At 37.0% G+C, this 115,343-nt stretch carries 110 protein-coding genes, 2 tRNA genes and 2 pseudogenes (1 of these 114 running past the window's edge); 51 read left to right on the forward strand and 63 right to left on the reverse strand.

Translation table 11 applies throughout. The features are described from left to right. Positions 1-7 precede the first annotated feature (7 nt). Positions 8-199: pseudogene (locus H8B04_RS17440) on the forward strand (transposase); the annotation flags it as partial. A gap of 94 nt (positions 200-293) precedes the next feature. Here H8B04_RS17440 and H8B04_RS05935 read toward each other — a convergent pair. From H8B04_RS05935 to H8B04_RS05945, 3 genes are all read right to left on the reverse strand, one after another. Beyond that, entirely contained in the window at positions 294-2,705 is a 2,412-nt protein-coding gene (locus H8B04_RS05935; RefSeq protein ID WP_190301751.1) for a TonB-dependent receptor domain-containing protein, read from the reverse strand. A gap of 198 nt (positions 2,706-2,903) precedes the next feature. Further along, complete coding sequence (locus tag H8B04_RS05940) at positions 2,904-4,646, reverse strand: PspC domain-containing protein (RefSeq protein ID WP_190301752.1); 1,743 nt, start codon at positions 4,644-4,646, stop codon at positions 2,904-2,906. A 17-nt stretch (positions 4,647-4,663) separates the two neighbouring features. Beyond that, positions 4,664-5,008, reverse strand: a complete 345-nt coding sequence (locus H8B04_RS05945; RefSeq protein WP_165292416.1) for a PadR family transcriptional regulator — start codon at positions 5,006-5,008, stop codon at positions 4,664-4,666. 214 nt (positions 5,009-5,222) lie between these two features. Here H8B04_RS05945 and H8B04_RS05950 point away from each other — a divergent pair, with 214 nt between their 5' ends. Further along, entirely contained in the window at positions 5,223-5,588 is a 366-nt protein-coding gene (locus H8B04_RS05950) for a VanZ family protein (protein ID WP_165292415.1), read from the forward strand. Between the two features lie 95 nt (positions 5,589-5,683). On the opposite strand, the gene H8B04_RS17325 is transcribed toward H8B04_RS05950, so the two are convergent. Both H8B04_RS17325 and rlmN read right to left on the reverse strand, forming a co-directional pair. Continuing rightward, positions 5,684-6,133, reverse strand: coding sequence for a ComF family protein (locus H8B04_RS17325; RefSeq protein WP_190301753.1), 450 nt, complete (start codon positions 6,131-6,133; stop codon positions 5,684-5,686). 273 nt (positions 6,134-6,406) lie between these two features. Continuing rightward, positions 6,407-7,462: a 23S rRNA (adenine(2503)-C(2))-methyltransferase RlmN gene (gene rlmN, locus H8B04_RS05960; RefSeq protein ID WP_165292413.1), complete on the reverse strand. Its 1,056-nt coding sequence runs from the start codon at positions 7,460-7,462 to the stop codon at positions 6,407-6,409. Positions 7,463-7,614: 152 nt separating this feature from the next. Between rlmN and H8B04_RS05965 the strand changes: the two genes are divergently transcribed. After that, positions 7,615-8,439, forward strand: a complete 825-nt coding sequence (locus tag H8B04_RS05965; RefSeq protein ID WP_165292412.1) for an N-acetylmuramoyl-L-alanine amidase — start codon at positions 7,615-7,617, stop codon at positions 8,437-8,439. Between the two features lie 85 nt (positions 8,440-8,524). Here the strand turns inward: H8B04_RS05965 and rimO are convergent, their stop codons facing one another. The 5 genes from rimO to rpmB all read right to left on the reverse strand — a co-directional run bounded on the left by rimO (position 8,525) and on the right by rpmB (position 11,867). Beyond that, entirely contained in the window at positions 8,525-9,859 is a 1,335-nt protein-coding gene (rimO, locus tag H8B04_RS05970) for a 30S ribosomal protein S12 methylthiotransferase RimO (protein WP_190301754.1), read from the reverse strand. Positions 9,860-10,062: 203 nt separating this feature from the next. Further along, on the reverse strand, positions 10,063-11,025 hold the full coding sequence (gene ftsY / locus H8B04_RS05975) for a signal recognition particle-docking protein FtsY (protein ID WP_190301755.1): 963 nt from the start codon (positions 11,023-11,025) through the stop codon (positions 10,063-10,065). Positions 11,026-11,170: 145 nt separating this feature from the next. Then, positions 11,171-11,332 (reverse strand): DUF4295 domain-containing protein, encoded by a 162-nt coding sequence (locus H8B04_RS05980; protein ID WP_165292409.1) that lies wholly within the window; start codon positions 11,330-11,332, stop codon positions 11,171-11,173. Positions 11,333-11,379: 47 nt separating this feature from the next. Continuing rightward, positions 11,380-11,562 (reverse strand): 50S ribosomal protein L33, encoded by a 183-nt coding sequence (gene rpmG, locus H8B04_RS05985; protein ID WP_002998409.1) that lies wholly within the window; start codon positions 11,560-11,562, stop codon positions 11,380-11,382. A 71-nt stretch (positions 11,563-11,633) separates the two neighbouring features. After that, positions 11,634-11,867, reverse strand: coding sequence for a 50S ribosomal protein L28 (gene rpmB / locus H8B04_RS05990; RefSeq protein ID WP_132778010.1), 234 nt, complete (start codon positions 11,865-11,867; stop codon positions 11,634-11,636). A 308-nt stretch (positions 11,868-12,175) separates the two neighbouring features. Here rpmB and recO point away from each other — a divergent pair, with 308 nt between their 5' ends. Next, positions 12,176-12,898, forward strand: coding sequence for a DNA repair protein RecO (gene recO / locus H8B04_RS05995; RefSeq protein ID WP_190301756.1), 723 nt, complete (start codon positions 12,176-12,178; stop codon positions 12,896-12,898). Positions 12,899-12,969: 71 nt separating this feature from the next. After that, positions 12,970-13,440: a DUF805 domain-containing protein gene (locus tag H8B04_RS06000; protein WP_190301757.1), complete on the forward strand. Its 471-nt coding sequence runs from the start codon at positions 12,970-12,972 to the stop codon at positions 13,438-13,440. 79 nt (positions 13,441-13,519) lie between these two features. On the opposite strand, the gene H8B04_RS06005 is transcribed toward H8B04_RS06000, so the two are convergent. Beyond that, positions 13,520-13,711 (reverse strand): cold-shock protein, encoded by a 192-nt coding sequence (locus tag H8B04_RS06005; RefSeq protein WP_132778007.1) that lies wholly within the window; start codon positions 13,709-13,711, stop codon positions 13,520-13,522. Positions 13,712-13,848: 137 nt separating this feature from the next. Here H8B04_RS06005 and H8B04_RS06010 point away from each other — a divergent pair, with 137 nt between their 5' ends. The 5 genes from H8B04_RS06010 (at position 13,849) to gcvT (ending at position 17,335) form a co-directional block, all read left to right on the forward strand. After that, entirely contained in the window at positions 13,849-14,559 is a 711-nt protein-coding gene (locus tag H8B04_RS06010; RefSeq protein WP_190301758.1) for an SIMPL domain-containing protein, read from the forward strand. A 2-nt stretch (positions 14,560-14,561) separates the two neighbouring features. Beyond that, entirely contained in the window at positions 14,562-15,050 is a 489-nt protein-coding gene (locus H8B04_RS06015) for a DUF4112 domain-containing protein (RefSeq protein ID WP_223815294.1), read from the forward strand. Positions 15,051-15,072: 22 nt separating this feature from the next. After that, complete coding sequence (locus tag H8B04_RS06020; RefSeq protein ID WP_223815295.1) at positions 15,073-15,441, forward strand: hypothetical protein; 369 nt, start codon at positions 15,073-15,075, stop codon at positions 15,439-15,441. Continuing rightward, positions 15,441-16,136 carry a pseudouridine synthase gene (locus H8B04_RS06025; protein WP_190301760.1) on the forward strand — a complete coding sequence of 232 codons (696 nt, stop codon included), beginning with the start codon at positions 15,441-15,443 and terminating at the stop codon, positions 16,134-16,136. The genes H8B04_RS06020 and H8B04_RS06025 overlap by 1 nt, the downstream gene beginning before the upstream one ends. A gap of 119 nt (positions 16,137-16,255) precedes the next feature. After that, positions 16,256-17,335: a glycine cleavage system aminomethyltransferase GcvT gene (gene gcvT / locus H8B04_RS06030; protein ID WP_190301808.1), complete on the forward strand. Its 1,080-nt coding sequence runs from the start codon at positions 16,256-16,258 to the stop codon at positions 17,333-17,335. A gap of 36 nt (positions 17,336-17,371) precedes the next feature. Here the strand turns inward: gcvT and H8B04_RS06035 are convergent, their stop codons facing one another. From H8B04_RS06035 to H8B04_RS06045, 3 genes are all read right to left on the reverse strand, one after another. Further along, on the reverse strand, positions 17,372-17,602 hold the full coding sequence (locus tag H8B04_RS06035; protein ID WP_165291083.1) for a DUF6358 family protein: 231 nt from the start codon (positions 17,600-17,602) through the stop codon (positions 17,372-17,374). Between the two features lie 2 nt (positions 17,603-17,604). Further along, on the reverse strand, positions 17,605-17,901 hold the full coding sequence (locus H8B04_RS06040) for a hypothetical protein (RefSeq protein WP_165291082.1): 297 nt from the start codon (positions 17,899-17,901) through the stop codon (positions 17,605-17,607). A 98-nt stretch (positions 17,902-17,999) separates the two neighbouring features. Then, a complete protein-coding gene (locus tag H8B04_RS06045) occupies positions 18,000-18,314 on the reverse strand; it encodes a rhodanese-like domain-containing protein (RefSeq protein ID WP_165291081.1) in 315 nt (104 codons plus the stop codon). An 89-nt stretch (positions 18,315-18,403) separates the two neighbouring features. On the opposite strand from H8B04_RS06045, the gene H8B04_RS06050 reads away from it, so the two are divergent. Next, on the forward strand, positions 18,404-19,705 hold the full coding sequence (locus H8B04_RS06050) for a M28 family metallopeptidase (RefSeq protein ID WP_165291080.1): 1,302 nt from the start codon (positions 18,404-18,406) through the stop codon (positions 19,703-19,705). A 65-nt stretch (positions 19,706-19,770) separates the two neighbouring features. On the opposite strand, the gene H8B04_RS06055 is transcribed toward H8B04_RS06050, so the two are convergent. The 12 genes from H8B04_RS06055 to surE form a co-directional block, all read right to left on the reverse strand. Beyond that, entirely contained in the window at positions 19,771-21,003 is a 1,233-nt protein-coding gene (locus H8B04_RS06055; protein WP_165291079.1) for a DUF4998 domain-containing protein, read from the reverse strand. 9 nt (positions 21,004-21,012) lie between these two features. Further along, complete coding sequence (locus H8B04_RS06060) at positions 21,013-22,215, reverse strand: DUF4959 domain-containing protein (RefSeq protein WP_190301761.1); 1,203 nt, start codon at positions 22,213-22,215, stop codon at positions 21,013-21,015. Positions 22,216-22,233: 18 nt separating this feature from the next. Further along, positions 22,234-24,198 carry a RagB/SusD family nutrient uptake outer membrane protein gene (locus H8B04_RS06065; protein ID WP_206366843.1) on the reverse strand — a complete coding sequence of 655 codons (1,965 nt, stop codon included), beginning with the start codon at positions 24,196-24,198 and terminating at the stop codon, positions 22,234-22,236. An 18-nt stretch (positions 24,199-24,216) separates the two neighbouring features. Next, positions 24,217-27,414, reverse strand: coding sequence for a SusC/RagA family TonB-linked outer membrane protein (locus tag H8B04_RS06070; RefSeq protein ID WP_165291077.1), 3,198 nt, complete (start codon positions 27,412-27,414; stop codon positions 24,217-24,219). A 448-nt stretch (positions 27,415-27,862) separates the two neighbouring features. Continuing rightward, the gene (locus tag H8B04_RS06075; protein ID WP_190301762.1) at positions 27,863-28,348 is read right to left on the reverse strand and encodes a GNAT family N-acetyltransferase; all 486 of its coding nucleotides are present in this window, start codon (positions 28,346-28,348) and stop codon (positions 27,863-27,865) included. A gap of 2 nt (positions 28,349-28,350) precedes the next feature. Further along, positions 28,351-28,911, reverse strand: coding sequence for a thiamine diphosphokinase (locus H8B04_RS06080; protein ID WP_190301763.1), 561 nt, complete (start codon positions 28,909-28,911; stop codon positions 28,351-28,353). A 3-nt stretch (positions 28,912-28,914) separates the two neighbouring features. Next, positions 28,915-30,105, reverse strand: a complete 1,191-nt coding sequence (locus H8B04_RS06085; protein WP_190301764.1) for a M20 metallopeptidase family protein — start codon at positions 30,103-30,105, stop codon at positions 28,915-28,917. A gap of 12 nt (positions 30,106-30,117) precedes the next feature. Next, entirely contained in the window at positions 30,118-30,576 is a 459-nt protein-coding gene (locus tag H8B04_RS06090; RefSeq protein WP_165291073.1) for an SPOR domain-containing protein, read from the reverse strand. A 37-nt stretch (positions 30,577-30,613) separates the two neighbouring features. Beyond that, a complete protein-coding gene (gene secA / locus H8B04_RS06095) occupies positions 30,614-33,895 on the reverse strand; it encodes a preprotein translocase subunit SecA (RefSeq protein WP_190301765.1) in 3,282 nt (1,093 codons plus the stop codon). 123 nt (positions 33,896-34,018) lie between these two features. Next, entirely contained in the window at positions 34,019-34,894 is an 876-nt protein-coding gene (locus H8B04_RS06100) for a menaquinone biosynthesis family protein (protein ID WP_190301766.1), read from the reverse strand. Between the two features lie 87 nt (positions 34,895-34,981). Then, entirely contained in the window at positions 34,982-35,245 is a 264-nt protein-coding gene (locus H8B04_RS06105; protein ID WP_190301767.1) for a hypothetical protein, read from the reverse strand. Further along, positions 35,246-36,025, reverse strand: a complete 780-nt coding sequence (gene surE / locus H8B04_RS06110; protein WP_190301768.1) for a 5'/3'-nucleotidase SurE — start codon at positions 36,023-36,025, stop codon at positions 35,246-35,248. It lies immediately after the preceding gene. 520 nt (positions 36,026-36,545) lie between these two features. Between surE and H8B04_RS06115 the strand changes: the two genes are divergently transcribed. After that, on the forward strand, positions 36,546-39,818 hold the full coding sequence (locus tag H8B04_RS06115; protein WP_190301769.1) for a SusC/RagA family TonB-linked outer membrane protein: 3,273 nt from the start codon (positions 36,546-36,548) through the stop codon (positions 39,816-39,818). Positions 39,819-39,842: 24 nt separating this feature from the next. After that, positions 39,843-41,792, forward strand: a complete 1,950-nt coding sequence (locus tag H8B04_RS06120) for a RagB/SusD family nutrient uptake outer membrane protein (protein ID WP_223815296.1) — start codon at positions 39,843-39,845, stop codon at positions 41,790-41,792. A 57-nt stretch (positions 41,793-41,849) separates the two neighbouring features. On the opposite strand, the gene H8B04_RS06125 is transcribed toward H8B04_RS06120, so the two are convergent. Then, on the reverse strand, positions 41,850-42,038 hold the full coding sequence (locus H8B04_RS06125) for a CsbD family protein (RefSeq protein ID WP_165291066.1): 189 nt from the start codon (positions 42,036-42,038) through the stop codon (positions 41,850-41,852). Positions 42,039-42,210: 172 nt separating this feature from the next. Between H8B04_RS06125 and kduI the strand changes: the two genes are divergently transcribed. Genes kduI through H8B04_RS06140 form a run of 3 tightly spaced genes read left to right on the forward strand, consistent with a single transcriptional unit; the run spans position 42,211 to position 44,946 of the window. Then, entirely contained in the window at positions 42,211-43,050 is an 840-nt protein-coding gene (gene kduI, locus H8B04_RS06130; RefSeq protein ID WP_190301770.1) for a 5-dehydro-4-deoxy-D-glucuronate isomerase, read from the forward strand. 1 nt (position 43,051) lies between these two features. Next, a complete protein-coding gene (locus H8B04_RS06135; protein ID WP_190301771.1) occupies positions 43,052-44,173 on the forward strand; it encodes a DUF4861 family protein in 1,122 nt (373 codons plus the stop codon). A 2-nt stretch (positions 44,174-44,175) separates the two neighbouring features. Then, a complete protein-coding gene (locus tag H8B04_RS06140; RefSeq protein ID WP_223815297.1) occupies positions 44,176-44,946 on the forward strand; it encodes an SDR family oxidoreductase in 771 nt (256 codons plus the stop codon). A gap of 38 nt (positions 44,947-44,984) precedes the next feature. On the opposite strand, the gene nadD is transcribed toward H8B04_RS06140, so the two are convergent. The 6 genes from nadD to dnaN are packed head-to-tail and all read right to left on the reverse strand — an operon-like array spanning position 44,985 to position 49,523. After that, positions 44,985-45,566, reverse strand: coding sequence for a nicotinate (nicotinamide) nucleotide adenylyltransferase (gene nadD, locus H8B04_RS06145; RefSeq protein ID WP_165291062.1), 582 nt, complete (start codon positions 45,564-45,566; stop codon positions 44,985-44,987). Continuing rightward, on the reverse strand, positions 45,566-46,135 hold the full coding sequence (gene gmk, locus H8B04_RS06150) for a guanylate kinase (protein WP_165291061.1): 570 nt from the start codon (positions 46,133-46,135) through the stop codon (positions 45,566-45,568). Before gmk ends, nadD begins: the two co-directional genes overlap by 1 nt. Before the next feature lie 5 nt (positions 46,136-46,140). After that, positions 46,141-47,016, reverse strand: coding sequence for a YicC/YloC family endoribonuclease (locus H8B04_RS06155; RefSeq protein WP_190301772.1), 876 nt, complete (start codon positions 47,014-47,016; stop codon positions 46,141-46,143). Between the two features lie 50 nt (positions 47,017-47,066). Continuing rightward, positions 47,067-47,702: a DedA family protein gene (locus H8B04_RS06160; protein WP_165291059.1), complete on the reverse strand. Its 636-nt coding sequence runs from the start codon at positions 47,700-47,702 to the stop codon at positions 47,067-47,069. Between the two features lie 25 nt (positions 47,703-47,727). Beyond that, complete coding sequence (locus tag H8B04_RS06165) at positions 47,728-48,387, reverse strand: DedA family protein (protein ID WP_165291058.1); 660 nt, start codon at positions 48,385-48,387, stop codon at positions 47,728-47,730. A gap of 11 nt (positions 48,388-48,398) precedes the next feature. Next, positions 48,399-49,523 (reverse strand): DNA polymerase III subunit beta, encoded by a 1,125-nt coding sequence (gene dnaN / locus H8B04_RS06170; RefSeq protein WP_165291057.1) that lies wholly within the window; start codon positions 49,521-49,523, stop codon positions 48,399-48,401. Positions 49,524-49,647: 124 nt separating this feature from the next. On the opposite strand from dnaN, the gene H8B04_RS06175 reads away from it, so the two are divergent. The 6 genes from H8B04_RS06175 to H8B04_RS06200 all read left to right on the forward strand — a co-directional run bounded on the left by H8B04_RS06175 (position 49,648) and on the right by H8B04_RS06200 (position 54,723). After that, a complete protein-coding gene (locus tag H8B04_RS06175) occupies positions 49,648-50,793 on the forward strand; it encodes a DNA polymerase III subunit (RefSeq protein ID WP_165291056.1) in 1,146 nt (381 codons plus the stop codon). Positions 50,794-50,803: 10 nt separating this feature from the next. Continuing rightward, positions 50,804-52,189 carry a PSP1 domain-containing protein gene (locus H8B04_RS06180; protein ID WP_190301773.1) on the forward strand — a complete coding sequence of 462 codons (1,386 nt, stop codon included), beginning with the start codon at positions 50,804-50,806 and terminating at the stop codon, positions 52,187-52,189. A 23-nt stretch (positions 52,190-52,212) separates the two neighbouring features. After that, positions 52,213-52,671: a gliding motility lipoprotein GldH gene (locus H8B04_RS06185; protein WP_165291055.1), complete on the forward strand. Its 459-nt coding sequence runs from the start codon at positions 52,213-52,215 to the stop codon at positions 52,669-52,671. Then, positions 52,668-53,705: a tetraacyldisaccharide 4'-kinase gene (gene lpxK / locus H8B04_RS06190; protein ID WP_223815298.1), complete on the forward strand. Its 1,038-nt coding sequence runs from the start codon at positions 52,668-52,670 to the stop codon at positions 53,703-53,705. Before H8B04_RS06185 ends, lpxK begins: the two co-directional genes overlap by 4 nt. A 62-nt stretch (positions 53,706-53,767) precedes the next feature. Further along, positions 53,768-54,151 (forward strand): hypothetical protein, encoded by a 384-nt coding sequence (locus H8B04_RS06195; protein WP_190301774.1) that lies wholly within the window; start codon positions 53,768-53,770, stop codon positions 54,149-54,151. A gap of 173 nt (positions 54,152-54,324) precedes the next feature. Then, the gene (locus H8B04_RS06200; RefSeq protein ID WP_165291053.1) at positions 54,325-54,723 is read left to right on the forward strand and encodes a hypothetical protein; all 399 of its coding nucleotides are present in this window, start codon (positions 54,325-54,327) and stop codon (positions 54,721-54,723) included. Between the two features lie 114 nt (positions 54,724-54,837). Here the strand turns inward: H8B04_RS06200 and dnaA are convergent, their stop codons facing one another. Together dnaA and dxs are read right to left on the reverse strand one after the other, a co-directional pair. Further along, positions 54,838-56,265 (reverse strand): chromosomal replication initiator protein DnaA, encoded by a 1,428-nt coding sequence (gene dnaA, locus H8B04_RS06205; RefSeq protein WP_165291052.1) that lies wholly within the window; start codon positions 56,263-56,265, stop codon positions 54,838-54,840. 370 nt (positions 56,266-56,635) lie between these two features. Further along, entirely contained in the window at positions 56,636-58,564 is a 1,929-nt protein-coding gene (dxs, locus tag H8B04_RS06210; RefSeq protein ID WP_190301775.1) for a 1-deoxy-D-xylulose-5-phosphate synthase, read from the reverse strand. Positions 58,565-58,713: 149 nt separating this feature from the next. Here dxs and H8B04_RS06215 point away from each other — a divergent pair, with 149 nt between their 5' ends. Both H8B04_RS06215 and H8B04_RS06220 read left to right on the forward strand, forming a co-directional pair. After that, on the forward strand, positions 58,714-59,490 hold the full coding sequence (locus H8B04_RS06215) for a segregation and condensation protein A (protein ID WP_165291050.1): 777 nt from the start codon (positions 58,714-58,716) through the stop codon (positions 59,488-59,490). A 50-nt stretch (positions 59,491-59,540) separates the two neighbouring features. After that, positions 59,541-60,350 (forward strand): hypothetical protein, encoded by an 810-nt coding sequence (locus H8B04_RS06220; protein WP_190301776.1) that lies wholly within the window; start codon positions 59,541-59,543, stop codon positions 60,348-60,350. Between the two features lie 5 nt (positions 60,351-60,355). Here H8B04_RS06220 and H8B04_RS06225 read toward each other — a convergent pair whose 3' ends face one another. From H8B04_RS06225 to H8B04_RS06235, 3 genes are read right to left on the reverse strand one after another with little or no spacing between them, the layout of a single operon-like run. Further along, positions 60,356-61,060: an enoyl-CoA hydratase/isomerase family protein gene (locus H8B04_RS06225; RefSeq protein ID WP_165291048.1), complete on the reverse strand. Its 705-nt coding sequence runs from the start codon at positions 61,058-61,060 to the stop codon at positions 60,356-60,358. 5 nt (positions 61,061-61,065) lie between these two features. Beyond that, positions 61,066-61,911 carry a beta/alpha barrel domain-containing protein gene (locus H8B04_RS06230; RefSeq protein WP_165291047.1) on the reverse strand — a complete coding sequence of 282 codons (846 nt, stop codon included), beginning with the start codon at positions 61,909-61,911 and terminating at the stop codon, positions 61,066-61,068. Next, complete coding sequence (locus tag H8B04_RS06235; RefSeq protein ID WP_190301777.1) at positions 61,904-63,052, reverse strand: acyl-CoA dehydrogenase family protein; 1,149 nt, start codon at positions 63,050-63,052, stop codon at positions 61,904-61,906. Before H8B04_RS06235 ends, H8B04_RS06230 begins: the two co-directional genes overlap by 8 nt. A gap of 137 nt (positions 63,053-63,189) precedes the next feature. Between H8B04_RS06235 and H8B04_RS06240 the strand changes: the two genes are divergently transcribed. Further along, positions 63,190-64,797: an acyl-CoA carboxylase subunit beta gene (locus H8B04_RS06240; RefSeq protein WP_190301778.1), complete on the forward strand. Its 1,608-nt coding sequence runs from the start codon at positions 63,190-63,192 to the stop codon at positions 64,795-64,797. A 58-nt stretch (positions 64,798-64,855) separates the two neighbouring features. Here the strand turns inward: H8B04_RS06240 and H8B04_RS06245 are convergent, their stop codons facing one another. From H8B04_RS06245 to nadA, 3 genes are all read right to left on the reverse strand, one after another. After that, on the reverse strand, positions 64,856-66,766 hold the full coding sequence (locus H8B04_RS06245; protein ID WP_190301779.1) for an acetoacetate--CoA ligase: 1,911 nt from the start codon (positions 66,764-66,766) through the stop codon (positions 64,856-64,858). An 82-nt stretch (positions 66,767-66,848) separates the two neighbouring features. Continuing rightward, positions 66,849-67,889: a thiamine-phosphate kinase gene (gene thiL, locus H8B04_RS06250; RefSeq protein WP_165291043.1), complete on the reverse strand. Its 1,041-nt coding sequence runs from the start codon at positions 67,887-67,889 to the stop codon at positions 66,849-66,851. Positions 67,890-68,039: 150 nt separating this feature from the next. Further along, positions 68,040-69,038, reverse strand: a complete 999-nt coding sequence (nadA, locus tag H8B04_RS06255; protein WP_190301780.1) for a quinolinate synthase NadA — start codon at positions 69,036-69,038, stop codon at positions 68,040-68,042. A gap of 475 nt (positions 69,039-69,513) precedes the next feature. Between nadA and nadB the strand changes: the two genes are divergently transcribed. Both nadB and H8B04_RS06265 read left to right on the forward strand, forming a co-directional pair. After that, the gene (nadB, locus tag H8B04_RS06260) at positions 69,514-71,106 is read left to right on the forward strand and encodes an L-aspartate oxidase (RefSeq protein ID WP_190301781.1); all 1,593 of its coding nucleotides are present in this window, start codon (positions 69,514-69,516) and stop codon (positions 71,104-71,106) included. Positions 71,107-71,109: 3 nt separating this feature from the next. Then, positions 71,110-71,628: a gamma carbonic anhydrase family protein gene (locus H8B04_RS06265; RefSeq protein ID WP_190301782.1), complete on the forward strand. Its 519-nt coding sequence runs from the start codon at positions 71,110-71,112 to the stop codon at positions 71,626-71,628. Positions 71,629-71,630: 2 nt separating this feature from the next. On the opposite strand, the gene H8B04_RS06270 is transcribed toward H8B04_RS06265, so the two are convergent. The 9 genes from H8B04_RS06270 to H8B04_RS06310 form a co-directional block, all read right to left on the reverse strand. Then, complete coding sequence (locus H8B04_RS06270) at positions 71,631-73,205, reverse strand: Ig-like domain-containing protein (RefSeq protein WP_223815299.1); 1,575 nt, start codon at positions 73,203-73,205, stop codon at positions 71,631-71,633. 130 nt (positions 73,206-73,335) lie between these two features. Then, complete coding sequence (gene mnmG / locus H8B04_RS06275) at positions 73,336-75,195, reverse strand: tRNA uridine-5-carboxymethylaminomethyl(34) synthesis enzyme MnmG (protein WP_190301812.1); 1,860 nt, start codon at positions 75,193-75,195, stop codon at positions 73,336-73,338. 60 nt (positions 75,196-75,255) lie between these two features. Beyond that, entirely contained in the window at positions 75,256-77,121 is a 1,866-nt protein-coding gene (locus tag H8B04_RS06280) for an ABC-F family ATP-binding cassette domain-containing protein (protein ID WP_190301784.1), read from the reverse strand. Continuing rightward, a complete protein-coding gene (locus tag H8B04_RS06285) occupies positions 77,118-77,783 on the reverse strand; it encodes an NAD-dependent epimerase/dehydratase family protein (protein ID WP_165291037.1) in 666 nt (221 codons plus the stop codon). The genes H8B04_RS06280 and H8B04_RS06285 overlap by 4 nt, the downstream gene beginning before the upstream one ends. An 85-nt stretch (positions 77,784-77,868) precedes the next feature. Then, positions 77,869-78,255, reverse strand: a complete 387-nt coding sequence (gene apaG, locus H8B04_RS06290) for a Co2+/Mg2+ efflux protein ApaG (RefSeq protein ID WP_165291036.1) — start codon at positions 78,253-78,255, stop codon at positions 77,869-77,871. Positions 78,256-78,445: 190 nt separating this feature from the next. Continuing rightward, positions 78,446-79,480: an Atu2307/SP_0267 family LLM class monooxygenase gene (locus H8B04_RS06295; RefSeq protein ID WP_165291035.1), complete on the reverse strand. Its 1,035-nt coding sequence runs from the start codon at positions 79,478-79,480 to the stop codon at positions 78,446-78,448. 117 nt (positions 79,481-79,597) lie between these two features. After that, a complete protein-coding gene (gene miaE / locus H8B04_RS06300; protein ID WP_165291034.1) occupies positions 79,598-80,179 on the reverse strand; it encodes a tRNA-(ms[2]io[6]A)-hydroxylase in 582 nt (193 codons plus the stop codon). Positions 80,180-80,236: 57 nt separating this feature from the next. Then, on the reverse strand, positions 80,237-80,863 hold the full coding sequence (locus H8B04_RS06305; protein WP_165291033.1) for a gluconate 2-dehydrogenase subunit 3 family protein: 627 nt from the start codon (positions 80,861-80,863) through the stop codon (positions 80,237-80,239). A 3-nt stretch (positions 80,864-80,866) separates the two neighbouring features. Beyond that, on the reverse strand, positions 80,867-82,603 hold the full coding sequence (locus H8B04_RS06310) for a GMC oxidoreductase (RefSeq protein WP_190301785.1): 1,737 nt from the start codon (positions 82,601-82,603) through the stop codon (positions 80,867-80,869). 81 nt (positions 82,604-82,684) lie between these two features. Between H8B04_RS06310 and H8B04_RS06315 the strand changes: the two genes are divergently transcribed. Next, a complete protein-coding gene (locus tag H8B04_RS06315) occupies positions 82,685-83,905 on the forward strand; it encodes a glycosyltransferase (RefSeq protein ID WP_223815300.1) in 1,221 nt (406 codons plus the stop codon). A 149-nt stretch (positions 83,906-84,054) separates the two neighbouring features. Beyond that, a complete protein-coding gene (locus tag H8B04_RS06320) occupies positions 84,055-85,110 on the forward strand; it encodes a sugar phosphate isomerase/epimerase family protein (RefSeq protein WP_190301786.1) in 1,056 nt (351 codons plus the stop codon). 79 nt (positions 85,111-85,189) lie between these two features. Here the strand turns inward: H8B04_RS06320 and def are convergent, their stop codons facing one another. After that, positions 85,190-85,777, reverse strand: coding sequence for a peptide deformylase (gene def / locus H8B04_RS06325; protein ID WP_190301787.1), 588 nt, complete (start codon positions 85,775-85,777; stop codon positions 85,190-85,192). Positions 85,778-85,855: 78 nt separating this feature from the next. Between def and H8B04_RS06330 the strand changes: the two genes are divergently transcribed. From H8B04_RS06330 to H8B04_RS06345, 4 genes are all read left to right on the forward strand, one after another. Then, positions 85,856-86,599: a hypothetical protein gene (locus tag H8B04_RS06330; protein ID WP_190301788.1), complete on the forward strand. Its 744-nt coding sequence runs from the start codon at positions 85,856-85,858 to the stop codon at positions 86,597-86,599. Positions 86,600-86,644: 45 nt separating this feature from the next. Further along, entirely contained in the window at positions 86,645-87,817 is a 1,173-nt protein-coding gene (locus H8B04_RS06335) for a Gfo/Idh/MocA family protein (RefSeq protein ID WP_190301789.1), read from the forward strand. After that, on the forward strand, positions 87,814-88,716 hold the full coding sequence (gene miaA, locus H8B04_RS06340) for a tRNA (adenosine(37)-N6)-dimethylallyltransferase MiaA (RefSeq protein WP_317170646.1): 903 nt from the start codon (positions 87,814-87,816) through the stop codon (positions 88,714-88,716). Before H8B04_RS06335 ends, miaA begins: the two co-directional genes overlap by 4 nt. Before the next feature lie 70 nt (positions 88,717-88,786). Then, complete coding sequence (locus H8B04_RS06345; protein ID WP_190301790.1) at positions 88,787-89,527, forward strand: dienelactone hydrolase family protein; 741 nt, start codon at positions 88,787-88,789, stop codon at positions 89,525-89,527. A 92-nt stretch (positions 89,528-89,619) separates the two neighbouring features. On the opposite strand, the gene H8B04_RS06350 is transcribed toward H8B04_RS06345, so the two are convergent. The 6 genes and pseudogenes from H8B04_RS06350 to tnpA all read right to left on the reverse strand — a co-directional run bounded on the left by H8B04_RS06350 (position 89,620) and on the right by tnpA (position 91,523). Then, complete coding sequence (locus H8B04_RS06350) at positions 89,620-90,066, reverse strand: Arm DNA-binding domain-containing protein (RefSeq protein ID WP_317170647.1); 447 nt, start codon at positions 90,064-90,066, stop codon at positions 89,620-89,622. A 254-nt stretch (positions 90,067-90,320) separates the two neighbouring features. Next, a tRNA-Glu gene (locus tag H8B04_RS06355) sits at positions 90,321-90,392 on the reverse strand. A gap of 43 nt (positions 90,393-90,435) precedes the next feature. After that, positions 90,436-90,717 (reverse strand): hypothetical protein, encoded by a 282-nt coding sequence (locus H8B04_RS06360; protein ID WP_190301792.1) that lies wholly within the window; start codon positions 90,715-90,717, stop codon positions 90,436-90,438. Between the two features lie 35 nt (positions 90,718-90,752). After that, positions 90,753-91,042, reverse strand: a pseudogene (locus tag H8B04_RS06365) (IS66 family transposase); the annotation flags it as partial. Next, positions 90,967-91,239 carry an IS66 family insertion sequence element accessory protein TnpB gene (gene tnpB, locus H8B04_RS17445; protein ID WP_190301793.1) on the reverse strand — a complete coding sequence of 91 codons (273 nt, stop codon included), beginning with the start codon at positions 91,237-91,239 and terminating at the stop codon, positions 90,967-90,969. The pseudogene H8B04_RS06365 and the gene tnpB, both read right to left, overlap by 76 nt. A gap of 116 nt (positions 91,240-91,355) precedes the next feature. Beyond that, positions 91,356-91,523 (reverse strand): IS66 family insertion sequence element accessory protein TnpA, encoded by a 168-nt coding sequence (tnpA, locus tag H8B04_RS17025; protein ID WP_223815301.1) that lies wholly within the window; start codon positions 91,521-91,523, stop codon positions 91,356-91,358. A 227-nt stretch (positions 91,524-91,750) separates the two neighbouring features. On the opposite strand from tnpA, the gene H8B04_RS06380 reads away from it, so the two are divergent. The 3 genes from H8B04_RS06380 (at position 91,751) to H8B04_RS06390 (ending at position 94,283) form a co-directional block, all read left to right on the forward strand. Next, a complete protein-coding gene (locus tag H8B04_RS06380; RefSeq protein WP_190301794.1) occupies positions 91,751-92,203 on the forward strand; it encodes an anaerobic ribonucleoside-triphosphate reductase activating protein in 453 nt (150 codons plus the stop codon). Positions 92,204-92,310: 107 nt separating this feature from the next. Beyond that, positions 92,311-92,859: a plastocyanin/azurin family copper-binding protein gene (locus tag H8B04_RS06385; protein ID WP_190301795.1), complete on the forward strand. Its 549-nt coding sequence runs from the start codon at positions 92,311-92,313 to the stop codon at positions 92,857-92,859. Between the two features lie 218 nt (positions 92,860-93,077). Continuing rightward, positions 93,078-94,283 carry a chloride channel protein gene (locus H8B04_RS06390; protein WP_223815302.1) on the forward strand — a complete coding sequence of 402 codons (1,206 nt, stop codon included), beginning with the start codon at positions 93,078-93,080 and terminating at the stop codon, positions 94,281-94,283. Here H8B04_RS06390 and H8B04_RS06395 read toward each other — a convergent pair. Together H8B04_RS06395 and cobA are read right to left on the reverse strand one after the other, a co-directional pair. Continuing rightward, on the reverse strand, positions 94,238-94,852 hold the full coding sequence (locus H8B04_RS06395) for a precorrin-2 dehydrogenase/sirohydrochlorin ferrochelatase family protein (protein WP_190301797.1): 615 nt from the start codon (positions 94,850-94,852) through the stop codon (positions 94,238-94,240). The genes H8B04_RS06390 and H8B04_RS06395 overlap by 46 nt on opposite strands. A gap of 12 nt (positions 94,853-94,864) precedes the next feature. Next, a complete protein-coding gene (gene cobA, locus H8B04_RS06400) occupies positions 94,865-95,632 on the reverse strand; it encodes a uroporphyrinogen-III C-methyltransferase (protein ID WP_149914860.1) in 768 nt (255 codons plus the stop codon). 136 nt (positions 95,633-95,768) lie between these two features. On the opposite strand from cobA, the gene nirB reads away from it, so the two are divergent. From nirB to mobA, 14 genes are all read left to right on the forward strand, one after another. Next, on the forward strand, positions 95,769-98,288 hold the full coding sequence (gene nirB / locus H8B04_RS06405) for a nitrite reductase large subunit NirB (protein WP_190301798.1): 2,520 nt from the start codon (positions 95,769-95,771) through the stop codon (positions 98,286-98,288). A 34-nt stretch (positions 98,289-98,322) separates the two neighbouring features. Next, the gene (gene nirD / locus H8B04_RS06410) at positions 98,323-98,670 is read left to right on the forward strand and encodes a nitrite reductase small subunit NirD (RefSeq protein WP_149914858.1); all 348 of its coding nucleotides are present in this window, start codon (positions 98,323-98,325) and stop codon (positions 98,668-98,670) included. A 66-nt stretch (positions 98,671-98,736) separates the two neighbouring features. Beyond that, positions 98,737-99,087: a hypothetical protein gene (locus H8B04_RS06415; RefSeq protein WP_149914867.1), complete on the forward strand. Its 351-nt coding sequence runs from the start codon at positions 98,737-98,739 to the stop codon at positions 99,085-99,087. A 13-nt stretch (positions 99,088-99,100) separates the two neighbouring features. Further along, positions 99,101-99,859 carry a HesA/MoeB/ThiF family protein gene (locus H8B04_RS06420; RefSeq protein WP_190301799.1) on the forward strand — a complete coding sequence of 253 codons (759 nt, stop codon included), beginning with the start codon at positions 99,101-99,103 and terminating at the stop codon, positions 99,857-99,859. Continuing rightward, positions 99,847-100,794: a bifunctional molybdenum cofactor biosynthesis protein MoaC/MoaB gene (gene moaCB / locus H8B04_RS06425; protein WP_149914856.1), complete on the forward strand. Its 948-nt coding sequence runs from the start codon at positions 99,847-99,849 to the stop codon at positions 100,792-100,794. Before H8B04_RS06420 ends, moaCB begins: the two co-directional genes overlap by 13 nt. Position 100,795: 1 nt before the next feature. Beyond that, complete coding sequence (locus tag H8B04_RS06430) at positions 100,796-102,004, forward strand: molybdopterin molybdotransferase MoeA (protein WP_190301800.1); 1,209 nt, start codon at positions 100,796-100,798, stop codon at positions 102,002-102,004. A gap of 13 nt (positions 102,005-102,017) precedes the next feature. Continuing rightward, positions 102,018-103,340: an MFS transporter gene (locus H8B04_RS06435; protein ID WP_190301801.1), complete on the forward strand. Its 1,323-nt coding sequence runs from the start codon at positions 102,018-102,020 to the stop codon at positions 103,338-103,340. A gap of 28 nt (positions 103,341-103,368) precedes the next feature. Further along, positions 103,369-106,881 (forward strand): nitrate reductase, encoded by a 3,513-nt coding sequence (locus tag H8B04_RS06440; protein WP_190301802.1) that lies wholly within the window; start codon positions 103,369-103,371, stop codon positions 106,879-106,881. Further along, positions 106,874-108,370, forward strand: a complete 1,497-nt coding sequence (locus H8B04_RS06445) for a rubredoxin (RefSeq protein WP_149914852.1) — start codon at positions 106,874-106,876, stop codon at positions 108,368-108,370. The genes H8B04_RS06440 and H8B04_RS06445 overlap by 8 nt, the downstream gene beginning before the upstream one ends. Position 108,371: 1 nt before the next feature. Continuing rightward, positions 108,372-109,100: a sulfite exporter TauE/SafE family protein gene (locus tag H8B04_RS06450; protein WP_190301803.1), complete on the forward strand. Its 729-nt coding sequence runs from the start codon at positions 108,372-108,374 to the stop codon at positions 109,098-109,100. Then, entirely contained in the window at positions 109,100-110,050 is a 951-nt protein-coding gene (gene moaA, locus H8B04_RS06455) for a GTP 3',8-cyclase MoaA (RefSeq protein WP_190301804.1), read from the forward strand. The genes H8B04_RS06450 and moaA overlap by 1 nt, the downstream gene beginning before the upstream one ends. Before the next feature lie 2 nt (positions 110,051-110,052). After that, on the forward strand, positions 110,053-110,289 hold the full coding sequence (locus H8B04_RS06460) for a MoaD/ThiS family protein (RefSeq protein ID WP_149914849.1): 237 nt from the start codon (positions 110,053-110,055) through the stop codon (positions 110,287-110,289). A 2-nt stretch (positions 110,290-110,291) separates the two neighbouring features. Next, positions 110,292-110,741 (forward strand): molybdenum cofactor biosynthesis protein MoaE, encoded by a 450-nt coding sequence (locus H8B04_RS06465; protein ID WP_149914848.1) that lies wholly within the window; start codon positions 110,292-110,294, stop codon positions 110,739-110,741. A gap of 2 nt (positions 110,742-110,743) precedes the next feature. Beyond that, on the forward strand, positions 110,744-111,355 hold the full coding sequence (gene mobA / locus H8B04_RS06470) for a molybdenum cofactor guanylyltransferase (RefSeq protein WP_190301805.1): 612 nt from the start codon (positions 110,744-110,746) through the stop codon (positions 111,353-111,355). 40 nt (positions 111,356-111,395) lie between these two features. Here the strand turns inward: mobA and H8B04_RS06475 are convergent, their stop codons facing one another. The 4 genes from H8B04_RS06475 to purD form a co-directional block, all read right to left on the reverse strand. Continuing rightward, positions 111,396-112,034, reverse strand: coding sequence for a Crp/Fnr family transcriptional regulator (locus tag H8B04_RS06475; protein WP_223225276.1), 639 nt, complete (start codon positions 112,032-112,034; stop codon positions 111,396-111,398). Between the two features lie 324 nt (positions 112,035-112,358). Then, entirely contained in the window at positions 112,359-112,520 is a 162-nt protein-coding gene (locus H8B04_RS17450) for an Arm DNA-binding domain-containing protein (protein WP_394354871.1), read from the reverse strand. Between the two features lie 238 nt (positions 112,521-112,758). Continuing rightward, positions 112,759-112,830 (reverse strand) — tRNA-Glu (locus H8B04_RS06480). 98 nt (positions 112,831-112,928) lie between these two features. After that, entirely contained in the window at positions 112,929-114,203 is a 1,275-nt protein-coding gene (purD, locus tag H8B04_RS06485; RefSeq protein ID WP_165292616.1) for a phosphoribosylamine--glycine ligase, read from the reverse strand. Positions 114,204-114,308: 105 nt separating this feature from the next. Between purD and H8B04_RS06490 the strand changes: the two genes are divergently transcribed. After that, a protein-coding gene (locus tag H8B04_RS06490) for a TonB-dependent receptor plug domain-containing protein (protein WP_190301806.1) crosses the window boundary here: on the forward strand, positions 114,309-115,343 show its 5' end (the start). The gene runs 1,614 nt beyond the window's last position; 1,035 of the gene's 2,649 nt are visible here — the first part of the coding sequence; the start codon lies at positions 114,309-114,311; the stop codon falls past the right edge of the window.

The following is a 115,343-nucleotide window of genomic DNA, read 5'->3' on the forward strand; positions in this document are numbered from 1 at the left end:
TTTTCTTATTCGTTATATCCCTCGTGTTTCAATTACTTCTATTGTTCGCAAGTTAAAACAAGAATCTACTTATTACATTTGGCGTTCACCACACAGGTCATTCTTATTTAAACATTTTTGGAAAGAATATACTTTCTGCTCTGATGGTTATTTTGTTTGTTCAATAGGTGAAGCATCTCCTGATACTATTCGTGAGTATATTCTCAATCAGGGTGAGTCGTTTTATAAAAAAGACCGCAGACTCTTTCAGTCTACGGTCATCTTTAAATTAAAAACCTTGAACAAAACTTATATTATAACGCTCTTTCTTTCTCTTCGCTACTGTCATTCACCCGGCGAATTGATTGTTTTAGATTACCAAATTTATAAGTCAATGTCAGACGTACAGTTTGGCTATCTCGGTATTGATATATTTTAGAATTAAATTCTTCGAATTCTGTAAACACATTGTTGTGGTTTGTATGGAAAATATCCGTAACTGCTAATTTCAAAGAGGTACGTTCATCTTTCAAATTGTAAGTCGCGCCGATATCTGTTCCCCAACGTGTCTGAATTTTGTACATATTGTAAATAAAAGGCGAATTATAACGTACAGATACTTCACCAGTAAATTGTTTACTAAATCTGAAATTGTTGTTTATATTCGCTTGTATAAACGCTGAACCCAAGTTCACATGGTAACCCGAAACTGGACCTTTAAAGTGCATATAGATACCTGTGATATTATTAAACATGGTCCAGACTTTACCAAAGCGATAAGGAATAGTCAAGTTGATGTAAGAAGTAGTCTGCTCGCCTAGATTCTCTCGCGTAATCCACGTAGTTTTTAATACTGTATCTTGACCCAAGCTTTCTATCATTGCACCTTTTGTGATGTCATGTCCTAACGCAATATTAAATCTTTTATACAATGTGTAGTTGAATGAAAAGCCATCCGTGTACTGCGGATTCAAATATGGATTACCTTTATTGTACGTTCTTTTATCTACATAATATTCAAAAGGATTCAAGTTTCTGTAATTAGGACGAGAAACCTTACGAGAATAATTCAATGCAAAAACATGGTTTTCGTGAGCATTATAAGACAAAGAAGCCGAAGGGAACAAATCAAAATAATCACGTTTTACTTGTTTATTTTGCGTAATAGAATGACCGTCAGAAATAGTATATTCTCCTCTCAATCCAGCCTTAATTCCCCATTTTTTGATATTAGTGCTGTAATCAAAATATCCCGCTAAGATCTGTTCTTCATAATTAAATATATTCGAACGATTTGTATTGTTTTCCCAATTGGAACCTACACGGTTTTCAAAATACACATCATTATCAGACTGTACATTACTGTACTTCGCTCCTGTTTCAATATTTCCTTTCCACAATTTTTGTGTGTAATCTAATTTCGTTGCTAATATATTTATGTCCACACCAAATGTGCTTCTTTCAAATTCTGGAGCATACATTAATGTTTCTCCATCGCCGAAATAAGAATAGTACCCATAATTCAACACCGAATTGGTTTTGAAAGTGCTATAGTCAAAATCAGCAGTTAATTTTTTACCTGTAGAATCGATCACGAACTCATTGTTGATATTCACCGAATAACGGTTAAATTTCTCATCATTATTATTATCAGATACCATTATAGAATCTACAGATCTATTCGGCTGAGACATAAGGGTCGTCCCTGGAGTAAGCTGATCTTCTTTATTGTTCGCTCCATTAAACTGGATCATAAAAGTATTACGTGCTGATGTCTTTTGCTCAAACCCCAATTTGTAATTATGAGTTTTATCGGCATTTTCAAATCTAGATGTTTGATCAAAATAAGTATCGGCAACATCATTAGGAATGATACGCGTAATTCGAATATTCTCGTTGTAATTATTATCGGTATAAGAATAGTTCGTAAAGAAGGTCGAGTTGTTTTTCTTATAATTTACGCTTAATGAGCTATTACCCCTCCATTTTTCCCCTACTGCTCCACTGCCCACAAATGAGCCATTGAAACCTTCCAAACGGTTTTTCTTCATCACAATATTAATCACACCCGCTGTTCCTTCTGCATCGTCCTTCGCTGAACGAGTGGTAGAAAGTTCAATGCTTTTAATCTGGCTTCCATCCGTACTTTTCAAGAAAGTCGCCAATTGCTCACCCGTCATATAGGTTTGACGACCATCGATTGTCACATTCACACCTTGCTGTCCCATTAAGGAGATATTGTCATCCTTATCAACGTCTACACCAGGAGCTCTTTTCAAAACTTCCAACGCATTGTTTCCAGCACTGATAGATGAATTTTCTACATTCATCACCAATCTTCCATTGGTATGTTGGATTTGAGGAAGTTGACCTTGCACGCTTACGGCTTCCAATTCTTTTGTCAAGACTTGCAATATTATATCCTCTATAGTAATAGAACTGTCTGCTGTTTGGAATGCTCCAGATTCACCTTTAGCGTAACCCACCGCCGTGGCTTCTATTCTAAAATTTCCTTTTGGAAAACCTAAAAATTTGAATTGTCCTTTTTCGTCTGTGATTGCAGATTTAATAAAACCTCGGTTTGGTTCAGTCACTAAAAATACCGAAGCATTAACAATTGGTGTATTATCCGCATTTTTGATGATACCGCTAATGGTCTTTTGCTGAGCGAAAGCAAATTGCAAGCAAAGAACCATGCAACTTAAAGTATGTAAAAGTATTTTCATGTGTGGTTAGTTTCTGTTTACTCTTCTGTTTATTTATTTCTCTCCGAAATTAGGCTGAAAATACAAGTATGAGAATTCGTATTAGACCAAAAGAGGTAGATTTTCGGTGAAATAGTAAAATTGGTCGGTAAAAAATTTGTCGCCTTTAATTTTTATTTAAAGGCGACAAATTGAGTATTTTTCTATCGCAAAAAAAGATTATTGCACAGTAACAGCTACACGCTCAGACAATTTGTTTGCTTCTTCTTCCACTTTACGCGCATGCTCTTCTGCTTCTTTAGCATGCTTTTCAGCTTGTTTGACCAAATCTTCGACAGCTGCTTCGGTTTGTTCAGTATCGGACTTCTTTTCTATAGGTAAAAACCTTGGTGTACATTGTAATCCTGTTCTTCCCATGATCCACTCTGTACTTTTAACCTCTTCATCAGAATCGTAAGCGCGCTGACAATCCCAAAATGATAAATCTCTTAGCTTATATTCTATGGATTTATCTATTACAACACGTGATCCTACAGGCAAATAAAGCGTTGCGGACACGGATTGATCTCTATACTTCTTATCAGGGTTGATACCAAAGTGCGAATTAAAAATTATTTTATTATCCATTTGATTTGCCAAATAATTTATTTCCGCAGCATTCGTCGTTGCCGCTTGATAAGTCCTACCTCGCGCAAAATAATTGTATTGAATATAAGGTTTTGCTAGTGAGTCAATACTTTCAAAATTGATACTAATGTCCCTACGCAAGGCGTACTCCAAATCCTCACCATTTAATTCAATTTTAAATTTTTTACCATTTTTATCTACCTCAGAGGCTTCTATAAGTCGAACATCTTTCTCGGAGATATAGTATACCTTTTGAGCATTTATAGGTTTTTCAACTTTTATGGTACTTGATTCTTTGAACTCTTGTGCCCCAATAAAACTAAAGAATACTACTGCAATGATTGACGAAATCCACGTGGCCCACAGGCCCAACGAGAAATAATGATTCAAAGGTTGTGTTCTAAAAAGTATACGAAGCATTAGCTGAAACAGTGCGAAAAATGGAATAGCAATAGCTAATGTTCCTGCTATCAAGGCAACAATAGCTTGCGGTGTATTCAAAAATTCGGTACCAGGGAATACCATCTCACGTTGATACCCCAATACACCTGTAATAAAACCAATACAAGCAATCGCTAAACCGAAAAGAGTCAAAGCACAAACTATCAGAATAAAGAAAGCGATCAGGCGTAGGAAAAATCTCCCCACCTTTGAAACACCACTACCAACTGCAGCTGTACCTTTTGCAATTTCAGATTTCGCTTTCGAAAAATGAGGGTTCAATCCTTGTATTTCTTCCTCAAAACTTTTCTTAAAATTTTGTAAAGTAGGTGATTCTCCTTTCATCGCCATTTTGTCCGCTCGCGAAACCGCAACAGGCATTACTATCCATAGTATAATATAAAGCATAATGCCCGACCCCCCAAATAAGAAAAAACACACAAATATCAAGCGCATCCATTTGGTTTCCATATTAAAGTAAGCTCCCAGACCGCTACATACACCTCCAAAAATCTTGTCATCTGCATTACGCATCAATTTTTTATCCACAGGAGCTGAATATGGTATATGTGAATGCGTCTCTGACTCACTATTAGCATTTGCTTGCTCATATATATCTTCCTCCGTTTCTCCTTCAAAATCACTCACTTTGCCCATTTGACTGATAACATGATTCACATCGTCCAAAGAAATCACTTCTTTGCGGCCTGCATGTATCTTTTCAGAAAACATCTCTGCAATTCTGTTTTCGATATCTAGTAAGATTTCCTGGCTATCTGAAGATTTGCCAAAATGTCTTTTGATATCTATCATATACGAGCGTAGTGTTTCGTAAGCTTCCTCTTCGATGTGAAAGACTATACTATTTATATTTATAATAATTGTTTTATTCATGGTCGTAAATATTTGTGTTAGTTGTTTGATTCATTTCTGCCTTGCAATGATGTTTCTACCGCAAAAACCAACTCCTTCCATGTCACATCTAGTTTTTGCAATACTTCATTACCTTCATGAGTAATTTGGTAATATTTACGCGGTGGCCCTGAAGTTGATTCTTGCCAATTGTAACTCAATAACCCATTGTTTTTCAGCCGGGTCAATAAAGGATACAGCGTCCCCTCCACTACAAGCAATTGAGCGCGTTTCAATTCCGCAATTATATCTGATGCATATATTTCTCCTCTGGAAATAATCGAAAGTATACAGTACTCAAGTATACCTTTCCGCATCTGCGTTTGTGTGTTTTCCGCTATCATAATAATACAAAGTTATATCCTTTGGATGGTACTTTGCAATACATAGTAGTATATAAAAACATAATCTATTGATTAACAGTCAAATAAATTTTATTTAATATGTATCAACATATTAAATTGTGTTAATTATTAGGATTTCTTATTGATTTATAACACTTTTGCGACAATGAAATATTTTTTTAGCTATATCTGGGCTATAGTATGGGGAATTATAATGTTAACCCTCTTATTATTACCACCTAACGAATTACCCGACGTCCGAAAATATGAGCTTTTTGCTGGTATAGATAAAGTAGTACATATGGGAATTTTCTTTGTTCTTGCCATCTTATTATATTGGGAGTCTGCAATGAAATCGAAATGGAAAGGAAATATGTGGATTATCGTCAGCAAAGTGGTAATAAGTACTGTCATTTTCGCGTTATTTACAGAAGAAGCTCAAAAGCACGTTTCTAGCCGTACTGCGGATTTATATGATATATATGCGGATTGTATAGGGATAGGAATGGCAACATTTTCATTTCTCTTGCTATATAGAGGTAATAAAGCCAAAAAAAATGAAGAGATTTATACTAATTAGCATAATATTATCAATGCTAGCAATAGGGTTTCAATCCTGTGGAACCAGCAATTGTGGCTGTCCTAAACCATATACACCAAAAAGAAGATAACATATTATTCACGCCCAATAGTAGCAATCGAAACTTTTGTGCCCTTGTAAATTAATAGTTGAGCTGCTTCACAAATGGAAGCTCCTGTTGTCAAGACATCATCTACAAGAAGAATATGTTTCTCTTGTAGATTTCTGGTTATACTTACAGAAAATACTCCTTTCACATTATTGTATCGTTCTGTTCTTGATTTTTGTGTGTAACTAATCGACAATATGTCTCTTTTCAAAATATTCTCATCCAGTAGAATATCCAGACCAAGACTCAAACCAAAAGCAAATTGAGCCGCTTGATTGTAGCCCCTTTTTCTAAGTTTATTTATATGAATGGGAATTGGGATAATTATATCAATATGTTCGATCACTCTTTTGAGACGCTTCCCATATAATTCACCTAAGAAAACACCTTTTTCAGGTTGAATTTTACACTTAAGCTTATGCAAAAGAGTTTCCACACGGGAAAATTTGACTAAGTGCAGTATCGAAAAGGCTGGTTCAAAATGAATTTTCCCCAAAATTGACGGGCAGTTTAATTATTGTGATCTAAATGAAAATCTGTAAAAGGCAAATGAAATAGACAGTTCATACACAACACTTCCTCTTTAGTAAACATGGCAGTATTACAAGCCATAAATAACCTTGGAAATAAAACGTGTAAAAAAATCGTTGAAATAATTTCTCAACAACATAAAAGAATACAATTAGTTACTATTCTTTAAGACACGAAATTAATTTGATTTTTCTTTGATAGCTAACTGACCGCAGGCAGCATCGATATCTTTACCACGACTGCGCCGAACATTGGTTACCACACCTTGGCTACGTAAATAGCTAGCGAAAGCATCAATTTTATCCGCTTCTGCATTTACAAAATCTGCTAAAGATATAGGGTTGTATTCAATGATATTTACTTTACAAGGTACATGCTTACAGAATTTAGCCAATTCTTTAGCGTCTTGCAATTCGTCATTGAAATTGTTAAACACTATATATTCGAAGGTAATTGGATTTTTTGTTTTAGAATAGTAATATCGCAAAGCTTCGGCCAAAGATTTCAATGAGTTTTGCTCATTAATAGGCATAATTTCATTTCGCTTCTCATCATTTGCCGCATGAAGTGATAAAGCCAAATTGAAACGCACCTCATCATCACCCAACTTTTTGATCATCTTTGCAATACCTGCAGTAGAAACGGTAATACGCTTTGCAGCCATATTCAGACCGTCTGGAGACGTAATCCGTTCTATAGATTTCATCATATTAGAATAGTTAAGCAATGGCTCACCCATTCCCATATATACAATATTACTTAATGGAATACCGTAATTGTCTTTAGCTTGCTTATCTATCAAAACAACTTGATCATATATTTCGTCCGCATTAAGATTACGTTTACGATCCATATATCCTGTTGCACAGAATTTACAAGTCAAACTGCAACCAACTTGAGAACTGACACAAGCGGTCATACGTTCAGGAGTAGGAATTAATACCCCTTCGATGATATTACCATCATACAGTACAAAACTACTTTTTATAGTTTTGTCAGAGGAAACTTGAGATTGTTTTACTTGTACATAATTGATAGTAAAATTTTCTTTCAATTTATCACGTAATGCTTTACTCAGATTACTCATTTGCTCAAAATCCGTAACAGACTTTTGCCAAAGCCACTCATAGATTTGTTTTGCACGAAAAGCTTGCTCTCCCATTTCTACCAACTTCTCTTTGATCTGATCAAGGGAAAGATTACGGATATCTATCAATTTTGTTGCTGTATTCACGCTACAAAGATAGGGAAATTTTTATTGTACTTAATTCTCTCCTGTTACTATAACATTTAAATGACTTACAGCAAGTTGTCTTCAAGAGATTATCCTTTTTCATTGAAATTCCTTTAACTTAGCTATATTGCATCTTAAATTCAATTTAAACAATGAAAAAATCACTAATTATTCCATTTCTATTTGTAGCGGCCTTAGCAACTTCTTGTGGAGGTGGTAAATATGCCGCTACCGAAAAAGTATACAAAAAGAAAGCAAAGGAGTTTGCTGAATTATATCGCGAAGCCCCTGTTACTTCTCAAATTGAGAAAATTAATTCCTTAGAGAAAGAATGGATTGGCTCGATTAATTTTGGCGTAAGAAAACCTAATTATGTGATGATTCATCATACTGCGCAAGACTCATTAGCGCAAACGGTAAAAACATTTCATAGTGCTAAGGCTGGTGTAAGTTCACATTATGTAATTGGAAGAGACGGAAAAATAGTCCAAATGGTAAATGATTTATACCGAGGTCATCATGCTGGAGCGGGAAAATGGGGCAATGATACCGACCTAAATTCATCATCTATAGGTATTGAATTGGATAACAATGGAACTACCGATCCATGGACTGATGTACAGATTGATGCACTAATTAAACTTTTAAGTTACTTAAAAGACACATATAAAATCCCTCAAGCAAATTTCATTGGTCATATGGATTATGCACCAACGCGCAAAAATGATCCTTCTCGTTTTCCTTGGAAAAAATTAGCAGAAGCGGGCTTCGGATATTGGTATGATGAGTATTTGGAAACACCACCAGCAAATTTTGATGTTCGTTTAGCACTTCGAGTGATAGGATATGATGTTAAGAATTTAGATGCTGCAGTTAAGGGATTTAAAAACCATTATATTCAAAAAGAGACAAATACTGCGAATTTAAATGAAAATGATTTAAAGATTCTATATAATATTTTTAAAAAAAATCTATAAAAACCAGGAGTATTATAATCAGCTACCTAAAGAAAAAAGCAACCCTAGGGTTGCTTTCTTTTTATGTCTAGAAGTTATAATCTAACTACTTCACAATAGTACCAAATAAATCAAAATCCTCTGCTCTATCCACCCTCACTTGTACAAAATCACCAATACGAGCATAATTTTCTTTTGCATTCAATATGACTTCATTATCTACCTCTGGTGAATCATATTCTGTACGGCCTATGAAATAGTCCCCATCCACTCTATCCACCAATACTTTAAATTCTTTTCCAACTTTAGTTTGGTTTATATCGTATGATATACCCTGTTGGACTTCCATGATCGCATCTACTCGATCCTGTTTTACTTCTTCAGGAACATCATCCTCTAATGTGTGTGCATGTGTTTTCTCTTCATGTGAATAAGTGAAACATCCCAAACGGTCAAAATGTGTTTCTTCTACCCACTCTAACATCTCTTGAAAATCTTGTTCTGTCTCTCCTGGGTACCCACATATCAATGTGGTACGTAAAGCGATATCAGGCACTTTATCGCGGATTTTGTTTACAAGGTCAATTTGTTTTTGCTTAGAAGTGCCACGACGCATCGATGTCAACATATTATCTGATATATGCTGCAATGGCATATCCAAATAATTACAGATATTGCTACGTTCATTCATTGTGTCCAATATATCCATTGGGAAACCTGAAGGATAAGCATATTGCAAACGAATCCATTCGATACCATCCACATCAGAAAGGTGACGCATTAAATCCGATAAATTACGTTTACCGTAAATATCCAAACCGTAATACGTCAAATCTTGCGCAATAAGAATTAATTCTTTTGTACCATTTGAGGCCAAAAATTTCGCTTCTTTTACTAAATCATCAATAGATTTTGAAATATGTTTACCACGCATAAGTGGAATAGCACAGAAAGAACATGGTCGGTTACATCCTTCCGCAATTTTAAAATATGAAAAATGCGAAGGCGTTGTCAATAGACGTTCACCTAATAATTCATGACGATAATCTGCACCGATAGTAGAAAGTAATTCTGGAAGATCATTCGTTCCGAAGTAAGCATCTACATTAGGTATTTCAGTTTGCAATTCTGGCTTATATCGCTCAGAAAGACATCCAGTCACAATTACTTTATTTACTTTTCCTTGATCCTTAAGCTCTGAAAACTGTAAAATCGTGTCAATAGACTCCTGTTTGGCATTATCAATAAATCCACAAGTATTGATAACTACAATATCATTTGCTTGTATATTATTTGATTCGTGAACAACATCAATTTGATTTCCTTTCAATTGACCCATCAATACTTCCGAGTCGTGAATATTTTTCGAACATCCCAATGTAACTACGTTCACACGCGGTTTTGTTACTATAGGTTCGAATTTACTATGTTTTGTTTTCATTATTATGGTTGAATTGTACCGATAATCGCTTATCCGAACAACTTAAATTTCAAAAAATTATTAATAACCCTGATTTTCTTACTTGAAAGGTAGTAAAGTATTTTTAGTCATTTCGATCGAAGGGAGAATCTAAACTGATGAGATTTCTCATAGCTTTGCACTTCACTCGAAATGACTGAGTATTTGAGAGTTTTATTCAAATACTATTTAAACAGAGACTCTACAAATTCACGCTTATTGAAAAGCTGTAAATCACCAATCTTCTCTCCTACGCCAATATATTTCACAGGAATTTTGAACTGATCCGAAATACCGATTACGACACCGCCTTTTGCTGTACCGTCTAATTTAGTTAACGCTAATGCGTTCACATCTGTAGCTTGTGTAAACTGTGTACATTGCTCGATAGCATTTTGTCCAGTAGAAGCATCAAGTACCAATAAAATCTCATGTGGAGCACCAGGAACTACCTTTTGCATTACATTTTTGATCTTACCCAACTCATTCATCAAGCCTACTTTATTGTGCAAACGACCAGCTGTATCAATGATCGCCACATCATCACCATTAGAAACAGCAGATTGAATCGTATCAAAAGCCACAGATGCTGGATCAGATCCCATAGCCTGTGCTACGACACGGACACCTACTCTTTCACCCCAAAGTTTGATTTGGTCAACAGCAGCCGCTCTGAACGTATCTGCCGCGCCCAATACTACTTTGTTACCTGCTTCTTTGAGTTGATGCGCTAACTTACCAATAGTAGTTGTCTTACCAACGCCGTTCACTCCAACGACCATAATCACATAAGGTTTGTGATTGCCATATTCGAAGCTCTCGAAATCATTACTATTGTTTTCAGCAAGAAGAGCTTGAATTTCTTCTTTCAACAGACGGTTTAATTCATCTGTTCCAACATATTTATCACGTGCAACACGTTCTTGGATTCTTTCGACAATTTTCAAAGTAGTTGTGACACCCACGTCCGAGGTAACCAATACTTCCTCCAGATTATCCAACACATCGTCATCAATCGTCGATTTACCAACGACAGCCTTGGTAATCTTTGAAAAGAAACCTTCTTTCGTTTTCTCCAAACTTTTATCCAAAGCTTCTTGAGCTTCAGGCGCCTCTTGTTTCTTCTTGAAAAAATCAAATAAACCCATGTATACTTATGATAACTAATGCTTAAAAATCAAGTTCAAATATACTTAAATCTTGCCATACTAAAAAAAGCCCTTTCGGTGAGTATACCAAAACGGCTTTCAGTTTTTTTAAAGAAAAACTTTAAAAAAGGAATATCTTTCTTGCTTATTTTGTAGCTGCCGCAACAACTTCTTTTACGTTGTCGTTGTGTACCATACTTTCTTTGAAAGTATAAGCTCCAGTTTTAGCAGATTTTGCAGTGATGATAACTTTAGTAAACTCTTTACCACCACCTTTTTGTAATGATGCTACCGCTTTCTTTGCCATGGTATTATGTTTTTATATTGAACCGCTTTCGCAAGTCCAAAAATTAATTACTTAATTTCTTTATGAACAGTTACTTTTCTCAATACAGGGTTGAATTTTTTCAATTCTAAACGCTCTGTTGTGTTCTTTTTGTTTTTTGTAGTGATGTAACGTGACATCCCTGGAAGACCACTTTCTTTGTGTTCAGTACACTCTAAGATTACTTGTACTCTATTTCCTTTTTTAGCCATTGTTTTTACTTTGTTTAATCCTCACGGACTATTAGTTCATGAATATCTTTAATTAACAGGCGGATTATCTATTAAACGTATCCTTTTTTGATAAATTTATTGATAACCGAAGTAATTCCGTTTTTGTTAATTGTTTTAATTGCAGCCGTAGACACTTTTAAAGTGATCCAACGATCTTCTTCAGGAATGTAGAAACGTTTAGTTTGTAAATTAGGATAGAATTTACGCTTAGTCTTAACGTTCGAGTGAGATACGTTATTTCCTTTTAATGCCGTTTTGCCTGTTAAATCACAAATTCTTGACATGATATTTATTTTTAATGTTGTCTATTTATACACCAATTCTCTTTTGCACTCTCTGCAAAGAGTTTGCAAATATCTATATTTCTTTTGGGATTTACAACAATATGGACAGAATTATTTTTAAAAATAATCCAAAAAGTGCAGGAACAGCAAATGTAGAGGTTTTCCAATTTATCTCATATTGTTCTCCAAAAAAATAGTTTTCAACAATTCACATTTTATAATTTGATCAACTTTCAAAATCCGTCTTGTGTTTACTAGGTTTACTTAGTACTTTTAGCCTAAAAGTAAATTTAGCGTAAGGGATATAAATGCTACATAAAACACGTGCAATAGCTTTAAAAATTACGAACTATTCAGAAAATAGTGTAGTAGCGCAATTTTTCACCGAAGAATTTGGAATTCAGTCCTATTTGATTAATGGAGCACGTAAACCCAAAGCTAAAATTCATGTGAATATGCTGCAGCCTCTACATCTATTGGATTTGGTCGTTTACTACAAAGATACAGGTAGCTTGCAACGCATCAAAGAAGCTACCTCTTGGCCTATATTACAGCAAATTCCTCTTGAAATTACCAAAAGTTCAGTTGCCATATTCTTAAACGAAATACTGTATAAGGTTTTAAAACAGCAACAACCAGATCCTCACCTTTTTAATTTTATTCAACAATCTATTCTGTGGCTAGATCAGACAGATGAACCTATTCAAAATTTTCATTTATGTTTTTTAATGAAATTAAGTAGGTTTTTAGGTTATATGCCCTCCTCCTCAGATGAAATTCTACCCTATTTTGACTTAGTGGATGGCGTATTCACTAAATATGCTCCTGCTCATACCTACACTTTACAAGCACCACATACCCACATGTTTCATGCTATATTAAATGTGCCATATGAAGAATCTCACTTAATTCAAATGAAGCACGAAGATCGTATTTATCTGCTTTCTCAGATTATTAACTTCTACAAAGTTCATACAGAGAACTTTGGAACAGTTAATTCTTTACAAATTTTGGAAGAAATTTTTCATTAAAATATATTAAATCAAGAATAATCTTATTTTTGATTAAGTAATAATATGTATTAACTTAATAAAACTAAATTATGGAATGGTATTTAAAGGTCGTAAGAGACAATTACGCAAATTTCAGCGGGCGTGCCAGAAGAAAAGAATTCTGGATGTTTGTATTATTTAACATCATAATATCCTGGGGTTTATCTTTAATAGATCAAATGCTAGGATTTACCTATACTTATCAACCAGAACCTGTTAACTTACCAGGTATGGAATGGATGTCTAGATATCAATCTACAGGATACTTAAGTGGAATTTATTCATTAGCGGTAATAATTCCTTCCTTAGCTGTTACTGTACGTAGATTACATGATATAGGTAAATCAGGATGGAATATATTATGGGGTTTTGTTTGCTGCATAGGTTGGTTATATTTAATCTATTTATATATTCAAGAAGGCGAAAATGGCACAAATGAATATGGTCCTGATCCAAAAGGTGGAAGTGCAGATCCATTTGCAGACCAACGTGATACACATAATCCATTTACAAATAGCTAAATGAACAATTCATAAAAAGCAAAAAAGCTCGAAATCAATTGATTTCGAGCTTTCTCACAATAAATATATTTAGAATCTATTAGATAACTTTTACATTTACCGCGTTAAGCCCTTTACGACCTTGTTCTACTTCGTAAGATACATCATCGCCCTCACGAACTTTGTCTACTAATCCTGAAACGTGAACAAAAATTTCGCTTTCGCCCGATGCTGGCACTATGAAACCGAAACCTTTGGTCTCATTAAAGAATTTTACTTTACCTTCTTGCATTACTGTATTATATTTTAATTTATCTAAAGATAAGATTTATAAAATCATTTACAAGATTATTTTGATTGATTATTAAACATTGTGGCATTTTGTTTGTCTATGCGTTATATACAGAAAATATTAATTTCAAACGATATATGAAAAAATTACTAACAATTGCATTTCTAGTTGGAACTATCTTAATGACAAACGCCCAATCAAACAATATTGAATCTTATCGCAAAGTAGCGACTAAAGGATACGCTGAAAAAGAGGTGACTCCAGATATTATTTACCTTTCAATTTCCTTGAAAGAATTTTATATGGATGGTAATATGAAGAAAAAAGTATTTATCGAGACTTTAGAAAAGCAGCTTTTTGATGCAGCAACGGCAATAGGGGTGAAAAAAGAAGATTTCACTGTTCAAAATATCTACAGTTACAATTATCAAAATAAGAAAAAGAACAATGAACTGTTGCAATCACGTCAATATCGTATCAAAGTGACAAACTTAAATGGATTACACAGTATGTTGGATAAGGTAGATCCTCAAGGATTGGAAAGCACTTCAATCAGCGGATACGACCATACACAAAAACGTGAAATTGAAAAAGAATTGAAAACTGCAGCAGTAAAAGATGCACGTATTAACGCTGAAATTTTAGCAGCAGCAGACGGTGGTTCAGTAGGGAAGGTGTTAGTAATAAACGATAATAGCAACTTTAATTTTGGAGAATTAGTTCCTACGACACGTATGTTTGCAAAATCCGCGATGATGGATGGTGTTGCAGAGTCAAATGAACTTACTTTAGATATTCGTCCAATCAAGTTGACTTGTTATATTGACGGAGTATTTGAATTGAAATAAAATTGGGACAAACAAATCATCTTATACAGCAAAAGCGCGAGAAAGATTTCGCTTGGATAGAGCGGATGTCTACGCTATTAGATAATAAATTTAGCATTGGAGGGTTCAGGTTCGGCTTGGATCCTCTTTTGAATTTAATACCCTATGCTGGTCAATTTGTGGCCTTTGGAATGTCATTGGCATTGGTAGTCGTCATGCTTCGCAATGGAGCAGGCTCAAAGGTCGCTGTTAAGATGCTTCTGAATGTATTATTGGATGCTATTTTGGGTTCAATTCCGTTGATTGGCTATGCCTTTGACTTTTTCAATAAAGCCAACAAAAAGAACGTAAAACTTCTTCGAGAGCATTATTTTGAAGGAAAACATCAAGGCAGCGCAAAAGGTTTATTGATAACTTTATTTATTATTATAGTACTTTTGTGTGTTGCTGTTTTTTACCTGATGTATATCCTTGCGGAATGGATTTTTGATACATTAGGTAATTTATTCTAATATGATTCATAAAAACGAAATAATGTCCACAACCAGAATATTTGCTTTATTACTCTTTGGAATTATGGTAGCTGCCCTATTAACCAATCCTAAAAAAGAGGAATTCGAATACGCTATTAAAGAAAAAGCTAAGTCCTTGTTGGAGGATCAATTGAATTATGAGAATAAAGATGCACTCCAGTTGGGCATGACTTTATTTGGCGACCGTATCGTGCAAGAATTTGTACAAAACAATGTCGTAATAGAGAATTACTATCTTTTTACGGTTGTCAAAATTAAATGGCAAGGAGAGAATACACCAATAGGAGGGGGAGCTTTCAAAAAAGTATGGCTGAGCCCAGAAATCAATGAGAAAGCAGATGAAATCGTGGGTATTCTTAAAAATTTATAATGTTAGAAATTCTTTACCGCGATGAGCATCTCATCGCAATAAATAAACCTCATGGATTGTTGGTTCATCGTTCTTCCATTGCGAACGATGCCTCAGAATTTGCTTTGCAATTACTACGTGACCAAATCGGACAACCTGTCTATCCGGCTCATCGCTTGGACCGAAAAACAGGCGGAATACTCTTATTTTCTTTGGACAAAGAAACCGATCAAAAAACACAGGTTTTGTTTCAGGATAAGAAAATGGATAAGCTTTATCTAGCTATTTTAAGAGGTTATTGTCCAGAAGAAGGCACTATAGATTATCCCTTACTAAAAGAGAATGGCACTTCACAAGAGGCCATTACGCATTATAAACGTCTGGCAACTGCGGAAATCGATGTTCCACAAGGAAAATTTCCAACTTCTCGTTATTCTCTAGTTGAAGCAAATCCTGAAACAGGAAGAATGCATCAGTTAAGAAGGCATTTTGCGCATATTATGCATCCTATCATTGGCGATCGCCCTCATGGTTGTAATAAGCAAAATAAACTGTGGAAAGAACGATTTGAAATGGACACGATGCTTTTACATGCTTCAGAACTTCATTTTGATCATCCTTGGACTGGAAAAAAAATCAAAATTCGCGCAGATTTAAATTCAGAATTCAAAAGAGTCCTATCAATTTTAGATTTGCAAACGGTTGCAACATTCTGAGAAACGAAAATTTTTTGTTTTTATCCAAAAACAAAGGATTATTTATGAGAATATTAAAATCAGACGAAAATATCCCAACATATTAATTATTTTTGCAAAAACTTTATAACCATTAGATGATGAAAAACACAGCTTTAACAGACCATCATATTTCATTAGGAGCAAAGATGGTTCCTTTTGCAGGATTCAATATGCCTGTTCAATATTCCGGTATCAATGACGAGCATGAAACTGTTCGTACAGGTGTTGGGGTATTTGATGTGAGTCACATGGGTGAATTTATCTTGAAAGGCGAAAAAGCATTAGACTTGATCCAAAAAATATCATCTAATGATGCATCAAAATTATATGATGGTAAAGTACAATACGCTTATATTCCAAACGAAACTGGCGGTATTGTGGATGACTTTTTGACTTACAAAATCGACGATATAACCTACCTTTTAGTTGTAAATGCTTCTAATATCGAGAAAGATTGGAACTGGATCAGCAAATACAACACGTATGGTGTAGAGATGAAAAATATCTCTGACGAAACATCTTTATTTGCTGTCCAAGGCCCTAAAGCAGCTGATGCTTTACAGAAATTGACTGATATCGAGCTGGCTTCTATGGAATATTATTCTTTTGCTAAAGGCACTTTCGCTGGTGTAGATAATGTAATCGTATCAGCAACAGGATACACTGGCGCTGGAGGTTTTGAGATTTATGTTGCGAATAAAGATGCTCAAAAAGTATGGGATGCAATTTTCGAAGCAGGAGCGGAGTTTGGCATCAAACCTATTGGTTTAGGCGCACGCGATACTTTACGTTTAGAAATGGGATTCTGTTTGTATGGTAATGATATTGACGATACGACTTCTCCATTGGCAGCAGGTCTTGGCTGGGTAACTAAATTCACCAAAGATTTCGTTAACAGCGAAAACTTGAAAGCAGAAAAAGAAAAAGGGACAGCTCAAAAATTAGTGGGTTTTGAAATGATTGAAAGAGGTATTCCTCGTCATGATTACGACATCGTTGACGCTGAAGGCAATATAATTGGCCGCGTAACTTCGGGTACGCAATCACCTACACTTAAAAAATCTATCGGTTTGGGTTATGTAAATACAGAATTCTCAAAAGCAGGATCAGAGATTTTTATACATATCCGTAATCAAAAAGTAAAAGCTGAAGTAAAGAAAGCGCCTTTCGTTAAATAATAAGCGCTATAGATATAAAAGTAAAGGGTTAATCGATTAACCCTTTTTATTTTTCTTTTGTGGCGCAAATTTTTCTTCCTGCTTCTTACGGAAGTCCGATTTAACGTGTTTGAGCAATACCACTTTTAGGTAAATCAGCACAACCGAAATCGCAATAGCAAGACCGAGAATCAGCATATTACCACTTTGATAAGCTGAAATACCACTCATGACCAAAAAGATAATTCCCAGATTTAAAAGTAAATTCAGTATAAATTGCTTTTTCATTTTTAATTTTTTGGATCTCCAATCACTCTTTTACGCAATAAATAAAAGTAAACTATTCCAGCAAAAATGTTGAGGAGAATAATAAAAAGTATAAGTAAAAGGCGTTCTTGATTTGAAATACGTGGAGATAGCATGATTTCCCGCAAAACCAACAATACCCAAATCATCGATACGGCTAACGAAAAACTGAATAGAATAGGGGCGATGCTAACTTTCAATACCAGTAGAATCGTTGAGCCTATATAAAACATCAAGCTAAAAAAGAATGCTTGCTTCGTCTGTGCATACCAATTTTTCATCGTACAAAAGTACAAAATATATTCTCTAAACTTTTGGCAAAGCCCATAACGAAAAAAGAGACGAAATATCGTCTCTATATCTGTATACTTTTACGATCTTAATATACGTCCAATTCGGGATCAATCTCGTCTCTCCAAGCCAAAATACCTCCTTGCAAATTAGCTAGATTTGTATAGCCTTGTTGTTCTAACAGCATAACAGCTTGAGCGCTACGCTTGCCCGAACGGCATTGAATAATTACTGGAATATCCTTTGAAACTTTTTCTGCTTCAATTAGAATACCTGCCAACGGAATATTAAGACCATTAAGGTTTGAAACTTCATATTCAAAAGGTTCGCGAACGTCAATTAATTGAAATTCTTCGTTGCGATCCATCATATCCTTTAATTCTTGAACTGTAACTTCTTTCATGACTTTTTATTTTATATCAAATATAATAGTTATGCTGTATTTCGGTACATGATATACTATTATTTATTAATTTCATTAAAATTTTGACTATGAAATTATCTGCACTACTACCAAGCCTATTGATATTTCTTTGCGGAAATATATTTTCACAACAAACCTCAGCTCAAATTGTTGAGAAAAGTTATGTAGAAAAATTATTAAATACACTCGCTTCGGACGAAATGGGTGGACGCCATGCCTTTTCTCCGCATATTGGAAAAGCGGCTGACTTCATTGCTCATGAGTTTAATCAGATTGGTTTACAACCTTACCAAGGGAATGATTTCAGACAAACATTCCATATGACAAAAATCAGCCGTCAATCTGCTTCTATACAATGGGACACTAAAAATTTAGCCGCTGAAACATTTTTGATTATCAGCAATGAACCTGAAATCCAATGGAATGAAAAATCAGCCGCTCAAATAAAACAAATCAAAAAAGGAGAGGAGTTTGCCCAAAAATTCAGGGAATTGGCTCAAGCCCAAGAAGATTTAATAGTGCTAGTAGATCCTTCATTTGCTTCCTTCATTACGCGATATAACAAAATTTATTCAAGAGAAAATATCGTTGGAAATACGCCTTCCAAAGGGTTTACAAAAGTTTTTGTTATAACAGAAGATTTAGCCAAAAGTTTTAAGATTAACTGTACTAATAAGGCAGATAAGATTGAATTATTTAATGTCGCTGGTGTTATTCCTGGCAAATCAAAACCAAATGAATATGTAGTCTTTTCAGCACACTATGATCATATTGGCATTATCCAACCAAATGGTCAAGATTCCATTGCAAATGGTGCTGACGACGATGCTTCGGGAACATCTGCAGTAATTAGTTTGGCGAAATATTATAAGGGATTGAACAATAATGAACGTACACTTATTTTTGTAGCTTTTACGGCTGAGGAAATCGGAATGTATGGTTCTAAATATTTTTCGAATAACATCGATCCAGACGCTGTGATCGCGATGATCAATATCGAAATGATTGGCAAAGACTCGAAATTTGGTCCCAATACACTTTATTTGACGGGTTATGAACGCTCGAATTTAGGAGATCTTATGCAGAAAAACCTAAAAAATACGGCTTTTCAATTTCATGCAGATCCATATCCACAACAAAACCTATTCTATCGTAGTGATAATGCCGTATTAGCAGCGTTGGGCGTGCCAGCACATACATTTTCAACTTCCCAGATAGATAAAGATACCTATTACCATACGGTAAAAGATGAAATAAGCACTTTGGATTTAAATAATATTATTTCCAGTATAGAGGCTATTGCTAAAGGTGCCGAAGGCATTGTTAAAGGAACTCAAACGCCAAATAGGGTAGAAAAATTAAAGGATTAAACCCTTCAAAAGAAAAAACCTCCAAGCCTAAGCTTGGAGGTTCAAACTATACACCCTATCTATCATTACTGAACGATTACAATTTGTTTTAACCTAACGGCATTAATACGCCAGAAAGTTCCATCACCTCCACCTTTGTTTTCCAAATTACCTACGAATCCCAAAGACACTTGGCTTTGTTCCAAAAGCGTAAACTTGAGTGCATGTGTGCCTGGGGTACTTGTTTTTAAGAAACCCAATGCTGAGGACACATTCTCGCTGTTAGGAATTTCAGTTCCATAAGCTGCTACAGTATAGAAATCTCCTCCAACTGTACAGTCTGGAATATCCATTTCAAAGGTATAATGACCAGCAGGCAATGTTAATGTCTGGTAGATTTTACCATTTTTAATAGTAGCCATGTTATCTCCTGACCAACCTGCTTCCATAGCTAAGAATGGTCCTCCAAACCAATGATCTACGCCTCCAAAATAAGCCCCTGCTCCATTTCTAAAATTACGAACCGCAGCATTCGTGACCCAATCCGCTGGAATACCCCATCTATCAGATACTGCTGAGGTCACAATAGGATTTTTATGATTCTTTAAGTACTCGGATGTTACATCTTTGGCTAGTCCTAATTCTGTATAATCCGTATAAAAAGTATCAATACTAGTTTTCTGCGGCAAATATAGCGTGCGATAGGAAACCGTTTTTGCTGTTGTAGATAAATCATTTATGGTAGTATTCATCGTATTAACTCCTACAACAATACTTTTTGTTGTACCATCATTAGCTAAATAACGCAACTCAGTCCCCACCGGTCCTGCTGATAAATCCATTTCTTGCCATTCAATTAAAGCTGTGTTATTGTTTTCTATTATGGCATTTGCTGTCAAACGGTTGGTAAGACCTGCACTATAACGCGGACCATAGGCCCTTCCTATTGCAGGAACAGCGACAGATCTGTTGCCCTTGTCATCAATCGTAAATAATTGCAAACTAACAATCCCTTCGGCCATTGGAATATAATGTTCCAATATGCTATTATGCGTAATATCTAATAGCACAGAATCCTTGCCATCGTTCCACTTGATTAGGGCTTTTTTAATCTTTGGATCTGGTTTAACTTGAGCTTGGACCAATATACGTTCATTACCCGAAAACACTTTCACTGAATCCAGCTTCCCCACATATACTATCTCGCCGTCCTTGATATATTCCTTGAATTCATCCCATTTGGCACAGGACATAATGGTCGAAATAAGAGTAAGCACAAAGATTAGCCTTATTGTATGTGTTCTATTTATCTTAATCATAACTCATTTCTATAAAGTAGTACCATATACTTTTATCTCATTGATACTTTGCGCAGTACCTCCAGCGAAATTTTCTAAACATCTAATGCGGATATATCTCACTTTAGGTGAATTGAGGTCCACTTCCCAGTTAAATCCAGCCGCCGCAGTCGCTTGGTCTTCGGCATTATCCGTACCATATGGCAGACCTGAAGGTTTCACCACTTCATAACTTCCTAATAGTATCCACGAATCGTCTAATGCTCCGTTAAGATTAGGGCTATTAGATCCATAGATCTCAAATCGTTTCATCGTAGAAAGAAAATAATATCTAGTACCTTCTGGGAATGGACGAATCCAAAAACGGCTGATCTTAGCTGATACACCCATATCAAATGTTACCATATGAGGCTGATCTCCTCCATTGATTTGATGTGTAAAGCTTGTATAAGGCCACCCCAATAGACCGTCCCAAGCGTATTCAAGACGTGCGCCATTGGTTACTTGTGGCGCATCTCCTGGCAGTACAAATGCTCTAAATTTACCTGGATCCATTTGCTCTTCATAGAATGGTTTTACTTTAGTGTACAATGTGTCTGAATTATTGCCCCAGTTATCACGTACATAAATAGCAAATTCTTGTTCCAAAGTATCTAAGCCTCTAATTTTGGAGATAATACTGTCGGTCTTGGTATAAACAGATTTTTGATTATCACGCTCATACTCATTGAAAACATTTTTCTTCATGACAATTATTGCGACATTATCACGAGAAGGATTTTTTGCTGTCAGATTATATCCACCGAAAGCATTGGAAATTTCCAAAGAGTTGAACACTTTCCAAAAAGGAGCTTCCAAAGGTTTTACTTTTACCGTTACTGGATCAGACGAGACTTCATTGCGGCTTACTGCATACAATTTCACCTCATGTTCTTGGGTATCGGCAAATCCAGCCACCACAATAGTATCTTTATAGATAGAAGATTTAACTTCCACTTCTTGACCTGTATTGATTTTATAAATCGCCTTTACGTACATCAAATTAGGAGAACTTGGCAAATCGTATAAAATTTGTGCCTTACCTTCTTGATTTATCACGCGTACATTTGAAACCATTCCTGGTTTTTCAGTCTCATTACCAACAGGCTCTCTGTATTCAATTTGCTTGGTACATGCAAAGGCAAATAATACACTCAGCATGACTAGAAATATGTTTATTCTAATTGATTTCATACATTTAATTTTTTTTGATTACCAACCTGGGTTTTCTACTAACATTGGATTACGTCGCGTTTCATAATTTCCAATAGGCCACAAATAATCACGTGGTGAAATAAATGTCTGATTGAAAACCGTACGCTCTACGTTATAAGTCGCCGTAGTCTTTCCTGAAATTGAAAATCCTGTAATGTCTTGATTCAAATATTCTGCGGAAAGCTTCCAACGCTTCAAATCCCAAAAACGCTGTCCTTCGAATGCAAGTTCTATCAATCGTTCACGTTGAATTATCGAGCGTAAGCCTTCTTTGGACTGATATTTAGTAGGTGATTTGGAAAAATTAGTCCATGATGATACCACACCTTGTAAACCTGCACGCTCGCGAATTTTATCTACATATGCAATTGCTTCTGTAGAGCCACCATTGACTTCATTCAATGCCTCAGCATAACTCAAATAAAGTTCTGCGAGACGTATTTCTGGCCAAGGATAAGCTTTCCAAGTAGGCGCATTGTTAGAGTTGGTGGTTGATTCCCAGTGCACCAGCTTTTTAATAAAATATCCTGTTTCGTTCCAGTTGGTAAAGTGACCAACCCCCGAACGCTCCGCGTTTTTGGCTTGTACATACATACCGTTTTCATCCGAACCTGAACTCGCCCCATCTTTCATATACCAGCGTCCACCATCAAAGCCTAAACTAGCATAAAAGCGTGGCTCGCGATCATAATTCAAACGTGCTGTTACATATCCTGGCTCGATATAAAAGCGTTCAGAAGTAACTGCTGTACGCGTGGTCATGTAGTTGGTGAAGTCTAATGTTTTGTCTTCCTCAATTGGCACACCATTTTTGGTATAAAATTGTTTAGCAACCTTAATCGGTGCTCCCCAAACTCCCTGCAATTGGAATCTATCGACATTGGCTCCTCTTGCAAGAGGTGGCATACATAAGGCTTCATTTACAAAATAACTATTTGATAATCCCCATACCACTTCATCACCCCACCGCTCTGTCACCGCATTTCGGATGTTAAGCTGCGTCTTGGTCTCCGTACTTAAATTAAATCTGTCATTCGTATATTTATACAGCTGTGCATTATTTGCTTCTGCCATATCAATCGCGGCTTTCACAGCATCTCTAGCCTTTTCCCATTTTGCCGGATCAGCCGTTGTATTCACTAATTGGACACCATCCTTATCTACGAAAGATGCATAGTCTGGATTACCGTTAAACAATGGGGATGCGGCCAACATCCATAATCTAGCTTTGATGGCTAATGCTATAGATTTGGTAGCACGACCTAATTCTGTATTCTCATCGATAATACGTTCTGGTAATTTCACTGCCGATTGATCTAACAAATCTGAAATGAAATCGACCACTTCGTCTATTGGCTTTCTTTTGTAATATAAATCTTCTGGTTCAGCAGATTCAGGCGCATTCACATCTACAATGGGAATAGGACCATACATACGCATCAAATAAAAATGATAGTATGCCTTTAAGAATTCAACTTCTCCTGTCCATCTTTCGCGTTCTGCAATAGACAAATCAGGTACAACATTCGGGTTCTTTATATTTTCTAAAAAGATATTACAATGTCTGATGCCTTGCCACATACGCAAGTAATTGAATCTGCCGTCGCCACCTTTTAGATCACCACCCCATTCGTTAAATAAGGGTTGACCGACATTCTGCATACCCTGCGCAATACGAAAAGCAGGATGCCAATGTGCTTGGTCATTTTGTGGTAACCAAATTTCATCACCAGCCATTATTCCCGCATTAAACCAGCCATCACCGTTTTTTGGCAAATAAGAATAACAGGTGAATAAATATTTCTCAGCCTCTGTACGAAGCTTAAAAGCATGCTCAATGACAGAAACGTTGTCAGGTATGATATCCAAAAATTTAGAACATGAATTAAAAAGTACGGACATGGAAATACATACCACTGAAATTCCTGCTTTGGCATTGCCCTTTATTTCCTTTATTTTCATAATTTTCAAGTAATAGGGTTATAAATTAATTTGAATACCAACATTATACACCGACTGTAAAGGATAACCTAATCCATTACCACGCATCTCGACATCCCACAATTTGAAGTTGCTTAACAAAAACAAGTTTGATCCCGACAAATACACACGTGCATTGTTAATTTTGAATCGCTCTAATGATTTGATATTATAGCCTATGTCTACACTTTTCAATCGTAAGAAACCTCCATTACGCATCCACCAAGTAGAAGTTTGGTTATTTGGACCTACACGCCATGTACTTAGTCTTGGCCAGAATGCATATGAATTTTGGTTTGTTTCTGACCAATAATCATCTGCGATTACTTTAAGTAAGCCTGTTTGTCTTCCTCCATTAGAATAAAATGGTTGAATTTGGTTTGAATTGATAAAGAAAGAATATTGAGTAGCGCCTTGGAAGAAAAATCCTAAGTCAAAGTTTTTGTATCCAAAGCTGGAACCAAAACCAAACAACACTTCGGGCTCCGTAGGGTAACCAATTGGCACCATGTCATCGCCATTTACCAAACCATCTTTAGTAATATCTCTGTATTTGATATCACCGGCAAGCAAACCAATATCACCAAACTGTACTGGTGAGTTAGCCACTTCCTGATTGTCAATAAATAGACGCTCAGCAATATAACCCCAAGCTTGGTTAATAGAATATCCTTTACGTGTTAAGTGAGATAAGTTGCCCGAATATGGTAATTCGTCCACTTTAACAATTTCAGAAGTTGCATACGTGAATGTTCCACGTGCATCCATCCAAAAGTTCTGCGAAAAGTTCTTTCTATAGTTCACAGACAAGTCAACTCCCTTAGTATTCACTCGTCCATAATTCGACCATGGCGTTGCCATTAATCCAGACGCATTATCAATACCCGATACCGGTTGTAGAATATTGGATCTTTTTTGACTAAATGCATCAACAATAATGTCTATACCTCTTCCAATACTCATATCCAAACCTAAATTTAGTTGCTTTGAAAGCTCCCAAGTGATATTTGGATTGGCATAACGTGAGATAGACACACCAGGACGATTGTAACGTGGTGCTCCGTCATCTCTACCAAAAGTAGATCCGTAGTTACCATTATTTAGATTCACATTAGATAAGTAGAAGAATCTATCCGCATTACTACCGATAGCATCATTACCCACCAAACCATAAGTTCCTCTAAGTTTGAAATTGCTTATTACAGATCGTATAGGCTCAAAGAAAGGTTCTTCTGATAATCTATAACCAAAACCAAATGAAGGGAAGAAACCCCAACGGTGGTTTGCATCAAAACGTTCTGAACCATTATACCCAAAATTGAATTCCGCTAAATAACGGTCTTTGAAACCATAAGTAAAACGACCAGAGATCCCTGCGTTACGACTTGGCAATGTTTCCACCAAACCTACATTATTTCCTATTGCAGATTCATAACTTGAAATATAGGATACAAGCATACCGCTAACCGCATGTTTCTCTGAAAAAGTCCTACTATAGTTAAGCGTTCCTTCTAACCAAATTCTAGAGTCCACATCACGAATTGGAGGTGCATAACTTAAGTATTCCGTTCCTGTTGGCTGCAATGCTGTGGCTGAACCATCATTTAATGCTTTTAGATTATAGGTACCATCTTGAGAATTTACAATCGCTTCGTAGAAGAATGGTTGGTAACTTCTGCTAGCAGACATAAAAGCATATCTTCTCAAATAACCCATCCCACGAAGTGATAATCCTTCCGTTATACCATTCAAATCTTGCTTAATCTCGATTTGAGGTTGCATATTGGAAGTTTTATAGGTCTGATAACCTCGCACCATTTCAGCATATGGATTCATATACATGGTAGAACTCAAAGACAAATCCGTATTGCGTGTTTGGCTAGAACCAAATAAGGGGTGTTCGATAAAAGGAAGTTTTTCAGCTGGATAAATAGAAGGAAACATCACTGGATTGGCATTCAATGCATTATCAAAAGTTGCTGCTCCACCGCCCATAGGTCCTATGTAATCGTCAAACTGTCCATACATTCTTACAATAGCTGTGGTTGTCTTCGTAACATTGAAATCTACATTCACACGCAAAGAATAATTATTCAGCTTAATGTTGCTATTGAAATTATTAAGGGGTTCCACTTTAAGAACACCATTATCTCTGTTGAATGTACCAGCTATATAATATCTTCCACGAGTTGTACCTCCCGAGATATTTAAGTTATATCCTTGGTTATTCGTATAATCTTTAATTAACATCGACAACCAGTTATTACTCGGGAATAAATAAGGATCTTCTCCATCAATTGTGCTGAAGATTTTATTTTGCGAATAAGGCTCTATACCGTTTGGCGTACGGGTTAAAGCCGCTTCATTTGCCATTCGCATATAAGTGATGTTATCGGCGAATTCAAAATTTTTGGTATTTGATGAAATTCTATTTTCTACTCGGAAATTAAACTTTGGAGCGCCATCCATACCCATTTTGGTGTTGATCAAAATAACGCCATTTGCACCACGTGCACCGTACACAGAAGCCGCCGCTGCGTCCTTCAACACTGAAAAATCAGAAATATCGTCAGGTTGTAGACGAGCCATATCAGTAGGAGAAGATTCCACACCATCAATTAAAATCAACGGATCTTGTTTTCCCGTACCAAACGTAGAAAGTCCGCGAATGTAAAACGTGGAATTATCTGTACCCAATCCTGGCTCTCCACTACTTTGAAAAGCTATCATACCAGCAACACGACCTGCCAAAGCATTAGTCAAATTGGATGATGCGGTTTTTAACTCCTTGACATTAACTGTAGTAATGGCGCTAACTAAACTTGCTTTTTTCTGGGTACCACCAAAACCTGTTACGGTAACTTCTTCGATTTCGGATTCTATTTTTTCTAGAAAAATATCCAAAAGAATCTCATTATTTGATTTAATAGACTGATTAGCAAGGTTAATAGTCGTCGACTTGAATCCTACAGATTGAAAATCAACTTGCGCTTGTTTGTTTGTTGAGAATTCAAAACGTCCGAAACCATCTGAGGATAGTGTGACTACTTTTGTTCCTCTAACTCTAATAGATACGCTAGGTATCCCTCCCGTGGAATCACGCACCACACCTCTGACTGTGATGTCTTGTGCTATAGAATCGAGAGTAGATACAACGCTTAAAATAATTGTGATAAATATAAGTCGTAATCCATTCATTAGTTATAATTTTATAATCGGTTATTAATAGTTTAAAGAAAGGAATGAGTAGAAAACCTAGTTTCCCAGCTCTGTAATAATTTCTTAGCTCTTTGTCATAATTGTAGATGTAATTAAATTTTATTGCATTATTTAAACTACAATGGGTATGTAGTGCTATGATATGCTACTGCCTCCATCGAAATTAATAGCATCGCACCTCACTAATTAGTGTTAAAATGACACTTATTAATTTTCGTTAAAAAATTCTAGATGTGTATTAATCATCTAGTTCGTCACTGAGAATATTTTAACTGTTAAAATGACACTTATTACGGTAAGTGCTTAAAATTTGTTCCCAATTGGTAGAAAAAATACTGTAATAAAATTTGTGTTATTGATTATAATTTGGTTACTGAAACTAAATGTAGATATTAATTTTTATAAGACCAAAATTTTTGTAACATTTTTATAACTGAACTTGCATCACGTAGTCATCCAAGATATAACCGAAATAGGGAATATCGACTTCCTGAACAACCTTAAAACCAACTTTTAAATAGAAATAATAAGCATTATTTCCTCGGTTTACATTCAACTCAACAATAGATTTATTTCTTATAGTGGCCTTATTTTTAGCGAAATCAATTAATTGTGAGCCGAAGCCTTTTCCTTGAGTTTGTGGCAATAAATAGAGTTTTTCAATGCGAAGGATAGTGGCATTCTTACTTTTTAGCGCAATAAAACCAATAGGAGACTGTTGATCATATGCAATATAAAAGTCTTGATCAGTTCGCATACTTTCTTGTAAAGCGGAAACGGTGTAGCTCTTTTCCAGCATAAAATCCATCTGCTCCTGACTCAAAATACCTAAATAAGTAGGATAATAAATCTGATGAGCTAATTTGTGAATTATGCTAGCATCTTCTGTTGTAGCCTTTTCAATTTGTAACATTCCTAAACCTCCTCTCCGACAAATACAAAATCACTTGAATTCATTTCAAGCAGCACAAAACCGTCTTGTTCAACCTCAAAAATATTTTGATCAATATATTTTAAACCATTAAATGATTTGATATGCGATACATCAATAAACATCTTCTCACCAGCTGTCTTCCACTTTTCATAACGAGATTGAATCAGTACATATCGAATACCTTGTACAAAAGCAACAATATTTATCCGATCAGCATATCTTAGAAATATAGAATCCAAATCCTTAGCTAGAATATTCACTGCCTTGTAATTATTCGTAATCAAATAATCCAGGCTATCCTTAAAAAATGAGGAAATCGGCTGAATAAACTTCATTTCTTCTTGAGGAGAATCTAATGATTGCGCATACAGAAAGTCAACTTTTATATCATTAGAGAGAAAATAATCAAGATTTTCTTCATGGCTAATAATAGTAGGAGACCATTCTAATATTTGTCCCAAATATTCTTCTGAAAGAGCATAGAAATTCTCTACCAACAAAGCTGGTTCTTGGTTCTCCCGAACAATATGATGAGAAGACATATACTATTTTGTAAGTTTTGAGATGGCGATATATGCCATCAATCCAATACTTAATTCCAAAGCATCTTCATCAATATCGAAAGTCGGTGTATGCACCGCAGATTGAATACCTTTCGCTTTATTACCTGTTCCTAAGCGATAAAAACAAGCATTCGCAACTTGAGAATAATATGAAAAATCTTCTGCTGCAGGCCAAAGGTCTAATTCGACGACATTTTCTTCACCCAAATAATCAATAGCAGCTTGACGAGCTATTGCGGTGGTTTCCTGTTCATTAACTAAATAAGGATATCCTTTGCGCACCTCAATATCGCAGGTAGCATCCATGCTTTCAGCTATCCCCATAGCAATTTTTACTATCTTTTCATGTGCTTTGGCACGCCATTCTTCATTGAATGTACGGAAAGTACCTTCCAAATACACTTCATCCGGAATAATGTTAGTAGCACCGTTACCAATGATTTTGCCCCAAGAAAGAACCGTTGGAATCCGAGGATCTGCGAAGCGACTCACTACTTGTTGTAGTGCAGATATAATTTGAGCTGTAATTGCTATAGGATCAATATTTTGATGTGGCTGAGCGCCGTGCCCCCCTTTACCTCGAACGGTCATAAACAATTCATCACAAGACGCCATGTATTGTCCTGAACGAAAGCCCACTTTTCCTATTTCAATGAAAGGCATCACATGCTGACCAAAAATAGACTCTGGTATTGGATTTTCCAATACGCCTTCTTTGATCATAATAGATGCTCCGCCAGGCAATTTTTCTTCTCCTGGCTGAAAAATCAACTTTATCTGGCCACCAAATTGAGATTTTAACTCGTTCAATATTTTGGCCACACCTAAAAGGGAAGATGTATGTACATCGTGCCCGCATGCATGCATGACACCGACATTTTGAGAACCATAACTTCTTCCTTCGACTTCTGTAATAGGCAATGCATCCATATCTGCACGCAAAGCAATAACTTTATCCGAAGGTAATTCACCAGTAATCAAACCAACTACACCTGTATTAGCCATTGATTGGTAAGGAATACCTAATTTATCCAATTCGGATTTAACGAAAGCCGAAGTATTATATTCTACAAAAGAAAGTTCGGGATTACGATGAAGATGGCGACGGGTTTCTACCGTCTCAGAAAAGAATTTCTTTGCCAACTGTTGAATTTCACTCTTAATATTGGCCATAATGTAAGTTGATTATTCCCAGACCCAAATATCTTCTTGGAAGATAAAAACATTTTTGTATTGGGAACGGATGGTACGCATAAATTCGTTGGCTTGGGCTCTACTTCTAAAGTCACCAACCTTCACTCTATAATTAGGTTCAGAATATGAAATGTAAGTGTCTATATCTGAATGTTGATTTCTAAATCTTGCCTGTATAGCATATGCTTCACTTCGATTCGATCCAGCATAGATTTGCACTCTAAAACCTTTACGCTTTACGCGAGTAGCTTTAGCTTTATCAACAGGCTTGGAACCTAAGCTGATAAGTCGAGCTGTTGTAGGATTGATTTCATTGGCCGCTCTAAAGTTCTGCAATAACGTAATAAGCGAATCTTGCTGAATGATTACATTATTACCTTCTTGTCCTTTAGCTTGAATACACATCAAGCAAATTGCACTTAATAAAATCAATCCTTTTTGATACAACATCTCTAATTTTTACTCCTTTATATGAAATTGCAGACGGCTATTTACCGTGACAATTTTTGTATTTCAATCCTGAACCACAAGGACATTCGTCGTTTCTGCCGACAGTTTGTTCCTTGCGAATAGGTTGTGTAACAGCTATATCTTCTTCGGAGACGCCTGTAGGTGAATCCAAATCTTCTTTAGTAGCTTTCACATTAGCGGGTTGAGCAGGAATAGGTTTTGCCTCTTCAATATTTTGAGGTTGTTGTTGTCCTGGAATTTCCCCTTTGAACAAGAAGCTTACGATATCTTTATTCATAGAAGCTAACATTGACTTGAACAAGTTGAAAGCTTCCATTTTGTAAATAATGATTGGGTCTTTTTGTTCGTAAACTGCGTTTTGAACAGATTGTTTCAAATCGTCCATCTCACGCAAGTGCTCTTTCCACGCTTCATCAATTAAAGCAAGAACTATGCCTTTTTCAAAGGATCTGAATACATCCTCTCCTTCAGAATCTACTGCTTTTTTCAAGTTTGTAGAAACTTGAATTCCACGAATTCCATCCGTAAAAGGAACTACAATATTCTCGACCATGTCCCCGCGCTCTGCCAATACATTTTTCAATACTGGTAAAGTCTGCGAAGCAACAGTTTTAGCTTTATTTTGATAATGAGTAATTACTTGAGTGAATAATTTATCTGTCAAGTTATCTACACTAGTGGATGAAAACTCTTCAGCTGAAATAGCAGGATCAATTGAGAATAAACGAATTACTTCGATTTGGAACTCATCGTATGAACCATCTTCTTTAGCACTTATTACAACATCTTCTACTACATCGTAAATCGTATTGTTCAAATCTACATCCAAACGTTCTCCGAATAATGCATTTTTACGTTTTGTATAGATTACATTACGTTGTGAGTTCATTACGTCATCATATTCCAATAGACGTTTACGAATACCGAAGTTGTTTTCCTCTACTTTTCGTTGTGCACGCTCGATTGATTTAGTTAACATGCTGTGTTGCATTACTTCGCCTTCCTCAACACCCATTTTCACCATGATATTAGATATACGCTCTGAAGCGAATAAACGCATCAATGGATCTTCTAAAGACACGAAGAATTGGGACGAGCCTGGGTCACCTTGACGACCAGCACGACCACGTAACTGACGGTCAACACGACGAGATTCATGACGCTCCGTACCGATGATGGCTAAACCACCAGCCTTAATTACCTCTTCTGTCAATTTGATATCCGTACCACGACCCGCCATGTTCGTCGCAATAGTTACCTGTCCTGGACGACCAGCTTCAGCAACAATCTCCGCTTCACGTTGGTGCAATTTCGCGTTTAACACATTGTGTTTGATACCACGTAATTTCAACATACGGCTCAATAATTCAGAAATCTCAACCGAAGTTGTACCTACTAATACAGGACGACCTGCTTCTGTCAATGTTTGAATTTCTTGTGCTACCGCATTGTATTTCTCACGAGCTGTACGGTAAATGAAGTCTTGTTTATCTTCACGTTGAATTCCTCTGTTGGTAGGAATTTCAACAACGTCTAATTTATAGATTTCCCAAAGCTCACCTGCTTCCGTAGAGGCTGTACCCGTCATACCTGCTAATTTGTGGTACATACGGAAGTAGTTTTGTAGGGTAATCGTAGCGTACGTTTGTGTCGCGTCTTCTACTTTTACATTCTCTTTCGCTTCGATAGCTTGGTGAAGACCATCTGAATAACGACGACCGTCCATAATACGACCTGTCTGCTCATCTACGATCTTTACCTTACCTTCGTCAACGATATATTGATCATCAATTTCGAAAAGCGTATAAGCTTTCAATAATTGATTAATCGAGTGAATACGTTCAGCTTTTACAGAGTAATCACGCAATAATTCATCTTTGCGCGCAGCTTTCTCTTCTAAAGAAATTTCAGATTTTTCGATCTCTGCTATTTCAGTACCGACATCTGGTAAAATGAAGAAACTTGGATCTTCTCCCTGAGCTGTAATCAACTCAATACCTTTTTCTGTAAGCTCTACTTGATTATTTTTCTCGTCAATCACAAAGAAAAGCTCTTTGTCTGCTTTTGGCATATGACGATTTTGCTCGGACATGTAGAAGTTTTCTACCTTTTGTAAAATTTGACGGTGATTATTTTCACTTAAGAATTTAATCAACGCTTTATTTTTAGGTAAACCTCTGTAAGCACGGAATAAAGCTAAACCACCTTTTTCAGGATCAGTATCGCCCGCAGCGATAGCTTTTTTAGCTTCATTAAATACCGTATTGATATATGCTTTTTGTGCATTTACCAAACGCTCGATACGTGGTTTCAATTGATAAAATTCGTGTTGGTCACCCATTGGGATAGGACCAGAGATAATCAATGGTGTACGTGCATCATCAATTAAAACCGAATCCACCTCATCGATCATCGCAAAGTGTAATTTGCGTTGAACCATGGCGTCTGGTGTTTGCGTCATGTTGTCACGCAGGTAGTCGAAACCAAACTCGTTGTTTGTACCGTATACAATATCCGATTGGTAAGCTTTACGACGCTGTGGTGAGTTTGGTTGGTGTTTATCGATACAGTCTACTGACAATCCGTGGAACTCAAATAATGGAGCATTCCATTCCGAGTCACGTTTTGCTAAGTAATCATTCACTGTTACGATGTGTACACCTTGACCTGAAAGCGCATTTAAGTAAGTAGGCAATGTTCCTACCAACGTTTTACCCTCACCCGTCATCATCTCTGCGATTTTACCTTGGTGTAACACTATACCGCCGATTAACTGCACATCGTAATGAATCATATTCCATGTTACTTCATTACCTGCTGCTAACCATTTGTTAGCCCATTGCGCTTTGTCACCTACGATAGTCACGTTAGGTTTACGAGCCGCAATTTCTCTATCAAAATCGGTAGCTGTAACTTCCAAAAATGGATTTTCAGTAAGACGACGAGCGGTCTCTTTTACAACAGCAAAAGCTTCAGGTAAGATATCTGCTAATACCTCCTCAAGCTTTTTATCACGCTCTTTATTTAATTTATCTATTTTCTCGTAAACCTCTGTTTTTTCAGAAATATCTACGGAATGATCATCCGCTTTAGTTTTCTGTTCAGCGATTTCGACGTCGATTTCTTTTAAATATTCCTGGATACGTTTTTTGAATTCAATTGTTTTAGCACGAAGCTCGTCATGTGACAAATTGGTTAGCTTACTATATTCCCCTTTAATCTTCTCAACTATAGGTTGTATAGATTTGATATCACGTTCTGACTTGCTACCAAATAATTTACTTAAGAATTTTAACATAATTTTATTTTATCTCTATGCACATGCTCAAAATTGAATCCAAACTCTTATTCAGGACATTTTGGCACTAATCGGGCAAATTTAATTATTCGAAATGATAACTTTCAATCTTATAATAGATTTTTAATCATTTCCTATCAAAAAAATATTTTTTTCGGTTTTAGGTACAATATTTAATTCATATGCTCTATCAAACATAGAAGTAATTGCCTTTTTACCTAACTGGCCTAAGTCTATGGAATATTGATTTACATAGAGTTCAATGTGTTTGTACATAACCGATTCTTCCATTTCTTGCGCGTGAGAGCGAATATATTCTAATCCTGATTTTGGATTCGCAAAAGCATATTCTACACTTTTTCGAATTAAACGATTTACTTTATCCTTAGTTTCATTCGGCAAATCTCTACTTATGACAATACCGCCCAACGGAATCGGACTTTCTGTCGTCTTTTCCCAAAAATCTCCCAGGTCTACTACCTTAAATAATCCCTTATCATGATAAGTAAAGCGATTTTCATGAATTATTAACCCTAAATCAATATGACCCTTCAATAAAGCCGATTCAATATCCGAAAAAACTAAGATTTCTTTGTTTTGTAATTGAGGATAAGCTAATCCTAACAGAAAATTAGCTGTAGTATATTTACCTGGAATACCAATTTTAAGATTTTGAAACTCTTCTGGAAGCACTTCTCCTGCATAGGCTGAAAGTTGTTGCGCCAAATCTCGATTTTTGGCAATCAACAATGGCCCAACACTAAAACCTAACGCTGAACCCGCTCCTAAAAGTTCATAATGCTCTACCGCATATGCAAAAGCATGATAGCTTAGCTTAGTAATAGCCAATTCCTTTTTGAAAGCTTTTTGATTTAGCGTCTCCACATCATGATACTCCACCTCAAAGTCCAATCCTTCCGTATCTATTTTGTGATGTATCAATGCATCAAAAATAAATGTATCGTTTGGACAAGGCGAAAAGCCTAAACTTAATTTCATAATATAATATTGTATATTTTGTCAATCGTGTAATAGAAGTCATATTTCTTAACGGCTTTCTTCGCCACACTCAGAATGACTAAAAACTTAAACCTTCAACTTTGTTGTAAAAATCAAAATTAGCATTGCCAAAAAGGTAATTAAAACAATCCCCTTAGCTAACTTGTCCTGACCGGCACGAAATGAAAATCGAACTATTATCAAATTGATTACCGCAGCAATCACATAAAAAGCAATTGGCTTATTCGAAAAAAACGATTGCTGTACGGTGGTGTAGGTAGATATTATATATGCTATTACAGGTGCAATTACACCAACTAACACACCTGCTAATAAAGAATTCTTTTGCATCTATTTCACATCAAAAGACCACGAATTCAATTCTGGTATGGCATGATGCGCCGTCATGTCGAATTGTGTAGGCACAATAGATGCATAGCCATTATTAATAGCAAACACATCCGTATCCTCTCCTCGGTCTACCCAATCGTATCGGCCAGTCATCCAGAAATAATCTCTGTTGTGCGGATCCACACGATATTCAAATTCTTCTACCCAATTTCCGTTGGCTTGACGACAAATTTTTATGCCTTTAATTCCTTTTTCAATATGAGGGAAATTTACATTTAATAATGTTCCTTTTGGAAGACCATTATTTAAAACTTGCTCTGCAATGCTCAACACATATGGACGAGTATGTGAAAAATCAGCTCCATGCGAAAAGTCATCCAGCGAGAATCCAATCGAAGGAATTCCTTCAATAGCTCCTTCTACTGCAGCAGACATCGTACCTGAATACAATACATTGATAGAATAATTCAATCCATGATTAATACCAGAAACACATAAATCCGGCTTCTTATCCTTAAAAATACGGTCAACAGCTAACTTAACGCAGTCTACTGGGGTACCAGAACATTTGTACATTTCTACACCTTCATACAATTGTATTTTATCCATTCGAAGAGGCTTTCCAATTGTAATAGCGTGCCCCATACCCGATTGAGGTGCGTCTGGAGCTACAACCACTACATTCCCTAATTTTTGCATTTCTTCTAACAACACCTTAATACCTGGCGCTGTAATCCCATCATCATTGACAACTAATATTGTCGGTTTCGAATTTGCCATAACGCTAAGTTATGGAAATAATACAAATTGTTATTTCTACAAGCACATCTTTTCCTTATACATTTAATAATTTCACCCCAGAGGTCGCAGTAATATAGAGAATATTATTACCAATTTGATGGATTGAAGCATTTCTCCTTTGTATTAATGAGGTGAATAATTGGGGTGACCCTTCATTTGTTTTTAAACTATCCTTCGTAAGGGACTATTATTATCGCACGATAAATTTTTTACCTCGTACTTGTCAATTAATTTTTAAACAAATACTGAAAATAAAAAACTAATAACCAGACAATTAACTGTTTTGTTTATTTATATAAAACAAAATAGTTAAAAATTCGTTAAATAATTTGAATTGTAGCAGGATTAAGATATCCATGCTTGAAAATTCTAAACCTAATATTTAATCAACTATTATAAACAGATGAAAATAAAAACAATTTCATAATTCCCATTATAGTAATATATGGAGCTTTAAATACACACAGATAATCAATTTAATTAAATTCTAACACTTATTATGATCTCGAATTTTTATCCAAATGAAGGATTTAGAAGATTCGTATGGGTTTCAAGCGCTGTAGCGTGTTGCTTATGCATCACAGTACAAAGTGGCTATGCAAACACTTTTGAATCGCTAAAAATCACTTCGCCACAACAAAACATTACTGTGAAAGGTACTGTCCGCGATCCACAAACTAACCAACCAATCGCAGGAGTCACAGTATCTGTAGTGGGCACTACCATTGCAACAACTACGAATGCTAATGGTCAGTACGAGCTAAAAAACGTCCCTACTAACTCTCAGCTAAGTTTTTCTATGATCGGTATGCAAGCCATTACTGAAAATGTAAATAATCGTGCTACTATCGATGTGATGTTAAGTTCAGATAATGAAATCATTGATGAAGTGGTGGTTGTAGGTTATGGTACACAGAAAAGATCAGTTGTATCTGGCGCGGTAACCGCAGTAAAAGGCGACGAATTGGCTAAATCTTCTTCTGTCAATCTTTCTAATGGTCTAGCAGGCCGATTACCAGGAGTGACTGCTATTCAAAGCAGCGGAGAACCAGGATATGATGGTTCAAATATTCGCATCCGCGGTATAAACTCACTTGCAGGAGGTAACTCTAGCCCCCTGATTGTAATTGACGGTGTACCAAGCCGAGCAGGAGGTATAGACCGTCTAAATCCAAACGACATTGAGAGTGTGTCTGTTTTGAAAGATGCATCGGCAGCTATTTATGGATCCAGAGCAGGTAATGGTGTAATCTTAATTACTACAAAACAAGGTAAATCCGGAAAACCTCAATTATCTTATGACGGATTTTATGGTATTCAAAGACCAACAAGAACGCCAAAAATGGCAAGTTCACCGGAATATGCTGAGATCTTAAACGAACTTAGAATTTTTGGGAGTGACCTTGATCCTCAATTTTGGGGTGAGGCATGGAATGCATTCAAAACTACAGGTTCGTATGCAAGACCAGATAAATCGGAAACTATGAATGCTGCATTCAATCCAGAAGAAATGCAAAAATTCAAAGATGGCTCCGATCCCTATCGTTATCCAAACACAGATTGGTTTGATGAAGTATTTAAAAATTGGTCACCTCAACAAAGGCATAATATTCAAATTAACGGAGGAGGAGATAATACCACCTATTTAGCTTCATTAGGATATACTAACCAAGATGCTTACTATAAAAAATCAGCTGCTTTTTACAATCAATACGATTTACGTTTAAATATTGAGAGTAAAATCAATGACTATCTAACGACTACCATAAGTGTAGTCGGTCGTGAGGAGGAACGTAATTTTCCTACTGTGGGCGCTGGTGATATCTTTAGATTTATTATGCGCGGACGACCTAATGAGCCTGCTTTTTGGCCTCATGGAGAACCTGGTCCTGCAATTGAGTATGGTTATAACCCTGTAGTATCGACAACAGACCTGACTGGTTTTAACAAAACCGTTGATGATTATTTACAAACAACGGGAAAATTAGATTTTAAAATTCCTGGTGTAGAAGGTTTGAAATTAACAGGTACTGCAGCTTTGGATAAGCAATGGAAAAGAGGTAAAAACTGGCAAACACCATGGACGTTATATACTTGGGACAAAACTTCCTTCTTAGATGACGGCACCCCCAAACTAACTGGTTCTGTAAGTTCCCCCTTCACAGATGCACGTCTCTCGGAGAACACAGCGAGTCGCTTAGGTGTCAACCTAACAGGAATGATTTCATATGATAAAGTTATCAATGATCATTCTATCTCTTTATTAGCTGCACTGACACGTGAAACAGATAAAAGTAATGGATTTAATGCTTATAGACGCTATTTCTTATCAACACTGATTCCTGAGTTATCATTTGGTGAATCACGAGAGCAAAACATCGGTGTTAACGACTTATTTACAAGAGCACGATTGAGTTATTTTGGTCGTGTAAACTATAACTATCAAGAGAAATACTTAGCAGAATTCTTATGGCGTGTAGATGGCTCTTATATCTTCCCAGAAAATAAACGCTTTGGTTTCTTCCCTGGGGTTTCTGTGGGCTGGGTGTTGTCAAAAGAAGATTTCTTTAAAGAGAATGTTCAATTCGTAAATAACTTAAAACTAAGAGCTTCTTGGGGACAAATGGGAGCCGAAGCTTATTATAATGATGCACTACAAGAGTTCAAATTCCTTACTTTAATGAATACGGGTTCGGGTGTCTTTAATGACCAACTTGTAAAAACGCTTTGGGAAGCGAATGTACCAAATGAGAATTTTACTTGGGAAGTTGCAAATAATAGTAACTTAGGTCTTGATGCCACATTTATGGACAACAAGTTTGCCTTCACTTTTGATTATTTCTTTAATGAAAGATCAAACATATTAACCCAAAAAATTGCATCCGTACCCGAGAGTACTGGTATTCCATCAGCGAATCTTCCTCCAGAAAACATTGGTAAAGTTAGAAACTCCGGTTATGAGTTTAGCTTAAATTATCAAACAAATATTAATGACTTTACTTTTGGTGTTGGCGTTAATGGTGGGTATGCTAAAAACAAAATCATTTTCTTTGATGAAATTCCAGGAGCTCCTGAGTGGCAAAGAGCAACAGGAAGAGTAACGGGCGCTTGGCTTTTATACCAATATGATGGGGTATTCAAGGACATTGCTGATGTTAATGCAAACACCCTTGACTATAGTGCTGTAACAGGTGGCGCTAGCTTGAGACCAGGAGATATGAAGTTTGTTGATTATAATAACGATGGTAAAATTAACGGTGATGACTTAGTCCGAATGAATAAAAATAGCACACCAACATTTACTGGAGGTTTTAATCTTAATGCTGCATATAAAGGTTTTGATTTAACAGCTTTAATTCAAGGTGCTACAGGAGGGCTTCAGATGATTGGAATTACAGAGTCTGGTGATATTGGTAACTACTTAAACTGGTCATATGAAAACCGCTGGAGTATTGATAACCCAAGTAGCGAACATCCTCGTCTAAGTAATAGAAACACAGCTTACTATCAAGATGGAAGTAAAGCCGTAAACAATAGCTATTGGGTGAGAAATAATAACTACATCCGATTAAAAAATATTGAGCTTGGATATACGCTTAATCCTGAGATTACCAACAAAATAGGTGTTAAAGGCTTGAGATTATATGTAAACGGCCTTAATCTTATAACTATTGATAAAATCAAAGTTTGGGATCCAGAGTCTACAAACTCAAGCGGTCAATATTACCCTCAAGCTAAGGTGATAAATTTTGGATTAAAAGCCTCTCTCTAACATTTTAACAGCAAACTTACTAAAATGAGAAAAAGAATTTTGAGCGATATATTTAGAAGCACTAATTTTTTGAAAAAGCAGTCATCATTTGCTTCTAAATCAACTCTATATACTAAAAAACTGCTTATCGTATCGATGACTACATTTTTATTTCAGTCATGTGATACAGATTTCATGAATGTTAATCCTCCTAATCAGCTATCAGCGGATATAGTTTGGAATGATGCTGGTACAGCCCAGGCATACATTAATGATATATACAATGGATTTGAACAAGGCGGATTCAGCGAACAAATGCTTGCTTCGGTATCTGATGAGGCGATGTTTACGCACCCTGGTCGTGGCATTGACATTGTAAATAGCGGATCTTCAAATCCCACATCTCTAGGTTGGGTCCATGGAACTTGGGCTTGGGGAAGGATGTACATATACATTCGGTTTTGTAATGTAGCTATACAGCAATTAAATAGTGAGAATAATAAAATTACAGATCCTGACCTGAAAGATAAAATGCTAGGCCAAGTTCATTTTTTAAGAGCTTATTATTATCAGCAACTTCTTCGTTATTATGGTGGTGTACCTTTAATTGATAAAGTATATACAATCACGGACGATATGAATATTGCTAGAAATACATACGAAGAATGTGTGAACTTTATCGTTAAAGATTGTGATGAAGCCTACCGCTTACTAAATGGAAAAAGCATGGACAAAGGACGTGCAACCGCTAATGCAGCATTAGCGGTTAAATCACGAGTCTTACTGTATGCAGCCAGTGATCAACATGAGGGTGCAAAATTAAAAGCGAAGGTGAGTACAATCTCTGATGATATACTTCCTATTCTTGCATATACATCCGGAAGCCAACAGGAACGTTATAAAGCAGCACAAGCGGCAGCAAAGGCTGTAATGGACGAGGGTCAAGGTTATAAACTTAACCTAACAGCGCCTGTAAGTGCTACAGAAGGTCAAAACAACTATAAAAGTATAGCAATGGGCGGAGGAAGTAAAGCGCCTGGTATAGATGCAGCTGCTGCCTCAGAATTAATATACGCAAAATACTTCATTGCTGATGCTAATTATACGCATGGTCTTCATAATGGACCAAATGGTTATAAAAATTGGGCAGGTAACACGCCTATTGGATTATTGGTGGATGACTATGAAATGATAGACGGAACACCGTTTAGCTGGGATAATGCTACTCATAAGGCTGACCCATACAAAAATAGAGATCCTCGTTTTTATGCAACCATCTTATATGATGGGGCTGGTTGGAAGCCTCGAGAAAAAATTTCTGGTAATATTGACCCTGCTAATCAGATTCAAACAGGTACATATGATATTTTGGAAGGAGGTACAGTGAAAACAATTCCTGGTATTGATACAAGAGGAGGTAGTATTGAAAGTTGGAATGGTAGCTGGACTGGATATTATTATCATAAATTTATCGATCCAGATCCAAATATTGTTGACGCAAATAACTTCCAACTAGTTCCTTGGCCTTTCTTTAGATATACAGAAGCTGTATTAAATTACGTAGAGGCCAGCATTGAATTAGGAGAAACAACTGTAGCGAGAGATTGGTTAAATAAAATTAGATTCAGAGCGGGGATGCCTGCCGTAACAACTACAGATCAAAATCAATTAAGACAAATCTATAGACACGAACGTCGCATAGAAATGGCTTATGAGGAGCAACGTTATCATGATGTTCGTAGATGGTTAATAGCGCCTGAGACTGTAGGTCGTAAAGTAACTTATATCAAGGTCACAGGTAAATTCAAACCAGGTAAAACCATGACTGCACCTTATCGTCATGATCCTACAGTATATGATTACACATATACACCTGTAGTGGACAATTCACAGGAAAACAGATCTTGGAATAATAATCTTTATTTCAGACCAATACACCGAGACGAGTTAAATAAAAACAATTTATTAAAGCAAAATCCTGGTTATCAAAACTAAAAACAATAAAACCCTCCATTTTGGAGGGTTTTATTGTTTTTATAAAAAGCTTTAAAATTAACCTAGACCTTTTAACCAGTCTACGACTTCTTCTCTAGCTTTTCCTAATTTTTGCTGAAGGCGTCCCAATAATTCATCATCTTTACCTTCTTCATATTTTAAATCATCATCTGTAAGTTCAGCGTATTCTTGCTTCACTTTACCTTTCATTTCGTTCCATTTTCCTTTTAAATCTAGCTTATCCATAGTTGTGTGTTTTATTTGATTATACTCTTATACAACAACTCAAAGCACCGCTTGTTTGTCATATAGTTGTTACGAAATCGTTACAAATAGAGCTTTTCATATTGTAGTTCGCTTTCTTCAAAAGAAAGGTCTATTTTTAAATAATAACCAGGATAAATCAGTTTTTTATACTATGACTTACGAATCTAGATACGCAATCGGCCCTAATGAGTACAAATCATTAGATACAAAAGGACTTCGCGAAAACTTCCTTATTGAGAAGCTATTTGTAGAAGATGATATTCATTTTGTGTACACACATTACGACAGATATATGGCCGGAGGAGCCTTTCCTGTAAATAACAAAATCAAATTAGAAACTATTGAACCTCTATTGAAAGAACCGTATTTCTTGTCTAGAAGAGAATTAGGCATTATCAATGTAGGAGGATCTGGACAAGTCGAAGTTGATGGAGAAGTTTTTGAATTAAAAAACAAAGAAGCATTGTACATTGGGAAAGGAGCAAAAGAAGTTTATTTTAGCAGTGAAAGCTCAGATTCTCCTGCAAAATTCTATTTAAATTCTACACCTGCCCACCATAGTTATCCCACAAAAAAAGTAACTAAAGCGGAAGCGAACAAACTAGAATTAGGAACTCTAGAAACGGCAAATCACCGCACGATAAATCAGATGTTGCTGCATACGGTCATTCAGACATGCCAATTGCAGATGGGAATGACAGAACTAAAAACAGGTTCTGTTTGGAACACGATGCCCTCCCACACGCATGACCGTCGCATGGAAGTATATTTCTATTTTGAAGTTCCTGAAGGACAGGCTGTATCGCACTTTATGGGTCCAGTAGAAGAAACCCGTCATATTTGGATGCACAATGAGCAAGCTGTTATATCTCCACCATGGTCTATTCACTCAGGAGCAGGTACGAGTAATTATACTTTCATCTGGGGTATGGCTGGTGAAAATATGGACTATGACGATATGGACAAATCTGCTATCACTGATTTAAAATAACATGAAAAAATTTATAAGTTATATGGTTATTTCTAGTGCCTTTGTAGGTTTCGCATGGGCACAGAAATCTATTTCCATTACCAATCCTACCGATAATAGTCGCTTAGAACTAGTAAGTATTCCATTTTTGAAATTCACGAAGCATTTTGGAGTAGACACTATTTTTACCATAAAAGATCAGGCTTCAGGGAAAGTTTACTTACACCAATTGGAGAATTTAGGACAAAGCCAACCCCAAAATGTATTGGTACAAGTTCCGATTTCTTCGAAAGGAAAATTAAACCTCGTTGTATCCAAAGATAAAGCTCCATCTTTCCCATCAAAAACTTATGCACGATATGTTCCCGAAAGATTTGATGACTTCGCTTGGGAAAATGACGTTGTAGCTTTTCGTATGTATGGTAAGGCTTTAGAAGGTAGAGCGGATGATGCACAAGGAATGGATTATTGGGCAAAGCGTACCGAAAATTTAGTTGTCAATAAATGGTACAAAGGTGATGATTATCACAAAGACCATGGTGAAGGATTAGATTATTATTCTGTAGGACAAACGTTAGGTGCGGGTGACATTGCTTTATACCATAACAATACTATTCATTTTACGAAGCATTATAGAACGTATCAAATACTGGATAATGGTCCATTACGCACCACCTTTAAACTAACATTTGAGCCACAGACCATCGAGAATCAAGAGATTGCTTTGACCAAAACAATCTCTATTGACGCTGGTCAGAATTTTAACAAAATAGTTGTTGACCTTTCTAATAAGCAAGCCAACAAAACACCTGTTGTCGTAGGATTAGCCAAAAGAAACGAAAGCAAGCCGGAGGTAGAATTTGATAAACAAGATAAAACCTTAGTGTACTGGGAGCCTAACATTAATGATGCTGGACATACTGGTACTGCTTTAGTGTTAACCAATCAAAAAGTTCAATATATTGATTCAAATGAGAAGCAATTCTTATTGAAAACAGAAATCAGCAACAACAAACCATTTGTCTACTACAATGGTGCTGCTTGGAATAAAGCAGGCAAAATCACTTCATTTGGTCAATGGGAAGATGCAGTAGAGGATTATGCTGAGTACATTCGTAAACCTTTAAAAGTAAAATTGAAATAATCATGTGTATTATAAATGCTTTCGACTTAAATGGTAAAGTAGCCATCGTAACGGGATGTAAAAGAGGAATTGGTAAAGCTTTAGCTGAGGCGTTGGCCGAAGCAGGAGCAGATATTATTGGCGTTTCTGCAACGTTAGAATTAGAGGGCTCTGCCGTACAGAAATCCATTGAATCTATAGGGCGTAAGTTCTATGCTTATCAGTGTGATTTTTCCAATAGAGACTCATTATATGCTTTTATAACACAAGTAAAAAAAGATCATCCAGTAATAGATATTCTTTTCAATAATGCCGGAAATATATTGCGTAAGCCCGCTGCTGAGCATCCGGATGAATATTGGGATGAAATCATTGAAATCAACCAAAACGCACAATTCATACTGACGCGTGAAATCGGAAAAGACATGATTTCACGTGGAAGCGGAAAAATTGTTTTTACAGCTTCATTGTTGACTTTCCAAGGCGGAATTACTGTTCCGGGATATGCTGCTTCAAAAGGCGCTATTGGTTCATTAACCAAAGCTTTTGCCAATGAATGGGCGTCTAAAGGGGTTAATGTGAATGCTATTGCACCGGGTTATATTGCTACGGACAATACTGAAGCTTTACGTGACGATCCTGAACGTTCGGCTTCCATATTAGGTCGTATTCCGGCGGGTCGATGGGGCGAACCGGAAGATTTCAAAGGTCCTGCAGTATTCTTAGCTTCCAAAGCTTCAGACTACGTACATGGTACCATTCTAACCGTAGACGGTGGTTGGATGGGCAGATAATATAAAAGACTTAGCCAAAAGCTAAGTCTTTTATATTTCTAGAGATATAATCCCTTTTTATCTATAAACTCGAGAACTTTATCTGGAATAAAGAACTTAATATTTTTCCCTTCTTTAATCGCTTTGCGAACAAATGTAGAGGACAATTCCATTACGGGAGTATCTGTCATAGTTACAGAAGAGTGATCTTTTAAATCTCCTCCATCATATCCCGGACGTGGATAGACAATGATGCGGTAATCACGAAGAATAATATCGGCATTTTTCCATTTTGCAAATCCGGCAAGATTATCTTCTCCCATGATAAGCACAAAATCTCTATTCGGATATTTTTCTTCTAAATGAACAAGCGTATCTATAGTATACGAAGGCTGCGGTAGCTTGAATTCAATATCAGAAGCCCGAAGCTTTTCTGCCCCCTCTATAGCAAGATTGACCATTTCTAGTCTATCGTACATATTTCCCAAAGATTTCTTTTCTTTGAAAGGATTTTGAGGCGATACCACAAACCAAACTTCGTCCAGTTCAGTAAAATTAGCCATGTAATTGGCAATGATTAAGTGCCCTACGTGAATAGGATTAAACGAGCCAAAAAATAAACCAATTTTCTTATTTGCCATTATTTAGAAAGGAAATTCAAGACTAATTCTTCTGCTTCTGCTTTTGCAGTTTCTAATTCAAAGTTATTTAAGATAACATCAAATTTATCCGCGAAACTCAATTCGTGTTCTGCTTTCGCATAACGCTCTTGCAGTTTTTCTTCTGAATCAGTTCCTCTGCCTGCTAGACGCTCTTTCAATACTTCTAAAGAAGGTGGATTTACAAAAATTGCTAACGCTTGATCTGGAAATTTGGAACGTAAACGCAATCCGCCAACTACATCAATATCAAAAATAACATGTTTGCCCAAAGCCCAAATACGTTCTACTTCTGAACGCAACGTACCATAGTAAGTGCCCGAGTATACTTCTTCAAACTCGATAAATTCCTGCTTTGCAACACGGTGTAAAAACTCCTCTTTAGAAATAAAATAGTAGTCCTTTCCATTTACTTCTTCACCTCGTGGCTCGCGTGTGCTTGCAGATATCGAAAACTCGAAATTATCTGGGTACTTGCTTAGCAAATGTTTTACAATAGTTGTTTTACCAGCCCCAGAAGGCGCCGAAAAGATGATTAGCTTTCCGCTCATGTTTTTTATAATACGTTTAGTAGTTGTTCTTTGATTTTTTCTAATTCTTCTTTCATACGAACTACGATTTGTTGTATGTCCGCATTATTTGCTTTTGAACCCAAAGTATTGATCTCACGGCCCATTTCTTGAGAGATAAAACCTAATTTCTTACCATTAGAATCGTCTGAATTCAACGCTTTGATAAAGTAATTACAGTGGCTTTTCAGACGTACTTTTTCTTCGGTGATATCTAATTTATCTATGTAGAAAACAATCTCTTGCTCAAATCGATTTTTATCAATATTCTCTTTGCCTACAGCGTCTGCCATATACTGACTCACACGCTCACGAATCAATGGAATGCGATCTCCTTCGACAGCTTCTACTTCTGTTAAGTACGAAAGAATAAGATGTACTCGTTTTTCTAAGTCTACTTTTAAAATATTACCTTCATCTGCACGAAATGTATTGAACTTCTCTACAGCAGCATAAAAAGCATCCATCAAGACTTTACCTTCTTCTTCATCTACTTCATCATCATTCGTAGAAATTACCTCCGGCATATTAAGCGCCAAGCTAAATAGGGAAGAAGTTTCTTCTCCTACTTCCGTAGCAATATCTTTTAATTGATTGTAGTATTTTTTTAGCAACTCCGCATTGATAGAAGAAGCTTTGGCAGTTTGATCTGTGTATTCTGAAGAAATCAAAACATTGACCTTTCCGCGTTCTATAAGCTTGCTGCATTCGCCGCGAAGTGTCAATTCTTTGTCCGATACAACTTTGGGAAGTCGTATATTCAATTCCAAAAACTTAGAATTAAGGGATTTTATTTCGACAGTGTATTTGACTTTCGCATTCTCATGCGTGCCAACACCGTAGCCAGTCATTGATTTTATCATATGCAAAGGTAGGAATTATCAGACTAAAAGGAAATTATTATTCGGAGGATCTATTTGCGACCTTTTATTAGCTCAATAATAGGAGGCAATAAAGAAAATCCTATGATAGCCAATACAACTAAAGAAAAATTCTTTTGAATAAATTCAATCTGTCCAAAGAAATAACCGGCAAATAAGAAAAGCGATACCCACAGAATACCTCCTATAATATTGTATTTTCCAAAATGGCTATAGTTCATCTTGCTAATGCCCGCTACAAAAGGAGCGAAGGTGCGTACTATGGGAACAAATCGAGCATAAATAATTGTTTTACTTCCGTGTTTCGCGTAGAAATTTTGGGTTTTTTCTAAATATGAGGGTTTGAAAATCTTAGAATCCGCTTTAAAAACACGAAAGCCAAAATATTTTCCTATCTCGTAATTGACAAAATCACCTAATACGGCTGCAACAATCAGTAGAATAAGCATTACTATGATACTTAAATCGGTCTCAGGCTTGGCTATCAAAGCACCCATTGCAAACAACACAGAATCACCCGGAAGAAATGGAGTAACAACTAATCCTGTCTCCGCAAAGATGATTAAAAATAAAATCAAATACGTCCAATATTGATAGTCGTTGACAATACCGACCAAATGCTGGTCAATATGCAATATAAAATCGATTAAAGTACTTATGACCTCCATAGTGCTAAAACAAAAAAGGAAGCTTTTAGGCTTCCTTTTTCTTGAAAAATTTTTCTCTTATGACTTCGAATATAATCGGTAGTACTGATAAAAATATAATAATCAGTACCACTTTCGAAAAGTTGTCTCTTATAAAAGGAATATTACCTAAGAAATATCCTGCTAAGGTAATTCCACCTACCCATAATATTGCGCCAACCACATTGTAAGTTAAGAATGTACCGTAGTTCATTCTGCCTATACCACCCACAAAAGGAGCTAACGTACGTACAATAGGGACAAAACGAGCAATTACGATGGTTTTACTGCCATATTTTTCATAGAACGAATGCGTCTTTTCTATCTGATCATCCGTAACCATTTGTTTACCGAACAGCTTAAATTTCGTAATCTGCATTCCAAAATTCTTACCGATAGAATAATTCAACGAATCACCTGTAATTGCGGCTACCAATAAGATGAGTATTAACAACCAAACATTCAATTCATTCGGCTGTGCCGCCAACATACCTGCAGCGAAAAGCAATGAATCGCCAGGCAAGAATGGCATAACTACAACTCCAGTTTCCACAAAGATGATTAAGAACAAAATTAAGTATGTCCAAGTTTGGTAATTGTTTACAATCTCTACCAAATGGTCATCTATATGCAGAATGAAGTCTATTAAAGAATAGATAATGTCCAAAATAGCTAATATTAATTGTAGTTATTCAACATTACCGGCATCACCAACATCAAAATATCTTCATTGTCTGCTTTCACGGCAGGAACCAAAAGACCAGCACGATTAGGGCTACTCATTTCCAATACCACTTCCTCGCAGTTCAAGTTATTCAACATCTCTACCAAGAATTTAGCATTGAAGCCGATTTCCATATCGTCACCTTCGAATTGACAGCTCAATCTTTCGTGTGCCTCATTAGAGAAATCTAAATCTTCAGCAGAAATATGTAATTCTGAACCGTTGATTTTTAAACGTACTTGATGCGTAGTTTTGTTTGCAAAGATCACTACACGACGCAAGATATTTAAGAATAAAGAACGGTCCACCGTTAATTTATTAGGATTTACTTGAGGAATTACCGCTTCGTAATCTGGATAACGTTCATCTACCAAACGACAGATTAAATTGATGCTTCCAAATTGGAAGAAAGCATTCGTGTTATTGTATTCAATAGAAACGGTAGTTTCATCCGATGGCAATGAAGATTTCAATAATGTCAATGCTTTTTTCGGAAGGATAATAGATGTAGATTTTTCTGCACCTACATCTGTACGACGGTATCTAACCAAACGGTGTGCATCAGTTGAAACGAAAGTAATGTTTTGCTCATTCAATTGAACCAAAACACCTGACATTGCTGGACGCAACTCATCGTTACTTACCGCGAAAATAGTTTTGTTAATAGCTTCTGATAAAATAGAAGCTGCCAAGTTCACCGTAGACACATTGTCTACCACTGGGATTTTAGGAAAATCATCGGCATTTTCACCACTTAATTTATACTTACCATCACCCGCACTAATTTCAATAGCCAATGTTTTAGTATCTACTGAAAATGCTACTGGTTGATCTGGTAGAGTTTTTAATGTATCAATCAAAATCTTCGAAGGCATTGCTACGCGACCTTCTTCTTTTGCTTCTATAGGTAAAGAGGTAACCATACTTGTTTGCAAGTCTGTAGCTGAAATAGTCAGCATATTGTCCTTTATTTCAAACAAGAAGTTCTCCAAAATTGGAAGAACTGTACTACTACTTGACGCGCCACTGATGACTTGAAGTTGTTTTAATAAGACTGAAGTGGATACAATGAATCTCATGCTTTTTGCGATAATTTACTTATATGCAATATTACGGATTTTAAATCTAAAATTCGAATCTCCCGCCACTCGAAAGCCTTTATTTATACAATTTTAATTTTAGTACATTTGTGATGAAATATTTATGCAATTCAAAGAGATAATAGGACATCAAGAGGTCAAGAATCATCTGCTCAATTCGGTTAAAAATAACCGAGTGAGCCATGCCCAACTATTTTTGGGACCCGAAGGATCTGGTTCTCTTGCTATTGCTGTAGCGTACGCACAATATATCAATTGTGAAAACAAACAGGAACACGACAGCTGTGGTGAATGTGGATCCTGCCATAAATATCAGCGTCTTATTCATCCTGACTTGCATTTCTCTTATCCTTTTTATCCATCCAAAGACACGGTTGTCGCTGTTGACGTATTAAACGAATGGAGAACAGCATTTAACAAAAATCCTTATTTGGGATTGAATTACTGGCGGGATCAGTTGGATGCCGGCAATAAGCAAGCAAATATTCCGATTAAGGAAGTACACGATATTATCAAGAAATTGAGTTTAAAAGCTTTTGAAGCGGAATATAAAGTTTTGATAATGTGGCTTCCAGAATATTTGGACAAAGAAGGAAATGCGTTGCTAAAGCTTATTGAAGAACCTCCTGCTAAGACATTATTTCTTTTAGTGGCCGAAAATCAAGAACGCATATTAAATACCATCATCTCACGTACACAATTGGTCAAAATCAATAAAATTGACCACGAAGAGATGAAAAACTACCTTGTAGAAAAACATGAAATTGAAAATACGGTAGCTAATGAAATTGCTTTCATCGCAGATGGCAATGTTCAAGAAGCGCTGAATCTTTTATCTTATCAAGAACATAATAGTAATTTTACCACTTTTGTGGAGTGGATGCGCTATATCGTCACCGACAGAGGTGCTGATATTTTGAAACTTAGCGATGATAATCTTGCAAAACTAGGACGCGAAAATCAAAAAAGTTTCTTACTTTATGCCATTAATATGATTCGACAAATCATTTTGGTTCAGCAAGGTTTGAGAGGTTTAGTATTTTTGAAAGAAGAAGAACTAAAATTTGTCGAAAAATTTAGTGAATTATACCTATTTGAACAATTGACGGAAGCTATTAATCTGTTGGAGAAAACACATTATGGCATCGAAAGGAACGGTAATCCTAAAATATTATTTTTAGATTTATCTTTGCAATTAGTTTTATTGTTCAAATATCAAACGTTCCCTCAAGGGACTCAATATATATAGAAAGAAAAATATGGGATGTGGCAGTTGCTCATCCGGTGGTGGGTGTGGTACTAGCACCAAATTAGGTACGGTACCTGCAGGTTGTAACAACAACGGCACCTGTATGACCAGCGGATGTAATAAATTAGATGTATATGACTGGCTTTCCGATATGGATTTGCCATCAAATTATAAACCTTTCAATATAGTAGAAGTCCGTTTCAAAGGATCTCGCAAGGATTTCTTTGTCAATACGGATAATATTTATCTTGAAATGGGTGAAATGGTCGCTGTAGAACCATCTACGGGCGGATATGATATTGGACACGTATCATTGACAGGAGAACTGGTGCGTCTTCAATTGAAGAAAAATAATGTCAATCCTGAAACGGTAGCAAAAAAGATCTATCGCAAAGCAAACGAAGCGGATGTAGCAAAATACAACGCAGCGAAAGAATTGGAATGGGAGACTATGCACCGTGCCCGCAAATTGGCATTGGACTTAGGCCTTTCGATGAAAATTTCAGACGTTGATTACCAAGGCGATAAGACAAAGGCAACCTTCTACTATACAGCAGAAGGTCGGGTCGATTTCCGTGAGTTAATCAAGAAAATGGCTGAAGCATTTCGTATTCGTATCGAAATGCGTCAGATTGGTATGCGTCAGGAAGCCAGCCGCTTGGGTGGTATTGGTTCTTGTGGTCGTGAATTATGTTGTTCGACTTGGTTGACAGATTTCAAAACCGTTTCGACTTCTGCAGCACGTTATCAAAACCTTTCGTTGAATACATTAAAACTTGCTGGACAATGTGGCAAGTTGAAATGTTGTTTGAACTACGAATTGGATAGCTATATGGACGCATTAAAGGATATTCCGAATGATGTGGACCGTATAGAAACAAAAAATGGTGTTGCTTACCTTCAAAAAACAGACATCTTCAAGAAAACCATGTGGTTCTCTTATCCAGGTGCTGAAAGTTGGATACCGCTTCCAATCAGTAAAGTGAAAGAGCTTTCTGAGTTGAACAAAAACGGTATTAAACCAGAAAGTTTAGATCATGCTCCTGCTCAAAAAGAAGTCGTGAAACCTGTTGTGTTGGATTATGAAAATGTTGTTGGGCAGGATAGCTTGACACGTTTGGACGAAAAAAATAAAAAACGCAAGAAGAAGAAATCTAAGAGCAAACAAGCTAATGGCTCTAAGACTAAAGTAGAAAACGAGAAAGTTACTCCTACAGTAGAAAACAAGCAACAAAATCAGCAAACTCCGCTTAAAGAGCAGAAAAAGGCTGAAGGAGATAACAAACAAACTGCGGAGAATGGTCCAAAGCCTGAGCAAAAGAAAAAACGCAGATTCAACAATAATCGAAATAGAAATAGATCGAACGAAAATAAACAACAAAATGGTGGTGAATAATTTCACCACCTATATTTTTTAGTATGAAAAATCTGTTAGTCCTTTCTGTCTGTTGCTTATTAGGTGTGGCTTGCACCAATAATGCCTATTTTGAAAAGAATAAGGTGATTAGCAACCGTTCTTGGGATTATAATCAGCAACCTTCATTTGAGGTAAAAATAGATGACAAAGTGGCTAAATACGATCTCTTTATTAATTTGAGACATACTAATTTGTACGATTACTCTAACATCTATGTGCTCCTGCACGAAAAAGGAAATGGTCTTACCGATACTGCTTACCGCGAAGAAATCAAATTAGCAGAATTGGACGGAAAATGGATAGGTCAATCATCTGGCTCTCTTTACGAAGTGCAATATTTAGCTAAAAAGAATTTTACTTTTCCAGACACAGGAACTTACACATTTGCTTTGGAGCAAAATATGCGTGTCAATCCATTATTAGAAGTGACTGATGTGGGTATTAAACTCATAAAAAAATGATAACTATTCTTAGATGGATTTTACTACCGTTTAGCCTAATTTATCATGTTATAATATGGGTCAGGAATTTATTATATGATTTCCAAATCTTTAAAAGCAAATCCTTCGACATTCATACCATTGTAATCGGTAATCTTGCTATTGGCGGCACAGGTAAAAGTCCGATGACAGAATACCTTATTCGTTTACTAAAGGATGAATATAAAATAGCTACTTTAAGTCGAGGCTACGGACGCAAAACTAAAGGATTTAGACTCGTGGAACTTTCATCTCAAGCTATTGAAGTGGGAGATGAGCCTTTACAATTCAAAAAGAAATTTCCTGAAATAACCGTTGCTGTTAATGAAGATCGCTGTGCTGGAATAGAAAAATTACAAGAATATCACGATGTAATTATTTTGGATGATGCTTTTCAGCATAGAAAATTAAAACCCGGATATTCCATTCTTTTATTCGATTTTCAATCTCTATACCAACCAATTATTCTTCTTCCGACAGGAAATTTCAGAGATATATTTTCTTCTACAAAAAGAGCTGATCTGATTATTATAACCAAATGTCCTGAAATAATTTCTGAGAATAAGAAAGCCCATATTGAGCACTTAATTCGTAAACACAATACGGCTCCTATTTTTTATACCAGAATAGGATATGATAAGCCGTTAAATATTTTAGGTAAGACATATGCAGAAGAATTAACGGATAAATATATTGTATTATGCTGTGGGATTGCTAATCCAACACCTTTAGTTGATTACTTGGAAACAAAAGGAAATAAGGTGCAATTGGTTCAATTTCCAGATCACCACAATTATACAGCAGATGATTATGAAAAAATTAAAGCCATTTTTAATCAAATAGAATTCCCAAATAAGCTTATTATTACAACGGAAAAAGATCTTCAACGCATAGATAAAGAATCCTTTATCGATTACCCGTTATTATATATACCTATTCATCTTCAAACAGCAGATAAACAACAACTTACTTTTGATCATTTCATAAAAAATTACATTTCTAAAAATTTAAATTAAACTTTCCATAACTTCATAAGTCATAAACCTATTATAAACTTGACATTAAAAATCCAAAACTTATGAAAAATTTAATTACAATTCTAGCATTAGTACTTACTATAGGCTTTGCTAATGCTCAACAAGGCGGTCCACGTCAACAACGCAACCCTGAGGAAATGACTAAAATGCAAATAGAAAGATTAACAAAAGAACTTAATCTTTCACAATCTCAACAAGATTCAATTCACAAACATATTTTAGTTTTCTCAGCGGAACAACAAAAAGTTTTCAGAGAAGCTGGTGACAATCGCGAAGAGGCTATGAAATCTTTTCAAGCTATTCGTGATAAGCAATCAGCAAAGATTAAAACTTTCTTAAACGAAGAACAAATCAAAAAATATGATGAGTTAGCTCAACAAAGAGGCGGATTTGGTGGACAACGAGGTCAACGTCCTAACAACTAGTTTAGTTCAAACTCAAATGAGGAAGGCTTATTTCTGCGGATATAGGCCTTTTTTGTTAAAACATGTTAAATTGTAACAAACTAGATACACTTAACGCAATAAACTTAGGCATTTGACTGTTATAGTACTGAACAAAGTTTAAATAGAGTATATAACATAAAATTTTAAATGCTATGAAAAAATTAATTTTAACAGGTCTAAGCTTTTTATTTGCAATTACATTGACATTTGCACAAGACATTAATCCAGAAACAAAAGCAAAACAGAAAGTCGATGAATTGACTCAGGTTCTGACTTTAAATGAAGATCAACAATCGGCAGTTTTTACTATCATATTAGAAAAAGTAACAGCAACACAAGCTATTAAAGCAGACACTACATTAGCTGCGGACGTAGCACAACAACAACTTGATGCTGCTCAAGCAACTGCACATCAAAAAATTTCTGAACAATTAACAGAAGATCAGAAAGTAGCTTTTGCTAAATACCTAGAAGACAATAAAGGTAAAAAAGAAGATGAGCAAGGTGAACAACAACAAGAGGAAGAAAATAAAGAAGAAGGCAACAACTAAAAATCTCATTCATAATTTATTGCAATTTTAGAAATTAACAATTTCATTAATTACCCTAACAAAAAAGGCGGAAATAATTTCCGCCTTTTGCTTTTACTAAATATTTAGTCTTCGTTAAGAAGTTTTTAGTTTCTTCTGAATGTCTTGGACATAAGTTTTGAACTTTTTATCCGTTTCAATCAAGTCTTCTACTGTCTGGCAAGCATAAATAACTGTAGAGTGGTCACGCCCACCGAAGAAGTTGCCTATAGATTTCAAAGATGATTTAGTGTGATTTTTCGCTAAGTACATAGATATTTGACGAGCTTGTACAATTTCGCGTTTACGTACTTTCGATTTAACCATCTCTACTGGAACTTCAAAATACTCACATACCAATTTCTGGATATATTCCATTGAAATTTCTTTATGGGTATTTTTAACGAAGTTTTTCAGCATAGACTTCGCAAGGTTCAAGTCTATTTCTTTTTTGTTTAAAGTAGATTGTGCTAACAAAGAAACCATAGCGCCTTCCAATTCGCGTACGCTATTGTCAATTTGAGTAGCAACATATTCAACCACTGCTTCAGGTAGCTCAATACCATCTGAATACATTTTTTTCTTCAAGATTGCCATTCTTGTTTCCAAGTCTGGAATTTGAATGTCAGCAGATAATCCCCATTTGAAACGGCTTAAAAGACGTTCCTCAAGACCTGATAAGTCTTTAGGTGCTTTGTCCGAAGTCAAAATGATTTGCTTACCAGACTGATGTAAATGATTGAAAATGTGGAAGAAAATATCTTGTGTCTTTTCTTTACCAGCGAAATTATGTACATCATCCATGATGATAACGTCCATAGCTTGATAAAAATTCACAAAATCATTGATAGTATTGTTTTTCAATGAATCTACGAACTGCTGACAAAATTTTTCACAAGAAACATAGATGACCAATTTGTCCGGTAAATTTTTCTTGATTTCATTACCAATGGCCTGTGCCAAGTGTGTCTTACCTAAACCAACATCACCATATAACATTAAAGGATTAAAAGAAGTTCCTCCAGGCTTGTTTGCAACTGCATATCCTGCTGAGCGAGCTAATCTGTTACATTCACCCTCTACAAAATTCTCAAACGTATAGTTTTGATTCAATTGCGGATCTACTTGCAGTTTCTTAAGTCCTGGAATGACAAAAGGGTTCTTTATATTTTTGTTTAATGCTACAGGGACAGGTATAGATTGCTTTTTACCTTCGGCACCATTACCATTTGACGGAAGATTAGTAGTATAAGGTGTGTTTGCAGAAGATTTCTCCACCACAATATTATACTCTAATCGACCTTGCTCACCTAAGAATTTCTTTACAGTCTTACGTAAGATACCTACGTAGTGCTCTTCCAACCACTCGTAAAAGAATAAACTAGGAACTTGAATAGTTAAAACGTTTTCCTCCAAACGAACCGCTTTCACAGGCTCGAACCATGTCTTATAACTTTGTGCAGGAATGTTGTCTTTAATCACTTGAAGACAATTATTCCAAACACTTGTATACGTTTTTTCCATTCTTAAATTGTTAATAACTTGATAACCAATTATTGATAAAAAAATTGTTTATAACTTTCCCTTTCAACGAAGATGACAAAAATTTCCGACCTAAAAAAGTGAAAGTATAAAAAAAATACACTTCATTAATATTCAACTAGTTACATATTTTTTTAGTGATCATAGGCCTGTGTTTTGATATCAATTCAAACTTTTCCACACAACAAATTTCGAACCAAAAATGAAAGAATTTGAGGTTGTTTATAACGGTTAATAAAAAGTCTTGTGGAAAACTTTCTACTTCTAAAATACGGAAAATTTTATCATAAAATCAAACAAAAAGAGCCACAAAATTTGTGGCTCTTTCTCTAAATATTTTTGTTTTTTCTTATTAACCTACCTGAGATTGTGTAGGATGCGTTTTAGCTAATTTTTTACATTCTTCAAAAATTGCTTGAGCATCATAATTACAAATTCTCCACAACTCTTTCTGTTCACCATGCTCAACTATTTCATCCGGAATTCCAAGACGTGTAACATGTGCGACATAATTATGTATAGACATAAACTCTAACACAGCAGAACCAAATCCTCCTGGTAATACACCATCTTCTACCGTAATAACCTTATTAAATTTCTTGAACACTTCGTGTAATAATTCTTCATCCAAAGGTTTTACAAACCGTATATCATAATGTGCTGGATATATTCCTTCCGCATTCAAATCCAATATAGCCTTTGTTGCCTCATTACCCATATGACCTAAAGTAATTATGGCTACTTCTTCACCATCAACTAATTTACGGCCTTTGCCTATCGGTAATGCGTTGAAAGGTCTTTTCCAATCTAGCATTACACCATTACCTCTTGGATAGCGTATAACGAATGGTCCTGCATTTTCTAATTGAGCAGTATACATCATATTACGCAGTTCCTCTTCGTTCATCGGAGCTCCAATCGTTAGATTCGGTATACAGCGCATAAATGCAACATCATATGCACCATGGTGCGTAGGACCATCCGCTCCAACCAAACCCGCTCTATCTAAGCAAAAGACAACATTTAATTTTTGCAAAGCCACATCATGTATCACCTGATCATATGCACGCTGCATAAACGACGAATAAATATTACAAAAAGGCACCAAACCTTGAGTCGCCAAACCTGCACTGAAAGTTACAGCATGTTGCTCTGCAATACCTACGTCAAAAGCACGATCTGGCATAGCTTTCATCATGATATTCATGGATGATCCACTAGGCATAGCTGGTGTGATTCCCATTATTTTATCATTTGCCTCGGCAAGCTCTACCAAAGTATGACCAAATACATCTTGGTATTTGGGTGGCTGAGGTTTCTCGTATACAGATTTCTTGATTTCTCCAGTTATCTTATCAAATAAGCCTGGAGCATGCCATTTAGTTTGATCTTTTTCAGCTAACGCGTAGCCTTTTCCTTTTACGGTAACTACATGTAAAAGTTTAGGACCACTTATATGTTTTAAATCCTCTAAAGTCTTTACTAATTTATTGACATCATGACCATCTACAGGTCCGAAATATCTAAAGTTAAGTGACTCAAAAAGATTAGCATTTTTCAAAAGAGTGCCTTTAATGCTTTGTTCTAATTTTTTAGCCCACCCGTAGGCATCTGGACCATTCTTAGAGATTTTGGCCAAAATAGAAATTAGCTCATCTCTAAATTTATTATAACTTTTCGAAGTGGTAATACTTGTCAAATATTCTTTAAGCGCCCCCACATTCGGATCGATAGACATACAGTTATCATTCAGAATAACCAATAAATTGGATTTCTCAATACCTGCATGATTCAATGCTTCAAATGCCATACCGCCAGTCAAAGCTCCGTCACCAATAATTGCCACATGCTGACGATCTATTTCTCCTTTGTATGCAGAAGCTACAGCCATCCCCAAAGCGGCTGAAATAGAAGTAGAGGAGTGACCCACACCAAAAGCATCATATTCGCTTTCGCTGCGTTTTGGAAATCCCGATATACCTCCTAATATTCTATTTGTATGGAATTGTTCTCTTCGACCTGTAAGGATTTTGTGGCCATAAGCTTGGTGGCCTACGTCGAAGACAATTTGATCATATGGTGTATTCAACGCATAATGTAGAGCTACTGTCAATTCTACAACACCTAAACTCGCCGCGAAATGCCCCCCATTGACAGAAACTATATCAATGATAAATTGTCTGAGCTCTTTACAAATCTCTTCTAAATCCGATTCTTTAAGCTTTCGCAAATCCGAAGGATAAAGAATATTTTTTAAAAGTGCTCCTGCTTCTATTTGCATACCTTAAAATAAGTTTCAAAACAAGTTACAAAGTAACAAATTTATTCTTTTAACTAATGTATATATATACAAAAAACTGGCATCAAAAGTTTTGATTTCAAGTTTTAAAATAAATATTAGTGTGTAAATGCGTATTTTTGATTCTATATATGGAAGTTACAAATTACGAAATAAAACTCGAACAATTCGAGGGGCCTTTTGACTTATTATTGTTCTTCATTGAACGTGATGAGCTTAATATCCATGATATTCCTATCTCTAAGATTACGGATGATTTCTTGGATTATATCCAAAAGATGCACTCCCTAAACATAGAATTGGCTTCAGAATTTATTTTCGTAGCATCGACTTTAATGCGGATTAAAGCTAAAATGTTGCTTCCACGTCCTGACTTAGACGAAAATGAAAACGAAGTTGACCTGAAAGAACAACTTGTTCAAAAACTTATTCTCTACAAGCAATTCAAAGATGTATGTGAGGATTTGAAAGTATTAGAATCCAATAGAGAAAAATTACATCATCGTGCAAATATTGCTTTTGATCTCAAGCATACGAAACGTCAGATTACAGAGGAGGAATTAGCTTCTTTCGATTTGTATAAGCTGATGATGGTTTACGAAAAAATGATGTATCATTTTACACATCGCGTGGTTCCTGTAACACATACTGTTGTAAAATTTCCTTACACCATCGAAAAACAAAAAGATGCCATCTCTGCTCTTTTAGACTTAAATAAGAAGCTTGATTTTCAAATGATATTGAGAAATTCTGAAAATAGAGTCCAATTTGTATTTAATTTCCTAGCTATATTAGAAATGCTTCAACAAAAATTATTGGAAATCGAAGTAGGCTTAGGATATAATAATTTTGAAGTAGCTACGAGAGATCCAAATGCTCCAGAGGAAGAAAATATAGAAGAAGAATAATTTTTTATGGAATTTGTAGGAAACGTGCATCCATGCAAAAACTATAAATCATGAAAATATTATTTAACAATTTCATACTAGTACTGTTTTTAACGATTTCTTTAGAAACCACTGCTCAAATTTCAACTAATCGTTCTTTTCCTCCTATAAATGGAAATAAAGAAGACAAAAAATGGTATGCACACCCCGACTCTACTGATTTTAATTTTTCAATTTCTCCAAATTATTTTTTATTAGGTACATTAAATGGTTATATGGGGAGAAAGTATTCCAATCCAGAAGAGAATACTATTGACTCTTATAAAGCTGCTACACATCTAAAAAGATACATTTTTGACTTTATAAAGAATCACTATTTTACTAGTCCTGATAGCACCGATGCATACTTTATAAAAGACGAAAAAGTGGCTAAAAAAATAAACTCCTATTTTGACCAAGATGGAAAAATTATTCCTCAAGAATTAAAAGATGAAAATGAACTGTACTCCTATATTTTGGGCAAATATTTAGTTTATGGTGAACACTTAGACGAAAATATTTATAAAATAATTATAGTAAATTCTTTCGAAGGAGATTTAGTCTATAAAAGCTTGAAGCAAATAGGCTGTGACAAAATTCTCTACAAAATATATCGTGGCTATATTCCTACTTCACAAGTTTATTACTTTGAAGCTACACCAAGAATGATTAAATTTTTTAAATCATTTGCTAATCTCAAAGACAAAATTTCACATGAATCTATTTTATCTTATTTAGAAATTAGGTCAATTAGTACTCTAAATGATATAAAGAGAATGAGGAATGAATCAAAAAATAAAGAATTTAATAGAATAAAAGCTGCCTTTAGCAATGACAGATAAGTTACCTATTTCATAGATTTCAAATGATCTAATATATCTTTTAAATATTTATAACGCTCAGAATAATCTACCTGAGGTAGATTACGCAAAGAGTAAATTCCGCTAGTCAAAGCTTTAGTAGATATATGTGAAAAAGATGAAATAAAACCTTCTAAATTTATTTCTTCCAAATATCCATCTACAATCCCATAATTTTTAGCTTTATCAGCATCAAAATATTCTGTTTGTAAACATAATTGTAGAGCTTTTTTCTCCGACATAACTTTCAGTAGGCTTGCCATAACTTGAAAAGGAAACAAGCCTATTGCTAATTCAGGTAACTTAAATTGTACTTCACGATTACTGAAAACATAAGTACAGCCCAAAATAAGTAGGAAGCCGCCAGCAATTACACTTCCTTCTACTATTGCTATAGAAGGCTTTAACAAACTATCGAATACCTGACCTAATGATATATCTTCATTAGTTATAGAAGGATTTACACTATCCAAATCTGGATTTTCGAAAGTATTCAAATCCATTCCCGCACAAAAAATAGGTCCTTCAGCTTTAATAATAACAATTTTTACGGCATCATCTTGATTTGCTTCTTGAAAAGCGTGATAAATCTCATTGACCATAGTAGGAGTGAAAGCATTTCTTTTCTCCGGTCTAGCCAAGGTTAAGACAAATTGATATTCTATTTTTTGAACCTTAATATATTTGTACATGGATTTTAACTTATCATATCGAAAAAACTAATTTTCAATTTATTAATATCAATAGGATTACTTTTTCCGAATCTATCTAATAAAATTTCTGTAGGAATATTACCTACCATTTCATCTTGGGCAAAAGGACAACCTCCAAATCCCATGATAGCACCTTCAAATCTTGTACAGCCTCCTTTATTAGCGGCATTTATCTTCTCTGTTGCCTCATTTGCATAACTGTGCAAATGCACACTAAAATCTAATTTAGAAAATTCTTTATATAACTTTTTAAATAGTGATGTAATCATTACGGGAGTAGCCTGGCTAGTGGTATCGGCAATCGAGAAACGTTTAATTCCTAAATCTTTTAATTTATCTACCCATTGCAACACCAATTCTTCATTCCAAATATCCCCATACGGATTCCCAAATGCCATAGAAATATAAATTACGAGTTCCTTATCACTGTCAGCTATAGTATTCAATATATCTTTTACGGTAGAATAAGCCTCTTCAATTTTCGTATTCGTATTCCTCTTTTGAAAAGTCTCAGAAATAGAAAAGGGATAACCTAAATAATCTATTTCATCAAACGATTTAGCTTGTATAGCCCCTTTTAAATTGGCTATGATGGAAAGTAATTTTGTGTTATTAACTTTCTCTAGTCCATGGACTACATAACTGGTATCCTGCATTTGAGGTACAGCTTTTGGGGATACAAAAGACCCAAAATCTATATATTCAAAAAGATTGCTCTTTATTAAGTTGTTAATATGGGCTATTTTTTTTTCGGGACGTATTAAATTTTTTCTACCTTGAATAGCGTCGCGAGGACAATCAATAATTTTAATTTCTTGAGGATTAGACATCTTTTTTTATTTCACGTGAAATGACCATTTTTTGTATTGCGCTTGTGCCTTCCCCAATAGTACACAATTTAGCATCTCTAAAAAATTTCTCCGCTGGATAGTCTTTTGTGAAGCCATATCCGCCATGTATTTGCACAGATTGATTTGCGACCTCTACAGCTACTTCTGAAGCATATAATTTTGCCATTGCACTCTCTTTAGTGACCTTTAGATGATTGTCCTTTAAGTATCCTGCTCTTCGAATCAATAATTCTGATGCATCAATTTTTGTCGCCATATCGGCTATTGTAAATGAGACATCCTGGAAATCATAAATCTTTTGATTGAATTGCTCCCGCTCATTTGCATAGCGCAAAGCACATTCATAAGCTCCACGCGCTATACCTAATGATAAAGCAGCTATTGATATTCGACCTCCATCTAATAATTTAAGAGCTTGTACAAAACCATTACCAATCTCACCTATTACTTGATCCTTATGTACACGGCAATTATCAAAAAATAAGAAAGCAGTTTCTGATGCTCGCATCCCTAATTTATCAATTTTTTTTCCAGAACTAAAACCTTCTGTACCTTTTTCTATAATAAATGTGGACATGGCATGATTATTTCCTTTTTCGCCGGTGCGTGCTATCACCACAGCTACATCACCACTTATAGCATGTGTAATAAAAGTTTTAGAACCATTAATTATCCAATAATCACCATCCTTTACAGCAGTAGTAGTCATACCTCCTGCGTCGGATCCTGATCCTGTTTCTGTTAAGCCCCAAGCTCCTATCCATTCTCCAGAAGCTAATTTTGGCAAATATTTAGCTTTTTGAGAATCATTCGCAAAGGATAAAATATGATTTGTACAAAGTGAATTATGAGCAGCTACTGATAATCCTATAGATCCGCAAACCTTTGAAATTTCGTCCAAGATGGTAATGTATTCTTGATAACCTAATCCAGCACCTCCATATTCTTCTGGAACTAGGACTCCCATAAATCCATATTCTCCCATTCTGTGAAATAAATCTACTGGAAAATATTGTCTCTCGTCCCAGTCCATTACATAGGGTTTGATGTAGGTCTTTGCAAATTCTCTTGCACTTTCGCGGACTAAAGCTAATTGCTCTGTTTCATAATTATTGTACATCGTGATTTTTTACTTAAGTTTATATATTGTTAACAGCTAATATTATAAATATCGTAAAAATCAAATAATATTTTATCATATTTATAATATTAAAAACAATAACCAACTATAAATTTTTATTTTAATAAAAACGCACCATGCAAAAGTTATTGGATATATTGAACCAAAAATCCGAAAAACTCCGTTTAGGCGGAGGAATAAGTAAAATTCAAAAGCATAAGGAGAAAGGCAAAATGACAGCTTGGGAACGAATAATATATCTTTTGGATGATAATAAACCATATACCGAAATTGGGATTTTTGCTGGTGATAATATGTATGTGGAGCATGGAGGATGTCCAAATGCTGGAGTAGTAGTAGTTTTGGGATATGTAAAAAATAAGCTTTGCATTATAGTTTCTAATGATGCTACAGTGAAAGCTGGCGCATGGTTTCCCATTTCTGGCAAGAAAAACCTTCGTGCACAAGAAATTGCTATGGAAAATAAATTACCCATCATATACTTAGTAGATTCTGCTGGTGTTTATCTTCCTATGCAGGAAGATATTTTTCCAGACAAAGAACATTTTGGTCGAATATTTCGTAACAATGCTAAAATATCTTCGATGGGAATTCCTCAAATTGCAGCAATAATGGGTTCTTGCGTAGCAGGTGGTGCTTATTTGCCTATTATGTCTGATTATGCGTTGATCGTAGAAGGTACTGGTTCTGTTTTCTTAGCAGGATCCTATTTGGTTAAATCTTCTATTGGCGAGGTTGTAGATAATGAAAGTTTAGGAGGTGCTATTACACACACTGAAATTTCAGGTGTGGTTGATAATAAATATCCAGATGATGCATCTTGTCTAAATGCCATCAAAAATATAGTGGATAAAATAGGAGAAAATCCAAAAGCTGGTTTTTCTAGAATTGAACCTAAATTACCCAAATTAGCAGTTGAAACTATCTATCAAAATCTACCTGAAGATAGATTAAAGCCTTATAATATGCTTCAAATTTTAGATGCTATTGTAGATGAAGGTACTCTGGAAGAATATAAAAAGGATTATGGGAAAACATTGATTTGTGCTCTAGCTCGAGTAGATGGTTGGGCTGTAGGTATTGTAGCGAATCAACGTGAAATTGTAAAAGCGAAGAAACTTGGTGGAACCCAAGAAATGCAGATGGGAGGTGTTATCTATTCAGATTCGGCGGATAAAGCAGCACGTTTTATTATGAACTGCAACCAACAAAAGATTCCGTTGGTATTCTTCCAAGATGTAACTGGTTTTATGGTGGGTTCTCGATCGGAACATGGTGGAATTATTAAAGACGGAGCAAAAATGGTGAATGCTATGGCGAATTCGGTTGTTCCAAAATTTACATTTATTATAGGTAATAGCTACGGAGCAGGTAATTATGCCATGTGTGGTAAAGCTTATGACCCACGATTAATCTATGCTTGGCCCATAGCACAAATGGCTGTAATGAGTGGTGCTTCTGCTGGTAAAACCCTATTACAAATACAAGAAGCTACTTTGAAAGGTAAAGGCGTAAGTTTATCAGAAGAAGAAAAACAATCTTTATTGAAAGAGATTGAAGATAAATACAATGAGCAATTAAGCCCGTATTATGCAGCTGCTCGTCTTTGGGTAGACGGAGTTATTGATCCAAAAGAAACACGTAAGATAATTTCAATGGGTATAGAATCTGCTAATCACAATCCAGATATTCCAAGATATAATGTTGGAGTAATACAGACTTAATATTAAATATCTGTTATCAATATATAGATTCTTCTTTCTTCAGAAGGACAAGAAAACTTTAAGATTTAGCATACAAATCATAATACTCTTCCAGACATTCAGGATTACGCATAATATCTTTGGAAACAGCTTTTTCTAAAGAAACTCCTGAAAAAATCTTTTTAACGGGTATTTCTAGCTTCTTACCACTCGATGTATAAGGAATGTCTTTTACTTGAAAAATAGAATCAGGTACATGTCGTGGGCTATATTGCTTTCTCAGATTTGATTTTATTTTGGTTTCGATTTCATCATTTAATTTCAAATTGTCTTCAAACTGCACAAATAGCCACATTTTAGAAGAACCATCCTTTTCATCTGTCGTAATCACTAAAGAATCTTGGACCTCACACAATTCATTTACAGCATTATAAATTTCGGCTGTTCCGATACGCACGCCTCCACGATTCAAAGTAGCATCCGAGCGACCATAAATTAGTATTCCTTCTTCACGAGTTATTTTAATCCAATCGCCATGTGCCCAAACATTCGGAAATTTTTCAAAATAACTTTCTCTGTACTTTTCATTACGGACATCATTCCAAAAATAAATAGGCATAGAAGGCATAGGCTGCTTTATAATCAATTCGCCTACTTCATCCATTACTCCTATTCCTTCTTCGTTATAAGCCACTATATCGGCTCCTAAAGTCTTACATTGCAATTGCCCTGTATATACAGGTAACATCGAATTTCCAGATAAAAAAGCAGAACAAACATCTGTACCACCACTCAAGGAAATAATATGTACATCTGGAAATTTAGTTTGTAAGGCTTCAAAAGTTGAATAGGGTAGAGGAGAACCTGTGGAACCAATGACTTTAGGTTCGTAATCCTTGATGTCTAAATGTTGAATCGAAGTAAAATAAACAGCTCCAGCACCTAAATGATGAACTTGAGCTTCTTTAATGAAATTCCAAAATGTCTGATGGTTTTTGTGATTAATTATGCCATCAAAAAGGCATAGCCTTGCGCCACAAAGTAACGATGACAATGCATAGTTCCACATCATCCATCCTGTTGTCGAATACCACAAGAAATTCTCTCCAGCTTGTACATTTTGATGTAAAGCCAAGGCTTTATAATGCTCTAACAGATTTCCTCCTGTACTATGCGTAATAGCCTTTGGTTTTCCTGTTGTACCTGAAGAATACAAAATCCAAATAGGATGTGAAAAAGTTACACGAACGAATTCTATATCTTTTGGCACATACTTATCCAATACCGTATTCCACACACTATCATTCAGATTAACAACCTCTTGCAAAGTTATTAACCTACTTACCAACATATCCAAAGTCTCCTTTTTAGAGAACTTTCTGTCATTGTATTGATATTCTGTTTCGATAAAAAGTATTTTTGGTTCGATTTGTTCGAATCTTTCTATAATAGCTTTATCTCCAAAATCAGGAGAACAACATGACCATATAGCACCTAAGGAATTGACAGCTAAAAATATAGCAATTGTTTCAACTCTATTATTCAAAACGCCAACAACTCTGTCTCCTTTTTGAATACTTTTTTCGAGTAAATATTGTTGAATTTTACTGACTCTTTCTTGTAATTCTTCCCATGTAACTTCTTGATAATATTCGTATTCGGACTGAAATTTTACTGCTATTCCTTCTTCCTGATAAGATTTGAAAATATGTTCAGCATAAGAAAGCTTTATGCCTTCAAACCATTTTGCACCAATAAAATTTTCCGCAGTATTCCCATCTAAAATTTTTCTATAATTTCCGGAATATGAAACCTGGAAATAGTCTAAGATAGACGCCCAAAAATCTTCCAAATGATTTATGGACCACAAGTGAAATTCCTGATAATTAAGAAATTGCAACTTAAATTTGCTTTCAATATATTTCTGAAAAGCATACAAACTAGATGATTCTGTATACTCCTGTGATGGAATCCACAAAGGTGTCGACATGCGTTTATAAATTGGTACACCTAAATATACAAAAAGGTCATCGCTACTCACAATGACCCTTGACTTATCTTAAATTTCTAGCCTACTTTTTAAAAGCATTCCAGCCTTGTGCTTTAATTTCATGCACATGACCAGATTTTGAAATCATTTCTTTACCAGCAGAAGGCTCTGTAATATAACCAATTACAGAAATATCCAGCTGCCCTTTGATTTTATCGTAGTCTGCTTGCGGTATAGTAAATAACAATTCGTAATCTTCACCACCGCTCAATGCACAAACTGTAGGATCCAAACCAAATTCACGAGCAGTCTCGTAAGTCATTGGATCTAAAGGAATTTTATCCTCGTATAATTTACAACCTACATTTGAAGCTTCACAAATATGTAATATTTCAGAGGCCAAACCATCAGAAACATCAATCATAGAAGTAGGCTTAATATTTAAAAAGCTCAACAATTCCACTACATCTTTACGTGCTTCAGGCTTCAATTGACGCTCTACAATATAGTCTTTACCTTCTAGATCTGGTTGAATATTAGGGTTTTCCAAATAAATTTGTTTCTCTCTTTCTAATAATTGTAAGCCTACATAAGCTCCTCCCAAATCACCAGAAACACATAACAAATCACCTTCTTTGGCACCAGAACGGTATGTAACTTTTGATTCTTCAGCATAACCAATACTTGTTACCGAAATAACCAAACCTTGAGCTGAAGCCGAAGTATCTCCACCAACTAAATCAACACCGTATTTTTTACAAGCAATTAAAGCACCTTCATAGATTTCTTCAACAGCTTCTAAAGGAAATTTGGATGAAAGTCCAATAGAAAAAGTGATCTGTGAAGCAATACCATTCATAGCATAGATATCCGACAAATTAACTTGTACTGCCTTGTATCCCAGGTGTTTAAGCGGAACATAACGCAAATCGAAATGAATATTTTCTAACAGTAAATCTGTGGAAATCAAGGTTTTATAACCTGAAAAATCCATTACTGCAGCGTCATCTCCAATTCCTTTATTGGTCGATTTTTGTGTTAATTCTACTGCTTGCGTCAGGTGTTTGATTAAACCAAATTCACCTAATTCGTTTATATCTGTTTTATCTATATTATCAAACATATTCACATTTTTTCCACAACAAAGATACACATTAATCTCGCTTGGATAATAGAGCTAAAAATAGGGCAAATGTCAAAATGCCCCATTTTCTGAAATATTTTATAGCATGTTCCACAGATAATTTGACTTTTCCCGTGAAACATGAGTTTTTTACAATCCTAAACGTGCTGAAATTTCCAACATTCTTTCAATAGGCTTTTGAGCTCTATTGATAACATCCTCAGGAAGTGTAATTTCTGGCTGATCGTATTTCAAACAGTTATACAATTTCTCTAAAGTGTTCAATTTCATATGTGGACAGTCATTACATGCACAAGCATTGTTTGGCGGAGCAGGAATAAATGTTTTGTGCGGACTAGATTTTTGCATTTGATGCAAAATTCCTGATTCTGTTGCTACAATATATGTAGATGCCTCATCTTCAATTGTATATTTCAGCATTCCAGAAGTAGATCCGATGTAATCTGCTTCAGCTAAAATGTTATCTTCACACTCTGGATGCGCAATAAACTTCGCTCCAGGATATTCAGCACGCAAATTTTCAATTTTTTCACGTGAAAAAATCTCGTGAACCATACATGCACCGTTCCACAAGACCAAATCACGTCCCGTTTTCTTTTTCACATAGTCTCCGAGATTACGATCTGGACCAAAAATTATCTTTTGATCTGCCGGAAGTGACTCTACAATCTGCACAGCATTACTCGATGTACACACAATATCCGATAGAGCTTTCAATTCTGCCGTACAATTCACATAAGTAATCACTAGATGGTCAGGATATTGCTCTTTGAACTTCGCAAAAAGGTGTGGAGGACAAGAATCTGATAATGAACAACCTGCTTTCAAGTCTGGAAGCAAAACTTTTTTTGATGGCGAAAGAATTTTTGCCGTTTCTGCCATGAAATGCACACCTGCAAACACTATTACGTCAGCATCAGTCTTCGCGGCTTGTTGAGAAAGACCTAAACTATCACCAATATAGTCTGCTAAATCCTGAATTTCTGCATCTTGGTAATAATGCGCCAGAATTACAGCATTTTTTTCTTTTTTCAAACGTAGAATTTCCTGCACTAAATCCAAACTTGGATCCACAGGAAGATCAATGAAGCCTTTCGCTTCCAAATCTCTTTGATAAGTGTTATTCATTCTCTCTTCTGTAATTTGGTTAATCACTTTGACTAATCAACGTCACAAAAGTAAACAAAGAAATTCAAACGAAATTCACATTCCTTTTTTTCAATAAATAATAATCTTTTTTTAAAGAAAGAATCTTATTGTTTATTAGTCTGTTGAAAATGGGGATAACTGCAGAATTTTAAATTTTATTTTTGAGTTATTTTACATTTATCCACAATTTATCCACAGAAATTATCGCCTTTAGTACTGATTTTCAATGTTGTGATTTTTCACGTTTTTTACTTTCCATATTTTTTTGTGAATTTCTTGTTGTTAAATAATTGTTAGTATTTGATGAAGTTTTCCATAGTTGTCACGTGAAACATGTGTGAAAATTTTGGTGTTTGTGGAGTAAAAAATAGTTTTAAAATTTAATTCACGTTTTGTTTACACGTTTTCCACATTATTTGTTAATTTGTTTCAATTTTAAGCACGTAAAAGGGTTATGTCGGAAAGAAAAGTAGATTTTTTGGTAGTTGGATCAGGGATCGCAGGATTAAGTTTCGCTTTGAAGGCTGCGGATGTTGGTAAAGTGTTAATAGTTACAAAATCCAACGAAGATGAATCGAATACAAAATATGCACAAGGAGGAGTGGCAGTTGTTACAGATCAAGCAGATAGCTTCGAAAAACATATACAAGATACACTAATTGCAGGGGATGGATTATGTAATCCACAGGTTGTGGAAAACGTAATAAAGGAAGGTCCTGATCGTATAGCCGAATTGATTGCTTATGGTACTTCTTTCGATAAAGAAGATTCTGGCGAATATGATTTAGCTAAAGAAGGTGGACATTCTGCGCATCGCATTTTGCATTATAAGGATATTACGGGTTATGAGATTGAACGTGCTTTGCTAGAGAAAGTTCATCAACATCCTAATATTGAAATACTTACTCATTATTTTGCTGTTGATTTAATTACCCAGCATCATTTAGGTGTTCATGTGGACAAAAAATCGACAGATATTGAATGTTATGGTATTTATGCTTTTAATACCCGTACAGGTATTGTGGAGAAGTTTCTTTCAAAAATTACGCTAATGGCGAGTGGGGGAGCAGGTCATGTCTATTCGAGCACTACGAATCCTACGATCGCGACTGGAGACGGAATAGCAATGGTGTATCGTGCGAAAGGAAAAGTGCGCAATATGGAGTTTATTCAATTTCATCCTACATCTTTATATAATCCGAGTGAATATCCTGCTTTTTTGATTTCTGAAGCTGTACGTGGTTTTGGAGGAATATTACGTCGTGCGAACGGTGAATCTTTCATGGAAGAATATGATTCACGTGGATCATTGGCGCCGCGAGATATTGTAGCTCGTGCAATCGACTCAGAAATGAAGAAATCAGGGCTTGATTATGTCTATTTGGATATTACGCATAGACCATTAGATGATTTATTATCTCATTTTCCTAATATTTATGAGAAATGTTTATCTATTGGCTTGGATATGACAAAAGATTATATTCCTGTTACACCAGCTGCGCATTATTTGTGTGGAGGTATAATGGTAGATGAATTTGGTGCAAGCAGTATCAATAATTTGTATGCTTGTGGAGAATGTTCTTCTACAGGCTTACATGGTGCTAACCGATTGGCTTCCAATTCGTTGTTGGAAGCGGCAGTGTATGCACATCGTATTTTTATAAGTTCTGAACAAAAAATTAAATCAATTTCTTATAAAGAAAATATTCCAAATTGGGATGATTCAAATACTAAATTATTGAATGAAGATATTTTAGTAACACATAATCTTCGGGAAACTCAAAAATTTATGTCAGATTATGTAGGTATTGTACGATCAGATTTTCGTTTGGAAAGGGCAATGAGAAGATTAGGTTTACTACATGAAGAGACGGAATCTTTTTATAAAAATACAAAGCTTTCAGTCAAACTTTGTGAATTAAGAAATGTTATACAAGTAGCTTATTTAGTTGTAAAATCTGCTATGAATCGTAAAGAAAGTAGGGGATTGCATTATACAACTGATTTTCCAAATCATGTTGAAATTCTTCAAGATACTATATTATAATTTATGGCTACTATATTACCTGTAAAAGAAAGTTTTCCCTTTATTGCTGAAGAAACATTTATTGCTCCTAATTGTACAATTGTTGGGGATGTGACGATAGGTCATCATTGTTCTGTTTGGTTTAATGCAGTTATTCGTGGCGATGTAAATTATATTAAAATAGGAAACTTTAGTAATATTCAAGATAATGTAACTATTCATGGTACTTTTGAAAGAAGTGGTACTGATATAGGAAATTATGTTAATATAGGTCACAATGCTATTGTACATGGATGTGTTATCCAGGATTATGTATTAATAGGGATGGGAGCAATAGTGATGGATAAGGCTGAAATTCAATCCAAGGTTATTATAGCAGCTGGCGCAGTGGTATTGGAGAATACTGTATGTGAATCAGGTTATTTATATGCAGGTGTACCTGCAAAAAAAATAAAGTCACTTACTGACGAGCAAATGGCTTTATTAGAAAAACTTCCGCACAATTATGTGCTTTATTCTAGCTGGTTTTCCGATCAAAAATAATATTAATCAAATTTGGGTGTAATTGTTTCTGATTGTTCCCAATTTGCTCTAATTGTAATAGGCTTATCCAAATACCAAATAGGTTCCGCTTGAATCTTTTGAAATACATTTGCGCCATCCCATCTTTTATTATTATTCAAATCTTTTATAATACGTAAAATGTATTTTCCTCCAGGGAATTTGTTATATCTGATTTCACTAGAATTGATGATGTATTTGCTATCAATAACCTTGTCCATTTTGTCATCCATCAGTTGGACAATATAATTTACATTACTGTCTAATGAATTAATGGTGAATTTGATATCACCGAAGTTTTCCGTTTCATCTAGAGTGAAAGTGGTAGTATATTCTTTGTTCGTATCATTGAAAATAGAAGAAATGGCTTTTTCTTCTATAATAAATTCATAATTTTTCTTTGCCTTCCAATTAAATCGAACATGATAAATATTAGCTTCTGTTGTATCTTTTTGTAATTGAAAATTGCGTCTTGAAATAGTATCTTCTTTTAATATTAACTTTTCTTTATCAATATTGGCAATAGGGAAATCAGATGTAATAGTAATATGATTAATCTTATCAACTTTATTGGTAATATTCAAGCGAGGTTTTAATTCTCTATCATATTTATCATTCTTGCTTCTACGAAGAAGCGTAGTATCTAATACATTACTTTTATCACTAATTTCAAATTTTATGGAATCAAAATCTACTTTTGGTAATACGATGTGCAATGAATCATTGCTTGATGCGTAGCTGTATAAAGCATCTTTTTGGAGATCTTCTGGAAAAATAATGCGTACAGAAGGGGAATCTAAGGGTTGATTAAACTTCAAAGCTATACGACTATCTTTTTGTATACGTTTTTCACTTACTCTAAAATCTTTAGGCTTTCCTTTAGAATATTCTATCTTGATGTCCTTTATATCTTCTTTCAAAACAATACTATCTGCTAAGAATCCTATAAGTTCATCAGGATTATTGTAAATACGATCATTGTTTTCTTCTTTGAGAGCGTATATTCTATACGTATCTTCTCTTAAGTTTTTAAGAATAAAGTTACCTGAACTATCTACACTCGTAAATATATTAGCCTTTTTCTTTCCAAAAATAGTATCCTGTCTAGTTGGAATTAATAATACGCGAACGGATAAATCATTTTTGGGATCAAATGTTTTAGTATATGCATTTTTTACAGATCCAGAAATAGACAAAGAATCTAATTCTGGTCCCGTAGCAAAGACATAATTGTAGTTGATAATAGGATTTCCTTCATTGAAATCTACCAAACCTTTGCCAAAATTGATGGTGTATGTCGTATTATTTTCTAATGAATCAGGAAGAGTGATAATTAGACTTTTCTTTTTGACTTTGTAATCTGGTTGTTTCTCTACATCAGGGGATATACTAAATTCTTTTTGATAGTTGTTTAGCTTAATATACTCATCAAACTGTAACTCGATTATTTTTGCTTTAAAATTTCGCGTTAAATTTGCTGGTAATTCAGCAAGCAATTTTGGTGGAATAGAGTCTTTAGGACCACCAGTAGGGGTTTGCATATTTGCACAACGCATCATAGATAGCGATACAAGGACAACTAATATTATAAAAGAGTTGTTTAGTAAACTGAATTTGTTGTTCTTAAAATATTGAAATATTACGCTTATATTCATAGAAATACGTCTCTTATATCGCTAATTTATGATTTTAATTCATATGTACCATTAGAACACTAATATCAGAAGGTGATACCCCTGATATTCTAGATGCTTGACCTAATGTACGTGGTTTTACTTTTAATAGTTTTTCTCTTGCTTCGATTGAAAGTGAAGTTAATGAACGGTAGTCAAAATCAGGATTGATTTCCTTATCTTCCATTTTTTTCATTTTATTCACTATTTCCATTTCTTTTTCGAAATAGCTATCGTACTTCACTTTTATCTCTGCTTGTTCAATAGTTTCTTGATCGAATTGGTCCAAGGTATCTTTGAATGCTTCGTCAGCTTTGGCTAAATGTTGAATGTTGATATGTGGTCTACTTAACACAGCATATAATCTTGACTTTTGTGTCAATTCACTTGAGCCTACTTCAGATAATATAGGATTCATCGTATTAGGTTCAACAGAGTTATCTTTCATATATTGAACTAAATCTTCTGAATCTTTTACCTTTTTATTTACCTTATCTAATCTTTCATCGGATACTAATCCCAGTTTATGTGCTAAAGGTGTAAGACGAATATCAGCATTATCTTGACGAAGTAACAATCTATGTTCAGCACGTGAAGTAAACATACGGTAAGGTTCTTCCGTACCTTTAGTTACTAAGTCATCAATCAAAACACCGATATAAGATTCAGAACGTTTTAAAATAAGCTCATGTAAATCTCTAGTTTTTTGATGAGCATTAACACCAGCCACAAATCCTTGTGCTGCTGCTTCTTCATAACCTGTAGTTCCGTTTATTTGACCTGCAAAAAATAGATTTTTTACACGCTGAGTTTCTAATGTCAAATCCAGTTGCATAGGAGGGAAGTAATCATATTCGATAGCATATCCGGGTCTATACATTTTTGCATTTTCAAAGCCAGGAATTAATCGTAGAGCTTTTTGTTGTACCTCTTCGGGAAGAGATGTAGAGAAACCATTGACATAAATCTCGACTGTTTTAAATCCTTCGGGTTCTACAAAAATTTGATGTCTATCTCTTTCAGCAAATCTGTTTATTTTATCTTCAATTGACGGACAATAACGAGGACCTAAACCTTTAATACGTCCGGTGAACATAGGAGATTTCTCAAAACCAGTTTTTAAAATCTCATGGACTTTATTATTTGTATAAGTAATCCAACAACATCTTTGTTCCGTTGGAAGATCAACATCAGTATGTGAAAATCTTCCTCTCTCTTCATCGCCCCATTGTTCTTCCATAACGGAGTAATTTAAGCTTCGTCCATCAATGCGTGGTGGGGTACCTGTTTTCATACGGCCGGCTTCAAATCCTAATGAGACTAATTGTTCAGTCAAACCTGTTGCTGATTTTTCACCAGTACGACCGCCCCCGAATTTCTTTTCTCCAATATGAATTATACCGTTTAAAAAAGTTCCATTTGTTAAAACTACAGCGTCAGCTTCTATTCTTATTCCTAATGATGTTACAACACCTTTTGCTGTATTACCTTCAACTATTATTTCCTTTACTGTATCTTGCCAAATGTCCAAATTTGGTAGCGCTTCTAATTGTAGTCTCCATTCTTCAGCAAAACGCATTCTGTCATTTTGAGTACGAGGACTCCACATGGCAGGACCTTTTGATTTATTAAGCATTCTAAACTGGATGGTAGATTTGTCTGCAATAATTCCAGTATATCCCCCCATTGCATCAATCTCTCTTACAATTTGACCTTTGGCGACACCACCAACAGCTGGATTACAACTCATTTGCGCAATTACGCCCATGTTCATTGTAATAAGAAGAGTAGATGATCCTAAATTTGCAGCAGCAGCAGCAGCTTCACAGCCCGCATGCCCAGCACCTACAACAATTACATTATATTTATTAAACATATTCTTTTTCTTTGTTTCACGTGGAACCCTGTTTTTTACTTGATGTTTCACGTGAAACGTTTATATAAATTCAGCTAATTCTAACCAACGTTCAGACTTTTGATCTAGCTTCTTTTGTAAGTTTTCTATTTCTTTTGATAAATCAGTTAAAGCAATATGATCAGTAGTAGCATTTAATTTAATAGTTTTTGTTTTTATCAACTCTTCAATTTCTTCAATTTCATTTTCGAGTTGTTCATATTCTCTTTGTTCTTTATAGCTTAATTTCTTTTTTGGTATTTCTAATGTAACAACTACTTTTTCTTCTTTAGCTTTTTTTTCTGCTAATTTTTCTTCTTTAATTTTTAATTCTTGTTCGAATTTGAAATCAGCATAATTACCATTGTATAATGTTACAGTTCCTGTTCCATCAAAAATAAAAAGTTGCTCCGTTAATTTGTCTATTAAATATCTATCGTGAGAAACTAAAATTAATACACCGGAATAGGAGAGTAGGAAATCCTCTAATACATTTAATGTATCAATATCCAAATCATTTGATGGCTCATCCAAAATTAGGAAATTGGGATTAGACATAAGAACCCGCATTAACTGTAATCTCTTCTTTTCTCCACCGCTAAGTTTATTAACAAATCCATGTTGCTTTTCTGGTGGAAATAAAAATAAAGTAAGCAATTGGGATGCAGTTAGTGTATCACCATTTGCCATTTGTATATAGTCAGCTACATTCTTGACAACATCAATTACACGTTCATCTTCTTTAAAGTGAAGACCACCTTGTTTATAATAGCCATATTTTGTTGTTTCTCCGATGGCAATAGTACCTTTATCGGGAGTTATTTCATTTGTAATTAGATTTAAGAATGTACTTTTACCCGATCCATTTCTTCCAGATAAACCTATTCTATCTCCTTTTTTGAATACATAAGAAAAGTTTTCTATTATAGATTTGTTGCCAAAAGATTTAGAAACGTTATCTAATTCAAGAATCTTGGAACCTTGGCGTGATACTTTTACACTTAATTGTACCTTATCTTGAGCACGAGGACCTTTTGACTTTTCTTCTAAATCGTAAAAAGAGTCAATTCTAGCTTTGGATTTAGTGCCTCTTGCTTGAGGTTGTCTCCGCATCCATTCCAATTCCTTACGTAAAAGGTTTCTTGCTTTTTCCGCTGCTAATACATCATTGTATTCGCGTTCTGCTTTTTTCTCTAGAAAATATCCATAATTTCCATTGTATGTATGTAACTCTCCTTTGTCTAATTCCCTAATCTGCGTACATACATTATCCAAAAAATATCTATCGTGAGATACTATCAATACCGTTTTTTGACCTATTGTCAATAGTTTTTCTAACCATTCTATCGTTTCAATATCCAAATGGTTAGTTGGCTCATCTAATATATAAACATCAGGTTCATCTATTAATAGCTTGGCTAATGAAAGCCTTTTTTTCTGACCACCAGAAAGGCTATTGATGTTTTGATCAAAATTTGAAATCTGCAATCTATTTAAAATAGTCTTGATATTATGCTCGTATTCCCAAGCGTCTAATGCTGTAAGTTTATCTGATATCAGAGCAAGCTTATTAGAATCAATGTCGTCTGCTTCCAATAATGCTTCATATTCCTTGATAAGCTGCTGTTGTTCGTTATCTGTTGAATAAATAAAATCGTTGATAGTAGTGAGTCCTGTGAAATTAGGTTCTTGAGACAAGTACCCAATGCGTAGACCTTTTTCTTTTACTACTTTACCAGTTTGCGGAGGAAAAACTTCCGCTAATATTTTAAGTAAAGTGGATTTTCCGGTACCATTTATACCTACTAAAGCTACTCTATCGCCTTTTTGCAAACCAAAATGCAGGTCTTTAAAAAGCCAACGATCGTTAAATGAATGTCCTAATTGTTCTGTGCTAATAATACTCACGCTAGTTCTTTTATAAGTTGTGTTTGGTATATATGTGTACCGTTTTGAGCCGTTAATGAAACATTGATCATCGCGGAAGCTATATCTTTTGCATGTATACTGCGGTAATCTTTCAATTTACCTACAAGAATCCAATTAAAAATAGGATAGATTATTTGTGAAATACTTTCCAATAGTCTGAATTCTTTTCTTTCACCCAATAGGAGTGAAGGTCTAAAAATATGTAAAGATTTAAAACCTATAGTTTGAATGGCTTCTTCCGTATCTCCCTTTAGTTTTAAATAAAAATTATTGGATGAAGAATTCGCTCCTATGCTACTTACAAGACACATTATCTCACAACCATTGTGATGTAAGATATTCGCTACTCGCATAGGATATTCTAAATCTATAGCATAATACTCTTTTTTGTCTGGAGTTTTGTTTGCTGTAGTACCAATACAACTGAAGAAATGATCAATTTGAAGATCGGCTATTTTAGTAGCTATGCTGTCCGAATCCGCTAGAATTTGATTTAATTTGGGATGGTCAATAGCTATTCCCTTTCTCGAAATAGCATATACGGTCTTATAATTATTATTATTTAATAATAAATTCACCGTCTCTGATCCAATCAAACCAGAAGCCCCCAAAACCATTGCTATGTACTTAGTATCAGGCATAATAATGCAGATACAAAAATACGTATTAATTCGTTTTTGTATGTTAAAAAACTATAATATGATCTTTGTTTATGACAAATTAGTGTTAATTTAATTTGAAAGAGGCAATAAGATTAAAACGAGGAATATTTACTTCGAATAAATGGTTGTCTGCAGTCCTTCTCATAGTGTAGAATCCTTGCATATAACCTATTTCACTTTTAAGATTACACCCTGATACATATTGATGGATTTCGCCAGGTTCTAGAATTGGTTGTTTGCCTACTACACCTTCACCATCTACTTCATTCCTTTCACCCATGGAATCGAAAATATCCCAATGTCTATTCATTAATTGAATAGTGTATTGTGAGGTGTTTTCAATAGTAATCCTGTATGCAAACATATAGTGCATATTTTCAGGGTTAGAGTATTCGGGTTGATACTCGCATTCTACTGAAATACTTACGCCTGATGTGAACTGAGTAATCATAGTAATTGTCTCAAAGTTAAGAACTAGTATTTTATTTTCATAATATTTATTTAGCTAGTAAAGAAGCTTCTAATTACTGTGAAAGAATTGATAGAATTTAAAATAAGAACTGTTGCATAATCTAGATAATATTCTTTCCACAAAAAAAGCTACCATTTGAAGATGGTAGCTTTTAGTATTATAAGCTTTCTTATTGTGTTGCTTCTCTAACTTTTGGAGCTATTTTCGTTCCGAAAATTTCGATAGATTTCATCATATCTCTATGATCCGGGCTTCCTACATCCATGTGTGCGGAGAATCGTGTTAAACCCAATTTTTCTTGTATAGCCAAAATCTTATCTATTGCTTGATTTGCATCACTTACTATCAAATGACCTAAAGATGAGCGACCAAAATCATATTGTGACCGTTGGTAAGGAGGCCACCCTCTCGAACCTCCAATTCTATTCATTTGTGCAGAATAAATAGGATAGTAGCTATCTGCAATGGATTTGCTATCCTCTCCAAAGAAAGAATGCATATGAACGCCTACTTGGAATTTATTCATATCATGACCATTATCTTCGTATGCTTGTTTGTACATTTCAAATAAAGGCTGGAATTGCTCCCAAGCACCTCCAATAATGGCAAACATAACCGGCAAACCTAATCTTCCTGCTCGAATAACAGAGGAAGTAGTTCCTCCAACCGCTATCCAAATAGGTAGACCATTTTCAGTGGCTCGAGGAAAGATATCTTGATTGATCAATGATTTTCTAAATTTACCCGTCCAATTAATAGTAGGATTCGATCTTAGCTTTAGCAATAGATCTAATTTTTCTTCAAAAAGCTCACTATAATCTTTCAAATCATATCCAAAAACAGGGAATGACTCAATAAAAGAACCTCTTCCTGCCATTATTTCTGCTCTGCCACCAGAAATTAAGTCAACTGTAGCAAAGTCTTTATATAATTTAACTGGATCTGTAGAGCTAATAACTGATACAGCAGAACCTAGTTTTATATTTTTAGTCACAGAAGCAGCAGCCGCTAAAATAATTTCAGGAGAGGCTACAGCATAATCTTCACGATGATGTTCGCCCATTCCAAAGAAATCCAAGCCAACTTCATCCATTAGCTTTACTTCTTCGATGATTTCTTGCAATCTTTGTTGGGCAGGTTGGATTTTTCCTGTGATTGAATCGATTTGTAAATCGCCAAACATTCCAACACCTAATTCTAACATATTAGTTCTCCTTTCTTATTGAAACAAAAATAAGCTATAATGGGAGGGATATTCTTAATCTAGATTAATAAATTAAGATAAAAAAGGCACCAAAATAATTGGTGCCAACTTAAAAAATCAACCATGTATATATTCCTTCGTTCCGTAGGACTGTATTAATTGTCCTTCGAAATCTAACCATTCTTGCCAACGCTTATCTACGTCCACATCAACGGTATATTTTCTTGCAAAATTTAAAAATGTCGTGTAGTGGTTCGCTTCAGAAACCATAAGATCATAATAGAATTTTGCTAATTCTTCATCTTTTATGTTTTTGCTTAAAACTCTGAAGCGTTCGCAACTACGCGCTTCGATCATAGCAGCAAAGAGTAATCTGTCTATGAAAGCTTGATTGCGTGAACCATCTTTCTTCGAAAATTTCATTAGCTGACCTACATAATCATCTTTTCGTTCACGGCCTAAAGTGTATCCTCTTTGTTTGATTATTTCTATTACCATTTTGAAATGTTCCATTTCTTCTATGGCAATAGCTGTCAATTCATGTACTAAATCTTCCAATTCAGGATTTTGCGTGATAAGTGTTATCGCATTAGACGCGGCTTTTTGTTCGCACCATGCGTGATCCGTAAGAATTTCTTCTAAATTGGATTCTGCAATATTAGCCCAACGCGGATCAGTCAGCAATTTTAAACCTAACATATGCTATATAAAGTTTGTGAATTGCAAAATTACAAAATCTTATTACAATACAATTCTTTATACCTCATCAAAACCGTGGGCTTTTAACACCTCCTCAGGAACACCATTCCATACGCCAGGTCTATTACCAACATAACCTAGGTAAGCAATTCCTTCTTTGGTAGTGAAATATCCTGAAGACGTTAAATCACGCATCAGGTTAAAAAAGCTTACACCTTGTGAAACTTCGGGTTTTGCTTTAGACGGATAAGCTATTTCATCCAAGATAGAAGTCTGATTTTCCACTTTTAATTCTATGAAAGTATTACCAAACTTCTTTTGCGCATAGATATCCAACCATTTTAATCCACCACGCATAGGTAATTGATGGCTTGGTATATCTTTAACAATAAATTCTATAAAGTCAGGAACGCCAACCTCCGTTGCCGAAGGAGAATTCTCGTCTTTTGGCAGGATTAAATCCGCTAAAACGGCTATAGTTGCCATTTCGTGTTCATCGAAATATTTCTCACTTAAAAGTTTTTGAGTACGTTCATACTCATAATCCTGAATCCCTGGTAATCTATCTCCTTCAGTCGTTGCTGTTGCATTTTTTGAAGGAGAGTCGCAGGAATCAGTGGTCAAAATAGCTGCAGAACCAGCGGCTATTAATCCTAATGCTTTTAGGGAATCTCTTCTGTTCATGATTTAGCTATTTAATTTATTTTTCTCTTGAAGAATATATTCTGCTGTACGCATAGATAATGCAAGTATAGTCCAAGTCAAGTTTTTATCTCCTTGCTGTACAAAAGGCCCTGCATCTACCACATAAAGATTTTTACAATCATGCGCTTGACCCCATTTATTCAAAACTGAAGTTTTGGGGTCATTTCCCATTCTGGTAGTACCACCTTCATGAATAATTTTTCCTGGAGCCTCTAATCCATACAATTGTTCTTCGCCAGGAATATTGGAAGTGATAACTGCCCCCATATTATGCATGATCTCTTGGAATGTATCAATCATGTGTTTGGCTTGTTTTATTTCTTCATTAGACCATTTATAGTTGAATTTTAATACAGGGATACCAAATTTGTCTACTCTATTAGGATCTATTTCACAATAATTCTCTTTGCGTGCTATAGCAGTGCCTCGCCCCGCCATACCTACGCGAGAACCATAGAATCTATAATAATCTTTTTTTAGTGCCGCACCGTAACCTCCAGCTTCTTGAGGTAATCCATCTGTGCGAGGAGCCAGGTGGTTGTAGTTTTGAATACCATGAAAAGTTCCATAAGAAGGCATATGCATACCGCCTCCGTATTCAATGTGATATCCTCTCGCAAAATCTAATTTTTTGTCACCTAACCACCAGGGAGAATAGATGTGAACAGAGCCCACGCCATCCTCATTGTATCGCGTACGATCCATTAATTGTGGTAAGAAGCCGCTTATAGAAGCACCAGTGGAATCGTGCAAGTATTTTCCTACCAATCCAGATGAGTTTCCAATACCTCCAGGATGTGATTTAGATTTAGAGTTTAACATTAATCGTGCACTTTCACAGGCTGAAGCGCCTAGAATAATTGTTTTACCTTTGACAGCATATTCTTTCATGTCTTTCGTGTTGACATAAGATACGCCAGTCGCTAAACCTTCTTCATTGCTCAATACTTCACGTACCATTGCATTGTCGATGACCGTGAGGTTGCCTGTTTTCATAGCCGGAATGACCAAACAAGATGAAGATGAAAAATCCCCATAGACTTTGCAGGAACGACCACATTGACCACAGTAAAAGCAAGTTCCACGATCTTTATTTCCTGGAAGCGCTTCGGTTAATACAGATCCACGTCCTGGAATGATAGTTACGCCTGATTTTTTTGCTCCACGCATAATATAATGTTCATTAAGGCGTGGCTTAGGTGGTTTTAAAAAAATCCCATCAGGTTCGTTATGTAAATTTTCAACTGTACCATATATACCAATCATTCGGTCCACACGATCGTAAAAAGGTTTTACTTCGTCATAAGTGATTGGCCATTCGTCTGTAATAGCATCTTTAGGTTTGAAATCATCGGGACCCATACGTAAAGAAATCCTTCCCCAGTGGTTCGTTCTTCCCCCCAGCATACGTGCTCTGAACCATTCGAATTCGGTTCCTTTCTCGACACTATAGGGTTCACCTTCAATTTGCCAACCACCAAAGGCCGCATCAAAATCACCAAAGGGTCTTGTCGTGCTCGCACCTCGTCTTGGTGATTCCCAAGGCCAGCGTAGTTGTAAAGCATCTTTTGCAGGATCAAAAAATGGACCGGCTTCTAGCATTAAAACTTTAAGGCCAGCATTGGCTAAAATGTACCCCGCCATTCCTCCTCCAGCACCAGACCCAACAACGATGGCATCATAAACTGTAGATTCTTCTTTAATTTGAAAAGTAGGCATTACTTTCGGTTTATAAATGTTATACTTTTGTAGATATAGATTAAAGATATAGAAAAAAAAATATAAACTAGACGCGGGATTTTGAAAATTTTATTCATAGGATTGGTATGGCCAGAGCCAAGTTCTTCAGCAGCCGGATGGCGGATTTTGAACTTGATAAAATGTTTTAGCACGTTGGGACAAGTTTTCTTTGTTTCCGCTGCTTCTAAGTCAATATACAGTGCTGACTTGAGAGAATTTGGTGTGCAAGAAAACAGTATATTTTTGAATGATTCGTCTTTTGATGAATTTGTAAAAAATTTATTACCTGAAATTGTGGTCTTCGATCGCTTCATGGTGGAAGAGCAATATGGATGGCGAGTGGCTGAAAATTGTCCAAATGCTTTACGGATTTTGGACACTGAAGATTTGCATTTTGTTCGGTTAGCCAGACAGGATGCCTATAAGAAAAAAACGTCTATTGATTATTATTCTCAAACTGCAAAAAGAGAGTTAGCTTCTATACTACGTTCGGATCTTTCTGTTATTATTTCCCAAACCGAAATGGATTTATTGAGTTCTCAATTTAATATCCCTTTGGAAAAGCTTTTTTATTTACCTTTTCAAGAAGAAATATTGACGGAAGAACATATAAATCAATTACCTACCTATGATGAGCGACTTAATTTTATGTTCATAGGTAACTTTATACATGAACCAAACTTCAGAACAGTAGAGGTTTTAAAGAAAGAGATATGGCCCATTCTTCGCAAAAAATGTCCTACTGCAGAATTACACATTTATGGTGCTTATGCTTCTGAAAAAGTATTGCAATTAAACAATCCTAAAGAACGATTTTATATCAAAGGAAGGGCAGAAGATGCCCGTAACACATTAAGTACATATAGAGTTTTGATGGCTCCTATTCCTTTTGGTGCCGGAGCAAAAGGCAAATTTGTGGATGCAATGGCAGCAGGTACGCCCTCAATCACTACATCGATAGGAGCGGAGTCAATGACTGTAGAATATTGGAATGGTTTTATAGAGGATGATAAAGAAGTTTTTATAGAAAAAGCGGTTCTGCTTTATTCCGATGAAGCGATATGGTCTGCTAAACAGCAAATGGGCTTTGAACTCTTTAATGAAACAGTAGCAGATAATTCCTATACTGCTCATATGCTAGCGCTAGTAAAAGATTATGTGAATAATCTTGATAAACTGCGCAAGAAGAATTTTTTCGGAGAAATTCTACTACAACAGCAGGTCAACGCTACAAAATACATGTCGCTGTGGATTGAAGAGAAAAATAAAAAAGCACACTAATATTTTTTAGTGTGCCCAAGTGATAGAATAGATGGTAAAAAAAAATAGAATTTTACCATTCTCGGTATAAACAATTTTTATACCAACAAATTTTGCCTTATTTTTAATTTCTTAGAAGTACTATATTAAATAAGATTAAACTGAGAATTATGAAAACAATAAAAGGCCCAGGTATTTTTATCGCGCAATTCGTTTCCGAAGAAGAACCTTTCAATTCCATAGAAAATATTGCCAAATGGGCTAAATCATTAAATTTTAAAGGACTGCAAATTCCTACTAACGACCCAAAATATTTTGATTTGCAAAAAGTAGCAGAGAGCAAAACGTATGCAGACGAATACAAAGGGAAATTGCAAGAATTAGGTTTGGAGATCACTGAGCTATCAACGCACTTACAAGGTCAGTTGGTTGCAGTTCATCCTGCATATGATAAATTATTTGATTCTTTTGCTCCTGAACAATATCGAAATAATCCGAAAGCACGTACGGAATGGGCTACTCAGCAGTTAATTTATGCTGCTAAAGCCTCTCAAAATTTAGGATTAACTGCGCATGCAACTTTTAGTGGTTCTTTATTGTGGCAATACTTTCATCCTTGGCCTCAGCGCCCAGATGGTTTGGTCGATGAAGCCTTTACCGAGTTGGCGCGCCGTTGGACGCCTATCTTGAATGCTTTTGATGAAGCGGGGGTGGATGTGTGTTATGAAATACACCCAGGTGAAGATTTGTTTGATGGGGTGACTTATGAAATGTTTTTGGAAAAGGTAAATAATCACCCAAGAGCTTGTTTATTGTACGATCCATCACACTTTGTTTTGCAGCAGTTGGATTATATTCAATATATAGATTTCTATCATGAACGTATAAAAGCATTCCATGTAAAAGATTCTGAATTTAATCCTACGGGACGACAAGGAACTTTTGGAGGTTACCAATCTTGGTTGAACCGTGCAGGACGTTACCGTTCTCCAGGAGATGGTCAAGTAGATTTTAAAACTATTTTCAGCAAGTTAACACAATATGGTTATGATGGATGGGCAGTAATGGAGTGGGAATGTTGTATCAAAAATCAAATAGATGGTGCGACAGAAGGTTCTAAGTTTATTCAGGATCACATTATACGTGTTACGGATAAAGCCTTTGATGATTTTGCATCGACAGGTACTGACGCCCAATTTAATAAAGACATTTTAGGATTATTATAAAAATTAAGAGCTCCAATTTTACACTGCCCCCAAAAAGTTAGACACTTTCTGGGGGCAGTCCATTTGGAGCTCTTAATTTTTATCTTCCTTTCTTTTGAAAAGGGAATTTCATTTTGTATCCTACTCGTATTAAGCCTTTGGAAATTGCGTCCAATTTTCCTTTCAGCATGGCTTTTTTCAATGGACCAATTTTATCTACAAACAATTTTCCTTCAATATGGTCATATTCATGTTGTACGATACGTGCTGCTAAGCCAGTCAACTCAATTTCGTGTTCTTCGAAATTTTCATCCAGATAATTGATGAGTACATTAGAAGGGCGCATTACATCCTCTGTAATATCAGGAATAGATAAACAACCTTCATTAAAAGCCCATTTATCACCTGTTTCTTCTATTATTATCGGATTGATAAACACTTTTTTGAAATCTTTTACTGTAGGATCACCTTCTCCATCCTCATCATCTTCACCGAAAGGCGAACCATCTACTACGAACAAACGAATAGCTAGGCCTACTTGAGGAGCTGCTAAACCTACACCACGCGCGGCGTACATTGTTTCGAACATATTGTCAATCAGTTCTTTCAAATTTGGATAATCCTCATCTATCTCTTCTGCTTTTTTTCTCAGTACAGGATCTCCGTATGCTACTATAGGTAATTTCATCTTCAAATTTATCAGATTGCAAAGTTACCAATTATTTATAATAAGACAGGGACGAAATAATTTTGTATTTTTAAGGCTATGGTAAAGGATCTCTCGGGGCTGGAAAAATTGATTGAAGACTTGAAAAAGGAAGGTATTTTCGAAAGCTATTTCCTTGAAAATAACATAGCTCATATCCATACCAAGCAGTTTCTACTCCTAATTTATCTACCAAATACTGAAAGGTTGGACATTAAAGATATTCAAAAGATCATCCATATAGATATTGATATCTTAAATTCATCTTATACCAAAGTTTGGAAGCGTCTTACAGGATTAATGGGTAAGGGAAGAAGAATTTACGCCCGGGAAACGGTTGTTGCCCGACTTGACAAGAAAGTAGCATTAGAGTTTTTGGAAGAATATCATCTCAATGTTCCTTTAGCAGGAAAATATAGGTATGGCTTGTACTATAAAGGTGAATTGGTAAGTGTTGCGGTATTTAGTGGAGGGAGGATTATGCGGGAGATTGGTGAAGAGTATCGTTCATTTGAATTAATTCGATTTTGTCATAAATCCGACTATTTAGTAATCGGGGGTATTTCTAAATTGATCAAGTCTTTTGTAAAGGATTTTAAGCCTAATGATATTATGACGTATGCTGATCGGGATTGGAGTCAAGAATCCTCATTGGAATCCATTGGATTCAAAGCAGAGGGCATAGTATCTTCTCAAAATATTAAGGTATTTGGAGAAAAAAGATTGACCCATTCTGATTCTCCAAATAATTATGACTATATTATAAAAAATAATGGCAGTATAAAATTGAAACTTTATTTCTGATAAGTTTTTGCTAATTTAGACATCGTCAATATAAACTACATAATAATGAAAAGAAAATTACGCATGGGTATGGTAGGTGGAGGCCATGACGCTTTCATCGGTGCAGTACACCGTATAGCAGCCTTTATGGATGGTAAAATAGAGTTAGTCTGTGGAGCATTCAGTGTAAATCCAGAAGTTTCGTTGCAATCAGGTCGTGATTTATTTGTCCCAGATGACAGAATTTATCCTGATTATAAAACTATGATTGAAAAAGAAGCGTTACTTCCAGAGGGAGAGCGCATGGATTTCTTGACTATAGTGACACCTAACTTTCTACATTATGAACCTGCCAAACTTGCTTTAGAAGCTGGATTTGATGTAGTAGTTGAAAAGCCTATCACGCTCTCATTAGAAGAAGCGAAATCTTTACAAGATATTGTGGAACGTACGGGACGCACACTATGTCTAACTCATACGTATTCAGGTTATCCTATGGTAAAGCAAGCCAGAGCAATGGTTGCTGCAGGTCATTTTGGGAAAATCAGAAAAGTAGTCGTAGAGTATCCTCAAGGTTGGTTGAGCAGATTGACAGAGCGTGAAGGGAATGCTGGTGCTGCTTGGCGTACAGATCCAAAGCGATCAGGAAAATCCTTGGCTATGGGGGATATTGGAGTTCATGCTGCGCATTTAGCAGAACACATTACAGGGCTACGTATTCAAGAAGTATGTGCGGATTTAACCACCTTTGTCGAAGGTCGTGCATTAGACGATGATGGTGCAGTATTATTGCGCTTTAATGATGGTGCAAAAGGAGTGTTGATGGCTTCACAAATCTCCGCAGGAGAAGAGAATGCAGTGCGCATACGTATATATGGAGAAAAAGGTGGTTTGGAATGGGCAAATGAAGATCCGAATAACTTAATTGTCAAAATGCTGGATATTCCACGCCAAATTTACCGTACAGGAAACAACTATGCTGCTCCTTATACCTTAAGTTCTTTTGCGACACATAATACACGTATTCCTGCAGGTCACCCAGAAGGTTTGTTAGAGTCATTTGCTAATATCTATAGAAACTTTGCTTTGACAGTTTCAGCAAAACGCGAAGGCAAAACACCTACACCTGAGCAGTTGGATTTTCCAACGGTTGCAGATGGTGTTCGAGGTATGGCATTTATTGATACCGTAGTAAAAAGCAACGAAAGTAACGAAAAATGGACTAAATTTGAGGTGTGATAAACCCTCAAAACATTATAGCAAATCTTCAGGAAGATCAAGGTTTTCTTCCTGAAGATTTATTAATTATTCTGGGCCCTACGGCCAGCGGTAAGACCAAACTTGCTGTAGAACTCGCTAAATATTTTAATGCTGAGATTATTTCAGCAGACTCTCGTCAGGTTTATCGACATATGAATATTGGTACGGGGAAAGACTTGTCCGAATACCAACACATTCCTTATCATTTAATTGATATTCTAAATCCGGGCGAAAAGTATAATATTGATTTGTTTCTTCGTGATTTTGATGACGCCTATTATGATATTATTGAACGAGGAAAGCGTGTAATCGTTTGTGGAGGAACAGGTTTTTATATTCAAAGTCTATTACAAGCCAAACCTTATACACAGATTCCGATTAATTTGGAATTAAAAACCAAGTTGGAATTAAAGAATAAAGAAGAACTTCTCCGCATTCTTGATGGAATGATTATTCCGAAAGACTTTAGTATTGATTTATCCTCTCAAAAGCGCATCATTCGTGCAATTGAGATATGCACTTATTTGGAAAGTCAACCAAACTTCAATTTCAAAGGAAAATCGACCTACCGCTATAAAATTATTGGCTTAAATCCACTTGTTGAAATTCGTCGTCAACGTATTACAACCCGTTTGTATCAACGTTTGGAAGAAGGAATGATTGCCGAAGTCGAAGACCTGTTAAAAAAGGGAATAACGCATGAAGAGCTCGAATATTACGGATTAGAATATAAGTACATTTCTTACTTCCTTAAAGGAGAACTGACTTACGAGGCTTTTTTCACGAAGTTAGAAACCGAAATTCACCGCTATGCCAAGCGACAAATGACCTATTTTCGAAAGATGGAAAAAGATGGTATTGAGATAGATTGGTATTAAAATTTCTTTTTTGAAAGAACAATTTTTGAGTTTAAGATGTTGTAAATTAGATAGTACTAATCAACAAACTATGAAAAATCTATTTACAATAATATTCATCCTAATGAATTTAACTTATGGGTATAGTCAAGCCTTTAAAGAAGTGATTTATCAGGATAATGCACAAAAGCTTAAAGGGCTAGCTATAACATCAGGAGCTAATAAACCTGGTGTACTGATACTTCCTGCATGGAAAGGAATTGACCAAGAAGCCCAAGATGCTGCAGTAGAATTAAACAAAGCGGGATACAATGTATTTATTGCTGATATTTATGGTGAAGGGAATATTCCTATAGATAATGCAGCGGCTGGTAAGCTAGCGGGGCAGTATAAATCCGATTATAAAGTGTATCTGCATCGAATCAATCTTGCTTTAGAGACATTCAAGAAGGGAGGAACCGATCCAACCAAAATTGCTGTAATCGGATATTGTTTTGGAGGGACAGGAGCTTTGGAAGTCGCTAGGGGAGGATTAGATGTAGTAGGAGCAGTAAGTATTCATGGCGGCCTTTCCAAAGCGGAAGGTAGAACTAATGGTCCGATTGGTACAAAAATATTGATACAGCATCCTGCTGAAGATAAATCGGTCAGCAAAGCGGACTATGATTATCTAGAAAAAGAAATGAAAGAAGGAAAAGCGGATTATCAAATTATTACCTATGCCAACAGTGGACACACATTTACGAATCCAGCTTCGAATGATTATAATCCAGTGATGGCCAAAAGAGCTTGGAATCATTTGTTGCTATTTTTGGAAGAGGTGTTGAAGTAGATAAAGAAATATGCGATAGCCGCAGGAAGCTGATGCATTTTTCGCGGATCCGTTCAATCGCTACCTATCATAAATCCCTTTCCGAACTCGTCTTATATGGCTATCTGGAGTACATGCCCTCCTGGCACCCTACCAGGGCCAGCAGATTTAGGTTTATCGCTAACAATAATTCTGACAGCAATGGCTAGATCTAATGAAAACACAAGACGCGTCCGCTTCTCTATGGAAGTGAATCGCAGACTTAAACATCTCGTACTTATTTTAGTTACGAGGGTATCAAGATAGCTTTTCAGGGTCTTGACAGCTTCTGTTGTGCCTTTCACACGGTTGGCTTTAGAATTCCATTTGGACGGATAGCATTCTCGTCCAGTGGAAACTTCTTTTGGGATACCATCTACGGTAATCCGCATGTAGATCGGTTTGAGGCCGCTAACATAATTTTTTGGTTTCTTCAAGTAGAAGAGCAAGGAATAATTTGTACTCATGACAACATCATTTAAGTGAAACAAACCGAGCCGCCTTTGCAGCGAGCTCTGCATCACCACTGAAAAACAGATCTCAGCGATGCAAAATTAGCCTTGCAACAAAAACGAATCAAGATGTTTAAATTTTGAATATGTTGATAATCAAAATATTAAATATATTTCAGTGAGTAGCCATGTCGGAGAAAATGACTCACTGAATGACTCACTTTTTTATTGGGAATTATTATAGGTTTTGTAGATACTGAAAAACAAAAAAGCCTGCAAACGTTTAATTTGCAGGCTTTTGTATGTTTTGACTTTTTGATGTGTAGCCCGTAGGGGAATCGAACCCCTGTTTCCAGAATGAAAATCTGGCGTCCTAACCCCTAGACGAACGGGCCATCATTTCTGAAGTGCTGCAAATATAGAAGTTTATTATTTCAACTACAAATTTTTTTGTAAAAAATAAGTGGATTGGTTTTTTTTTAACTTGTTTAATTTATTGTAGCTTGGATTTTCAATCATCCAATCTTTGATTTCCAACAGAGTTTTAAGCCGTTCTATTTCCTGATTTTCTTTATTCAACAATGAAGTCAGATCGGCAACTTTTGCTGAAGTTGTTATGACTTCTTCTATTGAAAAACGATCAATAATGAAATTTGTAAAGTTCTTAATCCCCAGTTTCAAATGTTTGAAATCATCTGACTTGGTATCTCTTTCTGTCAATGTATAGCGTATCCGTCCTACGAAGTACGTGTTGATTATTGAATAATATTTTTATAGTTCTGGGGGTATAGCTCCTTAATGTTTTATGGTTTATGGTCATTATGTTCTGGAGAGTATATTTCAGCCATTGAAATGGGTTGACATCATGTTTCTTACATATGGCAAAAAATGAATAAATCATAGCTGTTCGTTGTGCCGCTTCATGGCTTCCCGCAAAGAGATAATTTTTTCTTCCCATCGGTACACATCTCAATTCATTTTCGCAAAGATTATTATCAATTTGTAGATTTCCATCGTATAAATAAGCTGACAAAGCATCCCACCTAGTACAAATCCTCCTGGTTCCCAATGAAGTAGTTTAATATGCGTACGGGTACGGTTTAAAAAGACAAATACTTCACCGCTGGTGGGCTGACGCTGCATAACCGAGATGACCAGGCCGCATAAGCCCTCAAAACTCTTCCGCATGTCGCAAAAGCCATCATATAGAAAGAATTTGTGGGACGATCCTAAAGAAAACATATATTAATATAGACGGATCAGTTGGGCCAACAGAACCAGGTCGCTACCTGCATTTATACGAACTCCATTGGGATAGATGACCTCTATATCATTTTTCTTAACAGTTTTGTCTATTGCTATAAAACTTCCATTGGAGGTGTTTTCTTCTTGACTACGAGATAACCAATAATAAATGTGGCCTCGGTGATCCCCTTTTCTTGGTAGTATTCTTTTTTACTTTTACCACTTTGCTGCCAATCTGCAATCATAGATAACATTTCAGCCCTTTTTTCTTCTTTGCTCATAAAGCAAATCTAGGCCTAAATTAAATATTAATAAATACGTACTTCGTAGGACGGATACCTCTTTGGAGTCTCTTAGTAGCCCGTAGGGGAATAACGTCTTCTGTGTATTGATCTTTATATCAACGTTTTACAAAAAACCGCTTTCCCAACTCACCGATAGAAGATGCGATTGCATTTCTACAATCTAGAAAGCATCTTTTGCAGGCTGTAGTTTTTAGTGGGGGCGAATGCACCACACATCCTACTTTGTTGATATTGGCTCGAGAAGCAAAAAAATGGGATACAAAATTAAAGTAGATACCAACGGCACTCGCCCAGATCGATTACGGAAATTAATAGCGTTGGAACTAATCGATTACATAGTCCTAGATTTCAAGGCTCCAGCAGAAAAGCATGAGGATGTTACAAAGTCAAAGACTTACTGTGTTTTCAATGAAAGCCTACAGCTTATTCGTCAACATCAAGTACCGTTTGAGGTTAGAACGACTTGGCACAGCTACTTGCTTTCCATGGAAGATCTGCATGCAATGGTTGATTTTTTAGTATCCCAAGCGTATTCTGGTAGATATTATATTCAGCGATTTATGAATGGTGTAACCACACTTGATGATACTTTACCAGCGAGTATACAGCGTCTTGATGTTTCTCGTTTATCCCGTCCAGATATCCAGGTTGTCTAACGTTGATTGCTAGTCAAATTCTTAGAAAACAATAAAAATGTCCAATAGTATGGTGCGTTCCAAAGCTTTGAGGACCTATTAATTAATAACAATAAAAAATAAATTTTATGAAAAAGCTATTCAAACCGGCTTTAGCAGTGGCCACAGTATTAGCGGTAGCATGTGGGGGAAATAACTCTCAAACAACAACAGATCACAGTAAACATGACCATACTAGTCATGATCATGCTGCAACTACTGGTATACCTGCAGGTGAACCAACGACGACCTCGACAGAAGCTGCATCAGATGCTGTAGTGATCGAAAGTGATGACCAAATGAAGTTTAATAAAAGCGAAATTAAAGTAAAAGCTGGTAAAAATGTGACCATTACATTGAAGCATGTTGGTAAAATGGCCAAAGAAGTAATGGGGAATAATTTAGTGATATTAAAACCTGGAACCGATATTCCAGCTTTTGGTGTAGAAGCTAATAAAGCAAAAGATACAGATTACATTCCTGCATCATTAGCATCTTCGGTTATTGGCCACAGCAAAGTTATAGGTGGGGGAGAGCAAGATTCATTTGAGGTTACCTTAGAAGCAGGTAAATATGATTTTATTTGCTCATTTCCAGGACACTTAGCTATTATGAAAGGTGTAATTATTGCAGAATAATTGATGTTGTTTTTGAGGATTGGTGCGGCAGCTTTGGGGGTTGTCGCATCTTTTTTGTCTATAAGTAAAGCTGTTGTAATAAATTGACACTGCCAAACGAGCAATTAAGTATCTTTGCAAAAAATAAAGAAGTGATGAACCTACGAAAAAAAGTTGTCTCTGGGAGTTATTTACACTTACTGGTAGTATCTATATGTGTTAGCTTGTGTTGCTGTTTATTGAGTTTTTCGCTTAAACATCTTACTGAGCAAGCCGAAGAATTCATCTTCCAATATGTGGATTCTTTTAATTCAATCTTGTTGATTGTATTACCTAGTTTTGGCATCACGATTATCTATTTTTTACGTAAATTTCTGTTTAAGAATAGGAAGAACAAAGGGATTGCAGAAATTTACAATACATTGGATAAGCGAAAAGATCACTTACCGTTTTTTAAGATTCCTTCACATTTTATCAATGGCTTTTTGACGGTCATATTTGGTGGATCTACAGGTGTTGAAGTTTCAACGGTTGTCGCAACTGCTACTATCGGTAATGAATCGTATAAAAGGGGATTTTCTGCTTTCAAATATAAGCGCGAATTGATTTGTGCAGGAGTCGCGGCTGGTGTAGCAGTTTTATTTGCAAGTCCAGTAGCAGGCCTTTTGTTTGCCATAGAAGTTATTGCCCGAAAGGTTCAAAAAACAATTTTGATTAGCTGTATTGCTTCAGCATTGTTTGCTGGGGTTTTTATCTATTTTTTTGATAGAAAACCATTCTTTGACACTCCGGTTCAAGGCTGGCAATGGAAAGCCACACCATTCTTTTTGGTTTTGAGTTTGTTTGCTGGAGCTCTTTCTGTTTATTTTACCAGTGTTGTGATCAATATTAAAAAGCTCTTTGAGAAGATTTCCAATAATTTTATCCGAGTAAATCTTGGTGCTATTACTGTAGGATTAATGATTTTCTTTTTACCGATATTGTATGGTGATAGTTACCATGGTTTACACAATGTATTAGATCAGATACTACAACAAAAAGAGTATTCTCTCTTAACTTTGGGACTGTTTGTAATCTTGAAACCAATAGCTTCTTCACTTACTTTGGGTGCAGGTGGAGATGGAGGTGTATTTGCACCTAGTATAGTTGCAGGAGCATTTTTAGGCTTGCTGGTTGCGTATAGTGCAAACTTGTTGTTTGGTACGAATTTGCTGTTGTTCAATTTTATGATAATAGGAGCTGCTTGTACATTGGCAGGATCTATTTTTGCACCGATGACAGCCATATTCTTGGCGTGTAGTTTGGCACCTAATGGCTATGCGTTGATCGTTCCTTTAGCATTATGTTGTTTTATAACCAAATATTTTGCTCAATGGTTGTTACCTTATAATGTTTATACTTATGAATCGTATAAAGAATCCGATTTAGCTCGGGCTGAAAGTTGATTTTCAAGAATGTTTTTGGTATGTTCATTGAGCCTTTTTACTTTTTCGTGAAAATCGCCTTGTATAGAATCTCGTAGTTGTCCCATTAGTGCTAGTGTTTCGTCAATCTCTTCAGGAATTAGCTGATCCAAAAATTCTTTTAAACGTTTTGCTATTGTAGGCGATTTTCCATTGGTAGAAATACCTATTTTGAGATTTCCTTTTTGCACAACACTGCCAAGGTAGAAATCACATAAAGAAGGTTTGTCGGCTACATTCAATAGAATATGTTTTGTTCTACATAGATATTGTATGTGGGCATTTAGCCATCTATTGTTACTGGCAACCAATACTAAATCTACTTTATCTAAGTCACTTTCTTTAAACGAGCGTTTTGAAAGATGTGTACGATTATGTTTGTTTACAAGTATCTCGACTTCGAGGCATACTTTTTCGGCTACGATGTGAACATTCGCTTCGGGCGAATTTTTTAGTATAGCCTGAAGTTTTTCTAAGCCGATTGGCCCAGCTCCGACTAATAGCACTTGTATTTTATCCAGTTTGACGTATATCGGAAATAAGGTGTTCATAGACTTGTGTTTTCAGACCACGATTCTATTATCTTGTAATATGCTGCTGTAGATGTTGTTTTGCAAGTTTACAACGTGTCCAATAACAATAATAGCAGGGTGAGCCATTTCATGTTGCTGACTTGTTTTTTGTAAATCTTTAACCGAGCAAGTCACTATTTTTTGATTGGGACGAGTTGCGTGTTGTATTATAGCTGCAGGAGTGTCACCTTTGCCATGTAATACATATGTACGCGCTATCTCCGTTAGTTTTCGCATACCCATATAGATAATGACCGTTGAGTTACTTTGTGCCGCAAGCGTGAGGTCTGCCGCCATTTCTCCGTTACTTTTCATTCCAGTCAAAGCCCATACACCTTCACTTATGCCACGATGTGTCAAGGGAATATCATTTACGCCTGTGCCTTGCATGCTGCTGATTCCGGGTATGTATTCTACTGCGATCCCTAGGGTCTTTGCATACAACCATTCTTCAAAACCTCGTCCGAAAATATAAGGATCACCTCCTTTTAATCTGACCACATTAGAAAATCGGTTGCAATAATAACTTATTAGTGTATTAATATCGTCTTGTGGAACATATTCACCATAAGGATGCTTACCTACATAGACTTTTTTACAATCTTCTGGACATAAATCGAGTATTTCTTGACTAACAAGGTTGTCAAATAATACAATTTCTGATTTTTTTAACACATTGTAGGCTTTTATTGTTAAAAAATCTGGATTTCCAGGTCCTGATCCAATAATAAATAATGTTTTTTTGATTTCTGTTATCATTTTCACAACTTTTTCACAACTTTTTTATCAAATTTATGATTTATTTATGATATAAATCATAAAATATTTGAATTTATATGGATTTTATGTCTAAATTAGCTGATGTAAGTTGTATTTTATTATAAAAATTGAATTTATGGGAGAAAAAATAATAGTTGTGATCGGTAATGGGATGGTCGGTCATAAGTTTTGTGAGAAATTGCTAGCAAAAACAGATGTATTTAAGTTGATTGTGTTTGGTGAAGAGTCGATTCGTGCTTATGATCGCGTTCATTTGACAGATTATTTTAAAAAATCTGGAGTTAACGATCTTTATTTGTCAGATTTGACCTGGTATCATGAAAATAATATAGATCTGCACCTGAATGATCCCATAATTGCTATAGATACAGCACAGAAATCTGTTCAATCAAAACATGGTGTACGAGTTTCATATGATTTCATTGTTTTTGCCACAGGATCTGCTGCATTTGTTCCTCCGATACCAGGTATAGATAAAGAGGGCGTGTTCTTGTATAGGACTATTGAAGATCTAGATCACATTAAAGAATATGCCGTACATGCACGCAAAGGAGCGGTGATTGGCGGAGGTCTTTTGGGATTGGAAGCTGCCAAAGCACTGGTCGATCTACAGATTAAAGAAACTGCTGTAGTTGAATTCGCAGCACGACTCATGCCAAGACAGATTGATGATGCCGCAAGTGCAACATTGCAAAATAAACTACATTCATTAGGACTTAATTGTCTACTACATAAATCGACTACCCAAATATTGGGAGATACCAAGGTTGCGGGTTTAGCATTTTCTGACGAAACATCTGTAGAGGCAGATATATTAATCATTTCTGCAGGAATCAAGCCTCGTGATGAACTAGCCAAAGTGGTCGGTCTGGCTACTGGACATCGTGGAGGTATCGTGGTAGACGAAAATATGCGTACTTCCGACCCTAGTATATTTGCTGTTGGTGAGTGTGCATTATATAATGAGATGATCTATGGTCTCGTAGCACCAGGTTACGAAATGGCAGAAATTGCAGCATCCACAATTTTAGGCGAACAGAAATCTTTTTGCGGTTTTGATATGAGTACTAAACTCAAATTGATGGGTGTCGATGTAGCTAGCTTTGGAGACCCTTTTATTTGCGAACCAGATGCACGAACTATCCATATTGAAGACAAGAACAAAGGAATCTACAAAAGACTCAACATTAGCTCAGATGGCAAAAGATTATTGGGAGGCATCTTGGTAGGTGAAGCGAGCAGTTACAATATGCTTTTGCAGACGGTTAATAACAATATGCCGATTCCGGAGCATCCAGAATTATTACTTTTTCATGAAAAGGCAAGTAGTCAACCTGTCGGATTGGGACTAGATACCCTGCCAGACAATGCATTAATATGCAGTTGTGAAGGGGTGACCAAAGCTCAGATTTGTGATGCTGTAATCCAACAAGGTTGTGAAAATGCAGATGGGGTAAAGAAATGTACAAAAGCAGGCTCTGGTTGTGGAGGGTGTATTCCGATGGTAAAAGACCTCGTAACCTACACCATGAAGCAGCAAGGGAAATATATTCGCAATACTATCTGTGAACATTTTGACTATAGCAGGCAAGAGTTGTTTGATCTGATGAAGATACATGAACTGCATACTTACGACGAGGTTTTGGACAACTTGGGCAAGGGGCATGGATGCGAGGTATGTAAACCGTTAGTTTCTTCGCTACTTGCAAGTCTTTGGAATGAAATGATCTTGGGCAAAGGAAATGATGTTGCGCAGGATAGTAATGACCGTTTTTTGGCCAATATCCAACGTGGCGGAACGTACTCTGTTGTTCCTCGTATCCCAGGCGGGGAAATCCGTCCAGAGAAGCTCATCGTTATTGGAGAAGTAGCGAAGAAATACAATTTATATACTAAAATAACGGGAGGTCAACGTATCGATATGTTTGGTGCGCATGTAAATGATCTTCCTTCTATTTGGGAAGAACTTATTGCAGCTGGATTTGAAAGTGGACATGCTTATGGAAAAGCCCTACGTACTGTCAAAAGTTGCGTAGGAAGCACATGGTGCCGTTTTGGATTGCATGACAGTGTTTCTTTTGCGATCAAGATTGAAGAGCGGTATCGTGGAGTTCGTGCACCGCACAAATTTAAGTCGGCAGTCAGCGGTTGTATTCGAGAATGCGCCGAAGCTCAAAGTAAGGATTTCGGTATTATCGCTACTGAAAAAGGTTGGAATCTTTATGTATGTGGCAATGGAGGCAGTAAACCTCAACATGCTTTGCTTTTAGCAAGTGATATTGATAGCAATACTTGTATTCAGTACTTAGACCGGTTTTTGATGTTTTACATCCGTACGGCAGACCCACTGACACGTACTGCGACATGGTTAAACAAGATGGATGGAGGTATTGATTACCTACGCAATGTTGTTGTTAATGATAGTCTTGGCATGGCAGAATCATGGGAAAAAGAGATGCAGGCCTTAGTCGACGCCTATCAATGTGAGTGGAAGGTCGCGGTCAATAATCCGGATATACGCAAGCGCTTTGTTCATTTTGTGAATGCACCTTCCGAGAAAGATGAAACCGTAAAATTCGAAGAAATGCGCGGGCAAAAGAAAGCGGCCGACTGGAATGCCCCAATAACATATTAATCAAATAAATACGAAACTTTAACACAAGATCATTATGGAAACCTTATCAATCACTTCATGGAAATTAGCTTGTCGCGTAGAAGACACCATTGAAAACGGAGGGGTCTGTTTAAAACTAGAGGATCAGCAAGTTGCCTTGTTCTATTTCAAACGTCGTAATGAGTGGTACGCTACGCAGAACGAATGCCCCCATAAAAGACAAATGATCCTTAGTCGCGGTATGATCGGATCATTAGGCGATAAACCGAAGATCGCCTGTCCTTTCCATAAGAAAACATTCGCACTGGATACCGGCGAATGTCTCTCTGGCGATGAATGCGCCATCAAGACCTATCCGGTAAAAGTGGAAGACGGGTTCGTATATATTGCATTACAGAACTAATATATGATCACGGTAATCCATCGCAACATGAAGACAAATCGGAGCTTTTTTACGGTAGCATTTATAATGCTGACAGCAACTGTACATGCGCAAGATAAAAAAATCAGTGCACAAGCTTTTGATGGTATTATTGTAGGCGGATACGTGGACAACGGCGCCTATATCAATTGTACCGGACCTGCTGTAAAGTACACGACACAGAAATGGAATCTTATGCTAGGTTTTTTACCTTCTGTCAAAATTAAGGAAGACAAATCCGTCGTGAAGAATTCGACGTTTACGCCCACATTAGGTGTTGGCGCCACCCTAACGATTTTTAAGCATCTGGCATTACAAGTTCCCGCATTTTATCTCCCCAAAACACCTTCCATAAATGGCAAATGGACTTTAGGGGTTGGCTTGGGTTATAAACTATAATAAGAAAAGAGAAATGGATAACAGATTTTTCAGCGATCATCTTCAGCTGTCATTTATTGGCAAAAAAGGTATTGACAAATTAAAAGGCACCCGCGTTCTGGTGGTTGGTGCAGGTGGTCTGGGCTGCCCTGTGGTTTCCGCATTGGCCTCCAGCGGTATCGGATGTATTGGCATATTTGACGGCGATAAGGTTGAGCTCAAAAATCTGGCACGCCAATACCTTTATACCCCAGCGCAGGTTGGAGAACTGAAAACTACGGCTGCTGTCGCATATTTAAGTACCCGATATCAGGACACCGTCTTTAACGAATATCCGTTTTTTGCAGACGAAACCAATATTCACACAGTATTTTCTGAATATGACATCATCATCGATGCAACAGACAATTTTCCTTCCCGATTATTGATTGGTCGCACGGGTATTCAGCTCGGTATACCGATCGTCTACGGATCTATTTTTCGTTCCGAGATGCAGATCGCTGTTTTTAACTATAAAGCACAAAGCATGGCCATAGACGATGTATTCACTCTGCAATCAGCCGCCGAAGGGATGGCTTGCGAAGTTTCCGGCACCTACATCATCGGCAGTATGGTAGCAGGTATGTTGATGGCAAATGAGGTGATCAAAGTGTTATTGGATTTGCCAGACAAACTGACGGGCAAATTGCTTTTATTCGATGTACTCTCTCTTCAGAAACGAGTCATTAATTTTTCCAGGTTGCAGTCCAGTCCGACGGAGGCTACTATAGAAATGAAGACATGCGAGATATAAGCCATAAAATAAATACTTTACGCACAGCTTTGGCTCAAGCAGTGATCTATATTACCGAGTCAACAGCTGTCAAAATCCAACGAGATGAACTTCCCAAAGGAAACCTGTTTGATGTTGCTCGTGCAGCAGCGTTCTTGGGAGCAAAGGCTACCCCACAGCTTTTACCTCACTGTCACCCGGTTAATATTGACGCGATGCAGGTCGATTTTGAATATATCTATCCCAGCTCCCATCCAGTTTTTTTTACCGACCCGCAGTTGCGTACCGGGATATTGATTACGGTATCTGCCAAGTCGATAGGTCGTACCGGCATAGAGATGGAGACGCTTACTGCTGCATCCATAGCAGCACTCGAGCTTTACGATATGCTGAAACCTGTCGACAATCAATTGGAGATTGGCCATATTAGCCTAGCAAATAAAACAGGCGGTAAATCTGACCATAATCGCTTTTTAGCACCCCTTGCCACCTGCGCTATTTTGGTTTGTTCGGATGCAACATCCCGTGGTGAAAGACAGGATAATAGCGGTCTTAAAATAAAAGAAATGCTCCAGGAGACCGGTGCACAGGTACTGGACTACCAGATCGTACCGGACGAAAAAAGCCTCATCCAACAAGCCGTAAAAACTTGGGCCGAACAAGATGTGCATTTTATTTTCACGACAGGAGGAACAGGATTAGGACCGCGGGATGTGACGGTGGAAGCCATTTCGGAATTATTGGACAAGACAGCCAATGGCATAGTCGAGGCTATGCGCGGCCATGGACAGCAGCGAACACCATTGGCCATGATGAGTCGCGCCGTTGCAGGCACGATCGGCCATTCGCTTGCCATCACATTACCCGGCAGCACCAACGGTGTGAAAGAGTGCTTGGAGGCAATATTGCCAGCCCTGTTTCACGCCCGAAAAATGATGATGGGAGGAGGACATTGATATGCTGACCTATTTGGAAGCCAGAGATCAGATCCGAAGCTTGGCAACGTCGCTCCCGATAGTGCATGTGCCGCTCACGCAATGTGTAGGTCAAGTATTGGCACAGCCTATTTTTGCAGATAGAGATTATCCACCATTTAATCGTGTAGCGATGGATGGAATAGCGATACGCATCGATGACTGGAATCGCGGAACACGGGAATTCCATATTCGGGACACCATTTTTGCCGGAGCGGAAACATCGACGGCAATTGGACCTGGCGAATGCTACAAGATCATGACCGGTGCGGCCTGTCCTTCGGATGTAGATACTGTTATCCGTAAAGAAGACCTCCATTATACCGCGCACGGCACGGTACTGATCCTGTGTGAATCGGTCTCCAAGGGACAACATCTTGCAAAGCAAGGCGAGGATCTTAAAAAAGATGAATTGGCGATCCCTGCACCTCGGATTTGCGACATTTCCCTGGTCGGGGCGCTGGCCGCTTTGGGCATCCATGATGTGCCTGTCTATGAAATGCCTAGTGTAGCAATTGTCACCACGGGCGATGAGGTAGTTGATATCGATCAGCAGCCCGCACCTTTCCAGATCCGCAACAGCAATCAGTATTCACTGCAAGCTCTTTGCGCCCAATGGCACTTGCCCATAAAGTTTTGTCAACATGTCGCGGACGATTCCGGAGCATTGTCTCTTGCCTTTCAACAAGCTATGCAGGAGCAAATTATTCTGATCAACGGTGGCGTGTCTGCTGGTGATGCCGATCATGTTCCTCAAGTTTTACAAGAATTGGGCGTAGCGATCGTGTTTCACAAAGTCGCTATCAAACCGGGAAAGCCCCTGTTGGTTGGTGTCTTGCCGGAAAATCGCATCGTGTTTGCACTGCCCGGAAATCCCTTGTCATGTTTTACCACCTTCAAACTGTTTGTTGAAGAATATCTACACGGATGTTTGGGATTTACCCGTGAACGATTCCAAAAGGTCAAACTACAGACTTCCAGAACCAAAAAATCTACTCTGGATGATTTTTTCCCTGTTTTTAGGTCGCCTGACGGCAATGGATACCGATGCAAACCTAATCGCAGATCCGGAGATATAACCGCGACAGTGGGATGTGATGGTATTGGCTGGCATATCCATGACAAGCAGGTCATCTCAGAAAATGATACTATACAAGTATTATCCCTGCACCCCTTTTTTCATACAAATTAAACTAATACTAACAATGCAACAGAACCAATCACCTCTTTCAAGCCTCAACATCTTTTCGTTCAAAGGTGTTCAGATGCGCACATTCCACATCACGTGGATCACTTTCTTTTTCTGTTTCTTTGGATGGTTTGGTGTTGCTCCGCTGATGCCTATGATCCGCGATCAGCTCCAATTGAGCAAGAGCGAGGTCGGCAATATCATCATTGCCTCCGTATCGGCAACTATTATTGCGCGCCTACTGATTGGGAAGTTGTGCGATACGCTCGGCCCACGCCTTACCTACACGATTTTGCTGGTGGTGGGAGCTATTCCGATTATGCTGATCGGCCTTAGTGAGAGCTATACTTCTTTTTTACTATTCCGTTTTTGTATCGGCATTGTTGGCGCTTCTTTCGTCATCACCCAATTTCACACATCGATGATGTTTGCGCCCAATATTGTCGGCACTGCCAATGCGGTAACCGGTGGGTGGGGAAACCTCGGAGGAGGCGTTACCAATTTGGTTATGCCCTTAATTGCAGCAGGTTTTGCCGCGATGGGTTTTGTAAGCGAAGCAGATGCTTGGAGACTCGCCATGGTTGTGCCGGGCGTCATTCTCCTGATCATGGCTTTTATTTACTACCGATACACGACAGATACCCCTGCAGGGAATTTCAGCGATTTGCAGCAAAGAGATACGTCTACCTCTCCGAAAAAAAGCAAGGGATCACTCGTGGAAGCATTGCAGGATTATCGCGTATGGGTATTAACACTCGCTTATGCAGCATGCTTCGGCATTGAGATAACGGTAGATAATGTTGCTGCGATATTTTTTATAGACCGCTTTGGTACCAGCATCATTGTAGCCGGTGCCATGGCCGGCATATTCGGCGGCATGAATATTTTCGCCCGTGCATTGGGGGGCATCGTGAGTGATAAAGTTGGTAAACGATTCGGACTAAAAGGAAAAGGTACATTACTAGGACTACTTTTGGTTTTGGAAGGTCTGGGAATCGCGTTGTTTGCTGCTTCGGGTACGTTGGTCTTTGCGGTTGTTTCCATGCTGATTTTCGCCTTGTTTTTGAAGATGGCCAATGGCTGTACCTATGGGATTGTCCCTTTTATCAATAAAGACAATATTGGTGTCGTCAGTGGTATAGTAGGTGCCGGCGGAAATATCGGTGCCATGTTGGTTGGTTTTCTATTCAAGTCCGAAAACTTAACCTATGCAGATGCCTTTCAATATATTGGTGCGGGGGTCGTGTTCATCGGTTTGCTAGTCGCACTGACTAGATTCCAGCCAAAGCCCGCCATCAAAAACAGCATAGAGACAGGCGAGCTCGACTTTCAACAATAAACATCCATTAATTTGCCTTTTTTCAGACATGAAAGAAAAAGAAGTAACAAGTACCTGTTGTTATTGCGGTGTCGGATGCGGCGTGAAAATTCGGCTGGATAAGCACGATTCCGTTACGGTAACAGGTGATGAGGAGCATCCGGTCAACCAGGGAAAATTGTGCAGCAAGGGCATGAATCTACAATACACGGTAAACGATAAATCGGATCGTCTGCTTTATCCGCAAATGCGATATCACCGCAACATGCCGATGCAACGGGTAAGTTGGGAAGACGCATTAACCCGTACAGCAGCTGTATTCCGCACGATGATAGATAAGTATGGCCCCGATTCAGTCGCGTTTTACGCATCTGGACAGTGCCTCACGGAAGAGTATTATGTCATCAATAAACTGATAAAAGGCTTTATAGGTAGCAACAACATCGACACCAATTCACGTCTATGCATGAGCAGTGCTGTCGCCGCCTACAAAATGGCCCTCGGGGAGGACTCCGTGCCTATTTGCTACGATGATATTGAACTCTCCGACTGCTTTTTGGTGGAAGGCGCCAACCCCGCCTGGTGCCACCCCATTCTTTGGCGTCGGGTAGAAGCCCACAAAGCAAACTACCCACAGACTAAAATCATTTTGGTCGATCCTCGAAAAACAGATACAGCAGCCATTGCGGACCTGCACCTACAAATTCAACCCGGTACAGATATCGTTTTGAATTATGCTATTGGCCGGCTGCTGATTGAAAATGATGATATTGATTACCAGTTTATAGCACACCATACAGAGGGATTTGAAGATTATAAAACACGTGTATTTGAGCGTACCATAACAGAGGCAGCACATATTTGCTGTATACCCGAATATGAAATCCGTCAAGCCGCAACCTATATAGGCGAATCCAAGTCCTTATTGACCATGTGGACGATGGGACTTAACCAGAGTGTGAAAGGTGTGGATAAAAATCTGTCGCTCATTAATCTCAACTTGATCACGGGAAAAATCGGCAAGCCAGGTTCCGGACCTTTCTCGTTAACCGGTCAACCAAATGCTATGGGAGGCCGGGAAGTCGGCGGTCTGGCTAATTTATTGCCTGCACACCGTGATCTGAAAAACGAAATACACCGACAGGAAGTGGCTGATTTTTGGGGAGGAACTACGCTATCCGACACACCGGGCCTCACGGCGACCGAAATGTTTGATGCGCTAGCCGACGGAAAGCTGAAAGCTGTCTGGATATTGTGTACGAATCCGTTGACCAGCCTACCAGATACACGTAAGGTAGAACAGGCACTGCAAAAGGCAAAGTTTGTCGTGGTGCAGGAAATCAGCAACAAACCGCAGACTTTGGCCTATGCCGACGTCATCTTGCCTGCTGCCGCCTGGGCCGAAAAAGAGGGGACAATGACCAATTCCGAACGTCGGATCAGTCACTTGCACAAAATCATCGAACCTCCGGGCGAAGCGCTTCCCGACGCCGAAATTATCTGTCGATTTGCCAAGAAAATGGGATTTAAAGGCTTTGACTATCCCAATACTGAAGCTATATATAAGGAACATACGAAACTCACCGCAAAGACAAATCTACATATCGAGGGTCTGGATTACGAACAGATCGATAGCCAAAAGACCGTACAGTGGCCGTACAATAAGAGACGAAAAGCCGGAACATCTCGTTTATTTGCCGATCATGATTTCTATACCCCGTCCAGAAAAGCAATTATCCATAGCCCGGACACGGATCTCCAAAGTGAATTACCGGATACGGCCTTTCCTTTTATTCTGACCACCGGACGCATCCGTGACCAATGGCATACCATGTCCAAGACCGGTAAAGTCAGTAAGCTGAAACAGCATATCAGCGAATCTCAGCTCGAAATTCATCGCGATGATGCCGAACGTCTCGGTATAAACGACGGGCAATTGGTCGAAATCACCTCAAGACGAGGCCATGTACGTGTCAAGGCCAGTCTCAGCACCAGCATAAAGGCCGGTTGTGTCTTTCTCCCCATGCACTGGGGAAAGCTTGGCGACACCGACTTACATCGGGCAAATAACCTCACCAACCCCTTGGTGGATCCCATTTCAAAAGAGCCAGATTTTAAATTCTGCGCCGTACAGGTGCTCCCTTATCGGAAGCCATTTGAGCGCATTGTGATCGTTGGTGCCGGTGCGGGTGCTTTTGGTTTTGTCAAAGCTTTTCGGGAAATCAATACTACCGACGAGATCACCGTGGTCAGCAATGAAAATCTGCCGTTCTATAATCGGGTCATGCTGCCCCACTATGTCAGTGGCGATCAGAAGTGGTCAGAACTCGTCAAGATGCGGGATGAGGAAGAAAAAAACACGTATAATATCAAGCACGTAAGAGGGGTTACAGTGACCCGGATCGATCGCGAAAACAAATATATTGAAGACAGTAAGGGATTGAAAATACCGTATGATACGCTCATCCTCGGTACGGGCAGCCGTCCGTCTATGCCCAGAGACATCCCCTCTTTGCCAGGCATATTCAGTATCAGAAGGCGTTCGGATGCGGACAACCTCCGCAAGTTTTTACGCAAAGATGCTTCAGTTGTCATCATCGGAGGCGGACTCCTCGGTTTGGAAATGGCGGCGAGCCTACGTAAGATGGGCGTACACATTACCGTTGTGCAGCGTGTATCACGATTCCTGAACCGACAGCTGGATGTGCTTGGTAGCCAGCTTCTTCATGAAGAAATGATAGATCAGGGGTGTGATGTCTATTATAATGATGAAGTGCAGCTCTACTATGGACGTAGCAAAGTCAATAAGGTCGAACTAAAGAGTGGTCGACAGATCAAATGCGATGCCGTCATTGTAGCCATCGGCACCACACCCAATATCGAACTGGCAAAAGACGCAGGGCTGAATTGTCAACGCGGCGTGGTGGTCAACGACAGATTGCAAACCAGTGATCCTGCCATCTATGCGATCGGCGAGATTGCCGAGTATGATGGGGTTTTGTATGGCATTTCGGCCGCGGCCGAACAGCAAGGTGCTGTAGTGGCGCGCTATCACAATGGAGATGTAGGCAGCGTATACGAGGGATCGGTCTTCATGAACATCATCAAGATACAGGGCTTTGACCTGTGCAGCATCGGGATTGTCGACTGTCCGAATGACGAGTACGAAGAAATTGTATTTATCGACAAAGCAAAGCGCTATTATAAAAAGTGCATCATCCATCAGGATCGCTTGGTCGGCACCATACTCATTGGAGACAAGAATGAGTTTCTGGAATTTAAAGATCTGATCACCAACAAAACAGAGCTTAGCGAAAAACGCCTCCAACTGTTGCGCAGCGGCAGTGTCAAAGAACCCGTTGTCGGCAAGCTGATCTGTAGCTGTGGTCAGGTCGGAGAAGGGAACTTAACCAAGCTCATCCAGTCAGGATGCACAGACCTGAAAACACTGTGCGACACCAGTGGCGCCGGAACAGGCTGCGGCTCTTGCCGTCCACAGGTGATGGCAATTTTGGATAGTTTTTTAACCGAAAAAGAAGAAATGGAGGTCACGAATGGCTAAGCAGACACAACCGGAATGGCAACACGTAAAAATCAATCTGCCCGGAGGCTATGTATCGGTGGGTGATTTTAAGGCCATACTGGAAGCGGCGCATGCGGCAGATGTAAAAACCGTTAAAATCGGTGCACGCCAACAACTGCTTTTCTCTGCCTCCCCGGCGCAAATGGAAGATATCGAATATCAGCTCTTCAATCAAGAACTGCTGTATGAAGTGAATGAAAACCATTATCCAAATATGGTTAGTTCTTATGTGGCCGACGGGCTTTACAATCAGTCACATTGGTTGAGAGAAGGAATTTATAAGGATATTTTAGCCTCCTTTGAGCATACTCCAAAACTAAAGATCAACATCGTCGATGCGAATCAGTCGTTTGTACCTTATTATACCGGCAACCTGAATTTTGTATCCTCAGGCGTAGGCAATTATTGGCATGTATATATCCGATGGCCCAAAACAAATCAAGTAAGAAGCTGGTCATCACTCATTTACTCCATGGATATTGCCGCCATTAGTAAGGAACTGGAAAGCGCCATAATGGATAACAAAGATATAGCAGAAGACGACATTGCTACGCTATGTGCGGATCTGGAATTAAAAATTAAAACGTCGGGTGCGTTTCATTGTCAACAAATCCAAGAACCGTTAACGGAATCGGATTTCCGTCTTCCCTATTATGAAGGCTTTAACCAATATGACGATAAATATTGGCTAGGCATTTACCGACCAGACGAGTGTTACACCGTTTCCTTTTTGCTGGACGTTTGCAACGTCTGCCAGACGTCTCGGGTGGGCCAGATCTATACGACGCCCTGGCGGTCACTCATTATTAAAGACATCCGACATCAAGATCGCAAAGGATGGGATATCATTCTCGACAAACATCGTATTAATTTGCGCCACGCTTCCAACGAACTAAACTGGCAAATCGAAGATTGGTGTGAACCGGCGTTGAAATTGAAGCGTTTCATCGTCCGATATTTCGATCGTTGGAATATTCGAACTTATCGGCTATGCTTTGGCATCAAGATTGGATCAAACAGCGGCATTTGGGGTTCGATTATCATCAAACAGATCAACGATGAGAATCGTGAACCATGCTTCGATGTTTTCCACACGCAAGATTTCAAGGCCAACTCCTATGACCTAATTCTCTATAAACAACGTGTCACCGAGAAATCGTTACCCGCAACCCTAAAAACACTTTGTGATTGCTTTTACGATGCTACATTACAAAACAGCCATCCGGTGTCTGAGCATCATCCCTACGATTTACCGGAGTTTTCGCATAGCGCCCCACAGCAACCCTTATTCCGTTGTCCACATTGCCTCAGTATTTACCATCCCGCTTATGGGGATGTATTAGCGGCTATAGAACCAGGCATTGCCTTCGGCGATCTACCTACAGATTATACCTGTGGTCTATGCGGCTCTCCCAAGAAAGAATTTATAGCATTTGATCAAATCAACACCACACCTTTAAAGCACTGACATGGAACTCTATTATATAGCATTCGTCCTATTTGTTGTTGGCTTCTTGTATGCCTCTGTTGGACATGGAGGTGCCAGCGGTTACATTGCTGTCTTTTCTATTTTTTCCATTCCGGTAGCGCAATACAAGCCGCTTATTCTCATGCTTAATATGCTTGTTGCCGGTACAGGGTTCTTCCAATTTCGCCGTGCCGGGCACTTCAGGTGGTCTACCTGTTGGCCATTTTTGATCACCTCTATTCCAACAGCATTTCTAGGTGCCTGGTATGCGCTTGAAGGGAAAGTCTATTTTGTGCTACTCGGTCTTGCCCTCATATTGCCTACCATCCGGCTACTCGATATAACCCCCAAGGAGCGCCAGAAGCGTAAAACGGTAAATATACCATTGGCATTACTCATAGGCGCCATTGTCGGCCTTTTGTCGGGTATGCTCAATATCGGCGGTGGTATCTTTTTAAGCCCGTTGCTTATCTTATTGGGCTGGGCCAATGCCAAGGAGGCTGCAGCTACCTCCGCCATTTTTATAACGTTAAATTCTTTCAGTGGCTTGCTCGGCAACACCACACCGATATACATTGATCCATCATTTGCACTATGGTTCTGTGCGGCAGCTGCCGGAGGATTTACGGGCGCCTATTTCGGGAGTGCGCGTTTTCCTATGGCAACGGTACGCACCTTGCTTAGCGTAGTGCTCCTGATCGCTTGTTGTAAACTATTATTTTTCATGTAATGCGAACATTGACAGACCCTATCGGAAGATCATTCAACGTCCTACGCGTAAGCCTATTAGATAGATGCAACTTTGCGTGCACTTATTGTGTATGTGAAGATGAACTGAACACAACAACACCGAAATCTGCGGTATTGTCCAGCGATGAACTTATCGATCTCATAGGTCGTTTGCACCATCTGCTGCATCTACAGACCATACGTTTAACAGGGGGTGAGCCACTGCTATATCCCGACCTTACCAAGTTAACAAAGGGCATTCGACAATTGGGCATCCAAGATATCCGCATGACGACAAACGGCTTTTTGCTCGCGAAAAAAGTAGTTGCTCTCCAACAAGCTGGTCTTCGGTCCATCAATGTCTCGCTGGATGCATTATCCGAAAGTTCCTTCTATAAGGTAACAAAACGGACGGGGCTACAGCAGGTCGTCGAAGGCATAATAGCCGCCAAGGAAATAGGATTGGAGGTAAAAATTAACACGGTGATTATGGCCGGTGAAAACGATCAGGAAATTTTGCCTTTACTGAATTTTGCGTTCCGACATCGCATTAAAATACGCTTCTTGGAATTGATGGGCATGGGTCACCTATTTGGCGATACCGACAGTAAGTTCTTCTCCCGGCAAGCCATACTGGACAGAATAAGTAGCGTCTATGAAATCCACGAGCAGGTAAAGAAATGCGGAGACACCGCTACATATTGGCGTACGTCCTGCGGGCATAGCTTCGGAATCATTGCCAATGAGAGCCAGCCTTTTTGTGCAGACTGCAACCGCCTGCGACTAGACTGCCAGGGGAATATTTATGGCTGTTTAAGTAGCAACACGCCTATACCGCTTCGGGCGGTTAATAGTCAGCAAGGGTTGGAGGCGGGCTTACACGCCGCATTAGGGCAAAAACAAATGCGGTTTTCCGGAAGTGAAATGAGTATGTTAACAATTGGAGGATAAATATGATTACTTTGGAATTTTTTGCGGGATTGAAGGATTACTTCCCGCCCGTTATGGAGGTCCGAGAGACTCCAGAAGACATCAATTCTTTACGACGCTACCTGATTGATCAGCAATCGTTTGCCAAAACATTACTAGAGCAATGTCGGTTTGCGATAGATGATACGTTTGTCCAGGAGGATTACCCGCTTCGTCAGGGCGATCTTGTCTTAGTCATTCCACCCAGTAGCGGAGGTTAACGATGATACATCTAAGCACGGAAAAAATCGATGTAATGGCACTTTGGGAGCAGGCGCATCATCCAGCAGCAGGGGGCGTTGTATTGTTTAGTGGTGAAGTGCGGAATAACCACCAGGGAAAAGAAGTTTCACATCTTTCATACGAGGCCGCCGAGCAGATGGCCAACAAAATGATTGCTGCATTACTGGATGAAGCAAAACAACGCTGGGAGCTACAGGTTGCCATCGCCGTCCATCGGTTAGGCAAGGTTTCTGTTATGGAAACAGCAGTGGTGGTCATTACAGCGGCTGCCCATCGCGCGGAAGCCTATGCAGCCAATCAATATATCATCGATCGCATCAAACATCATGTACCCCTATGGAAATGTGAGCATTTTGTGGATGGAGGGCGCGAATGGGGAGGACATTGCTCCTGTCATGAAGAGCCGGCAGCAGAAGCCTATACTATATAATCATGGAGAATACAGGCGATATATTGTTGGGTCTGGTGCTGTGCGGAGGCAAGAGCAGCCGCATGGGGCAGGACAAAGGTCAGCTCACAAAAGATCATTCTATCTGGGCGGAGCACATGGGCCTCCTACTGAGGAGTGTCGGGTTGGCAACCTATTTCTCGATCCATCCATCGCAGTTTGAGGCATACCAACACATCTTTCCTTCCGAAATATTGATTCCGGATCAGGTCGATATAAAAGGGCCTTTGGCGGGTTTGCTGAGTGCGCACCGGCTGTTTCCTAAGGCAGATATATTCGTGCTGCCTTGTGACATGATTGACATGGAAGCGCCTCTACTGGAGCGGCTGATAGATATTCGCCGGCAGATCGTGCAGGCGGATGTCTATCTGTACATCAGGCATAGACAGGTTGAACCCCTGTGCGCAATTTATACGGCTTCGGGACTGCACAAATTATATGCGGACTACCAAAGTGGGGGCCTGACAAACTTTTCGATGAAGCGCGCGATACAGAATCTTCGCTCGGTAAAAGTCCCTGCACCCGAAAATGCGGCAGATTTCCGAAACTACAATACGCCTGAAGATATCGTCAAATGGCAGAAGGCACCTCTTTAATCTCGCATAATAAAAATTGAGTTGGCAGATGTCTCAGCTACTACAGGATCTGGCGCAATTTTTCCCGGTCGGTTATTTTGATGCTCTTATTGGACGTCTCGATGATTTGTTCGTTTTCTAGTTCCTTCATCATCCGGTAGATAGTTTCGTACGTACTCCCTATGTATGCTGCTATATCTGTTTTAGATAGTGTAATGTTGATATAACCATCTCCTTCAATTCCCATTTTTTGTTCTAATTGCAGGATGCTCCATGCCAACCTTCCTTTTACGGAAAGCTGTACCTGGTTGCTCGTCTTTTGTTCGGAAATTTGCAATTCGTCGGCATAAAATAACAGCATCTCATACGTGAAATCTGGATTTCCTTTCAATATCGTTTTGAAAAAATCAATAGGAATAAAACAGACCTCGCTGTTTTCTAATGCGGTGGCAGATATGGGGAAAAGTGTTTGCGAAGAAGATAATCCACGATGCCCTACTATATTCCCTTTTTTTGCAAAACGAACAATACTTTCTTTATCACCCCAGTGTTTATGTACTTTGATCACGCCTTCTTGAACAAAATAAATACCCTCTGCTGGCGTTCCTTCCTGGATAAATTGATCGCCTTTCTTTAATTTAATTATTTCTCTATTGGCATTAATCAATTCCTTCCATGCAGGAATTATATGTTTACACATAAAACATGTGTTCTCACAGTCTTTCTTTTTTTTTGCCATGTTTTTAAAGTGGAAGTCTTTTTGAGAAAACTTCTACCATTTTTTACAATCTATAATACAAATATATACCATTATTATTTTTTATACAGCACATTCTAGCAAGAAAAGGTTCAACGAGAAACTTTTGACGATGATTAGAAGTCAAAGGAACATGTTTTATAACTGATGACGACACCTTAGGCAAGCTGACACTTAAAAAGTTGTCGTCAGTTTTATGCTACATAGAGCATAGAAGTACGTTTTGTGATTATTAGTCAGTAAAATCACAAAACGTACCTCAAATTACTATTTCCATTTGGAGGGATCACAGTCTTTTCCGGTGGAGACTTCTTTGGGAATACCGCCCACGGTAATGCGCATGTAGATCGGCTTAGGGCCGCTCACGTAGTTTTTTGGTTTCTTCAGATAGAAGAGCAAGGAATAATTCGTACTCATGATTTTAACCATTTAAGTGTAACAAACTTAGCCTTGCAGCTTAACGAAATCAAGATGTTCGTTTTTTGAACAGGTTGTCAATCAAAAGATTAACCCCTTTCCAGTGAGTCGTGTATTTTGAAAAAGCGACTCACCGAAGGACTCACTTTTTTATTGGGAAAAACTGAATGATTTGTAAAATCCGACAAAACAAAAAACGCTGTAAACATTTAATTTACAGCGTTTTAGTATGTTTTGATCTCAAGATCTGTAGCCCGTAGGGGAATCGAACCCCTGTTTCAAGAATGAAAATCTTGCGTCCTAACCCCTAGACGAACGGGCCTTATCGGATTTGATGATGCAAATATAAGGGCATAATTTGCACCATCAAAATATTTTTTAGCAGTTTTTTATAAGCTGCTGATTTTGAAATTAATATTTTTAAATCAAATCAAAACCGATATCCGTACGGAAGTATTTTCCTTGGTAAAATATACGCCCAGCATCCGCTGTAGCCTGTTGTAGTGCGGAGAAAAGATCATCCTGAAGTGTTGTAACCGCGATTACACGACCACCAGCTGTTACTACTTCGCCATTTACTTCCTTAGTACCAGCATGGAATACGATAGATTCTTTTACGTTCTCGATATTGGAAATTACTTTTCCAGATTCGTAATCACCAGGATAGCCACCAGAAACTAACATCACTGTAACAGCTGTTTTAGGACTTACGGTATAAGATCTCGAAGCTAAATCGCCTTTAGCAACACCTTCTAATAGATCTACTAAATCCGATTCAATACGAGGTAACACTGATTCTGTTTCTGGATCGCCCATACGTACATTGTATTCGATAACAAAAGGTTCGCTATCTACATTCATTAAACCGATGAAGATAAAACCTTTGTAAGGAATATTGTCTTTTTTCAACCCTTCTACCGTTGGTTTGATGATACGCTCTTCCACTTTAGACAAAAATTCTTCATTGGCAAAAGGAACAGGAGAGATAGATCCCATACCCCCAGTATTTAAACCAGTATCACCTTCGCCGATGCGTTTGTAATCTTTTGCAGAAGGAAGAACTTTGTATGATTCGCCGTCCGTAAGTACGAAAACGGATAATTCAATGCCTTTTAAGAACTCTTCGATAACAACCACGCTACTTGCTGCGCCAAATTTAGCATCAGCAATCATCGCTTTTAATTCCGCTTTGGCATCTTCTAATGTTTCACAAATTAAAACACCTTTACCAGCAGCTAGACCATCCGCTTTTAATACGATTGGAAGTTTTTGAGTTTCTAAGTAAGCTAGACCTTCTTCTAGATTGGATTGGTTGAAGGATTTGTATGCTGCGGTAGGAATATTATGTCTAAACATAAATTCTTTTGAAAAATCCTTAGATCCTTCTAATTGAGCTCCTAATTGTCGTGGGCCAATAACCGCGATATGTTTGATATCTTCTCTTCCTAAGAAGTAATCATGAATACCTTTAACTAAAGGTTCTTCAGGACCAACAAGAATGATTTCAATATTATTTTCTAAAGAAAAAGATGCAATTCCCTCGAAATCTGTAACTTTTAAGTTAACATTCTTTCCATATTGTTCAGTTCCAGCATTTCCTGGAGCGATAAAAAGATTAGTTAGTTTAGGGCTTTGCGCTATTTTATAAGCAAAGGCAGATTCACGACCGCCTGATCCAACGATTAAGATGTTCATACTACAAATATACAATCTCATAGGAGATTCTTAAATTTTATACAGCCTTAAACATCATTTTTGGAAAAAATGGAATATCTTTAGAAGACTAATTATCAATAAACTATGATGCGAAAGCTTTTAACAGCTGTTTTTATTTTGTTATGTACTACTACTCAAGGTCAGGATATTCAGCAATTTTTAGATAAACTCCAAGATTACAGCCTCCAAAAACCACAAGAGAAAGTTTATCTTCATACAGATAAACCGTCATATTCGGCAGGCGAAAATATATTTTTCAAATCCTATACCACTATAGGAATTACCAATCTTTTTTCGAGTTTAAGTGGAATATTATATGCAGAACTTATTTCTCCAGCTAATAATGTGGTGCAGCGTGTTACTATTTCGACCCCTATGGGAATAGGGATTGGTGATTTTACCTTATCAGATACGATTACAGAAGGAGTATATCGAATCCGAGCATACACCAATTGGATGAAAAATGCAGGGTCGGATTATTTTTTTGATAAGAAAGTTCCTATTTATAATGGTCGTACTGACAATGTGATTACACATACCACTTATGAAAAAAGAACGAACGATGTTTTATATAAAATCAACTTGAATAGTGTAACGGGATTGCCAATTTCAAAGAAGAGAATATCGTATACTATTACTGAAGGAGACAAGGTGGTAGAAAAGAAGTCACAAACTTCTTCAGAAAATGGGTCTATTGAGATTCCTATTAATAATAAATATGTAAATCCTATACTAAAACTTCGTTTTGAAAATATTGATAAGAACATTGTAAATAAGGTTGTAAAAACTATTGATCCCAAAAAGCAGCCAGCGACTACATTATTTCCAGAAGGAGGGAAGCTCTTGAAGGATAAAATCAATACGATTGCAGCAAAAAGTATCAATAGTCAAGGTCTGGGTATTAGTTCCAAAATACTATTAAAGCAAGGTTCGGACACTATAGGCGTCTTCCAAACGAATGAACTAGGGATGGGTGCTATTTCTGTGTTTCTAAATAGTGGAGCTCCTTTAGAAGCTGAAGCAGAATATGCTGATGGAACAAAATCTGTTTTGCAGGTTCCTCGGATTCATGAAACAGGCTTTTCCATATTGGTAAACAATTTGAACGACAATAAGCTT

It is taken from the genome of Sphingobacterium litopenaei, assembly GCF_014692495.1.
In the GTDB taxonomy this organism is placed as follows: domain Bacteria; phylum Bacteroidota; class Bacteroidia; order Sphingobacteriales; family Sphingobacteriaceae; genus Sphingobacterium; species Sphingobacterium litopenaei.

Excerpts from the sequence above, each read along its gene's own strand:
- H8B04_RS06225 (WP_165291048.1), bottom strand. The coding sequence starts at position 61,060 with ATGTACAAATATATTAAGGTTCAAAAAATAGAATATCAATTTGTCTTA.
- H8B04_RS06050 (WP_165291080.1), top strand. The coding sequence starts at position 18,404 with ATGAAATTATCTGCACTACTACCAAGCCTATTGATATTTCTTTGCGGA.
- H8B04_RS06105 (WP_190301767.1), bottom strand. The coding sequence starts at position 35,245 with ATGCAAAAGAATTCTTTATTAGCAGGTGTGTTAGTTGGTGTAATTGCA.
- H8B04_RS06025 (WP_190301760.1), top strand. The coding sequence starts at position 15,441 with ATGTTAGAAATTCTTTACCGCGATGAGCATCTCATCGCAATAAATAAA.
- nirD (WP_149914858.1), top strand. The coding sequence starts at position 98,323 with ATGGAAACCTTATCAATCACTTCATGGAAATTAGCTTGTCGCGTAGAA.
- apaG (WP_165291036.1), bottom strand. The coding sequence starts at position 78,255 with ATGATTACTCAGTTCACATCAGGCGTAAGTATTTCAGTAGAATGCGAG.
- H8B04_RS06155 (WP_190301772.1), bottom strand. The coding sequence starts at position 47,016 with ATGATAAAATCAATGACTGGCTACGGTGTTGGCACGCATGAGAATGCG.
- H8B04_RS06200 (WP_165291053.1), top strand. The coding sequence starts at position 54,325 with ATGAAAAAATTAATTTTAACAGGTCTAAGCTTTTTATTTGCAATTACA.
- H8B04_RS06230 (WP_165291047.1), bottom strand. The coding sequence starts at position 61,911 with ATGTCTAATCCTCAAGAAATTAAAATTATTGATTGTCCTCGCGACGCT.
- H8B04_RS06195 (WP_190301774.1), top strand. The coding sequence starts at position 53,768 with ATGAAAAATTTAATTACAATTCTAGCATTAGTACTTACTATAGGCTTT.
- H8B04_RS06345 (WP_190301790.1), top strand. The coding sequence starts at position 88,787 with ATGAAAAATCTATTTACAATAATATTCATCCTAATGAATTTAACTTAT.
- H8B04_RS06100 (WP_190301766.1), bottom strand. The coding sequence starts at position 34,894 with ATGAAATTAAGTTTAGGCTTTTCGCCTTGTCCAAACGATACATTTATT.
- nadD (WP_165291062.1), bottom strand. The coding sequence starts at position 45,566 with ATGGCAAATAAGAAAATTGGTTTATTTTTTGGCTCGTTTAATCCTATT.
- H8B04_RS06475 (WP_223225276.1), bottom strand. The coding sequence starts at position 112,034 with ATGTGTAAACATATAATTCCTGCATGGAAGGAATTGATTAATGCCAAT.
- H8B04_RS06270 (WP_223815299.1), bottom strand. The coding sequence starts at position 73,205 with ATGATGCGTTGTGCAAATATGCAAACCCCTACTGGTGGTCCTAAAGAC.
- miaE (WP_165291034.1), bottom strand. The coding sequence starts at position 80,179 with ATGTTAGGTTTAAAATTGCTGACTGATCCGCGTTGGGCTAATATTGCA.
- ftsY (WP_190301755.1), bottom strand. The coding sequence starts at position 11,025 with ATGGGTTTATTTGATTTTTTCAAGAAGAAACAAGAGGCGCCTGAAGCT.
- thiL (WP_165291043.1), bottom strand. The coding sequence starts at position 67,889 with ATGTTTGATAATATAGATAAAACAGATATAAACGAATTAGGTGAATTT.
- H8B04_RS06395 (WP_190301797.1), bottom strand. The coding sequence starts at position 94,852 with ATGAACACCTTATTTCCGATATACGTCAAACTGGATAAAATACAAGTG.
- H8B04_RS17450 (WP_394354871.1), bottom strand. The coding sequence starts at position 112,520 with ATGGTTAAAATCATGAGTACGAATTATTCCTTGCTCTTCTATCTGAAG.
- purD (WP_165292616.1), bottom strand. The coding sequence starts at position 114,203 with ATGAACATCTTAATCGTTGGATCAGGCGGTCGTGAATCTGCCTTTGCT.
- H8B04_RS06000 (WP_190301757.1), top strand. The coding sequence starts at position 12,970 with ATGGAATGGTATTTAAAGGTCGTAAGAGACAATTACGCAAATTTCAGC.
- H8B04_RS06295 (WP_165291035.1), bottom strand. The coding sequence starts at position 79,480 with ATGTTAGAATTAGGTGTTGGAATGTTTGGCGATTTACAAATCGATTCA.
- H8B04_RS06215 (WP_165291050.1), top strand. The coding sequence starts at position 58,714 with ATGGAAGTTACAAATTACGAAATAAAACTCGAACAATTCGAGGGGCCT.
- H8B04_RS06335 (WP_190301789.1), top strand. The coding sequence starts at position 86,645 with ATGAAAAGAAAATTACGCATGGGTATGGTAGGTGGAGGCCATGACGCT.
- H8B04_RS06235 (WP_190301777.1), bottom strand. The coding sequence starts at position 63,052 with ATGTACAATAATTATGAAACAGAGCAATTAGCTTTAGTCCGCGAAAGT.
- rpmG (WP_002998409.1), bottom strand. The coding sequence starts at position 11,562 with ATGGCTAAAAAAGGAAATAGAGTACAAGTAATCTTAGAGTGTACTGAA.
- nadA (WP_190301780.1), bottom strand. The coding sequence starts at position 69,038 with ATGAATAACACTTATCAAAGAGATTTGGAAGCGAAAGGCTTCATTGAT.
- H8B04_RS06040 (WP_165291082.1), bottom strand. The coding sequence starts at position 17,901 with ATGAAAAATTGGTATGCACAGACGAAGCAAGCATTCTTTTTTAGCTTG.
- mnmG (WP_190301812.1), bottom strand. The coding sequence starts at position 75,195 with ATGTTTAATAAATATAATGTAATTGTTGTAGGTGCTGGGCATGCGGGC.
- moaCB (WP_149914856.1), top strand. The coding sequence starts at position 99,847 with ATGCGAGATATAAGCCATAAAATAAATACTTTACGCACAGCTTTGGCT.
- H8B04_RS06125 (WP_165291066.1), bottom strand. The coding sequence starts at position 42,038 with ATGGATAAGCTAGATTTAAAAGGAAAATGGAACGAAATGAAAGGTAAA.
- H8B04_RS06135 (WP_190301771.1), top strand. The coding sequence starts at position 43,052 with ATGAAAAAATTTATAAGTTATATGGTTATTTCTAGTGCCTTTGTAGGT.
- H8B04_RS06450 (WP_190301803.1), top strand. The coding sequence starts at position 108,372 with ATGGAACTCTATTATATAGCATTCGTCCTATTTGTTGTTGGCTTCTTG.
- H8B04_RS06160 (WP_165291059.1), bottom strand. The coding sequence starts at position 47,702 with ATGGAGGTCATAAGTACTTTAATCGATTTTATATTGCATATTGACCAG.
- H8B04_RS06080 (WP_190301763.1), bottom strand. The coding sequence starts at position 28,911 with ATGTCTTCTCATCATATTGTTCGGGAGAACCAAGAACCAGCTTTGTTG.
- H8B04_RS06140 (WP_223815297.1), top strand. The coding sequence starts at position 44,176 with ATGTGTATTATAAATGCTTTCGACTTAAATGGTAAAGTAGCCATCGTA.
- H8B04_RS06035 (WP_165291083.1), bottom strand. The coding sequence starts at position 17,602 with ATGAAAAAGCAATTTATACTGAATTTACTTTTAAATCTGGGAATTATC.
- H8B04_RS06320 (WP_190301786.1), top strand. The coding sequence starts at position 84,055 with ATGAAAACAATAAAAGGCCCAGGTATTTTTATCGCGCAATTCGTTTCC.
- dnaA (WP_165291052.1), bottom strand. The coding sequence starts at position 56,265 with ATGGAAAAAACGTATACAAGTGTTTGGAATAATTGTCTTCAAGTGATT.
- H8B04_RS06185 (WP_165291055.1), top strand. The coding sequence starts at position 52,213 with ATGAAAAATCTGTTAGTCCTTTCTGTCTGTTGCTTATTAGGTGTGGCT.
- kduI (WP_190301770.1), top strand. The coding sequence starts at position 42,211 with ATGACTTACGAATCTAGATACGCAATCGGCCCTAATGAGTACAAATCA.
- H8B04_RS06330 (WP_190301788.1), top strand. The coding sequence starts at position 85,856 with ATGGTAAAGGATCTCTCGGGGCTGGAAAAATTGATTGAAGACTTGAAA.
- H8B04_RS06175 (WP_165291056.1), top strand. The coding sequence starts at position 49,648 with ATGCAATTCAAAGAGATAATAGGACATCAAGAGGTCAAGAATCATCTG.
- H8B04_RS06120 (WP_223815296.1), top strand. The coding sequence starts at position 39,843 with ATGAGAAAAAGAATTTTGAGCGATATATTTAGAAGCACTAATTTTTTG.
- H8B04_RS06220 (WP_190301776.1), top strand. The coding sequence starts at position 59,541 with ATGAAAATATTATTTAACAATTTCATACTAGTACTGTTTTTAACGATT.
- mobA (WP_190301805.1), top strand. The coding sequence starts at position 110,744 with ATGGAGAATACAGGCGATATATTGTTGGGTCTGGTGCTGTGCGGAGGC.
- H8B04_RS06285 (WP_165291037.1), bottom strand. The coding sequence starts at position 77,783 with ATGCCTGATACTAAGTACATAGCAATGGTTTTGGGGGCTTCTGGTTTG.
- rimO (WP_190301754.1), bottom strand. The coding sequence starts at position 9,859 with ATGAAAACAAAACATAGTAAATTCGAACCTATAGTAACAAAACCGCGT.
- H8B04_RS06090 (WP_165291073.1), bottom strand. The coding sequence starts at position 30,576 with ATGTTGTATCAAAAAGGATTGATTTTATTAAGTGCAATTTGCTTGATG.
- H8B04_RS06065 (WP_206366843.1), bottom strand. The coding sequence starts at position 24,198 with ATGAAAATAAAGGAAATAAAGGGCAATGCCAAAGCAGGAATTTCAGTG.
- H8B04_RS06045 (WP_165291081.1), bottom strand. The coding sequence starts at position 18,314 with ATGAAAGAAGTTACAGTTCAAGAATTAAAGGATATGATGGATCGCAAC.
- H8B04_RS06085 (WP_190301764.1), bottom strand. The coding sequence starts at position 30,105 with ATGGCCAATATTAAGAGTGAAATTCAACAGTTGGCAAAGAAATTCTTT.
- secA (WP_190301765.1), bottom strand. The coding sequence starts at position 33,895 with ATGTTAAAATTCTTAAGTAAATTATTTGGTAGCAAGTCAGAACGTGAT.
- H8B04_RS06305 (WP_165291033.1), bottom strand. The coding sequence starts at position 80,863 with ATGAACAGAAGAGATTCCCTAAAAGCATTAGGATTAATAGCCGCTGGT.
- H8B04_RS05965 (WP_165292412.1), top strand. The coding sequence starts at position 7,615 with ATGAAAAAATCACTAATTATTCCATTTCTATTTGTAGCGGCCTTAGCA.
- H8B04_RS06445 (WP_149914852.1), top strand. The coding sequence starts at position 106,874 with ATGGCTAAGCAGACACAACCGGAATGGCAACACGTAAAAATCAATCTG.
- dxs (WP_190301775.1), bottom strand. The coding sequence starts at position 58,564 with ATGCAAATAGAAGCAGGAGCACTTTTAAAAAATATTCTTTATCCTTCG.
- nirB (WP_190301798.1), top strand. The coding sequence starts at position 95,769 with ATGGGAGAAAAAATAATAGTTGTGATCGGTAATGGGATGGTCGGTCAT.
- nadB (WP_190301781.1), top strand. The coding sequence starts at position 69,514 with ATGTCGGAAAGAAAAGTAGATTTTTTGGTAGTTGGATCAGGGATCGCA.
- H8B04_RS06245 (WP_190301779.1), bottom strand. The coding sequence starts at position 66,766 with ATGTCGACACCTTTGTGGATTCCATCACAGGAGTATACAGAATCATCT.
- H8B04_RS06115 (WP_190301769.1), top strand. The coding sequence starts at position 36,546 with ATGATCTCGAATTTTTATCCAAATGAAGGATTTAGAAGATTCGTATGG.
- H8B04_RS06075 (WP_190301762.1), bottom strand. The coding sequence starts at position 28,348 with ATGTTACAAATTGAAAAGGCTACAACAGAAGATGCTAGCATAATTCAC.
- H8B04_RS05980 (WP_165292409.1), bottom strand. The coding sequence starts at position 11,332 with ATGGCAAAGAAAGCGGTAGCATCATTACAAAAAGGTGGTGGTAAAGAG.
- H8B04_RS05945 (WP_165292416.1), bottom strand. The coding sequence starts at position 5,008 with ATGATAGCGGAAAACACACAAACGCAGATGCGGAAAGGTATACTTGAG.
- H8B04_RS06350 (WP_317170647.1), bottom strand. The coding sequence starts at position 90,066 with ATGCAGAGCTCGCTGCAAAGGCGGCTCGGTTTGTTTCACTTAAATGAT.
- H8B04_RS06005 (WP_132778007.1), bottom strand. The coding sequence starts at position 13,711 with ATGCAAGAAGGTAAAGTAAAATTCTTTAATGAGACCAAAGGTTTCGGT.
- surE (WP_190301768.1), bottom strand. The coding sequence starts at position 36,025 with ATGGCAAATTCGAAACCGACAATATTAGTTGTCAATGATGATGGGATT.
- H8B04_RS06020 (WP_223815295.1), top strand. The coding sequence starts at position 15,073 with ATGTCCACAACCAGAATATTTGCTTTATTACTCTTTGGAATTATGGTA.
- H8B04_RS06460 (WP_149914849.1), top strand. The coding sequence starts at position 110,053 with ATGATTACTTTGGAATTTTTTGCGGGATTGAAGGATTACTTCCCGCCC.
- cobA (WP_149914860.1), bottom strand. The coding sequence starts at position 95,632 with ATGATAACAGAAATCAAAAAAACATTATTTATTATTGGATCAGGACCT.
- dnaN (WP_165291057.1), bottom strand. The coding sequence starts at position 49,523 with ATGAGATTCATTGTATCCACTTCAGTCTTATTAAAACAACTTCAAGTC.
- H8B04_RS06180 (WP_190301773.1), top strand. The coding sequence starts at position 50,804 with ATGGGATGTGGCAGTTGCTCATCCGGTGGTGGGTGTGGTACTAGCACC.
- tnpA (WP_223815301.1), bottom strand. The coding sequence starts at position 91,523 with ATGAGCAAAGAAGAAAAAAGGGCTGAAATGTTATCTATGATTGCAGAT.
- H8B04_RS06055 (WP_165291079.1), bottom strand. The coding sequence starts at position 21,003 with ATGATTAAGATAAATAGAACACATACAATAAGGCTAATCTTTGTGCTT.
- H8B04_RS06380 (WP_190301794.1), top strand. The coding sequence starts at position 91,751 with ATGCACCACACATCCTACTTTGTTGATATTGGCTCGAGAAGCAAAAAA.
- H8B04_RS06385 (WP_190301795.1), top strand. The coding sequence starts at position 92,311 with ATGAAAAAGCTATTCAAACCGGCTTTAGCAGTGGCCACAGTATTAGCG.
- H8B04_RS06420 (WP_190301799.1), top strand. The coding sequence starts at position 99,101 with ATGGATAACAGATTTTTCAGCGATCATCTTCAGCTGTCATTTATTGGC.
- H8B04_RS06010 (WP_190301758.1), top strand. The coding sequence starts at position 13,849 with ATGAAAAAATTACTAACAATTGCATTTCTAGTTGGAACTATCTTAATG.
- H8B04_RS06440 (WP_190301802.1), top strand. The coding sequence starts at position 103,369 with ATGAAAGAAAAAGAAGTAACAAGTACCTGTTGTTATTGCGGTGTCGGA.
- H8B04_RS06060 (WP_190301761.1), bottom strand. The coding sequence starts at position 22,215 with ATGAAATCAATTAGAATAAACATATTTCTAGTCATGCTGAGTGTATTA.
- rpmB (WP_132778010.1), bottom strand. The coding sequence starts at position 11,867 with ATGTCAAGAATTTGTGATTTAACAGGCAAAACGGCATTAAAAGGAAAT.
- H8B04_RS05950 (WP_165292415.1), top strand. The coding sequence starts at position 5,223 with ATGTTAACCCTCTTATTATTACCACCTAACGAATTACCCGACGTCCGA.
- lpxK (WP_223815298.1), top strand. The coding sequence starts at position 52,668 with ATGATAACTATTCTTAGATGGATTTTACTACCGTTTAGCCTAATTTAT.
- tnpB (WP_190301793.1), bottom strand. The coding sequence starts at position 91,239 with ATGTTTTCTTTAGGATCGTCCCACAAATTCTTTCTATATGATGGCTTT.
- H8B04_RS06310 (WP_190301785.1), bottom strand. The coding sequence starts at position 82,603 with ATGCCTACTTTTCAAATTAAAGAAGAATCTACAGTTTATGATGCCATC.
- H8B04_RS06240 (WP_190301778.1), top strand. The coding sequence starts at position 63,190 with ATGCAAAAGTTATTGGATATATTGAACCAAAAATCCGAAAAACTCCGT.
- H8B04_RS06415 (WP_149914867.1), top strand. The coding sequence starts at position 98,737 with ATGCTGACAGCAACTGTACATGCGCAAGATAAAAAAATCAGTGCACAA.
- moaA (WP_190301804.1), top strand. The coding sequence starts at position 109,100 with ATGCGAACATTGACAGACCCTATCGGAAGATCATTCAACGTCCTACGC.
- H8B04_RS05935 (WP_190301751.1), bottom strand. The coding sequence starts at position 2,705 with ATGAAAATACTTTTACATACTTTAAGTTGCATGGTTCTTTGCTTGCAA.
- H8B04_RS06070 (WP_165291077.1), bottom strand. The coding sequence starts at position 27,414 with ATGAATGGATTACGACTTATATTTATCACAATTATTTTAAGCGTTGTA.
- H8B04_RS06435 (WP_190301801.1), top strand. The coding sequence starts at position 102,018 with ATGCAACAGAACCAATCACCTCTTTCAAGCCTCAACATCTTTTCGTTC.
- gmk (WP_165291061.1), bottom strand. The coding sequence starts at position 46,135 with ATGAGCGGAAAGCTAATCATCTTTTCGGCGCCTTCTGGGGCTGGTAAA.
- H8B04_RS06430 (WP_190301800.1), top strand. The coding sequence starts at position 100,796 with ATGCTGACCTATTTGGAAGCCAGAGATCAGATCCGAAGCTTGGCAACG.
- H8B04_RS06265 (WP_190301782.1), top strand. The coding sequence starts at position 71,110 with ATGGCTACTATATTACCTGTAAAAGAAAGTTTTCCCTTTATTGCTGAA.
- recO (WP_190301756.1), top strand. The coding sequence starts at position 12,176 with ATGCTACATAAAACACGTGCAATAGCTTTAAAAATTACGAACTATTCA.
- gcvT (WP_190301808.1), top strand. The coding sequence starts at position 16,256 with ATGAAAAACACAGCTTTAACAGACCATCATATTTCATTAGGAGCAAAG.
- H8B04_RS05940 (WP_190301752.1), bottom strand. The coding sequence starts at position 4,646 with ATGAATAAAACAATTATTATAAATATAAATAGTATAGTCTTTCACATC.
- H8B04_RS06465 (WP_149914848.1), top strand. The coding sequence starts at position 110,292 with ATGATACATCTAAGCACGGAAAAAATCGATGTAATGGCACTTTGGGAG.
- def (WP_190301787.1), bottom strand. The coding sequence starts at position 85,777 with ATGAAATTACCTATAGTAGCATACGGAGATCCTGTACTGAGAAAAAAA.